Annotated in this window: 78 protein-coding genes and 2 tRNA genes (1 of these 80 only partly in view); 32 read left to right on the forward strand and 48 right to left on the reverse strand. The window is 71.9% G+C overall.

The window, feature by feature from the left end:
* Positions 1–2413: the 5' portion of a family 43 glycosylhydrolase gene (locus MHO01S_RS06135; RefSeq protein ID WP_255266068.1), read on the reverse strand. 236 nt of this gene lie to the left of the window's left edge; only the first 2413 of its 2649 coding nucleotides appear in the window; the start codon lies at positions 2411–2413; its stop codon lies beyond the left edge, outside the window.
* 422 nt (positions 2414–2835) lie between these two features.
* On the opposite strand from MHO01S_RS06135, the gene MHO01S_RS06140 reads away from it, so the two are divergent.
* Entirely contained in the window at positions 2836–4455 is a 1620-nt protein-coding gene (locus MHO01S_RS06140; RefSeq protein WP_061781998.1) for an MFS transporter, read from the forward strand.
* Between the two features lie 10 nt (positions 4456–4465).
* Complete coding sequence (locus MHO01S_RS06145; protein ID WP_060959030.1) at positions 4466–5311, forward strand: NAD-dependent epimerase/dehydratase family protein; 846 nt, start codon at positions 4466–4468, stop codon at positions 5309–5311.
* Positions 5312–5321: 10 nt separating this feature from the next.
* Here the strand turns inward: MHO01S_RS06145 and MHO01S_RS06150 are convergent, their stop codons facing one another.
* Both MHO01S_RS06150 and MHO01S_RS06155 read right to left on the reverse strand, forming a co-directional pair.
* Entirely contained in the window at positions 5322–5918 is a 597-nt protein-coding gene (locus MHO01S_RS06150; RefSeq protein ID WP_060959029.1) for a PadR family transcriptional regulator, read from the reverse strand.
* 79 nt (positions 5919–5997) lie between these two features.
* Complete coding sequence (locus MHO01S_RS06155; protein WP_061781999.1) at positions 5998–7080, reverse strand: FUSC family protein; 1083 nt, start codon at positions 7078–7080, stop codon at positions 5998–6000.
* 82 nt (positions 7081–7162) lie between these two features.
* Here MHO01S_RS06155 and MHO01S_RS06160 point away from each other — a divergent pair, with 82 nt between their 5' ends.
* The gene (locus MHO01S_RS06160; protein ID WP_060959027.1) at positions 7163–7864 is read left to right on the forward strand and encodes a GTP pyrophosphokinase; all 702 of its coding nucleotides are present in this window, start codon (positions 7163–7165) and stop codon (positions 7862–7864) included.
* A 93-nt stretch (positions 7865–7957) separates the two neighbouring features.
* Here MHO01S_RS06160 and MHO01S_RS06165 read toward each other — a convergent pair whose 3' ends face one another.
* The 3 genes from MHO01S_RS06165 to MHO01S_RS06175 are packed head-to-tail and all read right to left on the reverse strand — an operon-like array spanning position 7958 to position 11089.
* Positions 7958–8935, reverse strand: coding sequence for a Gfo/Idh/MocA family protein (locus MHO01S_RS06165; protein WP_061782000.1), 978 nt, complete (start codon positions 8933–8935; stop codon positions 7958–7960).
* 7 nt (positions 8936–8942) lie between these two features.
* Positions 8943–10109: a cystathionine gamma-synthase gene (locus tag MHO01S_RS06170; RefSeq protein WP_060959025.1), complete on the reverse strand. Its 1167-nt coding sequence runs from the start codon at positions 10107–10109 to the stop codon at positions 8943–8945.
* Positions 10106–11089 (reverse strand): PLP-dependent cysteine synthase family protein, encoded by a 984-nt coding sequence (locus tag MHO01S_RS06175; protein WP_060959024.1) that lies wholly within the window; start codon positions 11087–11089, stop codon positions 10106–10108. Before MHO01S_RS06175 ends, MHO01S_RS06170 begins: the two co-directional genes overlap by 4 nt.
* A gap of 204 nt (positions 11090–11293) precedes the next feature.
* Here MHO01S_RS06175 and MHO01S_RS06180 point away from each other — a divergent pair, with 204 nt between their 5' ends.
* Entirely contained in the window at positions 11294–12595 is a 1302-nt protein-coding gene (locus tag MHO01S_RS06180) for an O-acetylhomoserine aminocarboxypropyltransferase/cysteine synthase family protein (RefSeq protein ID WP_371836318.1), read from the forward strand.
* A gap of 80 nt (positions 12596–12675) precedes the next feature.
* The gene (locus MHO01S_RS06185; RefSeq protein ID WP_060959022.1) at positions 12676–13293 is read left to right on the forward strand and encodes a flavin reductase family protein; all 618 of its coding nucleotides are present in this window, start codon (positions 12676–12678) and stop codon (positions 13291–13293) included.
* Positions 13294–13321: 28 nt separating this feature from the next.
* Here MHO01S_RS06185 and MHO01S_RS06190 read toward each other — a convergent pair whose 3' ends face one another.
* From MHO01S_RS06190 to MHO01S_RS06215, 6 genes are all read right to left on the reverse strand, one after another.
* Positions 13322–14317: a class I mannose-6-phosphate isomerase gene (locus tag MHO01S_RS06190; RefSeq protein WP_061782001.1), complete on the reverse strand. Its 996-nt coding sequence runs from the start codon at positions 14315–14317 to the stop codon at positions 13322–13324.
* 11 nt (positions 14318–14328) lie between these two features.
* Entirely contained in the window at positions 14329–15534 is a 1206-nt protein-coding gene (locus MHO01S_RS06195; RefSeq protein WP_060959020.1) for an ADP-dependent glucokinase/phosphofructokinase, read from the reverse strand.
* 28 nt (positions 15535–15562) lie between these two features.
* Positions 15563–16429 carry a ketose-bisphosphate aldolase gene (locus MHO01S_RS06200; RefSeq protein WP_060959019.1) on the reverse strand — a complete coding sequence of 289 codons (867 nt, stop codon included), beginning with the start codon at positions 16427–16429 and terminating at the stop codon, positions 15563–15565.
* A 55-nt stretch (positions 16430–16484) separates the two neighbouring features.
* On the reverse strand, positions 16485–17324 hold the full coding sequence (locus tag MHO01S_RS06205; protein ID WP_223848829.1) for a carbohydrate ABC transporter permease: 840 nt from the start codon (positions 17322–17324) through the stop codon (positions 16485–16487).
* Positions 17325–17331: 7 nt separating this feature from the next.
* Positions 17332–18237, reverse strand: a complete 906-nt coding sequence (locus MHO01S_RS06210; protein ID WP_223848828.1) for a carbohydrate ABC transporter permease — start codon at positions 18235–18237, stop codon at positions 17332–17334.
* A 133-nt stretch (positions 18238–18370) separates the two neighbouring features.
* Positions 18371–19672: an ABC transporter substrate-binding protein gene (locus tag MHO01S_RS06215; RefSeq protein WP_060959016.1), complete on the reverse strand. Its 1302-nt coding sequence runs from the start codon at positions 19670–19672 to the stop codon at positions 18371–18373.
* Between the two features lie 179 nt (positions 19673–19851).
* Between MHO01S_RS06215 and MHO01S_RS06220 the strand changes: the two genes are divergently transcribed.
* Positions 19852–20655: a DeoR/GlpR family DNA-binding transcription regulator gene (locus MHO01S_RS06220; protein ID WP_061782002.1), complete on the forward strand. Its 804-nt coding sequence runs from the start codon at positions 19852–19854 to the stop codon at positions 20653–20655.
* 24 nt (positions 20656–20679) lie between these two features.
* Positions 20680–21042 carry a DUF7882 family protein gene (locus MHO01S_RS06225; protein WP_060959014.1) on the forward strand — a complete coding sequence of 121 codons (363 nt, stop codon included), beginning with the start codon at positions 20680–20682 and terminating at the stop codon, positions 21040–21042.
* Between the two features lie 6 nt (positions 21043–21048).
* Here the strand turns inward: MHO01S_RS06225 and MHO01S_RS06230 are convergent, their stop codons facing one another.
* The 4 genes from MHO01S_RS06230 to MHO01S_RS06245 form a co-directional block, all read right to left on the reverse strand.
* The gene (locus MHO01S_RS06230; protein ID WP_223849505.1) at positions 21049–21345 is read right to left on the reverse strand and encodes a hypothetical protein; all 297 of its coding nucleotides are present in this window, start codon (positions 21343–21345) and stop codon (positions 21049–21051) included.
* Between the two features lie 92 nt (positions 21346–21437).
* Entirely contained in the window at positions 21438–21764 is a 327-nt protein-coding gene (locus MHO01S_RS06235) for a DUF7882 family protein (RefSeq protein WP_060959013.1), read from the reverse strand.
* Positions 21765–21804: 40 nt separating this feature from the next.
* Positions 21805–22080: a hypothetical protein gene (locus tag MHO01S_RS06240; protein WP_060959012.1), complete on the reverse strand. Its 276-nt coding sequence runs from the start codon at positions 22078–22080 to the stop codon at positions 21805–21807.
* Between the two features lie 138 nt (positions 22081–22218).
* Positions 22219–23325 carry a fatty acid desaturase family protein gene (locus tag MHO01S_RS06245; RefSeq protein ID WP_060959011.1) on the reverse strand — a complete coding sequence of 369 codons (1107 nt, stop codon included), beginning with the start codon at positions 23323–23325 and terminating at the stop codon, positions 22219–22221.
* A 161-nt stretch (positions 23326–23486) separates the two neighbouring features.
* Here MHO01S_RS06245 and MHO01S_RS06250 point away from each other — a divergent pair, with 161 nt between their 5' ends.
* The 4 genes from MHO01S_RS06250 (at position 23487) to MHO01S_RS06265 (ending at position 26277) form a co-directional block, all read left to right on the forward strand.
* Entirely contained in the window at positions 23487–24404 is a 918-nt protein-coding gene (locus MHO01S_RS06250) for an ROK family protein (protein WP_061782003.1), read from the forward strand.
* A gap of 61 nt (positions 24405–24465) precedes the next feature.
* Positions 24466–25248 carry an alpha/beta fold hydrolase gene (locus MHO01S_RS06255; RefSeq protein ID WP_061782004.1) on the forward strand — a complete coding sequence of 261 codons (783 nt, stop codon included), beginning with the start codon at positions 24466–24468 and terminating at the stop codon, positions 25246–25248.
* A gap of 85 nt (positions 25249–25333) precedes the next feature.
* Positions 25334–25741 carry a DUF4383 domain-containing protein gene (locus MHO01S_RS06260; RefSeq protein ID WP_060959008.1) on the forward strand — a complete coding sequence of 136 codons (408 nt, stop codon included), beginning with the start codon at positions 25334–25336 and terminating at the stop codon, positions 25739–25741.
* On the forward strand, positions 25738–26277 hold the full coding sequence (locus MHO01S_RS06265; RefSeq protein ID WP_061782005.1) for a hypothetical protein: 540 nt from the start codon (positions 25738–25740) through the stop codon (positions 26275–26277). Before MHO01S_RS06260 ends, MHO01S_RS06265 begins: the two co-directional genes overlap by 4 nt.
* 21 nt (positions 26278–26298) lie before the next feature.
* Here the strand turns inward: MHO01S_RS06265 and MHO01S_RS06270 are convergent, their stop codons facing one another.
* Both MHO01S_RS06270 and MHO01S_RS06275 read right to left on the reverse strand, forming a co-directional pair.
* Complete coding sequence (locus tag MHO01S_RS06270; RefSeq protein ID WP_060959006.1) at positions 26299–27426, reverse strand: Gfo/Idh/MocA family protein; 1128 nt, start codon at positions 27424–27426, stop codon at positions 26299–26301.
* Complete coding sequence (locus MHO01S_RS06275; protein WP_060959005.1) at positions 27423–28247, reverse strand: sugar phosphate isomerase/epimerase family protein; 825 nt, start codon at positions 28245–28247, stop codon at positions 27423–27425. Before MHO01S_RS06275 ends, MHO01S_RS06270 begins: the two co-directional genes overlap by 4 nt.
* 135 nt (positions 28248–28382) lie before the next feature.
* Here MHO01S_RS06275 and MHO01S_RS06280 point away from each other — a divergent pair, with 135 nt between their 5' ends.
* Positions 28383–28988, forward strand: a complete 606-nt coding sequence (locus MHO01S_RS06280; protein WP_061782006.1) for a TetR/AcrR family transcriptional regulator — start codon at positions 28383–28385, stop codon at positions 28986–28988.
* 23 nt (positions 28989–29011) lie between these two features.
* On the forward strand, positions 29012–29881 hold the full coding sequence (locus tag MHO01S_RS06285) for a PhzF family phenazine biosynthesis protein (protein WP_060959003.1): 870 nt from the start codon (positions 29012–29014) through the stop codon (positions 29879–29881).
* Here the strand turns inward: MHO01S_RS06285 and MHO01S_RS06290 are convergent.
* Positions 29853–31247: a bifunctional lysylphosphatidylglycerol flippase/synthetase MprF gene (locus tag MHO01S_RS06290; protein ID WP_255266069.1), complete on the reverse strand. Its 1395-nt coding sequence runs from the start codon at positions 31245–31247 to the stop codon at positions 29853–29855. The genes MHO01S_RS06285 and MHO01S_RS06290 overlap by 29 nt on opposite strands.
* Positions 31247–31840 (reverse strand): hypothetical protein, encoded by a 594-nt coding sequence (locus MHO01S_RS16860; protein ID WP_255266070.1) that lies wholly within the window; start codon positions 31838–31840, stop codon positions 31247–31249. The genes MHO01S_RS06290 and MHO01S_RS16860 overlap by 1 nt, the downstream gene beginning before the upstream one ends.
* Positions 31841–32017: 177 nt before the next feature.
* On the opposite strand from MHO01S_RS16860, the gene MHO01S_RS06295 reads away from it, so the two are divergent.
* Complete coding sequence (locus tag MHO01S_RS06295; RefSeq protein ID WP_060959002.1) at positions 32018–32680, forward strand: response regulator; 663 nt, start codon at positions 32018–32020, stop codon at positions 32678–32680.
* Positions 32677–33792 (forward strand): sensor histidine kinase, encoded by a 1116-nt coding sequence (locus MHO01S_RS06300; protein WP_061782007.1) that lies wholly within the window; start codon positions 32677–32679, stop codon positions 33790–33792. Before MHO01S_RS06295 ends, MHO01S_RS06300 begins: the two co-directional genes overlap by 4 nt.
* 13 nt (positions 33793–33805) lie before the next feature.
* Here MHO01S_RS06300 and MHO01S_RS06305 read toward each other — a convergent pair whose 3' ends face one another.
* From MHO01S_RS06305 to MHO01S_RS06335, 7 genes are all read right to left on the reverse strand, one after another.
* Positions 33806–34408 (reverse strand): signal peptidase I, encoded by a 603-nt coding sequence (locus MHO01S_RS06305; RefSeq protein WP_061782008.1) that lies wholly within the window; start codon positions 34406–34408, stop codon positions 33806–33808.
* Positions 34405–35082 (reverse strand): hypothetical protein, encoded by a 678-nt coding sequence (locus MHO01S_RS16635; RefSeq protein ID WP_061782009.1) that lies wholly within the window; start codon positions 35080–35082, stop codon positions 34405–34407. The genes MHO01S_RS06305 and MHO01S_RS16635 overlap by 4 nt, the downstream gene beginning before the upstream one ends.
* Positions 35079–35768, reverse strand: coding sequence for a hypothetical protein (locus MHO01S_RS06315; RefSeq protein WP_157553745.1), 690 nt, complete (start codon positions 35766–35768; stop codon positions 35079–35081). The genes MHO01S_RS16635 and MHO01S_RS06315 overlap by 4 nt, the downstream gene beginning before the upstream one ends.
* 3 nt (positions 35769–35771) lie before the next feature.
* A complete protein-coding gene (locus MHO01S_RS06320) occupies positions 35772–37148 on the reverse strand; it encodes an RCC1 domain-containing protein (RefSeq protein ID WP_157553746.1) in 1377 nt (458 codons plus the stop codon).
* 2 nt (positions 37149–37150) lie between these two features.
* Positions 37151–37735, reverse strand: a complete 585-nt coding sequence (locus tag MHO01S_RS06325) for a hypothetical protein (RefSeq protein WP_060958997.1) — start codon at positions 37733–37735, stop codon at positions 37151–37153.
* A complete protein-coding gene (locus tag MHO01S_RS06330; RefSeq protein ID WP_060958996.1) occupies positions 37732–38352 on the reverse strand; it encodes a hypothetical protein in 621 nt (206 codons plus the stop codon). Before MHO01S_RS06330 ends, MHO01S_RS06325 begins: the two co-directional genes overlap by 4 nt.
* A gap of 67 nt (positions 38353–38419) precedes the next feature.
* A complete protein-coding gene (locus tag MHO01S_RS06335) occupies positions 38420–39040 on the reverse strand; it encodes a hypothetical protein (RefSeq protein ID WP_060958995.1) in 621 nt (206 codons plus the stop codon).
* Between the two features lie 227 nt (positions 39041–39267).
* Between MHO01S_RS06335 and MHO01S_RS06340 the strand changes: the two genes are divergently transcribed.
* Entirely contained in the window at positions 39268–40704 is a 1437-nt protein-coding gene (locus tag MHO01S_RS06340; RefSeq protein ID WP_060958994.1) for an RNA polymerase sigma factor, read from the forward strand.
* A gap of 117 nt (positions 40705–40821) precedes the next feature.
* Here MHO01S_RS06340 and MHO01S_RS06345 read toward each other — a convergent pair.
* The 5 genes from MHO01S_RS06345 to serS all read right to left on the reverse strand — a co-directional run bounded on the left by MHO01S_RS06345 (position 40822) and on the right by serS (position 44747).
* A tRNA-Ser gene (locus MHO01S_RS06345) sits at positions 40822–40910 on the reverse strand.
* Positions 40911–41013: 103 nt separating this feature from the next.
* On the reverse strand, positions 41014–42312 hold the full coding sequence (locus MHO01S_RS06350; RefSeq protein ID WP_060958993.1) for an LCP family protein: 1299 nt from the start codon (positions 42310–42312) through the stop codon (positions 41014–41016).
* A gap of 35 nt (positions 42313–42347) precedes the next feature.
* Positions 42348–42432, reverse strand: a tRNA-Ser gene (locus MHO01S_RS06355).
* A 114-nt stretch (positions 42433–42546) separates the two neighbouring features.
* Positions 42547–43470: an HAD family hydrolase gene (locus MHO01S_RS06360; RefSeq protein WP_060958992.1), complete on the reverse strand. Its 924-nt coding sequence runs from the start codon at positions 43468–43470 to the stop codon at positions 42547–42549.
* Complete coding sequence (serS, locus tag MHO01S_RS06365; protein ID WP_061782011.1) at positions 43467–44747, reverse strand: serine--tRNA ligase; 1281 nt, start codon at positions 44745–44747, stop codon at positions 43467–43469. The genes MHO01S_RS06360 and serS overlap by 4 nt, the downstream gene beginning before the upstream one ends.
* Before the next feature lie 153 nt (positions 44748–44900).
* Here serS and MHO01S_RS06370 point away from each other — a divergent pair, with 153 nt between their 5' ends.
* The gene (locus tag MHO01S_RS06370) at positions 44901–45923 is read left to right on the forward strand and encodes a diacylglycerol/lipid kinase family protein (protein WP_060958990.1); all 1023 of its coding nucleotides are present in this window, start codon (positions 44901–44903) and stop codon (positions 45921–45923) included.
* On the opposite strand, the gene MHO01S_RS06375 is transcribed toward MHO01S_RS06370, so the two are convergent.
* Both MHO01S_RS06375 and MHO01S_RS06380 read right to left on the reverse strand, forming a co-directional pair.
* Positions 45920–46516 carry a TetR/AcrR family transcriptional regulator gene (locus MHO01S_RS06375; protein ID WP_060958989.1) on the reverse strand — a complete coding sequence of 199 codons (597 nt, stop codon included), beginning with the start codon at positions 46514–46516 and terminating at the stop codon, positions 45920–45922. The genes MHO01S_RS06370 and MHO01S_RS06375 overlap by 4 nt on opposite strands.
* A 5-nt stretch (positions 46517–46521) precedes the next feature.
* A complete protein-coding gene (locus MHO01S_RS06380; protein ID WP_060958988.1) occupies positions 46522–47073 on the reverse strand; it encodes a hypothetical protein in 552 nt (183 codons plus the stop codon).
* Positions 47074–47196: 123 nt separating this feature from the next.
* Here MHO01S_RS06380 and MHO01S_RS06385 point away from each other — a divergent pair, with 123 nt between their 5' ends.
* On the forward strand, positions 47197–48543 hold the full coding sequence (locus tag MHO01S_RS06385; protein WP_061782012.1) for a cryptochrome/photolyase family protein: 1347 nt from the start codon (positions 47197–47199) through the stop codon (positions 48541–48543).
* Between the two features lie 11 nt (positions 48544–48554).
* Positions 48555–49634, forward strand: a complete 1080-nt coding sequence (locus MHO01S_RS06390; RefSeq protein WP_061782013.1) for an LLM class flavin-dependent oxidoreductase — start codon at positions 48555–48557, stop codon at positions 49632–49634.
* 165 nt (positions 49635–49799) lie between these two features.
* On the opposite strand, the gene pheA is transcribed toward MHO01S_RS06390, so the two are convergent.
* Positions 49800–50783: a prephenate dehydratase gene (gene pheA / locus MHO01S_RS06395; RefSeq protein WP_060958986.1), complete on the reverse strand. Its 984-nt coding sequence runs from the start codon at positions 50781–50783 to the stop codon at positions 49800–49802.
* 23 nt (positions 50784–50806) lie between these two features.
* Here pheA and MHO01S_RS06400 point away from each other — a divergent pair, with 23 nt between their 5' ends.
* Together MHO01S_RS06400 and pgm are read left to right on the forward strand one after the other, a co-directional pair.
* On the forward strand, positions 50807–51436 hold the full coding sequence (locus MHO01S_RS06400; protein ID WP_223849034.1) for a hypothetical protein: 630 nt from the start codon (positions 50807–50809) through the stop codon (positions 51434–51436).
* 32 nt (positions 51437–51468) lie between these two features.
* Complete coding sequence (gene pgm / locus MHO01S_RS06405; protein ID WP_060959078.1) at positions 51469–53112, forward strand: phosphoglucomutase (alpha-D-glucose-1,6-bisphosphate-dependent); 1644 nt, start codon at positions 51469–51471, stop codon at positions 53110–53112.
* A gap of 108 nt (positions 53113–53220) precedes the next feature.
* Here pgm and MHO01S_RS16270 read toward each other — a convergent pair whose 3' ends face one another.
* Positions 53221–57342, reverse strand: coding sequence for an RICIN domain-containing protein (locus tag MHO01S_RS16270; protein ID WP_082808042.1), 4122 nt, complete (start codon positions 57340–57342; stop codon positions 53221–53223).
* Between the two features lie 146 nt (positions 57343–57488).
* Positions 57489–58628, reverse strand: a complete 1140-nt coding sequence (locus MHO01S_RS06415; protein WP_061782014.1) for a glycerate kinase — start codon at positions 58626–58628, stop codon at positions 57489–57491.
* A gap of 68 nt (positions 58629–58696) precedes the next feature.
* Between MHO01S_RS06415 and galE the strand changes: the two genes are divergently transcribed.
* Positions 58697–59674, forward strand: a complete 978-nt coding sequence (gene galE, locus MHO01S_RS06420) for a UDP-glucose 4-epimerase GalE (protein ID WP_061782015.1) — start codon at positions 58697–58699, stop codon at positions 59672–59674.
* Between the two features lie 139 nt (positions 59675–59813).
* On the opposite strand, the gene arfA is transcribed toward galE, so the two are convergent.
* The 5 genes from arfA to MHO01S_RS06445 form a co-directional block, all read right to left on the reverse strand.
* Entirely contained in the window at positions 59814–61322 is a 1509-nt protein-coding gene (arfA, locus tag MHO01S_RS06425; RefSeq protein ID WP_060958983.1) for an arabinosylfuranosidase ArfA, read from the reverse strand.
* 45 nt (positions 61323–61367) lie between these two features.
* Positions 61368–63152: a glycoside hydrolase family 35 protein gene (locus MHO01S_RS06430; protein WP_061782016.1), complete on the reverse strand. Its 1785-nt coding sequence runs from the start codon at positions 63150–63152 to the stop codon at positions 61368–61370.
* Positions 63153–63235: 83 nt separating this feature from the next.
* On the reverse strand, positions 63236–64582 hold the full coding sequence (locus MHO01S_RS06435; RefSeq protein WP_060958981.1) for an ABC transporter substrate-binding protein: 1347 nt from the start codon (positions 64580–64582) through the stop codon (positions 63236–63238).
* A 67-nt stretch (positions 64583–64649) separates the two neighbouring features.
* Entirely contained in the window at positions 64650–65570 is a 921-nt protein-coding gene (locus tag MHO01S_RS06440) for a carbohydrate ABC transporter permease (RefSeq protein ID WP_060958980.1), read from the reverse strand.
* Positions 65570–66484 (reverse strand): carbohydrate ABC transporter permease, encoded by a 915-nt coding sequence (locus MHO01S_RS06445; RefSeq protein ID WP_060958979.1) that lies wholly within the window; start codon positions 66482–66484, stop codon positions 65570–65572. The genes MHO01S_RS06440 and MHO01S_RS06445 overlap by 1 nt, the downstream gene beginning before the upstream one ends.
* A 119-nt stretch (positions 66485–66603) precedes the next feature.
* Here MHO01S_RS06445 and MHO01S_RS06450 point away from each other — a divergent pair, with 119 nt between their 5' ends.
* Positions 66604–67656, forward strand: a complete 1053-nt coding sequence (locus MHO01S_RS06450) for a LacI family DNA-binding transcriptional regulator (protein WP_061782017.1) — start codon at positions 66604–66606, stop codon at positions 67654–67656.
* 14 nt (positions 67657–67670) lie between these two features.
* Positions 67671–69815, forward strand: a complete 2145-nt coding sequence (locus MHO01S_RS06455) for an alpha-galactosidase (protein WP_255266071.1) — start codon at positions 67671–67673, stop codon at positions 69813–69815.
* A gap of 22 nt (positions 69816–69837) precedes the next feature.
* Here MHO01S_RS06455 and MHO01S_RS06460 read toward each other — a convergent pair whose 3' ends face one another.
* A complete protein-coding gene (locus MHO01S_RS06460) occupies positions 69838–70857 on the reverse strand; it encodes a LacI family DNA-binding transcriptional regulator (protein ID WP_061782028.1) in 1020 nt (339 codons plus the stop codon).
* A gap of 55 nt (positions 70858–70912) precedes the next feature.
* On the opposite strand from MHO01S_RS06460, the gene galT reads away from it, so the two are divergent.
* From galT to MHO01S_RS06480, 4 genes are read left to right on the forward strand one after another with little or no spacing between them, the layout of a single operon-like run.
* Complete coding sequence (gene galT / locus MHO01S_RS06465; protein WP_061782018.1) at positions 70913–72088, forward strand: galactose-1-phosphate uridylyltransferase; 1176 nt, start codon at positions 70913–70915, stop codon at positions 72086–72088.
* Positions 72085–73281: a galactokinase gene (gene galK, locus MHO01S_RS06470; RefSeq protein ID WP_061782019.1), complete on the forward strand. Its 1197-nt coding sequence runs from the start codon at positions 72085–72087 to the stop codon at positions 73279–73281. The genes galT and galK overlap by 4 nt, the downstream gene beginning before the upstream one ends.
* 54 nt (positions 73282–73335) lie before the next feature.
* A complete protein-coding gene (locus MHO01S_RS06475; RefSeq protein WP_060959076.1) occupies positions 73336–74187 on the forward strand; it encodes an alpha/beta fold hydrolase in 852 nt (283 codons plus the stop codon).
* A 29-nt stretch (positions 74188–74216) separates the two neighbouring features.
* On the forward strand, positions 74217–74876 hold the full coding sequence (locus tag MHO01S_RS06480) for a YdcF family protein (protein ID WP_061782020.1): 660 nt from the start codon (positions 74217–74219) through the stop codon (positions 74874–74876).
* On the opposite strand, the gene MHO01S_RS06485 is transcribed toward MHO01S_RS06480, so the two are convergent.
* Positions 74783–77101 (reverse strand): glycoside hydrolase family 3 C-terminal domain-containing protein, encoded by a 2319-nt coding sequence (locus MHO01S_RS06485; RefSeq protein ID WP_061782021.1) that lies wholly within the window; start codon positions 77099–77101, stop codon positions 74783–74785. The genes MHO01S_RS06480 and MHO01S_RS06485 overlap by 94 nt on opposite strands.
* Before the next feature lie 65 nt (positions 77102–77166).
* Between MHO01S_RS06485 and MHO01S_RS06490 the strand changes: the two genes are divergently transcribed.
* The gene (locus MHO01S_RS06490; protein ID WP_060958975.1) at positions 77167–77835 is read left to right on the forward strand and encodes a TetR/AcrR family transcriptional regulator; all 669 of its coding nucleotides are present in this window, start codon (positions 77167–77169) and stop codon (positions 77833–77835) included.
* On the opposite strand, the gene MHO01S_RS06495 is transcribed toward MHO01S_RS06490, so the two are convergent.
* Genes MHO01S_RS06495 through MHO01S_RS06510 form a run of 4 tightly spaced genes read right to left on the reverse strand, consistent with a single transcriptional unit; the run spans position 77808 to position 82124 of the window.
* Positions 77808–79271, reverse strand: a complete 1464-nt coding sequence (locus MHO01S_RS06495; RefSeq protein ID WP_061782022.1) for a carboxylesterase/lipase family protein — start codon at positions 79269–79271, stop codon at positions 77808–77810. The two genes, MHO01S_RS06490 and MHO01S_RS06495, sit on opposite strands and share 28 nt — an antisense overlap.
* Positions 79272–79284: 13 nt before the next feature.
* The gene (locus MHO01S_RS06500; protein WP_371836319.1) at positions 79285–80178 is read right to left on the reverse strand and encodes a DNA-methyltransferase; all 894 of its coding nucleotides are present in this window, start codon (positions 80176–80178) and stop codon (positions 79285–79287) included.
* Complete coding sequence (gene lplAB / locus MHO01S_RS06505) at positions 80157–81206, reverse strand: lipoate-protein ligase LplAB (RefSeq protein WP_060958973.1); 1050 nt, start codon at positions 81204–81206, stop codon at positions 80157–80159. Before lplAB ends, MHO01S_RS06500 begins: the two co-directional genes overlap by 22 nt.
* Before the next feature lie 36 nt (positions 81207–81242).
* Positions 81243–82124, reverse strand: a complete 882-nt coding sequence (locus tag MHO01S_RS06510) for an alpha/beta hydrolase (RefSeq protein ID WP_061782023.1) — start codon at positions 82122–82124, stop codon at positions 81243–81245.
* A 53-nt stretch (positions 82125–82177) separates the two neighbouring features.
* Between MHO01S_RS06510 and MHO01S_RS06515 the strand changes: the two genes are divergently transcribed.
* From MHO01S_RS06515 to MHO01S_RS06525, 3 genes are read left to right on the forward strand one after another with little or no spacing between them, the layout of a single operon-like run.
* The gene (locus tag MHO01S_RS06515) at positions 82178–83797 is read left to right on the forward strand and encodes a DHA2 family efflux MFS transporter permease subunit (RefSeq protein ID WP_060958971.1); all 1620 of its coding nucleotides are present in this window, start codon (positions 82178–82180) and stop codon (positions 83795–83797) included.
* 30 nt (positions 83798–83827) lie between these two features.
* On the forward strand, positions 83828–84274 hold the full coding sequence (locus MHO01S_RS06520) for a MarR family winged helix-turn-helix transcriptional regulator (RefSeq protein ID WP_174524662.1): 447 nt from the start codon (positions 83828–83830) through the stop codon (positions 84272–84274).
* Positions 84275–84285: 11 nt separating this feature from the next.
* Entirely contained in the window at positions 84286–85608 is a 1323-nt protein-coding gene (locus MHO01S_RS06525) for an MFS transporter (RefSeq protein ID WP_174524665.1), read from the forward strand.
* The last annotated feature ends 42 nt before the right edge of the window (positions 85609–85650 follow it).

An 85650-nucleotide genomic window follows, 5' to 3' on the forward strand; every position in this document is an offset into this window, starting at 1 on the left:
GCACCTGGATGGTGTGGGATCCCGGCTCGAGGTCGGACGGAACGGTGACCTGTGCCGAGAAGGCGCCGTCGACGACATCCGCCTGCGCCAGCGCGCGATAGGTGCTGGCGATGCCGACCTCGACGCGGTCCACCGCGAAGTCGCTGCCGGTCACGGTGAGCGCCTCACCGGCGCGCACCTCGGTCGCGCTCAGCGCGATCGAGGGGTCCGTCTGCCCGGGCTCGTCGGACACGGGGGCGAACTCCCAGCTGTCGACCTCGAACAGGCCGTCCTCGACCTCGGCACCCTCGGGCTGCGCGAACACGAAGAACACGTCGCGCGTCCCCTCGGCACCGGTGACGGCGGCCGACACGGTCGTCCACTCGCCGGCGGTGCCCGTCACGGGGATCTCCGCGACGACCGGTCCGTCGACGTTGTCGAGACGCACCTGGATCGACGCGCCCTCCACGAGCGGCTTCACCCGCGCGGAGACCGACTTCGCACCGTCGCCGAAGGCGACCTGCGACAGCGCCGCGAAGTCACCGTCGTCGAGGCTCGACAGCGCCATGTTGCCGCTGCCGTTGTGCTCGGGGAACTCCACCGATGCCTCCGTCGTCGGCACCGTCTTCACACCGAGCTGCCACGCGAGCGTCTCGGCCTCGAACGCGCGGTACGGGTCGAAGTCCTCGATCTGCGCGACACCCTGACGCGTGCCGACGATCGGCTTGATCGTCCCGTCGGCGTTGAAGTCGAGCTTGTCGATGTGCACCGAACGGTAGCCCTGCGTCTGGCCGGGGGTGCCGAGCGCCTGCGCCCACGCCGCCCCGCGCGTCTGCGCGTGGTAGGTGAAGTAGGTCTCGCCCTTGTAGGTGAACATGTCGGAGTGGTTGTTGCCGCCGTTGCCCGCCCCGAAGAACGCGCTCTGGTTCTGGAAGGCCACGCCCGCGTACTTCGCGGACGGCAGGTCCATCGGGTCGTCGGTCATCATGTAGGCGATGCCGCCGCGCGACGGGTACTGGCCCGCAACCTCGTTGACCTGGAAGTTCGACGAGTACGAGTAGTAGTACTTGCCGTCGCGCTTGAACATCGACGAGGCCTCGAACATGCCGGGGCCGTCGATCTCGACGGGGTCGCCGTCGAGGGTGACCATGTCATCCTTCAGCTTCACGACGCGGGTCGACTTGGGGTTCTGCGGCCCCTGGACGTTGCTGCCCGATCCGATCTGCGAGTTGCCGCCGAAGTACAGGTAGGCCTGGCCGTCGTCGTCGATGAAGATCTCCGGGTCGAACAGCCACATGCCGGCGGGGAAGCCGCCGCTGTTGATGTAGTCGCGCGAGACCGTGTCGGGGATGATCTTCTTGCCGAGCGGGTCGGTCCACGGCCCGAGCGGCGAGCCGCCCACGACCACCGCGGTGCCCGTGCCGTTGTCGCAGAAGTACAGGTAGACCTTGCCGTCCTTCTCGATCGCCGCGGGCGCCCAGGAGTTGCGCGACCAGGGAGCGGCCGATCCGGCCCCGGCGATGGGAACGGCGCCGTGGTCGACCCAGTTGACCATGTCGGTCGTCGACATGACGTTCAGCGTCGTGATGGCGCCGTAGCCGTTGGACTGGGTGGGCAGACCGTTGGCGTCCTTGCTGTTCGCCTCGTACTGCTGGGTGTCATTGGTCGAGTAGATGTAGAGGCGACCGTTGTAGACGAGGTGGTGCGGGTCGGCGCCGAACTTCTGCCCGACGATCGGGTTGTGGTCGCCGACGGGCTTGGTCTGCACCTTCTCCAGCGAGGTGAACGCCGGCCCCGCGGGGGCGTCGGCCGTCTTCACCAACGACACGTCGTCGAGGAGGAAGTCCTGCAGGGCGGCAGAGCCCCAGGGCGTCTCAACGAACAGCCAGGCCATGTCGGCGTGCTTCGCCTCGGCGACGAAGTCGGCCGTGTACGTGCCCCATTCGCCCTTCGTGAAGGTCTGTCCCCGGTCGTCGCAGCCGTTGAAGTTCGACGGGCAGAACGTGAAGTTGAACCGCTGTGTGGCGGGGCCGTCGGTGTACTTGATCTTGCCCGTGAGGCGATAGGAGGCCCCCGGCTGCAGCTTTCCCGTCACGCTGGCGAAGGGACCGGACTGCGTCGCGGTGCGACCCGTGACCTTCAGCGCGTGCGCGCCGCTGGCGGCGTCGTCGCTCAGTGCGAGCGTGCCGCCCTGGACGGTGGTCCAGCCGGTGAAGCCCTCGACGAAGCGACCGTCGGGCAGGAGGTTGCCCGGCACGGCGGGACTCTCCGTGGCCGCGGCGAAGACGTTGACGGCGGGCACCGGCGTCGCCGCCGCGGCGGCGGGGGCCGCCGCGAGGGCGGAGAGCACGAGGGCTCCGATGCCGGCGAGCGCGCCGGCCCGCCGCATCATCGACCGATGCTCGGCGGCGGGCGGTTTCGTGGGTTGACTCACGTCGATGACTCCTTTGATCTGTGACTGCGGTGCGCCCATCGCAGGAGCCTGGCGTTCAGCGCGACCACGCGGTGCGAGGTGTACACTTTCGCCGTTCCGGACCGAGGCGGCATCGCCGCCCCTGCACAGTCAGGAACACTCCGACGACTCCTCGGACGGCGGGTGCACGTGAACGTGCGCGGTCGAACGTGCCGGCATGCACGATCGACCGGACCCCGTCCGGGGAGTCGTCCGGTCCGTGCGGAGACGGGTGCGCTCGGGTGAGCGACACTGCCCCCGACATCCCGTTTCAGATGGAACATTCGTGATGTTACCGCTACCACTGGCGCTCGGCAACGTTTTCGACGACCGTTTCGATGGTTATCGATAACAGACGGCGGTCGCGACTGGACGCACGCCGACCCCGGGTGCATACTTTCAGTATGACTGAAGGTGTGCGGGAACCGGCCCCCTCCCGGCGGGAATGGATGGGGCTTGCGGTGCTCGCGGCCGGCCTCGGGATGATCGTGCTCGACGGCACCATCGTCGGTGTGGCCCTGCCCGACATCATCCGGGATCTGCACCTCGACCTGACGGACGCGCAATGGGTGTCGAGCCTGTATGCCGTGCTGCTGGCCGCGCTCCTGCTGTCGACCGGCAAGCTCGCCGACCGCTTCGGGCGCAAGCTCCTGTTCCTCGTCGGCATCGTCGTCTTCGTGAGCGGCAGCGTGTGGGCGGCGGCATCCGCCACCGGGGGCGCCCTCATCGGGGCCCGAGCGGTGCAGGCCGTGGGTGCCGCGTTCATCATGCCCGCGACCCTGTCGACGGTGAACGCCGTCTTCCGCGGCCGGTACCGCGCCGCCGCCTTCGGGGTCTGGGGCGCCGTGATCTCCGGCGCCGCCGCGATCGGCCCGCTCGTCGGCGGCGCCCTCACGCAGTACGCCTCCTGGCAGTGGGTGTTCCTGGTGAACCTGCCGCTCGGGGCCCTCATCCTCGCACTCGCCGTGTGGGCGGTGCCCGAGACGCGCGGCTCCGGCTTCCGCCGCGGCGCCGACGTCGACGGGGCCCTCCTGTCGGCGATCGGTTTCGGCGCGCTCGTGTTCGCCGTGATCGAGGGACCCGACCTCGGGTGGTGGACGCCGAAAGCCGACCTCACCCTCGGCTCGTGGACCTGGCCGGCGTCCGCACCGATCTCGGTCGTGCCGATCTGCCTGGCGGTCGCGGCCGTCGCGCTGACCCTCTTCGTCTTCTGGGAGCGGCACCGCGAGCGGGTGCAGCGCGACGCCCTGCTCGATCTGCACCTGTTCTCTCTGCGCACCTTCTCCTGGGGCAACGTGACCGCGGCCATGGTCGCGGTCGGCGAGTTCGCGATCATCTTCGTGCTGCCGCTGTACCTCACGGCCGCACTCGGCCTGTCGATCATGCAGACCGGTCTCGTGCTGGCCGCCATGGCGTTCGGCGCCTTCGCCTCGGGCGCGGCGGCCCGCCACCTCGCGGCGCGCTTCGGCTCCCCCGGCACGGTGCTGATCGGCCTCGGGCTGGAGGTGGTCGGCGTCCTCGTCCTCGCCGCCCTCGCGAGCGCCACCACCCCGGGCTGGCTCATCGCCCTGCCGCTGGTCGTCTACGGCCTCGGACTCGGCCTCGCCTCGGCGCAGCTGACCGGCACCGTGCTGCGCGACGTCCCCGTGGAGATCAGCGGCCAGGGCTCGGCCACCCAGTCGACCGTACGTCAGATCGGCACGGCGCTCGGCACGGCGTTCGCCGGCGCCGCCCTGTCGATCTCGCTCGCCGTGACCCTGCCCGGCGCGCTGTCGGATGCCGGGATCACCGGCACCGCGGCCACCGAGCTCGCCGATGCGACGCGCACCTCGGCCGGCACGCTCATCTCGCAGCTGCGCGCGCAGGGCGCCTCCAGCATGCTCGGCGCGCAGACGGATGCCGCCGTGCAGGCGCTCTCGGCGGGATTCGCCGACGCGACGCGCTGGTCGCTGCTGGTGGCGTCGGCCTTCCTGCTGCTGGGCCTGGTCGGGGCCGCCCGCCTGCGCACCTTCGCCCGCCGCTAGGCTCGGGCCCATGCGTATCGCCGTGACCGGAGCATCCGGAAAGCTGGGAACCGTGGTCGTCAACGAGCTCCGGGAGGCGGGCCACGACGTCGTCGGGCTCGACGTCGTCGGCACGCGCGGCGCCGGCTTCGTGCAGGTCGACCTCACCGACTACGGCCAGACCGTCGACGCCCTCCAGGGCGTGAACGACCAGCACGACGGCCTCGACGCGGTCGTGCACCTGGCGGCGATCCCGGCGCCCGGCATCCGGTCGGACGTCGCCACGTTCCACAACAACATCGCCGTCACGTTCAACGTGCTGTGGGCGGCGATCCGCCTCGGCATCACCCGGATCGTGACGGCGTCGAGCGAGACGGTGCAGGGCCTTCCGTTCGACGTGCCGCCGCCCTACATCCCCGTCGACGAGGCCTACGCCGCCCGCCCCGAGTCGGTCTACTCGCTGGTCAAGCACCTCGAGGAGACCCTGGAGAAGGAGCTCGTGCGCTGGCACCCCGAGGTGTCGCTCACGGCGCTGCGCTTCTCGAACGTCATGGTCCCCGCCGACTACGCCGAGTTCCCGTCGTTCGACGCGGATGCCGCCCGACGCAAGTGGAACCTGTGGAGCTACATCGACGCCCGCGACGGCGCCGCCGTCATCGCGCGCGCCCTCGAGGTCGCCCCCGCCGGGTTCGACCACTTCCTCATCGCCGCCGGCGACACCGTCATGAGCCGCCCCAACGCGGAACTCGTCGCGGAGGTCTTCCCCGACGTCGAGGTGCGCGGCGAGCTCGGCGTCAACGCGTCGCTGTTCTCGACGGCGAAGGCGCAGCGCCTGCTCGGCTGGACGCCGCGCCACTCCTGGCGCGACGAGCGCTGAGGGCCGCAGATCACGAGGCGGTGACGGCGGTCTTCGCCGGCCGTCCGCGCTTGGGCCGGTCGGACGAGAGCTCCTGCGCGAGCGGCACGGAGGACGGGCCCGAGAGCCGGTCCTCGACGTGGGCGAGCCAGCGCACCTCGCTCTCGGCCGCGAAGAGCGTCGCCGACAGGGGCAACGCCGCGACCACGGATGCCGGGTCGCCGACCTCCACGGCGACATAGCGCGCCGTCAGCTCGTCGAGCCGCCCCTGCGACGCCGCGCGCTGCGCGCGCACCAGCGGGAGCACGTCGACGCCGGGCAGGGTCGCGGCCAGCGCGAGTTTCAGCGTCAGCTCGTCTCGGGCGCCCTCCACCCGCTCCACGGGGGTGTCGAACCAGTCGCGGACGGCAGCGGAACCGGCATCCGTGATGCGCCAGTAGACGTGCCCCTCGGCATCGACCTCGTCCTTGGAGACGAGTCCGTCGCGTTCGAGTCGTTCCAGCGTGTTGTAGATCTGGCCGACGTTCAGCGAGGCCGCCCCGGTGCGACGCGTGAACTCGGCGCGCAACTGGTACCCGTAGCAGGGGCCCTGATCGAGGATCGCCAACAGGCTCTGCCGTACCGACATCCGCTCCCCCGCTCCCCCGACCGCCCGATGTGCTTTCTCAGTATATGCATACGCGGAAACCACATGGCCGGCGCCGGCGTCACTCCGGCGACCGCCCCCGCACCGCGAGCGCCGCGAACGTGCCGACGGCCGCGCCGACCAGCGTGTCGACGATCCGCTCGAGAGCGAGCGGGAGCGTCTCGACCGTGCCCGTCGCCGCACCGATGAGCAGCAGCACGAGCGGGGTGATGAACACGAGCGCGAGCGCGTAGTGGCGCACCACGACCATCTCGATGGCGACCTGCAGCACGCCCAGCAGCAGGCCGAGCGCCCACACGGGCAGCGGCAGGAAGGCGAGGGCGAGGTAGAGCGCGCCGCCGACGACCGTGCCCACGGTGCGGTGGATGCCGCGCGTCGTGGCATCCCGCCGTCCCACCGGCAGTCCGACCACGGCGAGGCCGGCGCACACGATCCAGTACGAGCGCGCCGGGTCGACGACCGCGGCGGCCGCCACGCCCACGACGCCCACGACGACGGCGCGCAGCGTGAGCATGCGGGCGACGCCCGACCAGCGCGGCGGGAACAGGACGCCCAGCGGTCGCGGGCGTTCCCGTCGATAGCGCGGCAGGAGCAGCGGCGCCGCCACCACGAGGCACGCGAAGGCCCCCGATGCGGCGACGATCGCGAGGTAGGTCCACGGATCGACGACCCGCGCACCGCCGCGGACGGCGGTCACCTGGGCCGACAGCCCGAACACCAGCACGAAGAACACCGGTCCGGGAGGGCCCAGCGAGACCGCGCCCGCCAGCGCCGCGGTGACCACCGTGGTGACGAGCACTCCGCCGAGCACCGCGAGCACGCCGCCGCCGGCCGCGAGCGTGCCGGCCGCCGCGCACACCCACAGGGCGAGCGCGAGCAGCGGCGCCACCCGGGCGCGCTCCCGCGGTCGCAGCCACCCGCCGTAGATGACCGCGAACGCGCCGGTCGCCGACAGCAGGGCGAGCTCGGCGTGACCGGATGCCGCGAGCACCACGATCGGCACGGCCATCGCGAGCCCCGCCTGCACGGCCAACGGCCAGCGGCGCCCGCGCGCGGGGCCGAACGTCGCCAGGCTCCGCCCGACGTGCGCGGCCTCCGCGCGCACACGATCGCCGAAGCGGGCGGGCGGGGTGGGCGACGGCATCCCTCCATTGTCCCCCGCCGGTGCGGCCGGGTCCTCCGAAGCCCACAGCATCCGCCGAGGAGCGCTCGCTACGGTCGGAAGCATGGAAGCGAGTGCGCCGGGCCTGTCCGTGTCGACCGACGAGGGGATCGCGACGTTTTCCGCCGCGCAGCTGCGGATGATGCGGGACGAGTTCCAGCGCTTCCTGCTGGAGTACCAGTTCGGGCTCCGCGAGGTCGAGACCAAGCTCGGGATCCTCCGCGACGAGTTCCTGCTCATGCACGATTACAACCCGATCGAGCACGTCTCCAGCCGCGTCAAGAGCGCCGACAGCCTGGTCGACAAGATCACCCGCAAGGGCGTCGAGCCCAGCTTCGACGCGATCCGCGCCGCGATCACCGACATCGCCGGCATCCGGGTGACGACGAGCTTCACGAAGGACGCCTATCGCCTCTTCGACCTGCTCACCCAGCAGGACGACATCACGGTGCGCGAGGTCAAGGACTACATCGCCCAGCCCAAGACGAACGGGTACAAGAGCCTGCACGTCATCGTGGAGGTGCCGGTCTTCCTCTCGTCGGGCCGCGTCGACGTCGCCGTGGAGGTGCAGTTCCGCACGATCGCGATGGACTTCTGGGCGAGCCTGGAGCACAAGATCTACTACAAGTACGCCGGGGCGGTGCCCGACGGGCTGCTCGTGGAGCTGAAGGAGGCCGCCGAGTCGGCATCCCTCCTCGACGCCCGCATGGAACGGCTCCACGGCCAGCTGCACGGATCGCCGTCCGGGGCGATCCACGCCGTCTGAGCGCCGCATCGGATGCGGAGACGAGCAACGGATGCGGATGGCGAGCGCCCCCGCATCCGAGTCCGTTGCTGATCTCCGATTCTGCGAACGGGCTCAGTCCAGTGCGGCGCGCCAGTCCTCGAGCAGGCGCGCGGTCGTGCGGGTCTGCGACCACGGCATCTCGGGCGCCTCGGTGCGCCCCTCGCGAAGCGCCCGCACGGTCGCGTCCGCCTCGGCGGCCATCGGGCTGACGGTGGCGGTGCGGATCGGCTCGACCGTCCCGTCGGAGCGGCGCAGCACCGCCTCGGCGGTCGAGACGACGCGGCTGCCCCACACGTTCTCGATCTCCAGCTCGCCGGCGGTGCCGCGGATCACGGCCCGCCGCGGCAGGTCGGCGGTGATCGCGGTGGCGATGCGCGCCTCGAACGCGCCGAACGCGATCGTCGCGCGCGCCTGCTCGTCGACGGCGCCGACCACGCCGTCGGCCGCGACGATCACCGGTTCGGCGTCGATCCCCGCCCACGCGGCGAGGCCCACGACGAGGGATGCCGGGTAGCACCCGACATCGAGGATCGCCCCGCCCGCCGTCGCGGGATCGAACAGACGCCCGTCGTGCGCGTCGGCGGCGAAGCCGAGGGTCGAGTCCACCGAGACGAGCTCGCCCAGCGTCCCCGCGGAGACGAGCGCCCGCAGCCGCTCGGGGAACGGACCGAAGCGGTACTTGAACGCCTCCACCACCGGCAGCCCCACCCGGGCCGCGTGCGCGAGCACGGCGTCGGTCTCGGCGGCCGTCACCCCCAGGGGCTTCTCGCACAGCACCGCCTTGCCCGCGTCGAGCGCGGCGTGCGCGAGCTCGGCGTGGGTGGTGTGCACGGTGCCGATGTAGACGGCATCCACGTCGCCCCGTGCCAGCACCTCGTCGTACGTGCCCGCGACGGGCGCGCCGAACCGGTCGGCGAACTCCCGCGCCCGGATGCCGTCGCGCGCGCCGACCGCGTGGAGCACGCCGTGCTCGGCGTGCGGCAGCGCCGCCAGGAAGTCGCCCGTGATGACACCGGCGCCCAGGACCGCCCAGCGTGCTCTCTCGCTCATGCCTCCATCATGCCCGCAGGGCGCGGTCGAGGTCCTCCAGCAGGTCGGCCTCGTCCTCGATGCCCACCGACAGCCGCACGACCTCCACCGGCACCGCGGCCTCGGTGCCGCGCACCGACGCGTGCGTCATGGCGTCGGGGTAGTTCACGAGCGACTCGACGCCGCCCAGCGACTCCGCGAGCTGGAAGAGCCGCGTCGACTCCGCGAAGCGGCGCGCCGCCTCGCCCGATTCGAGGGCCACCGAGACGATGCCCCCGAAGCCGCTCATCTGCCGCGCCGCGATCGCGTGGCCGGGGTGGTCGGCCAGGCCGGGATAGTAGACGCGGGCGACCCGGTCGCTCTCGGAGAGGAACTCCGCGACCGCCGCCGCGTTGCGGCTGTGGCGCTCCATCCGCACCGCGAGCGTCTTGATGCCCCGGGTGGTGAGCCAGGCGTCGAGCGGACCGGAGACGGCCCCGACGGCGAACTGCAGGAAGCCGATCTCGGCCGCGAGGGCGTCGTCGCGGTGGGTCTCGGCGAGCACGAGCGCGCCGCCGACGACATCCGAGTGGCCGCCGAGGTACTTGGTCGTCGAGTGCACGACCACATCGGCGCCGAGCGCCAACGGCTGCTGCAGCGCGGGGGTCGCGAAGGTGTTGTCGACGACGACGAGCGCGCCCGCGTCGTGGCCGATCCGCGCGAGCGTCGCGATGTCGGTGATCCGCAGCAGCGGGTTCGACGGCGTCTCGACCCACAGCAGGCGCGGGGCCCGCTCGGCCACGGCCGCGCGGACGGCGTCCTCGTCGCTCATGTCGACCAGGCGCAGCCGCACACCCCACGGGCCCAGCACCCGCGCGAGCAGCCGGTAGGTGCCGCCGTAGACGTCGTTGCCGAGCAGCACCTCGTCGCCCGGGACCAGCACGGCCCGCAGCAGCGCATCCTCGGCGGCGAGTCCCGACGCGAACGAGAACGCGTGGGCGCCGCCCTCGATCGCGGCGAGCTGGGCCTGCAGGGCGGTACGCGTCGGGTTGCCGCTGCGCCCGTACTCGTAGCCCTGGCGGAGACCGCCGATCCCGTCCTGGGCGAACGTCGTGGAGAAGTGCACGGGCGGGATGACCGCCCCGGTGCTCTCGTCGGGGTCCTGCCCGGCGTGGACGGCGAGGCTGGCGAAACGGCGGGCGGCGTCGGTGGTCATGCGGATGCTCCTTCGGTGAGGGTGTCGAGAGGGATGCCGCGGGCCGCGAGCCACGCGTCGTCGTAGAGCTTGGTGAGGTAGCCCCGGCCGTGGTCGGGCAGCACGACCACCACGACGGCGTCGGCGGGAAGCCCCCGCGCGGTGCGCAGGGCCGCGACGACCGCCATGCCCGACGAGCCCCCGACGAGCAGGCCTTCCTCGCGGGCGAGCCGGCGGGTCATGGCGAAGCTCTCGGCATCCGAGACCCGCTCGTAGCGGTCGACGACGGACGCGTCGAAGGTGTCGGGGTAGAAGTCCTCGCCCACACCCTCGACGGCGTAGCCGTGGATCGGTCCGCCGGAGTATATCGAGCCCTCGGGGTCGGCGCCGACGACGACGATCTCGCCCGCCGTCGCCTCCTTGAGGAAGCGGCCGGTGCCGCTGATCGTGCCTCCGGTGCCGATTCCGGCGACGAGGTGGGTGACGCGCCCGTCGGTGTCGCGCCAGATCTCCGGGCCCGTCGTCTCGTAGTGGGCGCGCGGACCGTTCGGGTTGGCGAACTGGTTGGGCTTGAACGCGCCGGGGATCTCGCGGGCGAGCCGGTCGGAGACGCTGTAGTACGAGTCGGGATGCTCCGGCGGGACGTTCGTGGGCACCTCCACGACCTCCGCCCCGTAGGCCCGCAGCACCGCGGTCTTCTCCCCCGTGAACTTGTCGGGGACGACGAAGATCATCCGGTACCCGCGCTGGAGCGCGACGAGGGCGAGACCGACGCCGGTGTTGCCGCTGGTGGGCTCGACGATCGTGCCGCCGGGGCGGAGCAGCCCGTCGCGCTCGGCCGCGTCGACGATGTTGCGGGCGATGCGGTCCTTGGCGGAGCCGCCCGGGTTGAGGTACTCGACCTTCGCGAGCACCGTCGCCTGCACCTCGGCGGCGACGGCGTTCAGACGGACGAGCGGGGTGTTGCCGACGACGTCGGCGATGTGCGAGGCGAAACGCATGAGGGGTGTCCTGAGGGTGGTGCCGCGTGCGCAGAGGGCGCGAGAGGGCGGCGGGCTGTCGGGGTCGTCGAAGGGAGCGCGGAGCGCTCAGCGACAACAACGACAGGTCAGGGCCACGTCAGGATGCTAACCCACGGCGAGGGGATGCCGCGAAGTGTTACGCCCGATCCGTCACATTCGTCGCGCCCGCCCTACTCTGTGCTGGTGAGCACGCACGACGACACCGACGACTACGGCTTCGACACCCGCCAGGTGCACGCCGGCGAGGTCGACGAGCGCAACCACGGTGCGCGCATCACCCCGATCTATCTGACGGCGGCCTACCGCTTCGACTCGTTCGCGCAGGCGGAGGACCGCTTCACGGGTGCGGAGGCGGGCCAGCTGTACTCGCGCAACCTCAACCCGACCCACGAGGTCGCCGAGCGGCGCATCGCATCGCTGGAGGGCGGCACCGGGGCGATCGTGGTGGGCTCCGGTCAGGCGGCGATCACCGCGCTGCTGCTGGGGCTCGCGGGCGCCGGTGAGCGGCTGGTGTCGACCGCGAGCATCTACAGCGGCACCCGCATCCTCTTCGACCGCACCTTCGCGCGGCTGGGAGTGACGACCGACTACGTGCGCGACCCGGCCGACGAGGCCGAGTGGGAGCGTCTGATCACGCCGCAGACGAAGGCGATCTTCGTCGAGACGATCCCCAACCCGAAGAACGACCTCGTCGACGTCGCCGCCGTCGCCCGCATCGCCCGGCGCCACACGATCCCGCTCATCGTCGACAACACCGTCGCGACGCCCTACCTCATCCGCCCGCTCGAGCACGGCGCCGATGTCGTCGTGCACTCCTCGACGAAGTTCCTCACCGGGCACGGCGCCGCACTGTCGGGGGTCATCGTCGACGGCGGACGGTTCGACTGGGCGGGCTCGTCGCGCGCCTACCCGGGCCTCACCGCGCCGATCGCCCCCGGCCGCCCGTCGCTCGTCGACAGCCACGGCGAGCGCGCGCTGGAGGCGTACCTGCGCTTCGGCATCGTCAACGACCTCGGTGCGGCACTGTCGCCGGTCAACTCCTTCCTGCTGCAGCAGGGCATCGAGACGCTGTCGCTGCGGATGGCGAAGCATCTCGAGAACGCCGCGGTCGTCGCGAGCTGGCTCGACGCCCACCCCGCGGTGGAGAGCGTCGACTTCGCGGGCCTGGCGTCGAGTCCGTACCATCGCATCGCCCAGGAGCGCTTCGGTGGTCACGCCGGCTCCGTGTTCGCCTTCACGGTGCGCGGCGGGCGGCCCGCGGCCGAACGGTTCTTCGACCGCCTCCGCCTCATCAGCCGGATGACGAACATCGGCGACGTCCGCTCGATGGCGCTGCACCCGGCCACGACGACGCACGTCTCGTTCTCGCCCGAGGAGCGGGCGCGTCTGGGCATCGGCGACGGTCTCATCCGGCTCTCGATCGGCATCGAGACGGCATCCGATCTCCTCGCGGATCTCGACCGCGCGCTCTCCGCCGCCACCTGAACACCCGGCCGCGACGCGCGACATGTCGCCGTGTTGCGCGCAGCGGAGCCCACCCCCGTCGGGGCGCTTACCGTGGATGTATGACCTCGTCGCCCCCCGCACCGATCGACGCACCGTTCGCGGCTCCCGAGCCCACCGACGCCCGCGACGGCCGAGGCGCCGATCTCGCCGCCGCGGGTTTCGCCTCGTCGCTGTCGGCGGACGAGTTCAAGGCGCTCTTCCGGGGCCACCCGGGCGGAGTCGCCGTGATCACCGCCGACGCCGGTGACGGGCCGGTCGCCCTCACCGCGACCAGCGTGTCGAGCGTGAGCGCCGAGCCGCCGCTGCTGATCTTCTCGGTGTCGTCGCAGTCGTCGTCGGCGGCCGTCCTCGCCGCCGCCGAGACGGTCGTGGTCCACCTCCTCGACGCGAACGACCTCGACCTCGCGCGTCTGGGCGCGACGAGCGGCGTCGACCGCTTCGACGGCTCGCGCCCCTGGTCGCGCCTGGTCACCGGCGAGCCGGTGTACCACGACGTCCGCGCGTGGGTGCGCTGCGCCGTCATCGAGCGGATGGATGCCGGAGGCTCCACCGTCTTCGCCGCCCACGCCCTGCAGTCGCAGCTCGAGCGCGATGTCGCCGTCGGCGACCACGGCGACGCGCTGGTGTACCACAACCGCACGTGGCACCGCCTCGGCGACCACTCCCGCCTCTCCTGACGCCCGGAGGCATCGGCGGCCCCCTCGACTAGGGAGCGGGCGGCCGGGCGACGAGGATCTCGCCGCGTCCGCTCGCCGTGACGGCGCCCTCGGCCGCGGCGATCAGCCAGGTCGTGCCCGCCGGCGCCTCCTGGCCGCCGAGCCGCAGCTCTCCCGCGCTGACGACGGCGACGGCGAAGCCCGCGGCCAGCGCCCGCTCGCCGTCGAGCGCGTGGCGCTCCAGCCGGAAGAAGGGATCGGCCGCGGCGGGGAACACCGACCCGTCGGTCTCGGCGGGTGCCGGGTGGACGAGACGGGCCATCTCGGCGGAGCTGCGGGCGCGGTGGGTGACGGCGGTCAGCGCCCGGTCGAACCCGATGCCGACGTGGCCGTCGACGGCGCCGTCCAGCGCGAACCCGCGCCACTCCAGCAGGATCGACAGGTCCTCGGGCTGCTGCAGTTCGAGCAGGAGGACGCCCGCGCCGATCGCGTGCAGCTCACCGGGCGGCACCCACACCACATCGCCCGGACGCACCGCGATGCGGTGCAGCAGCCCGAGCAGCGCGTCGGTGTCCTGGCGCGCGACGAGCGCGGCCAGCCGCGCCGGCTCGACGTCTTCGCGCAGTCCCAGGTGCACGGTCCCCTCGGAGAGGATGTACCAGGCCTCGGCCTTGCCGTGGGCACGGCCCAGGTGCGCCGCGGCGAAGGCGTCGTCGGGATGGGCGTGCACGGGCAGGCGCTGGCCCGCGTCGAGGAGCTTCACGAGCAGCCGCGTGTCGCTCCCCCACCGGTGCGCGTGCGCGGCGCCCAGCCAGCGCACCGGGTCGGCCGCCACCGCATCGCGCAGCAGCACGCCGTCCGGGAGCACGGTCAGCCCCGTGCGGCTCTCGCCCGCGACGGTCGTCGTCGAGGCGATCCAGTCCTCCGGCTCGCGTTCCTCCGCCTCGCCTCCGGCCGGCCGCGGCGCCCCGCGGAAGAGCGCGATGCGTTCACCGCCGCGATAGAAGCGTGCGGCGGGACGGTTCGCGGACAGACGGATCGGCATCGCGGTCGCCCTCAGTGCGCGGTCGCGGCGTCGACGGCCGCGCGGGTCACGGACAGGAAGCCGCCGACGAAGCTGTCGCCCAGCCCGATGGTGGTGGGGGTCGGGGTGTCGGCGACGACGGCCGCCACGCCCGCGGCATCCGGGCGGTGGGCGCCGACGGCCGCGACGACGCCGACGCCGTCCGGATGCCGCGGCAGGCGCGACGTGACCTCGAGGTCGGCCGCGTCGAAGACGTCGCCGAGCCGGTACCGCGTGGCCGAGACCCGCACGGCCGCCTCGAGGGCGGCGCGATGGCGGGGCGCGTCGGGTCCGACGGCGATCGACCAGAAGCGGGTGTGGACCACGAGCGCCGGCACCGGGATGAGGCGATGCGCCTCATCGAGCGCGGCCGCCACGTCCGCCCCGTCGCGCAGGTCGACCTCGCGGCCGACGTACTCCTGCAGCTCGTCCTCGTTCATGCCGTACACGTCGATGCGCGGGAGGAGGCGGTCTCGGGCGATCGCGGCGAAGTCGCGACGGTAGAACCCGGCATCCTCGTAATAGACGAGCGCTCCCCACGGAAGCTGCCGCATCGCGGCCCAGAGGTCGTCGAGGCGCGACGCCAGGAGCGCCGCGTCCTGCATCGTGTTGAAGCCCGACACGAGGAAGGCGTCCGCGGTGCGCAGGCGATCGCCCAGCTGCGCGGAGATCGCCATCTCCCGGTTCGGACGGTCGTTGGCCACGATGACGCGGTTCGCGGAGGGCGCCACGACCTCGCCGTCGGCGAGCGCGACGGTCGCGCCCTCCGGATACTGCACGATCAGGTGCGGGTCGAGGGTGTCGGTCGTCGCCGAGCACACCCAGTCGATGATCGGCGGCATGAGACGACGCACGTTGTCGTCGATGCTCACCAGGTGCTGGGTGCTGGGGATGCCGAGGTTCGCCAGCGCGATCCCCGCCCGCACCCCCGTGCCGCCGAGCGTCACGGACGTCTCGAACCGCGCCGCGAAGCGCTCGAGGATGTCGGAGGAGGCGGCGAACCGCTCTCCCCCGACGCCGCGCTCGAAGAGGGCGAGGATCGCGACGATGAGCGCGCGCTCGTCGTCGATGGGGGCCGTGGTGGTCAGCTCGGCCCGCCGCACACCGTGCCGGTGTGCGAGGGCGCTGATGACCGCGGCATCCCACCGGATCTCGTAGTCGACGGTGCCGCCGAGGCCGAGGACGAGTCGCGCGCTCATGGTGTCGATGATCTCCCGCCGGGGGTGGTCAGTACAGATCCGCCTTGCCGGTCGCACCGAACAGGTCGATCTTCTCCGCCGCCGTCACCTTCAGCGCGGCGATCGGCTCGGGCTGGATCGCGTTCGGCTCGCGCAGACGCTCGTCGGTGCCGAGGATCTCGCGCATGCGGTTGTGGTAGCTGACCTTGATGTCGCTGGAGATGTTGATCTTGTTGATGCCCAGCGACACGGCGCGGGCGAGCTCGGCGTCGGGGTTTCCCGAGCCGCCGTGCAGCACCAGCGGGATCTTGACGGCGGCCTTGATCTGCTCGAGCAGGTCGTGGCGCAGCTCGGGCTTCTTCTCGGCGGGGTACAGGCCATGCGAGGTGCCGATCGCGATCGCGAGGCTGTCAACGCCGGTCTCCTCGACGAAGCGCACCGCGTCGTCGACGTTGGTGTAGATGATCTCGGCCGCGCCGGACTCGCCGTAGCTGTCGTTCGCCCCGATCGTGCCGAGCTCGCCCTCAACCTGGATGCCGACGGCGTGCGCGGCCTCGACGACCTTGCGGGTGAGCGCCACGTTCTCCTCGAAGGGCAGGAGCGAGGCGTCGATCATGACGGAGGTGAAGCCGGCCTGGATGGCGGTGATCATCTGCTCGTACGTCCCGCCGTGGTCCCAGTGGATCGCGACCGGCACGCTCGAGCGGTGCGCGCGCTCGCGGATCGCGACGATGAGGTCGGTCGTCACGTGGGAAACCTCGTCGGGGTGGATCGCGATGATGACGGGCGCGTTCTTCTCCTCGCTGACGTCCATGACGCCGAGGAACATCGCCCAGTCGCTGATGTTGAAGGCCGGGATGGCGAAGTTGTTCTGATTGGCGATGTCGAGGATGGACTTGCCGGTGTACAGCACCACGGTGGATTCTCCTGTCGGTGGGGGTGGTTGTGGACGCCTGTGCGGGCGGGTCCGGTCAGCTCTTGACCGAGCCGGCCGTCAGCCCGCTGATGAAGTAGCGCTGGAAGAAGAGGAAGAGGATCAGCACGGGGATCGAGCCGAGCACGCTCATCGCCATGATCTGGTTCCACTCGTACGAGTGCTGGCCCATGAGCAGCTGGATGCCGATGGGGACGGTGCGCATGTCGATCGTGCGGGTCAGCGTCAGGGCGAACAGGTACTCGTTCCACGCGATCATGAACGTGTAGATGCCGACCGAGACGATGCCGGGCACCGAGATCGGCACCAGGACGCGCCACAGCGCGGTCATCGATCCGGCCCCGTCCACGCGCACGGCTTCGTCGAGCTCGCGCGGCAGGGTGTTGAAGTACCCCGTCATCATGATGATCGCGTAGGGCAGCGTGAACACCATGTAGGTGAGGATCAGGCCCGGGTAGGTGTTGTAGAGGCCGAGGCCGACCACGAGACCGAAGTACGGGATGAGCAGCGTGATCGGCGGCACCGCCTGCACGCTCACGATGATGACGTTGAGGATGCGCTTGCCGCGGAACTCGAAGCGGCTGAACGCGTACGCGGCCTGGATCGCGACCAGCAGCGTCAGCACCGTCACCGCGCCGGCGACGACGTAGCTGTTGATGAAGAAGCGGACCGTCTCCGGATTGGTGAAGATCGCGACGTACGCGTCGAACGAGAACGTGTCGGTGATCAGCCGCGGCGGCAGCTCGAAGATCTCGGTGTTCGACTTGAACGAGTTCGACAGCATCCACAGCACGGGTCCCGCGGCGAAGACCGCACCCAGGAGCAGGCCGAGGTAGATGCCGGCGCGCGCGGTGCGCCGACGGGTCTGCACGGACATGGCCATCTCAATCCCTCGCCTTCTGATGCCGCACGTAGAACACGGCGAGGACCATCGACATGAGCAGGACGAGCACGGCGGAGGTCGCCGCGAGCGAGAAGTCGTACTTCGCGAAGGCCAGCTTGTAGGTGTAGGTGCTCAGCACCTCGGTGACGTCGATCGGGCCGCCGCCGGTGGTCATCCAGATGAGGGCGAACTGCTGGGAGGTCCAGATCAGATCGAGCAGCAGCAGGCTGATGATGATGGGGCGCAGCTGCGGGAGCGTGACGTTCCAGAAGCGCTGCACGCTGCTCGCGCCGTCGACCGTTGCGGCTTCGTAGAGGTCGCTCGGGATGCCCTGGAGCCCGGCGAGCAGGCTCACCATGAAGAACGGGTAGCCCGCCCAGATGTTGATGAAGGTCACGGTGCCGAGCGCCAGCTGCGGCGACGCGAGCCACTCGATGTTGGCGTTCAGGAGGAAGTTGACGACGCCGTTGGGCGCGAGGAGCATGCGCCAGAGCACCGCGATGACGGCGACGGTGAACAGCCACGGCAGGACGTAGAGGCCGCGGAAGATCGCACGCGGCACGCCGCCGATGAGCGGGCTGTTGAGCATGAGGGCGAAGCCGAGTCCGAGGACCAGGTGCGCGGCGACGCTCACGACCGTGAAGACGACCGTGTTCGACGTCGCCTTCCAGAAGGTGCCGTCGCCCAGGACGGTCAGGTAGTTCTCGAGGCCGACGAACTCGCCGTTCTTACTGAGGATGACGTTGCTCTGCAGCGAGTAGCCGATGACCATGACGATCGGGATGATCATGAGCACCAGCAGCAGCGCGAGGGTGGGTGCGAGGAACGCGTACGACTCGGTCGTGCGCCGCAGCTGGCGGCGGCGCCGGGAGTGCGCGACGCCGGTCACCAGGACTTCGGTGTCCATCGAGACGGGTGTTTTGAGGGTCATGAGACCGCACGGCTCCTAGTTCTGACCGGTTGAGGGGGCTGAGGCGTGGCGAGCGGTGGACGGGTGCCGCACCGCATCGGCGATGCGGCACCCGGCAGAGGGGGAAGCGCTAGAACGCCGCTTCCCAGGACGTCTGCGCGTTCTTGAGCGCATCGTCCATGGACTGCTGCCCGTCCAGCGCCGTCTGCAGCTGCTGTCCGAGCTGGCGCATGAGGTCCTCGGCCGTGGGCAGGCCCGTGAACTCGTTGGCCGGATAGCCCGCCTTGTAGATGTCGAAGGCCTGCTTGAAGATCTCGTCGCTGCCCGAGAAGTCCGGCGTGGACTGCGTGTTGCCGGGGAAGGCCTTCGCCAGGGTCGACAGCTTCGAGTTCGTGTCCTTGCTCATCAGGAACGACACGAGCTTGAAGGCGGCATCCTTGTGCGCCGAGTTCTCGGCCACGCCGATGCCCCAGGAGGCGTACGGGATGCCCCGCTCGCCGGTGTAGCCGTCGGCGGCCGGGATGGCGGAGATCGAGAACTTGAGGTCGGGGTTCGACTCGCGGATCAGGTTGATGTGCGCGAGCGAGTCGATCATCATGCCGACGCGACCGTTCGTGAACTCCTCGACCTTGTCCTGCTCCTTCATCGTGAACGAGCCGGACGCGATGACGCCGTCCTTCCAGAGGCCGTCGATGTAGTCCATCGCCGAGGTGACGTCCTTGTTCGTCAGGTCGGGCTTGCCGTCCTTCAGCATCGAGCCGCCCGACGCCCAGACCCAGGACATCACGTCGTTCTGCACGCCGTTGGGGGCTTCGAGGGAGAGCGGGAGCACCCAGCCCGAGACGTCGCCGCCGAGAGCGGTGATCTTCTTCGCGGCGTCGGCGAACTCGGTGCGCGTCGACGGGGGCGCGGTGACGCCGGCCTTGGCGAGCAGGTCGTCGTTCGTGAACATCGGGTAGACGAAGTTGACGACCGGGATCATGTAGGTGCTGCCGTCGACCTTGATCTGGCTCGCGAGCTGGCTGTCGTCGTAGCCGCTCTCCTTCATCAGGTCGGTGAGGTTCGCGATGACGCCCTTGGAGGCGAAATCGTTGACCCACGCGCCGTCGAGGCCGACGACGTCGGGCATGGTGCCCGAGGCGGCGCCGGCGAACAGCTGCTCCTTGGTCGAGGCGTACGGGCCGCTGACCAGGTTCACCTTGATGCCGGGGTTCTCGGACTCGAACTGATCCATCAGCGCGCGGAACTGCCCGTCGGGAAGCTCCGGCTCCCACCACTGGGCGAACTCGATCGTGACGTCGCCGCCGGCGTCCGAACTGCCGGACGGCGATGCGCTGCTCGAGCAGCCCGACATCGCCAACAGCGTCGTCGCCGCGGCGACCGCGCCGACGACTGTGAGGGCCCTGCTGTGACCCCGCCCCACTCTGGACATCGCTTCTCCTCTTTGAGTATGTGCGCGATCCGCACCGCTGCGGATTCATGCGTCTTTCAGCACCATTATGCCGTCTTTTGCCGCTTCGTCAAGAGCTCCTTCGCAAACAATGCTGACTTCTGCCGCCTTTTGCTGATTTGAGAGGTGAAAACGGCGTGCCCTGTGCTAGTGATGGAGACATGGACAAAGCAGCCCCCCGCGGCCGACGCCTCCCCGCCGGGCGCAAGGCCGACCTGGCGGCCTACGTCGCCGAACACGGACAGGTCACCGTCGCCGAGCTGTCGGAGCACTTCGACGTCTCGATCGACACGGTGCGCCGCGACCTGGATCAGCTGCACCGCGAGGGCGCGCTCATCCGCACCCACGGCGGCGCCGTGAGCGCCACCGACGGCGCGCTGCGCGACCGGGGGCTGGATGTGCGCCTGCGCGTACAGGTGGAGGAGAAGGAGCGCATCGCCCGACTGGCGGCGGAGATGGTCGACGACGGCGCGGTCATCATGCTCAACGCCGGCACGACGACGCTCGCGGTCGCCCGCGCCCTGCGCAGTCACCGGGATCTGACGATCGCGACCAACAACCTGCGGATCCCCGCCGAGATCGCCCCCTCCGCCTTCCGCGACCTCTACGTCTTCGGCGGCGCGGTGCGCACCATCACCCAGGCGACCACCGGGCCGGTCACGTTCACGATGGCGGCCGGAGGACGCGAGCTCGACATCCGCTGCGACCTCGCGCTGGTCGCGGTGGGCGCCGTCGACGAGTCCGGGTACTCCACGAGCAACCTGGGCGACGCCACCATGATGGCGGAGATGATCGACCGCGCCGACCGCACCGCGGTGCTGGCCGACTCCTCCAAGCTCGGGCGGCGCCTGTTCGCGCAGGTCGCGCCCCTCGACGGCGCCGACTACCTGATCACCGACGCCCCGCCCGCGCCGGCCCTCGCCGCGGCGCTGGGTCAGGCCGGTGTCAGCGTGATGACACCCTGACGCGACGCGACCTACAATCGCAGCGTGGGCACCATCTATTACGGAGGGTCGGCGACGCCGATCCACATCGAGGACCGGGTGCTGGCGCACCTCAAGGTCGTCGTCGCGACGAAACTGCGCCGCGGCGAGAGTTTCACCGTCTCCTGGCAGCACCCCGAGGGCGAGCCCGGCGGTCGCAGCACGATCTGGCTGCATCCGTCCATCGCGCTGCGCTTCGTGTTCGACGACCCCGAGCCGACCGAGCTGAACCGGGCGTGGATCGAGGAGCTGGCGCAGTCGGCCAGCTCGTCCGGCGGCATCCTCCTGACGGAGGAGCAGATCGAAGCCCCCGCCGACGAGGAGGCGCAGGACAACGCGCCGCAGACGGTCGCGGTCGCCGACGCCTGAGGGTCCTCACGTGGCCCGCACGGGCGGGAAATGCGCGATGGGGATCGGCCGACTCGCGGTCGACGACTCCTCCGCCCGCAGGAGGGCGTGGCCGCAGCTCAGGCACTCGTCCAGACGGCGATGGCGCGAGCGGCGCCGCGGACCCCGCATCCACACCGCGTCGTAGCCGTCGTCGCCTCGCTCGATGTACGCCACCACGAACTCCGCGTCGTTGGCGCCCACACGCGTGTCGCACAGTCGCCACGCATCGTCGTCGATGGGGATGAGTTCGAGGGGGCCGTCGATTCGCGCAGGATGCGTCATCACCGTCACCGCCTTCATCCCCCAGTCTGCGCGTCGCGCAGACGACGGACGAGGGGATTGACAGGCCCCTGCCGACGTGAGAGGTGCGGCGCTCAGCCGGTCATGACCTCGCCGCTGTAGGGGCCTTCGGGCTCGGGCACGATCTGGAGCCCGGCGGTGGAGTTCGCGGCGTGGGTCAGCGCCTCGAGCCACGCGCGGTTGAGCGCCGGCTGGCGGCTGCCGTGGTACGTGTACACGAGCGACGCGTGCGGGTGCAGCCAGATCGCGGTGCGCCCGTCGCCGAGGCTCGTGTCGTTGCGCCAGCTGAAGGTGAACGTCTCGCCGCGCCGCAGCTTCTGACTGATGACGACCTGCAGGTGCGCGAGCACCCGGTCGTCGAACTCCGCTTTGACACTGCCGTCGTAACTGAACCGTCCCACGGCTCTACCGTACTGCGAGCTTCCGACGCCGGCGCGCCGCTCAGGCCAGTGCCGCGGTGCGGCGGGAGATCTCCGCGCACGCGCGATCGGCCCCGACGACGTCGGACGCCAGCGAGGTGGTGGCGTCGAGCACCGCCACGGGGATGCCGCTGCCCAGCAGCATCCGGCAGACACTGAGCGATCCGTCGTCGATGCTGGGGAACTCCACGATGTCTGTCGACCCGGTCTGCACCAGCCGCTGGGCGTACGTCAGCACCGCGTCCGCGACGTCATCGGTGGTGAGGATGCGGTGACCCTCGATCAGAATGTCTTTCACGGCTCGGCCTCGCCAGGGAATCGTCAGAACAACGTCGGGTGGGAGTCCACAGTCAACCGAACCGGGCGGGCGACGACGAGGGGGTTGACAGCCTCCGGCGACCCTGTCAGGCCCCGGCGCCGGCGGCGCCCCGCGCACTCACGCGCGGCGGTAGTCCGCCACCATCGGGCAGTCGAACGGGTCGCGGGCCGCGAGGCCGACGCGGTTGAGGTAGTCGATGACGATGGCGTACGAGCGCCAGACGCTCGTCTCCGTGTACGGGATGCCGGCGCCCTTGCAGTAGTCGCGGACCACGGCACGCGCCTTCGAGAGGTGCGGTCGGGCCATGCTGGGGAAGAGGTGGTGCTCGACCTGGTGGTTCAGACCGCCGAACATCCAGGTCGCCCACCAGCCGCCCGTGATGTTGCGCGACGTGCGCACCTGCTTCGTGAAGAAGTCGAGGCGGGCGCTCGCGTCGACGATCGGCATCCCCTTGTGGTTGGGGGCGAACGAGGCGCCCATGTACACGCCGAACACCGCGAGCTGCACGCCGAGGAAGGCGAACGCCATGCCGAGGGGCAGGAGCAGGAAGACCGGGACGATGACGACGGCCAGACGCGTCGTGATCAGCGCCAACTCCAGTCCGCGCTTCTTGACCGGCTGGCGCGACAGGAGGTGGCGGATGCCGTGGGCGTGGAGGTTGAGGCCCTCGAGCGTCAGCAGCGGGAAGAAGAACCAGCCCTGGCGACGCGTGATGAACCGGCGGATGCCGCGCGCCTGCACGGCGTCCTCGACGAGGAACGAGATCGTGTCGACCTCGATGTCCGGGTCCTTGCCGACGCGGTTGGGGTTCGCGTGGTGGCGGGAGTGCTTGGAGTCCCACCACGAGTAGCTGATGCCGACGACGCCGGCGGCGAGGATGCGGGCGAGGCGATCGTTGGCCGGGCCGGAGGAGAGGATCTGGCGGTGCGCCGCCTCGTGGGCGAGGAACGCGACCTGGGTGAGCACGATGCCCAGCGCCGCCGCGATCAGCAGCTGGAACCAGCTCTGCCCCAGGAGCACGAAGCCCGCGACGCACCCGCCGAGGCACAGCGCGAGCGCCGCGCCGACGAGCGCGTAGAACACGGGCGCGCGGCGCAGCAGGCCGAGCTCCTTCACGACCTGCGACACCTGGGTGTACGACCGAGCCACCGACGGGAACGTCTCCGACGTCGCGTAGGTCTGTCGAATCGGTCCGAGAGTGGATGCGGGGGCGATGGTGGCCATGTCCGGCTCCGTTGATCGGCGGTCCATCGCACCACGCGATGCCCGTTGGGCGAAGCCAAAGGCGGATGCCGATCGCTGGTCCCGACACTACGCTTACGTCTATACGGCTCCGGGCATACTCTCCGGCCCGATCCCCTGCTCCCAGCCCTCAAGGACGCGGCATGACACTCGCACTGGCGATCGATCTCGGCGGCACGAAGATCGAAGCGGCCCTGGTCGACGACGACGGCGGGATCGTCGAGGGCTCCCGGCGACGGACGCCGACGGGGGCCGGCGCCGCCTCGGATGTCACCGTGCTCGCACGCGGCCTCGCGGAGGTGATCGACGGATGCCGCGCGCACCCGCGCTGGAGCGAGGTCGCCGCCGCGGGGATCGGCGCCGCCGGGCCGATCGATCTGGCCGCCGGCACCATCGCGCCGATCAATCTCCCCGCTGCCCACGGCTTCGGCATCGTCGAGGCGGTGCGCGCGGCGAGCGGGCTCGACGGCGTCACACTGCGCCTGGACGGCACCTGCATCGCACTCGCCGAGGCGTGGCGGGGCGCCGCCCGGGGCGTCCGCAACGCGATCGTCTTCGTCGTCTCGACCGGCGTCGGCGGCGGCATCCTGTCGGACGGACGACTCGTCGCCGGAGGGTCGGGCAACGCCGGGCACCTCGGGCAGATGCTCGTCGCCGACATCGACGGCGACCCGGCGGCATCCACCCTCGAGCAGCGCGCCTCGGGACCGCACACCGTCGCGTGGGCGCAGGAGCGGGGTTGGACGGGCTCGACCGGCGAGGAGCTCGCGTCCGCGTATCGGGACGGCGACCGCATCGCCCGGGCGGCCGTCGCCCGCTCCGCGCACGCGGTCGGGATCGGCCTGGCGAGCGCCGCGACGCTGCTCGACCTGGAGCTGGCGGTCGTCGGCGGGGGCTTCTCGTTCGTCGCCGACGACTACCCGCACCAGATCGAGGAGGTCGTGCGCGCCTCGGCGATCAACGGGTACGCCGCGCGACTGCCCGTCGTGCGCGCGGGCCTGGGCGGCGACGCCCCGCTCATCGGCGCGGCGGCGCTCGTGCACCGCGCCGACCTGCTCTGACGTCGGCGGCGCGTGGCCCGCTCGTGTTGACGATGTCGGCACCCGGTGCTTGCATCTGCTCATGCGTCACATCACATCGGCCGACGGCACCGCCATCGCCCTGCACGAGACCGGAACCGGTCCCGCCGTCGTCATCGTCAACGGCGCCCTGTCGACAGCGCGGGATGCCGCGCCCCTCGCCGAGGCGCTGGCGCGCGCCGGCTTCCGCGCGGTGACGTACGACCGCCGCGCCCGCGGCGACAGCGGCGACACCCGGCCCTCCGCCCCGCTCCGGGAGACCGAGGACCTCGCGGCGGTGGTCGCGGCCGCCGGCGGCGCGGCCGCGGTCCTCGGTCATTCGTCCGGCGCCGTGCTGGCGCTGTACACGGCCTCGCTCCCCTCGGGCGGCGGGATCCGTCGGCTGTTCCTCTCGGAGCCGCCGTTCCACTTCGGCGTCCACGAGCCGGCCGTCGACCTCGCGGACCGCATCCAGGCCCTGGTCGACGCCGGCGACGAGGAGGAGGCCGTCGTGCTGTTCCAGCGGGAGGCGGTCGGCCTGCCCGAGGCGATGATCGCGCAGTTCCGCGCGACCCCGATGTTCGCGCAGATCGTTCCGCTCGCGCAGTCCACGGTCTACGACGCCGCGCTCACCCGTGAGCTGTCGACCCCGGACGAGGGGATGCTGTCGGTCGCCGTCCCGGTCACGATCCTCTGCGGGCAGCAGACGTTCCCGATGCTGTCGGCCGCGGCGCAGCGCCTGTCCGCGGCCATGCCGGCCGCGGAGCTTCTCATCGTGCCCGAGTCGGTCGGTCACCGCCTCGACCCCGCCGCCGCGACGACGATCGTCGCCGAACGCTGGGCCTGACGGCGCACCCGGGCAATCCGTTTCCCCGCGAGCCCCGAACAACCTCCGTCACGACACCCGTCGCGACCTGAACAGGAGGTCAGTCATGAGCTCGTCACCGAACCGCCTCGTCGCCGTCGTCTTCGGCGCCGTCTACCTCGTCGTCGGAGCCCTCGGCTTCGCCGTCACCGGCGGCGTGGGGTTCCTCGCCACCGACGGCGGGCTGCTGCTCGGCATCTTCGCCGTCAACCCGCTGCACAACATCGCCCACCTTCTGATCGGTGCCGCGCTCGTGATCGCCGGCCTCAGCGGTGTGCGTGCCGCCAAGACCGTCAACGCCACGATCGGCGCGGCCTACCTGCTGCTCGGCGTGGTCGGCTTCTTCCTGGTCGGCACGTCCGCGAACATCCTGGCGCTCAACGTGCCCGACCACTTCCTGCACCTCGGCAGCGCGATCGTGCTGCTGGGCGTGGGCCTCGGCGCGGAGCGCGGCGCACGGTCGGTCACGGCATGAGCGCGCCCTCCCACGCCGCGGCCGCCCCGGGAGCCGCTCTGCGCGCCTGGATCGTCCCGCTCGCGTGGGGGGCGGGACTCATCTCGATCGGCATGGGGGCGGCGGCCGTCACCGCCGCCTCCTCGTCCGTCTGGGGTCGGGGGATCGGTATCGTCCTCGCGACCGCCGGCGCGGCCTGGCTCGCCTGGGGCGCCGCGGCGCTGGCTGCCGGACGTCTGCCGATCCCCCGAACCGCGGCGGCGTCGACGCTCGTCACTGTCATCGGCGTCGCCGCGCTCCTCGCCGCGACCGGAGGCCGCGCGAGCGTGCTGGCCGCCGCCGTCGCGATCGTGCTCCTACTTCTGGTGGCCGTCATGACCATCGCCGCCGCGCGCCGCGGCCCGTCCGCGCCCGGTGCCATCCGCACGGTGCCGCTGCTGCTCGCCGCGGCGATCGTGGCGGTGGTGACCACCCCGGCGCTGGGCGCCGTGCAGGACGCGGCGCTGCTGCGCACCGACGGCACCGTCATCGTGGTCGACCCGCACGCCGGCCACTGACGGCGGGGCGGCGCGGGACGGTCAGGAGAGCGTGCGCGCGAAGGGGTCGAATCCGTCCGGCAGCAGCGGGACGTCGGCCACGGTGCTGTCGATCGTGAGCGTCTGCCCGGTGCCGGCGGACTCCTGCGCCGAGAGCATGACGTCCAGCACGTGGTAGCCGAGCTCTCCGGTCGCGACGTGCGGACGGCCGTCCGCGATGGCGCGGGCCATGTCGAGCACGCCCAGTCCGCGGCCGACCACGGTGCCCTGCTCCTCGACCTCGATCCACTCCTGCTCGAAGCGCATGCCGTCGCGGATGACCCCGAGCGGCTTGACGTAGGCCGTCCGCCCGGTGAAAGCGTTCGGGTCGGGCAGGACGATGGTGCCCTCCGAGCCGTGGATCTCGATGACGCCGTGGCGCTCCAGCGCCGAGTCGAAGCTCAGCAGGTGGGTGCCGTGCTGGCCGCCGGCGAACGAGGTCAGCACCTGGACCGTGGAGGGCACCTCGACGGGGAAGCTCTCCCCCGCCCGCGGGCCGGTGTGGATCTGGCGCGTCGTCTGCCAGCGCGAACCGCGGGCGGTGACGCCGGCGACGGGGCCGAGCAGGCTCACGAGGGCCGAGAAGTAGTACGGGCCCATGTCCAGGAGCGGGCCGGCCCCCTGGGCGAACAGGAACGCGGGCTCGGGATGCCAGAGGTCGGGCCCCTGCGTCTGGAACGACGTCTGCACGAACAGCGGCGTGCCGATGACACCGTCGCGGATGGCGCGCTTGGCGGTCTGGAAGCCGGGCCCGAGGATCGTGTCGGGCGCCGAGCCGACGCGCACGCCGGCGGCATCCGCCTGCGCGAGCAGCTCGCGCGTGCTCTCACGGTCCAGGCCCAGCGGCTTCTCGGTCCAGACGTGCTTGCCGGCGGCGACCGCCGCCTGGGACACCGCGACGTGCACCGCCGGGATCGTGAGGTTGACCACGAGGTCGACGTCGGGATTGGCCAGCACGTCCTCGCCCGTTCCCCAGCTGGGCACGCCGTGCTCCTCGGCCTTCGCCCGGGCGCGCTCGGGCAGCAGGTCGCCCACCGCCACGACCTCGACGTCGGGGAACGAGGTCAGGTTCTCCAGGTAGGTCTGGCTGATGACTCCGGTGCCGATGACACCGACGCGCAGGGCGCTCACTTGACGTACCCCCCGTCGCGGAGGAAGGCGTAGCTGGCGGCGATGTCCTCGAACACGTCTCCCGGGGCCTTGTCGTACTCGATGACGGCGTAGCGGATCGCGGTGCCGGCGGTCAGCGCCTCCGCGAGCGGGACGTCGGCGGTGCCGGCGTGACGCTGGTCGAGGCTGTCCGAGCCGAACGAGCCGGCGCCCGGAGCCCACGGGTTGGATGCCGGGACGACACCGTCCTTGACGTGCACCGCGACGAGGCGATCGCCCAGCGCGGAGACGAGAGCCGGCACGTCCTGGCCGCCGGTCAGCGCCCAGAAGAGGTCGAGCTCGAGCTGCACGCGCTCGTCGGTCAGCGCGACGAAGCGCTCGTAGGCGGTGGCGCCGTCGAAGGAGGCGACGAACTCCTGCGCGTGGTTGTGGTAGCCGACGCTCAGGCCGAACTCGGCGGCCTTCTCGGCGGCGCGGTTGAGGCGGTCGGCGATGTCGGCGACGCCGTCGGCCGTCAGCCACCGCTCGGGGGCGACGAACGGGTCGATGACCGTGGTCATGCCGATCTCGGCGGCGGCGGCGAACACCACCTCGGGGGCGGGGGTCGGGATCTCGCCGTCCGGGGTCCAGAGCGTGTCGGACAGCAGCGGCGCGTGCCCGGTGGGCGATGCGAGGCCGCTGGCATCCAGCGCGGCGCGGATCTGCGTCGGACGGGAGACGAAGTCGAACGCCTCCACGTTGCGCAGGCCGATCGCGGCGAGCTTGTCGAGCGAGCCCCCCATGTCGGCGGTGAACTCCTTGGCCAGCGTGTAGAGCTGGACGGAAGCGACGGGCAGTGTCATGACGTGCGTCCTTCGAACCTCGTTGTCTCGTGTGTACGGCGTCGCCGGCTCGTCGTCCGTTCGGCGCTGAGGCGACGGTATCACAAAACCTCCACCTGGAGGTTTTGTTTCCCGCCATCGGCTAGGTTGGATGCCGTGAGCACGGACGACGAGGCGGTGATCGGTCGGCGCGGACTGCAGCCGAAGGGCGTCGCCCGCCGCCAGGAGATCCTCGACCGCGCGATCGAGGTCTTCCGCGAGCGCGGCGCCGACGGCACGTCGCTGCGGCGCATCGCAGAGGCGATCGGCGTCTCGCACGCCGCCCTGCTGCACTACTTCGACTCGCGCGAGCAGCTGCTCGTCGCCGTCTACGCGCACGCCGAGGCCCGCCGCAACGCGACGGCGAGCCCGTCCGGCCCGCCGGGCGTGGACACCATGATCGACGCCGCGATCGCCAACGTCGACGTGCCGGGGCTCGTCCAGCTCTACTCGACCCTGCTCGCCGCCTCGCTGGAGGCCGGCAACGACGTCGGGCGTGAGTTCTTCTCCGCACGCTTCGACCGGGTGCGCGCGGAGCTGACCGCCTCTTTCCGCACGCAGCAGGCGGCCGGCGACATCCGCGACGACGTGCCCGCCGAAGACCTCGCCGCCCTGCTGATCGCGGCATCCGACGGTCTGCAGATCCAGTGGCTGCTCGAGCCGTCCCTCGGACTCAGCGACACCCTGCGCACCTTCGCGCGCCTGCTCCAGTCGCCCCGCTGAGGCCGGCGCCCTAGCCTGGGACGATGACCGTTCCCGACGTCCTGCGCTACGCCGCCTTCACCTCCGACCCCGAGGGCGGCAACCCGGCCGGCGTGGTGCTCGACGCACGCGGGCTCGACGCGGCGACCATGCAGCGGATCGCGGCCGAGGTCGACTTCGCCGAGACCGCCTTCGTGATCGGCACCCGCGAAGACGGCGCCCGCCGCATCCGCTACTTCTCCCCCATCGCCGAGGTGCCGTTCTGCGGGCATGCGACGGTGGCCACCGCGGTCGCCGTCGCCGAACGCGGCGACCTCGCGGGAGACGCCATCGTGTTCGCCACCCCCGTGGGCGACATCCGCATCGAGCTCGAACGGGACGCCGACGGCATCCGCGCCGCGTTCACGAGCGTGCCGCCGTCGGTGCGTCCGCTGCCGATCGAGGACCGCGACGCGATCCTCGACCTGCTCGCTCTGGCGTCGTCCGACCTCGATCCGGCGCTCCCGCCGCGCCTCAGCGACGCCGGGAACCCCCACCCCGTGATCGCGCTCGCCGACCGGCGGGTCTTCGACGGCTTCCGCTTCGACCCCGATCGCGTCCGAGCGCTCCTGGACGAGCGGGGGTGGCCCGCCACGATCGCGGTCGTCCACCGCCTCGGCGACGACCGCTTCGTGGCGCGCAACCTGTTCCCCGTCGGCCGCATCACGGAGGACCCGGCCACCGGATCCGCCGCCGCGGCGGTCGGCGCGTACCTGCGGGAGCTGCATGCGGTCCGCGTGCCCGCCCGTGTCACCATCGCGCAGGGCGCCCACGTCGGTCGCCCGGGGCTGCTGACCGTCGACATCCCCGCCCACGGCGGCATCCGCGTGTCGGGCGCCGCCGTGCTCATGCCATCGCCTTCAGGGTCGCGATGACGCCGCGCAGGCGCAGGTCCGGGACGTAGGTCTTGACGAGGGCCGGAGCGATGCGGCCCAACTGCACGGTCTCGGGGAAGCACATCCACAGCGGCTCGTGGGCGGCGCCGAACTTGGACTTGAACCTCTCCAGCGACGAGAAGCCGTACGCCGGCTCGAGCGCGCGCACGACGCGGCGCGACAGACGCCCGCGCGTCGCCCCGTCGTGCGGCGCCAGCGGCGTGCCCGAGAGACTGACCGTCGGCACCCCGTCGGCCTCGGCCCGGCGGACGGTCGAGACGATCGCGAACTCCATCGCGCCCGGCATCGCATGCTCGGCGCGCCGCATCACATCGAGCGTCCATCCCACCACGACGCCGTCGCACCGACGCGGAAGCCAGCTGGTGACCGCGTGCACGCGGCCGTCCGCGGCGCGCGCGAGCATGAGACGCACGTCGCGATCGCGCAGCTCGTCGAGGCCGCCCAGCGTGAAGCCCATCTCCGGCAGCGCTCGGCCGTGGGCCCACACGGCGCAGATCTCCTCGACCTGAGCGCGGGTCGGCTCGTCGAGATCGACGTAACGGGTCCAGACCGCCTCGACCCCCTCCCGCGCCGCCCGGTTGACGGCCGTCCGCAGGTCCTGACGCCGCTTGCCCGCCACGCTGAAGCCCGCGGTGGCGAGCACGGCCTCGGTTCCTACCGGCATCCGCGACCATCCGACCGCGTCGAGGGCGCCGGCCGTCTCGTCGTGCACGCTGTAGAAGACCGGCGTCCAGCCGCGCTCCTCGCAGAACGCCGCGAAGGAGCGGACGGCGGCCGCGCGGTCGGTGCAGATCGGATCGCCCACGGTGATCGCGACCCCGTGGCGCACCCGGTAGGCGACGACCGCACCATCCGACCCGATCCAGATCGAGTTGCCGGCCCACGTCGCCATGTGCGCGAACGCGCCCGAGCCGTCGCGCACGAGCGTGTCGCGGACCGCGGAGCGCTCCTCGGCGGTCGGCACCGGGGCCGAGCGGCGGATGACGGCGCGCACCCCGAGCACGACGATCAGGGCCGCGAGGGCGGGGAAGATGCCGGCGAGCACGAGCACGATCCGCCACTCCCCCCGCGGATCGCCGAGCCCCGGCGCGAGGATCGTCCCGTCGGCGGCGAGGTCGACGATCTCCGCGAACACCGTCACGGCGACGAACAGCAGCACGCCGCCGGCCACGACGACGCCGGTCACGCGACCGATGGCGATCAGCAGCACGCTCACGACCAGGAGGGCGGCCGTCAGCGGGGCGACGGCCGGATCGACGGCCGCCCCGGTGCGCGCCAGCACCCCGCTCGCGTCGGGCGCGAGCGTCACGAGAGCACTCGCCACGACGACCACCGCGGAGGCCATCAGGCGCCGCCACGTGCTCCGCGTCGCGGCGGGCCAGGGCGCCGCGGCGTGCGCGCTCGAGGGTGACACCACGGCGCCGCCGCGAGAGCCAGCCCGAACGCGACGACGCGGGACAGGTCGGACGCGTGGCCGTTGACGAGCAGCATCGCCACCACGAACGTCGCCGCGACCCAGCGGATGCGGCGACGGGTCGCCAGACGCAGCGCGCCGGAGACGGTCACCACCAGCAGCACCGTCGTGACCGAGGGCGTCCACGCCGGATAGTGGAGGGCGTCGTCGGACAGGGATTCGCCGACGCCCGCGAGGGCCGACAGCACGCCCCACGACAGCACCACGGCGACCGCCGTGCCCACCGAGGCGGCCAGCGCGGCGCGCACGCTTCCCCCCTGCCGTTCGGCGACCGCGAGCACGGCGATCAGCGCGGCCCACGACAGCACGCGCCCGATCACATCCTCGGGGGCGAGCCCATCGGCCAGGCCGGAGCTCGCGACGCCGACGCCGAGCACACCGACCGCGACGGTCAGCGACAGCGGGTGGCGCACGGCCGCGCGGGCGGCGGCGCGGGCGAGGGAGACGGTGCGTGCAGTGGTCACACCCTCGATCCCACTGCGTACGGGGCACGGGCACATCGGCCGATCGGCGGGAGCAAACCACCCGGTCGGCGGCGAAGGATCCCGTCGTCCGGCAGCAGAATGGAGGACGTGGCGGCGGTCACGGCTGCGGCCGGGTCGCGCTCGCCTCCCGGGACGAGACGACAGGCAGGTGCAGGGATGATCCGTGTCATCATCGTCGACGACGAAGCGCTCGTGCGCAGCGGCTTCACGATGATCCTCAACGCCACCCCCGACATCCGCGTCGTGGCGAGCGCGACGGGGGTCGACGCGTGGGAGGTCATCGAGGCCGAACGCCCCGACGTCCTCCTCCTCGACATCCGGATGCCGCAGGTCGACGGGCTGACGCTGCTGAGCGCGCTGGCGGCGCTGCCCGATCGACCCGCGATCGCGATGCTCACCACGTTCGACGCGGACGAGTACGTCATGACCGCGCTGAACTCCGGCGCGTCCGGCTTCCTCCTCAAGGACACCGAGCCGGAGCAGCTCGCCCAGTACGTGCGCGCCCTCGCCGCCGGCGGCGTCGTCCTCGCGCCGCGCGCCTCGCAGCGGCTGCTTCAGGCGCACCCCGGGCTCGCGTCGAAGACGGATGCCGAAGCCGAACGCGTCTCGTCGCTGACCGAACGCGAGCAGCAGGTGCTCGCGCTCGTCGCGGAGGGACTCTCGAACGCCGAGATCGGTGCGCGCCTCTACCTGGGCGCGGGCACCGTCAAGGATCACGTCAGCGCCATCCTCGCCAAGCTCGGCGTCGCCGGCCGCGTGCAGGCCGCTCTCGCGGCTCAGCGCGCCGGTCTCCTCGACGACCGGGAGGCCTCCTCGTGAGCGCCCTGGCCGCGTGGTGGCGCCGGATCCCCCCGGTGGTCGTCGACCTGCTGACGGTCACCGTGGCCGCCGCCGACGTGTACCTGTCCGCCGACACCGAGGATCCCTTCGCCTACGTCGCCTGCGTCGTGGCCTGCGCCGCGCTCCTCATCCGGCGACGCTGGCCGCTCTGGGCGTTCGCGCTGACCGTCCCGGCCGCCCTGATCTCCAACATCCTCGCCGCGCCCGTGATCGCCCTGTTCAGCCTGTCGGTGCGCAGCCGCACGCGGTGGATCCTCGTCGCCGCGGGCGCCGTGTTCGCGGCGGCCGAGGCGATCGGCTGGCCCCTCACGGCGCGGCTGGTCGGGGATCAGAGCTGGACGGCGGTGACGTTCTTCTATCAGCTCGCCACCGCCGCCGCGCCGATCCTGCTCGGTCAGCTCGTGCAGACGGCCGCCACGCTGCGCGCGCGCATCGAGGAGATCGAGACGACGAAGCGTCACGAGCGCGAGCTCTACGCCCAGACGGTGCTCGCCCGGGAACGCAACCAGCTCGCCCGAGAGATGCACGACGTCGTCTCGCACCAGGTCAGCCTGATCGCCGTCCAAGCCTCCGCGCTGCAGATGACGACCGCCGACCCCGCGGTGCGGGAGGCGGCGGCATCCATTCGGCGCCTCAGCTCGACGACCTTGGAGGAGCTGCGGTCGATGGTGATGCTCCTGCGCGCCGCCGGCACGCGCAGCCCCGGGCTGGCCCCGCAGCCGACGCTGGCCGAGCTGCCCGGACTCATCGGGTCGAGCGGCCTGCCCATCACCGTGACCGGCGCCGCCCCGGAGGCGACCAGCGCCGCGGCCCAACGGGCCGTGTACCGCACGGTGCAGGAGGCGCTGACGAACGCCCGCAAGCACGCGCCCGGCTCGCCCATCACGGTGGCGCTCTGGCAGAACGATCAGGCGTGGGGCGTGACGGTGCGAAACGGCGCCGGGACGGCCCGCCCGCTCGAGCTGCCGGGCGGCGGCATCGGGCTGCGCGGGCTGCGCGAGCGCGCCGAGATCCTCGGCGGCACCCTCGACGCGCGGGCGGAGGCGGAGGGATTCGTCGTGGAGCTGTCGCTGCCGCGCCAGCTCAGCTGACGGCCGTGCGTCGTCAGCTCGAACCCCGGCGACGGTAGCCCGGGGCGGGCGGCGGCGCGGCATCCGCCTCCCGGCGCGTCAGCCGCGCGGGGTCGAGGATGAACAGGGCGATCAGCGCGAGCGCGATGCCCCCGGCCACGAAGAGGCCCTGGGTGCTCTGCAGCAGCAGGGTGACGTAGCCGAGCGCGACCACGTGGAACACGTAGCGTCCGGCGCTGGTCACGGTGTACGGCTGAGGGTCGTCGACGTCGTTGGCATCGCCGCGCAGCACGAACGAGAAGGTCCCGTCGCCGAGATCGGTGCTCGAGACGAGCCGGTGCGTCACGAGTCCCAGCCCTCGGGGCCGTTCGACGGTGACGATGTCGCCCGGCACGAACTCCGCGGCCGCCACCGACTGCGTGAACACGACCGCCCCGACCGGGATCTCCGGCTCCATCGAGCCGGAGATGACGACGACGGGGCGGATGCCGGTGATCAGCGCGAGCGCGAAGACCGCGATGCACACCACGCCGAGCAGCGCCGCGATCGTCAGCAGGCCGGAACGGATCGCCGCGTAGACGCGGAGCCCGGGCGACAGGCGGGGGCGGGCGTCGCCGTCTGCGGGCGCGGGTGTCACGGAGTCACCGAGGCCGCGCCGAAGCGTACGCTCAGGAGCGATCGACCACCGTTCAGCGACGCGGTCTCGGGCTCGTCGAGGTAGTGGATCTCCAGGTGCACGGCGCCGGCGCTGCCGGTCGCCCCCGCGATGTACGCGGCCCCGTCCGCCAGCGGTGCCGCGCCGCGCGGCGCCAGCACCGCGAGGGTTCCCGTCGCCTCGGCCAGAGTGGCGTCGGCGAAGATCACGGCACCGGCGGCATCCGTCGCGGTGAAGCGCAGCCACGGGGTGATGTCGGGGTCGGCCGAGCCGGACCCCTGGCTGACGACGGTGACGGCGACCTCGGCGCCGAGACGCTCGGTGTTGTTGATCACGGGGATGTCGACGCTCACCGTGCCTCCGGGCATGAGCTCATCGCCCGCGGCGACGGGCCAGCTCAGCGGCGCCGACGACGGCGCCACGTGCACGAGCCCGGTCTGGTCGACCAGGGCGACCTCGAAGGTGCCGTCGAATCCGATGCCCTCGCTCGCCTCGCCGCTCAGGTTGAGGGATGCACGGTCGGCGAGGGCCGCCGCCGACACGGAGACCGCGCCGGCCAGCAGGAGTCCTCCGGACAGCACCACCGCGACCGCGTTCCTGCGCGTCGCGCGCCGCCGGCGCCGGGTCTCGCGTGTGCGCTCACGACGGGTGCTCATCGCGTCCCTCCTTCGTTCTCGACGTTCTCTCGGTCGCGACGGCGGCGGGCGAGCAGCAGGATGCCGATCGCCAGGGCCAGCGCGGCTGCCACCAGGACGCCCGACGCCCAGACCCCACCGGTGGTCGCCAGCCGGTCGGGTTGCGCCTCCGCGGCCTGCGCGTCGAACCGGAACGTCAGCGTGCCCCCGGCGTTCTGGTACTCGTCGCCCGCCTCGATGGGCAGCGCGACGAGGCCGTCGAGCCGATAGGTCTCTCCGGCGGCGAGCGCCGGCAGCTCGACGCTGGTGCCGACGGCGTCGCCCGCCGCGGCGGCCACCACGGCGACACCCGTCGAGGTGTCCGACAGTCGCAGACGCAACGGCTCGGGGCCCGAGAACAGGCGTTCCGCCTCGCCCTCGATGCGCACGCTCAGCGAGATCTCGCCGCCCGACACGTTGCGCACGGCCATCTGCCAGCTCTGCTCCTCACCGGGAGCAGGTGCCTCGATCGTGACCGTCGCGGGCGTCGCATCGATCAGCGGCGACGACGCGGCGGCGCCCGACGCAGAGGAGCCGGCGGCGATCAGCCCGAGCAGGCCGGCGACGACGAACGCGGGGAGCGCTCGTCGACGTCGGGCCGGTGCGGCCGCGGTGTTCGTCGTTCCCACAGGGTGTCCCGTCGTCGAGGTGGAGGAGTGTGCGCGCATCGGTCAGCCTTCCGTCCGGATGCCGGGCAGAGCGAGGGGCGTGAAGGTGCGACGGTCCAGCTCGGCGCCCGGAATGGCTCCGTCGCGCCCGTCGCCCCACCCGATCAGCACCGAGTCGCTCCGCGTCGCGTAGCTGGTGTCCCGAGACCCGCCGATCCCGATCATGTCGGTGAGGGGAAGCTTGATCGGCGTGGAGGCGGCGGTCGTGCCCTGCCCCGTGGTGCCGTCCGGACGGATGTTGCCCGAGGCCGCCCAGCGGGCGTTGTCACCCCAGCCCCACACGTCGCCGTCGTCCGTCAGCACGAGGAAGTGGTAGTTGCCGGCCGAGACGCGCGCGACGGGGCCATCGACGGTGATGGGCAGCACCTGGACGGCGGTCGCCGCCGTGGCCTCCCTGCCGAGCTGGCTGTAGTTGCGCGAGCCGAAGGTGTAGACGGTCCCGTCCCGGGTGAGGAGGGCGGCGGCCTGACGCGAGGAGGTGATCGCGACGATCGAGCAGGTGTCCTCGCCGTACACGGCCACCGCGGGCCCCTCGCACGACTCCGCGATCTCCGTGAGGGCGGGCACGAGCCTGGGCGTGTGGTTGTTGGTGGTGGAGGCGGTGCCCATCCCCGACTCGCCCCCGTAGCTGCGGCCCCACCAGTACACCTCGTTGTCGCGGGTGACGACCCAGGTGAGGCGCTGCCCGACGTGCATGGAGTGCACGTTGCTCATGACGAGATACGGAGAGTTGGGACCCGCCGACGTCGTGGTGCTCCCGTTCCCGGCCTGGCCGTACTGGCCCGAGCCCCACGTGTAGACCTTGCCGGACTCGGTGAGCACCGCCATCGTCGCCCGCATCGAGCCGATGTCGATCACCTTCTCGTCATCGGGGATGGCGACCTTCTGCGGTGTGTCTCGGTAGTCGGCGTTCCCTGTCGTCGAGCCGATGCCCAGACGCCCGAGTTTGTTCGATCCCCACGTGTAGACCTCGCCGGACTCCGTGAGCGCGCCGAAGGTACCGAAGGCGTCGCTCAGGTCGGACGCGCCGACCACCTTGGTGACGTTCGGCAGACTGTACACCGGCGTCGGCGCCGAGTTCGTGTCGTTCTGGACGCCGTTGCCGCTCATCCCTCTGTTCTTGTACCCCCACACCCAGACGTATCCGTCGGACAATGCCGCCGAGGTTCCGCTGAACTGGGTCGACACGGCCATGTACACCGCGGGGCTCGTGTAGGTGTCCGCGGCCGCCTCGGCGGTGTCGGTGTAGGCCGCCAGCGTGGGCTGCGGGGCTGCGACCGTGCTCGCCGTGGCCACCGCGAGCACGGCGGCGAGCACGGTGCCGCCGATGCGGCGACGCCGCGAGGATCGGGAGGGCGTCGTCGGGGATGAAGAGTTCACGTTCACGTCGTTCCTGTCACGAGGAGTCCGAGTCGGACGTCCCTGCCGTAGTAGAAGGGGGTGCCCAGACCGGTGGGATAGGAGGATTGGATGACGACCGTCCGCGTCTGGCCGACGGACCAGTCCGGGATCGTCGCCGTCAGGGAGTCGGCGGGCACCGCATCGGCGACGAGCGCGCCGTCGACCCAGACCGAGACGATGAGGATGGTGAAGGGGTCACGCACCACGCCGTCGGCATCCGCCGGCTGCGTCGGCAGCAGGGAGCGCATGGTGAGGGTCACCTCGCCCGCGGGGACGGTGCCGTTGTTGCGGACGCGCAGCTCGATACGCTGCGGATCCTCCGCCCCGACGGGCCGGATCGGACCGAGACCGGTCGTGTCGAGCTCGTAGACCTCCGGATTGCCCTGGACGATGCTGCCGTCCGGCGCCTCGAAGGCGAGGTCGAAGTGCCCGCCCACCGGAGCGAGCTGGCCGTACGCGTCATCCGTGAACGCGGCGGCGCTCACGCCGACCAGCAGTCCCAGGGTCGTGGCTCCGGCGAGGAGGATGAGGAGGCGGTCACGGGTGCGCCGACCGGAGGGGGTCATCGGTTCTCTCCTGCGAAGTGGAAGCGGATGTCCGTCGAGGCCTGCTGCCAGCGGTCGTCGACCGTGTCGGGCAGATGGATGACGACGTCGAAGGTCTCCGACTGGCCCGACGCGATCTCTCCGGCCCAGACGGTGGAGGGCAGCTCCGGTGCCGGCACCCCGTCGAGGACGACGACCCCGTCGTGCGAGACGGTGAAGACGAGCTGATCGAAGAGTTCGACGAAGCGTCCCGTGTCGGGATCGATCTCGTTGCCGCGTGGGAAGGGATCATCGATCGCGAGGGACACGGCGCCGGTCAGACGCGGGCTCGCGTTCAGCACGGCGACGCGCAGGCTGATCGAGCCCCCGGGAGCGAGCGGATAGCCGCCGCCGTCGGGGCCGTCGAGGGCGATCTGGTAGGAGTCGGGTCTTCCCTGCGCCCAGTCGGTCGCCTCCGGCTGCCAGCCGGACAGCGCGCTGCCCGCGGTCATGAGATCGAAGCCGTTTCGGGAGGCATCCATCGTCACGACGACCTCGGCGGAGTCGCTGAGGGCTGCGGCCGTCAGGAAGCCGCTTGCCGCGAAGACCGCGCCGACGGCGAGGAGGGCCCGGACCCGGCCCGTTCTCTGTACTCTCATTGCCTCGTTCTCGTTCCTGGGACGGTGTTGCGGTCGGGGTGGCGGCCAGGCCGCCACCCCGACGGACTCACGGCTGGACGGATGCCGCGTCGAAGTGCGCCTGCACGTACGAGATCTGGCCCTGCAGCGCGTTGTTGGCGTCGTTGCTGCCCTGGTCCGGGAGGGTGATGCTCACGGTGAGGACACCGTCCTGACCGGAGGTGTAGAGCCCGAGGTCGAGGTCGGCCACGACCGCCTGGGTCGCGTCGGTCACGATCGCGACGCCGTCCACCAGCACGCTGTAGCGCAGCGCCTCGGCGATCTGCGCGTCGGAGACGTAGCCGGGGCGGTCCTGCAGCGAGAACGCGATGTCGGCGCTCAGCGCCGGGCTCTCGTTGCGGAAGGGGATGTCCACCGAGATGGTGTCGCCGGGCGTGATCAGGTCGGCGCCCGGAACGGCGATGTTGACGCCCTCGGGGGTGTTCGCCTCCTGCCACGTGCCCGGCACGGGGACGCCGGCGTCGTCGGTGCCGACGACCTGGATGTTGAAGCGGGCGTTCTCGCCGCCGATGCCGTCGTCGGTGCCGTTTCCGAGGTTGAGGTTGGCGTAGTCGGTGAACGCCGCCGCGGTGATGAGGCCGGCGACGGCGAGGAGGGAGCCACCGGCGACGACGAGTCGCTTCGTCCCACGCGAGGTCGTGTGTGCCATGAGTGTGTTTCCTTACTTTTCGATGGTGAGCTGGGGGCCGACGGGATGCGCCCGCGTCCCCACCGCAACAGCGGTCTCATTGGTAAGAGCACGACGATGGGGCTTCGTCACAGGATCATCGGTTATTTTTTGATTATCAATTATTCTTGCTAGGCGTCAAGAGGGGCCGGGTCTCCGATGACCGGGGACGGCCTCTCCCGCGACGCACACGACGAGGGGCGGACGCGGTGGACAGCGTGCGAGAGGGCACGAGCTCACGCCAACGACTGGCGGAGGAGTTCGCGGCGTCGGCGGCGGCGTTGCGCGGGTATGCGATCCGGCTGGGCTCGGATCCGGCGGGAGCCGATGACGCCGTCGCCGAGGCGTTCGCCGTGCTCCTCGCCTTCGACGAGGAGCGGCTGTCGTCCATCGCGAATCTGCGCGCCTACCTCTACACCACCACCCGCAACGTCGTGCGGCGCGCGCAGCTCACCGGCGGGCGGGTCGTCACCGTCGTCGACGAGCAGCTCGACGCCGTGGTGACCGACATCGCCGAGGAGATCGCCGCGAAGGATGCGCGCGCCCTCGCCTACCGCGCGCTCGACGCTCTCGACGGGGTGCAGCGGACCGTCGTGCTCGCGGTCATCGTCGAGGGCCGCTCGCGCGCCGAGGTGGCCGAGGCGATCGGTAAGTCCTCCTCGAACGTGTCCACCATCCTGCATCGCGCCCGGAGCACGCTCCGCTACGGGTACGCGAAGGCCTACGTCGACCTCAACCCGCCTGCGTGCGGCGTGGATCCCGCCCTGCTCGCCCGCGTCGTGACCGGCCGCGCCGCCCGCCGGGACGTCGCGGACTTCCGCCGGCACTCCTCCGCGTGCGACGTGTGCCCGTCGATGGAGCGGTCGCTGACCGAAGAGCTGGGGCGCGGCTCGCTGCTGGCGGTGATGCTGCTCGCCCTGGTGTCCGGCGCGGTGCTCGCGAGCCCCGACGCCGCGGTCGCCCTCGCCTCCGACCCGCCCCGCCGCCCTCCGCGCAAGACGATCATCGCGATGATGGCGGCATTGATCGTCGCCGCGGGAAGCCTTGCGCTGGCTCTGCTGCAGGCGTCACCGATGCCGACCGGGCCGCGCGGGCCGTCGGAGGAGTCGGAGGGGACGACGCGCGCCGGCGCGGTCGCCATCGCAGCCGACCCCGCGCAGATCACGCTGCCGATGCCGGCACCCGGCGAGAGCGTGGAGTGGTCGTCGGAGGTGACGAGCTCCTCCAGCGACGAGATCGCGCTGTACGTCGAGTTCGACACGTCGCCCGCGCACGCGGGCGAGGAGCCCACGCACCAGATCCGGCGCGACGGCGCCGCCGTCGGCGAGCCCTTCCTGTCCTCCCACGCCGAGGGGAGCCTGTCGCTCGGGCGCCTCGCGCCGGGCGGAACGGCCACCGTGAGCGGCGTCCTCACGCGGCACCCCGACGACACCGATCAGACCCTCGCCGCCACGCTGGTGGTCCGCGTCTGGGCCTCCGCCGATGTCGATGCGGCGCCGGGCGCCGGCCACTGGTCCGTCCCACCCTCGAGCGCGCTCGCCTCGACGGGCGCCACCCCGATGCCCCTCATCCCCCTCGCGTCCGCGCTGCTCGCGCTCGGCCTCGCAGCCGTCCTGCGCGCCCAGCGGCGGAAGACGCGGCTATGACCCGTCGCCCGCACCGCGTCGGCGGCGATTCCCGCGCACGACGAGGATGATGCCGGGGCGCGAACCCGCTCGTCGGTGGACGTCTCCGTGCGAGGTCGACTCTAACGTCCGTGAGAGCGGAGACGGAGGGATTTGAACCCTCGGTCCCCGTAAGGGGACTCCACCTTAGCAGGGTGGTGCACTAGGCCTGACTATGCGACGTCTCCAGGCGCTGCGCGGCCGGAGCCGCGCGAACGCACCCGGCAATCATAACCGGTCCGAGCCCTCCCGCCGAACCGGAGGCCGCGCCATCCGGCCCGTGCCCGCGCGTCAGCGCTGCGCGACCGTACAGGTGACCTGCGCCGCCGTCTGACCCGTGATGGAGCTCGGCAGCTGCACGGCCTCCTGCGTCGGCGTGGGCGCCGCCGCGGTGGCGCCGGCATCCGCTGTCGCCGTGGGCTCCGGTGTGGCCGGGTCGCTGGGCGTGGGCGTGGCCTCGCCGACGACCTCGGTTCCGTAGCCGTCGCTCGTGGAGCCCGTCAGCTGGATCGGCTGGTTGTTGGCGAGGGCATCGAAGAGCACCTTCGCCGCCGACGTCACCGGGTCGACACGCAGGCCATCGGCTGCGTAGACCGTCGGATACTGCACGAAGACGATGTCCTGGTAGGGCACGCTGCGCACGGCCATGGCGATCTGCACCATTTTCTGGGGGTTCGCGAGGCTCTTGCTCAGCACGACCTGCGGCGGGTCGGACGTCACCTGCTGCAGCGCGGTGTTGGCGAGGTTCAACAGCGTCGCGGGGTTGCCGAGCACCCCCTCCGACTGCAACTTGCGCACCAGCGAGCTGAGGAACTGCTGCTGGTTGGAGATACGCCCGAGGTCCGAACCGTCGCCGATGGCGTAGCGCGTGCGCAGGAACTGCAGCGCCTCGACGCCGGTGAGCGTGTGGTCGCCCTTCGTGAGGTTCAGCCCCGTGTGCGCATCGAAGATGTCGTCGGCGACACACACGTCGACACCGCCGATGGCGTCCGACATGTTGATCACGCCGGTCCACCGCGTCGCGGCCGCGAACTGGATGTCGATGCCGGTCAGCTTCTTGATCGTGGCAACGGTGCAGGACAGGCCACCGTACATGTACGACGAGTTGAGCATCTGACCGCTCATGGCCGAGTACTGTGTGCCGTCCTCGCCCGTGCACGACGGGATCGGGACGATCATGTCGCGGGGGAAGGAGACGACGGTCACACGCCGCGGCTCATCGGAGATGTGCACCAGCATGGTGACGTCGTTGCGTTCACCCTCGGTGTCGTGGTTCTGGCACGCGCTGGAGAGCGAGGCATTGTCGCCTTCACACGAGTCGGTGCCGACGACGAGCATGTTGACGCCGCCCTCGATCTCACCGAGCGTGGGCGGCAGCTGCTCGTCATCGCCGCCGATGGAGACACCGGCGGCCTCCACGGCGCGGGTGGCGTCCCACACGTAGAACGCCCCGACGGCCGTCGTGCTGATCACGGCGACGGCGACGACGGCGGCGAGGATCGCGAGCACCTGCGAGAGCGGGTGGGGCGACTTCAGGATGCCGTGTCGGGCGACGGGCTGCCGACGAGGGCGCTCGGGGCGTGGGCTCACGGGGGACCTTTCGACAGCGGACACGACCGCTCCTGCGGAGGGTGTGGGATTCGAACCCACGGGACATCTCTGCCCACCGGTTTTCAAGACCGGGTCCATCGGCCGCTCGGACAACCCTCCCTGACGGACGCCGCGGCATCCCCAGACAGGCGTCGAGTCTAGTCGACGGACCGTGCCCATCTTCGCGCCTGCGCCTGGGCAGCCGCTGAAAGCGCGGGTCGTGTCGTCGGCAGCTCAGAGCTGCCGCAGGACGTCCGCGACACCGCCGGCGTGGACGGATGCCGTGATCTCCCCCGCCTCGCGGCGCACCTCTTCGGGCCCCTGCCCCATCGCGATCGCGCGTCCGCCGTGTTCCAGCGCCCACCGGAACATCCCGAGGTCGTTGCGCCCGTCCCCCATGACCAGCACCCGGTCGGGCTCGACGCCCAACCAGGTGCGCACGCGCTCCAGCGCGGTCGACTTGTCGACGCCCTGCGGAGCGATGTCGAGCCAGGCCGACCAGCCCACGGCGTACGACACCTTGCTCAGGCCGATGCGGCCGACGAGCTCGAGGAAGTCCTCGTCGGTCTCGTCGGGCGAGACGACGACGACACGGCACACCGGCTGGGCGACCAGCTCGGCGAAGTCGACGCGTCGCGCGTTCGCCAGATTCCAGTCGTCGAGGCGTTCCGTGTAGAGCCGCTCGCCGTCGGCGAGCTCGACCATGTACTTCGCGTGCGGCAGGTGCGCGCGCAGCAGCCCGACCACCTCCGACGGATCGAACGTCTCGATGTGGAAGCGCTCGTACCGGCCCTCTTCGGCGAAGTCGCCGCCGACCCTCTTCATGATGACCGCCCCGTTGGAGCAGACCGCGTAATCGGGAGCGAGCTCGAGCACGTGCTGGATGCCGCGCGTGCCCTCCCAGCTGCGCCCGGTGGCGAGCATCACCTCGTGCCCGGCGCGGTGCGCGTGCGCGATCGCCTCGACGACTCCCGGGCTGAGCGTCTCGTCCTCCAGCAGCACGGTGCCGTCGACGTCGAGGGCGATGAGCAGGCGCTCGGTGACGATCGTCGGATTCTCGGTGTCGTCCGCACTGGTCTCGATGAGGTGAGCCGCGTCTTTCTGCGCGACAACCGACACCGCTCCGGTGTGCGGCAGCTCTTCTCCGGCGCTCGTCACGCGATCGGCTCCGCCACCTCGAGGCCGCCGAGGTAGGGCCGCAGCACCTCGGGGATCACGACGGAGCCGTCGGCCCGCTGATGCGTCTCGAGCAGCGCCACGATCCAGCGGGTGGTGGCGAGGGTGCCGTTGAGGGTCGCGACGGGCGCGGTCTTGCCCGCGCCGCCGCCCTCGACGGCGGGCCGGTGCCGCACGTCGAGCCGGCGCGCCTGGTAGGTCGTGCAGTTGCTCGTCGAGGTGAGCTCGCGGTACGAGCCCTGCGTGGGGACCCACGCCTCGACGTCGTACTTGCGGGCCGCGCTGGAGCCGAGGTCGCCCGCGGCGACGTCGATCACGCGGTAGCTCAGGCCGAGGTCCTGCAGCATCTGCTCCTGCAGCGCGACGAGCCGCAGGTGCTCCGCCTCGGCGTCCTCGGGCGTCGTGTAGACGAACATCTCGAGCTTGTTGAACTGGTGCACGCGGATGATGCCCCGGGTGTCCTTGCCGTACGAGCCCGCTTCGCGGCGGTAGCAGGTCGACCAGCCGGCGTAGCGCTTGGGGCCCGCCGTCAGGTCGAGGATCTCCCCCATGTGGTAGCCGGCGAGCGGGACCTCGCTCGTGCCGACGAGGTAGAGATCGTCGGCCTCCAGCTTGTAGACCTCGTCGGCGTGCTGCCCCAGGAATCCGGTGCCGCGCATGACCTCGGGACGCACGAGCGTCGGCGGGATCATGGGGATGAACCCGGCATCCACGGCGCGCTGGAGCGCGAGGGACATGAGCGCGTATTCGAGGCGCGCTCCGATGCCGGTCAGGAAGTAGAAGCGACTGCCCGACACCTTGGTGCCGCGCTCCATGTCGATGGCGCCGAGCTTCTCGCCGAGGGCGAGGTGGTCCAGCGGCTCGAAGTCGAAGGATGCCGGCTCGCCGTGCGTCCGCACCGTGACGAAGTTCTCTTCGCCCCCGGCCGGAACGCCGTCGATGACGATGTTCTCGATGCGCGCGAGGGCCGCATCCGCCGCCTCCTCGGCGACCGTGACGGCCTGCTGTGCGGCCTTGACGCGGTCGCTGAGCTCCTTCGCCTGGGCGACGAGCGCGGGCTTGTCCTCCTTGGGCGCGGCGGCGACGGTCTTGCCGTGGGCGTTCTGCGCGGCGCGCAGCTCCTCGAAGGCGGTGATCGCGGCGCGTCGGGCACGGTCGGCCTCGATCGCATCGTCGACCGTGTCGGGCGACTCGCCGCGGGCCTGCTGCGAGCGCTTGACGAGGTCCGGGTTGTCACGGAGGAGAGCGAGATCGATCACCCGACAAGTCTAGTTCGCGGGGTCGCGCGCGCTCGGCGTGGCGGGTCGTCCAGCGTCCGGGCGGAGTCCTCGAGTGGACGAGCCCGACGGGCCTGGTCTCCCCGGACGTGCCCGCCCCGCCGCTCATGTTCACCGCCGGGTATGTTTAGCCACATGGCACCTGCTGACGTCACTGCGCCCTCCGGTGACGAGGTGTCGCGCCGTCGCGCGGCGCTCGTCTACAACCCCATCAAGGTGGATGCCGACGCTCTGCGCGCCGCCGTCACGAGCCACTCCTCGGACGCCGGCTGGGGCGAGCCCCTCTTCTTCGAGACGACCGTCGACGAGCTCGGCGACGGGCTGGCCCGCGAAGCGATCGACGCCGGAGCCGCCGCCGTCCTCGTGGCGGGGGGCGACGGCACGGTCCGCGCCGTCAGCGAGGCGATGGCCGGGTCCGAGGTGCCCCTCACGATCGTGCCGAGCGGCACCGGCAACCTGCTCGCCCGGAACCTCCAGCTGCCGCTCACCGATCCCGACGCGATGATCGCGGCGACGTTCGAGGGCGACGTGCAGGCGATCGACGTCGGGTTCGCGGAACTCGTCCGCCCCGACGGCGAGCGCGAAGAGCGTGCGTTCGTCGTGATGGGCGGAATGGGCCTGGATGCCGCGATGATCGCCAACACCAGCGGCGACCTGAAGAAGAAGGTCGGCTGGGTCGCGTACGTCGACGGTGCCGCACGCTCGCTCGTGAAGGCGAAGCCGTTCTCGATCATGTACCAGGTCGCCGGTCACCGGATGCATCGCGCCCAGGTGCAGAGCGTACTGTTCGCGAACTGCGGGTCACTGCCGGCCGGGCTCGAGCTCATCCCCGAGGCGTCGGTGGCCGACGGCCAGCTCGACATCGCGATCTTCCAGCCCAAGACCGCCTTCGGCTGGCTCGCGGTCTGGCGCCGCGTCGCGTGGGACAACAGCGTGCTGCGACGCTTCCGCACGGGTCGCCGGATCCTGCGACTGCGGACCAAGGACAACTCGATCCGGTACGCGCGGGGCACCGGCATCCAGATCGCGGCCGGCGCCGCCACGCCCGTGCAGCTCGACGGCGACGAGTTCGGCGAGGCGACCGCGGTGGACGTCCGCATACACGCCGCCTCGCTCCGGCTCGCCGTGCCCTCCGGGCACACCTCCCCCGCGCTCTAGCGCGGGTGCCGGGCGATGTCGTCGAGATGCGCGACGACCAGGCGGCGCGCCGCCTCCGCGTCATCGTCCCCGCCCCACACCGCGTGCAGGGCGGCGCCGTCCAGCAGGGCGTGCAGCCGCTCGGCCTCCAGGCCCAGGTCACGCCCGGCGCCGAGGTCGCCGGCCTCCCGCAGAAGCTCGATGCACGCGCGGCACGCCGCGGCGACCCCGCGGTTGAGGCGCCGGACCGAGTCGTGCAGCCGCGCATCGGTGAGAGCGAGCACCCCGAGCTGGATCTGGGCGAGCAGTTCCACCCTCCGGTCGTGATCGAGGGGCAGCAGCTGCTCCAGGATCTCTTCGGCGAGCCGCCGTCCTGAGAAGTGCCCGCCGAGCCCGGCGATACGCGCGGACACCCGCTGATCGATGAGCAGCAGACAGTGCTCGCGCAGCGCGTGCTGCGTGGGAAAGGTGCGCCGCAGCGACGCGACCGCGATGCCCGCCTCGTCGGCCACGCCACGCACCGACAGTCCCGCGAGGCCGTCGCGCTCGAGCACGCGCAGCGAGGCCGCGGCGATCTCTCGCGTGCGGGCGTCGTGGTCGATGAGCCGGGGCACGAGAGCTAGTGTGCCCCGACGGGCGGCGACGAGGGGGCGCGCCGCGGCCAGATCGTGTAGCTCACGGCCCAGATCACGTCGGCGGCGAGGATGATCCCGAGGATCCGGACGTTGATCAGCAGCTCGTCCGTCCCGTTGCCGTCGCGGGCGAGCGCGATCAGCCCCCACGTGACACCGCCCGCGATCACGACCATGACGATGGTGCGCAGCACGTCCTTCCAGCACGCGATCGTGTACGCGGTACCCGAGAGTTTGACGGGCGGGGGCCCGGAGGCGAAGCGGTGCGCGAAGCGCACGTCGGCCCACGCGATGACCTGATGGCCGAAGGCGACCGAGAAGCCGATGTAGATCGCGGCCAGCCCGTGCTGCCACGAGGCGGTCCCGCCGCGGAGCAGGTCGACGGCCACGAGGGTCAACAGCACCACGTCGATCGCCGGAGCCGCGATCAGCAGCGCCGCCCCCAGCCGCGGCCGCCGCAGCGGGTAGCGCGCGAGGAGGCCGGCGAGCACGGCCACCCAGAACCCGACCTCGCACGCCACGATCAGCGTCACGATCATGCGACCCACCTCTCCCTCTTTGTGAGTACAACTGTACTCACAAAGATTCCCGCCGCGTACCGCCATCCCCACCGCGCACGCAAGGGCTCGCCGCGGCCCGACGCACCCGGCACCATGGAGAGCATGTCGGCATCCCCGAGTCTCGTCTGGTTCCGCGACGACCTCCGCCTCGCGGACAACCCCGCGCTGCGGGCGGCGGTGGACCGCGGCGGACCGGTGGTGGCCGTCTTCGTGCTCGACGAGGAGTCCCCCGGCTTCCGTCCCCTCGGCGGCGCCGCCCGCTGGTGGCTGCACCACTCGCTCGCCGCCCTGGCCGACGGGCTCCGCGAGAAGGGGACCGCGCTCGTCCTGCGCCGCGGCGCCGCCGCCGAGGTCATCCCCCGCCTCGCCGCGGAGGTCGGCGCCGGCGCCGTCTTCTGGAACCGGCGCTACAGCGCGCCGGAGCGCGCGGTCGACGCGGGCCTCAAGGAGTCGCTGCGCGCCGACGGCCACGAGGTGAGCTCGTTCGCGGCATCCCTGCTGTTCGAGCCGTGGACCGTCCGCACCGGCGCCGGCACGCCCTACGGCGTCTTCACGCCGTTCTGGCGGGCCTGCCAGCAGCTGCCCGCGCCGCGCGAGCCGCTGCCCGAGCCCCGCGAGATCGCAGGGCCGCCGGCGCCGCCGGCATCCGACGACCTCGACGACTGGGGACTGCTGCCGACGGCGCCCGACTGGGCGGGCGGCCTCCGCGAGCGCTGGACGCCCGGCGAGCCGGCGGCGCGGCGGCGCCTGCACGCGTTCCTCGCCGAGGACGTCGCCGACTACGACCGGGCCCGCGACGAGCCCGCGGGCGGGGCGACCTCGATGCTGTCGCCCCGGCTGCGGTGGGGCGAGCTGAGCCCCCACCAGGTCTGGCACGCGGCGGTGTCGTCGGGTGCGCGCGTCGGCGGGTTCCTCTCCGAGGTGGGCTGGCGGGAGTTCGCGTGGCACACCCTCTTCCATGCCCCCGACCTGGCGACGAAGAACCTCAAGCCCGCCTACGACGCGTTCCCCTGGCCGCGGCTGAAGCCCTCGATGCTGCGGGCGTGGCAACGGGGCGAGACGGGCGTGCCCCTCGTGGATGCCGGGATGCGGGAGCTCTGGGTCTCGGGCTTCATGCACAACCGGGTGCGGATGGTGACGGCATCCTTCCTCATCAAGAACCTGCTGATCGACTGGCGCCGCGGCGAGGAGTGGTTCTGGGACACGCTCGTGGACGCGGATGCCGCCAGCAACCCGTTCAACTGGCAGTGGGTGGCCGGGTCGGGCGCCGACGCCGCCCCCTACTTCCGCATCTTCAATCCCGAGCTGCAGGCGAAGAAGTTCGACGCCGACGGGCGGTACGTCCGCGAATGGGCGCCGGATGCCGCGGAGCGCGAGCCGATCGTCGATCTCAAGGAGACCCGCGACGCCGCGCTGGCGGCGTACGAGGAGGTCAAGCGCGCCGGCTGAGCGCTCGCGGAATGCGAGGACCGCCCGCCGGGTTGTCTCCGACGATGTCTCCTGCGCTCTCCGTCCTCGATCTCGTCCCCGTCCGCACCGATCAGACCAGCACCCAGGCGGTCGCCTCCTCCCTCGCCCTGGCCCAGCGGGCCGACGAGCTCGGCTACCGCCGCTACTGGTTCGCCGAGCACCACAACATGCCCGCGGTGGCCTCGACGACGCCGCCGGTGCTCATCGCCGCGGCCGCGGCCCGCACGTCGCGCATCCGGGTCGGCTCCGGCGGAGTGATGCTGCCCAACCACGCCCCGCTCGTGGTGGCGGAGCAGTTCGCCGCGCTGGAGGCGATCGCGCCGGGACGGATCGACCTCGGGCTCGGACGCGCGCCCGGAAGCGATCCGGTCATCACCCAGCTGCTGCGGATGAGCGGCACGTCCAGCGACGTCGACCGCTTCCCCGAGCACGTGCGCGACATCTCGGCGCTGATGTCGCCCGACGGCGCCACGGTGCGCCTGACCGGTCGCGGCGACGGGGACGATCGATACGGCATCCACGCGACCCCCGCCGCCACGGGCGCTCCGGAGGTCTGGCTGCTCGGCTCGAGCGACTACTCCGCCCAGCTCGCCGCGGCCTTCGGGCTGCCGTACGTGTTCGCGAACCACTTCTCGGGCGAGGGCTTGGAGCGCGCGCTGGATCTCTACCGCGCGCAGTTCCAGCCGTCGGCCCATCTCGACGCCCCGCGCACCTTCCTCACCGCCAACGCCGTCGTCGCGCCCACGGCGGCGGAGGCCGAGGAGCGGATGCTGCCGCAGGCGCGCATGATGGCGCGGCTGCGCGGCGGCCGCCCGCTGACGGCGCTCGAGACCGTCGAGCAGGCCGCCGCGGCGGAAGCGGAGGACCGCCTCGCGGCCCCGCTCATCGATGCTCTGCGCCGCCGCTGGTTCGTCGGCACGGGCGAAGAGTCCCGCGCGGCCCTGGCCGCGTTCGCCGAGCGCCATGGCGTCGACGAGGTCATGATCTCCCCCGTCTCGGGAGCCTACGACGGTGAGGCGATGGACAGCGCGACCGGCCGCATCCAGACTCTCGAGCTGCTCGCGGCCTGACTCCGCAGACGCGTCGCGCAGTGCGTTTCGACTCGCTGCGCTCGCTCAACGACCGGTAACAGGCGCACCCCCGGTCGCTGCGCTCGCTCAACGACCGGTAACAGGCGCATCCCCGGTCGTTGAGCGAGGAGCGCAGCGACGAGTCGAAACGCCCCGCCGCAGGCGTCAGGCCTCGGGGGCTCCGGAGATGAGGCCGCGCAGCCAGTCGCGGGCCTCGACGAACACCTCGTCGGAGTAGCGGTCGGGGTAGTGCACGATGGCGCGGTCCGCGCGCGGGTACGACCCCAGGTAGATGACCTTCGGGCTGAAGCGGCGCAGGCCCAGGAGGGCGTCGGCCATGCGCTCGTCCTGGATGTGGCCGTCGGCGTCGATGACGAAGCGGTAGCGGCCGAGAGCGTCGCCGATGGGCCGCGACGCGAGCAGCGAGAGGTTGATGCCGCGCGTCGCGAACTGCTCCAGCAGTTCGAGCAGCGCTCCCGGATACTCCTCGGGCAGCTCGACGATCAGCGAGGTCTTGTCCGCGCCGGTGGGCGGCGGCGCCGACACCGTGCGGCTCACGAGCACGAAACGCGTCACGGCGTTGGCGTTGTCGCCGATCTCCTCGGCCAGCAACTCGAGGTCGTGGTGTTCGAGGATGCCGGGAGGTGCGATGGCCGCATCCGCGTCGCTCACGCCCTCGATCATGTCGACCGCCGAGGCCACATTGCTCGACGCGGGCAGGTGGGCGTGGTCGGGCAGCGTCGCCGACAACCACCGCAGGCACTGGCCGTAGGCGACCGGGTGCGCGGCCACGAGTCGCACGTCCTCGAGGCGCATGCCGGGGCGGCCGACGAGCACGAAGTTGACTCGCACGAGATACTCACCGACGATTCTCAGCCCGGGCATCGTCGCCAACGCGTCCTGCGCCGTGGAGACCCCGCCGTCGACCGAGTTCTCGATCGCGATCATCGCGGCATCCGAGCGGCCGTCGACGACATCGGCGAGCGCTTCCGCGACGTTGCGCACCGGACGCCAGATCTGATCGCGCGCCTCGGGCACCTGCGCGAGGGCCGCCTCCGTGAAGGTTCCGGCCGGACCGAGATAGCTGTAGGTGCGGCGCGAGGGCAGCGGTGCCGCGGGTGCCGCGGTCGACGAAGGCGCGGAAGTCACGGGTGACAGCCTACGCTGAAGGGGTGATCCGCCGATTCTCCTCTCTCGCCGTCGTCACCGCAGCAGCCCTCGCCCTGAGCCTGAGCGCCTGCGCACCGGTCGACGACAAGCCGGCGACCGAGCCCAGCCCCAGCGGCTCCGCGAGCACCACGCCCACACCCACACCGACGCCGACGCCCTCCCCGTCTCCGACCGCGGATCTCGCCTGTCTCGTCGGCGAGTGGCACATGGGCCAGGATCAGGTGACGGCGTTCTACAACGACGTGAACTCGCTGATGGCGAGCTCGGGTGCCACCTTCACGGCGACCGGCACCGCGGATCTCGAGCTGCGCAAGGACGGGTCGTACACGTGGACCCCCGCGGAGCGGGTCGCGGTCGACATCTCCGGGACGGTCACCCTCATCCAGTTCAAGGGCTCCATCACCGGCACCTACACCGTGACCGGCAACGGCATCGGCAGCCAGACGCAGGACACCTCGGGCATGGAGATCGTCGCGACGATCGACGGCAAGGGCACGGATGCCGGTGCCATCAGCCAGCAGATCTCGAACGCCCCGATCACCGACGCGAAGTACGGCTGCAAGCCCGACACGCTGACGCTGATCAACAAGCTGTCCGACAGCACGGCAGCCTCGGTCCTGCATCGGAAGTGACCGCCGGCCCGCCGCAGTGACAGACTGTGGACATGAGCCGCGCAGGACAGCCAGCCGAAGCCTCCGACCTCATCGACATCGATGAGCTCATCGCCGCCTATTACGACCGCAGACCCGATCCGTCCGTTCCCGAACAGCGCGTCGCGTTCGGCACGAGCGGCCACCGCGGGTCGTCGCTGAGCACCAGCTTCAACGAGGACCACATCCTCGCGACCACCCAGGCGATCGTCGACTACCGGGCGGCCCAGGGCATCACCGGCCCCCTGTTCCTCGGTCGCGACACCCACGGGCTGTCGCTGCCGGCCGAGCGCACCGCGGTGGAGGTGCTCGTCGCGAACGGCGTCGACGTGCGCATCGACTCCCGCGACGCGTGGGTGCCGACGCCGGCCCTCAGCCACGCCATCCTCACCTACAACCGCGGCCGCGCCCTGGACGACCCGGGCCGCGCCGACGGCATCGTCGTCACCCCGTCGCACAATCCGCCGCGCGACGGCGGCTTCAAGTACAACCCGCCGCACGGCGGGCCGGCCGACACGGATGCCACCGGGTGGATCGCCGACCGGGCCAACGCCCTGATCGCCGCGGGCCTGGACGGGGTCGCGCGCACCCCGTTCAAGGACATCGATGCGGACACGCTCGGAAGCTACGACTTCCGCGAGGGCTACGTCGCCGACCTCGCGAACATCATCGACGTGGAGGCCATCCGCCGCGCCGGCGTCCGCATCGGCGCCGACCCGCTCGGCGGCGCGTCCGTCGAGTACTGGGCGCTGATCGGCGAGCGCTACGGCCTCGACCTCACGGTCGTCAACCCCGAGGTCGACCCGACGTGGCGCTTCATGACGCTCGACTGGGACGAGAAGATCCGCATGGATCCGTCGTCGCCCTCGGCGATGGCCGCGCTCGTCGCCCGCCGCGACGAGTACGACGTGCTCACCGGCAACGACGCGGATGCCGACAGGCACGGCATCGTGACACCCGACGCCGGCCTGATGAACCCGAACCACTACCTCGCCGTCGCGATCGACTATCTGTACGCGCACCGCCCGCAGTGGCCGGCCGACGCCGCCGTCGGCAAGACGCTCGTGTCGTCGATGATCATCGACCGGGTCGCCGCGTCGCTCGGTCGGCGCCTGCTCGAGGTGCCCGTGGGCTTCAAGTGGTTCGTTCCGGGCCTGCTGGACGGCTCGGTGGCGTTCGGCGGCGAGGAGTCGGCGGGGGCGTCCTTCCTCCGTGTCGACGGCACCGTCTGGACGACCGACAAGGACGGCATCCTGCTGTGCCTGCTCGCCGCCGAGATCATCGCGGTCACCGGCAAGAGCCCGTCGCAGCGCTACGCGGAGCTGGAGGCCGAGTTCGGCGCGTCCGCCTACCAGCGCGTGGACGCCCCGGCATCCCCCGCACAGAAGGCGGCGCTGTCCAAGCTCGCTCCGGAGGCCGTCACCGCGACGGAGCTCGCCGGCGAGCCGATCACCGCGAAGCTGTCCCACGCGCCGGGCAACGGCGCCGCGATCGGCGGCCTGAAGGTGCAGACCGAGCACGCCTGGTTCGCCGCGCGCCCGTCCGGCACCGAGGACGTCTACAAGCTCTACGCCGAGTCGTTGCGCGGTGAGGAGCATCTGCGCGAGGTGCAGGCCGAGGCCCGCGCCGTCGTCTCCGCGGCCCTGGCCGACTCGTGACGTCGCGCGACGCCTGACGTCGCGTCACACACGGCAGCGGCCCCGTCCCTCCTCTCGGAAGGGCGGGGCCGCTGTCGTGACGCCGCTCAGGCGGTCGTCGCGGCGTTCTCAGCCGCGCGCCGGGCGCCGACGCCGCACGAGGGCGGCTCCCGCGATCAGCAGCAGCACCGCGACGGTGAGCGCCAGGGCGAAGGGCGCCGTCGCACCGGTGGTGGCCAGCGTGGTCGGCGGCGCCGTGACCGTGACGGCGTACCAGCCGATCACGGTGCCCGCGGCATCCGTCACGGCGAGGCGGTGCGCACCGGCGACCGCGTCCAGCGGAACGGTCACGGGGATCGTCCCTGCGGCCGAGACCGTCGCGGCCCCGAGGGCCCGCGGGGTCGAGAACAGCCACGCGGCGACCTGCTGGCCCGCCCGATCGGCGCCGACCTGCACCGAGACGGTGCTGCCGGCGGCGATGGATGCCGGGCCCGAGATGCGCCCCTCGAGCGCGGCCGTGAGGTCGGCCTCGGTCGGCGTGGACGTGCCGGGTGCGCTCGTCGCGGTCGCCGACGGCGACGGGCTCGCGGTGGGCGATCCCGTCGGCTCGGGCGTCGCGGTCGGCGTCGGCGTCGGCGTCGGCGTCGCGGTCGGCGTCGGGGTCGGCGTCGGGGTCGGCGTGGCGGTGCCCGGCTGACCGGTGACCGCGTCCGAGGTCGCCGTACCCGCCGTGAAGCCGGGCGCGGTGGCCGTCGCCACGACGGTCAGCTCGTGTCCGACGTCGTCGGTCGTCACGGTGTACTGCGCGCCGTCCGCGCCATCGATCGCGACGCCGTCGCGCTTCCAGACGTAGGCGAGGTCGGCGGTGGCGGGGTCGACGGTGCCGGGCACGGCGCTGAGGGCGGCGCCGACCGTCGGCGTGCCGCCGATCGTCACGCCCGAGAGCACGGCCGCACGCGCGACGGTCACGGTGTACGACTTCTGCGCACCGGAGGGCGCGGTCACCGTCACGGTGGCCGTCCCCTGCCCGTCGCCGGGCTGGACGACGCGGACGCTCGCGTCCTGGTCGACCGCGGTCGCGGCGACCACCGGCCAGGCCGAGCCCGCGACGGCGACCTCGTACGCGGTCGTGTCGGCGGAGAAGTCCTTCACCGACGCCGAACCGACGGTCAGTCGCGCGAGGTCGGCGACCTCCGACGGCGAGGCGGCCGGGGCGTAGATCTCCACCTCCGAGACGATGAGGTGCGTGTTCGGATACGCGTTCATCACCACGCGCACCTGGTCGGCCGAGGCCGCATCGACGGGGACGTCGACCTGCGGATCGCCGGTCGCCGGAGTGCCGACCGTGATCGTGTCGCCGATCACCCATTCCCCGGTGCCGAGGCGGTGGTCGATGTGCATCGTCTGAGCCCACGACGTGCCGCCGTCGCGCTTGAAGTAGACCTTCACGTGGGTGACGGGCGTCGGAGCGGACAGGGCGTAGGTGAGGGTGTCGGACGCGTTGAGCGTGCCGCCGCGCCAGTTCGACCAGCCCTTGTCGGTCGTCACGCCGTTGATCGTGCGCGTGGCCGGGTAGCCGCTCTCCGTGTAGGTGGCGGTGGGCGTGCTCGTCGGGGCGACGTTCTTCTCGGTGGGCGTCGTCACGATGACCGTCAGCACGGCGTCGAGCGTGCCGCCTCCGGGCACGGCCGCGGTTCCCGGCACGCGCACGGTACCCGGCGCGGCCAGCTCGGCATCCGTCACGGCATCCCACGACCACGTGACCGGTGCGGCCACCGTCGCGCCGCCCGTACGCACCTCCAGGGGCACGGTCGGCGGCGCCGCCGCCGACACGGCGTCGAGCGTGGTTCCCGCGTAGGTGGTGAGCGAGACCGGCACGGCCGCGGTGAAGGCGCCGACGTCGACGAGCGCGCGGGCGGTGAACGGTGCGCCGAACAGGTCGGTGCCGCTGCCGGCGACCTCGGTCGTCCCGGCGGACCAGTCGTGTCCGGAGAGGTCCCAGGTCACCGCGGCGGTGCGCGTGAGGCCGCCGAGGTAGCGGACCTGCACCGTGCCCGGGAGGGTGGGAGCCACGCCCGCCTCCGTCGTGACCGTCACGTCCGCGACGGTGTCGATCGCGGTCGGCGCGAGGGTCCACGACTGGTTGGCGCCGTTGTTGGAGGTCCAGAGCCCCACGCTCGTGCCGTCGGAGGTGCCCCCGCCGTTGACGTCGAGCACCCGGGTGCTCGCGACGTTCAGGAAGGAGTAGCTCCGACCGTCGAGGGTGTTCGGCACCCACTGCGCGGCCGGATCGGCCGCCGCTTGCTCGGCGCTCTCGGTCGCGAGGGTCAGGGAGGTGCCCGACGAGGCGAGATAGCGCCCGTCGCCCGAGCGCAGCAGCACCCGCTGGCGATCGGTGCCGGCACCGCTGAGGGAGACCGCCGTCCAGGTCTGCGCCGTCGCGGCATCCGCCGTGGTCGCGGAGCTGCGGATCGTCAGCGCGGCGTTCTGCACCGTGAGCGCCTTGCCGCTCTGGGTCCCCAGCAGCTGGTAGGTCGCGCCGTCCTTCACGGCCGGCGCGGCCGCCGCGACGCCGGAGACGCCCGACACCACGAACGTGGTGACCGACTTGGCCGGCACCGTCAGCGTGGCCGTGCGGGTGAGGGGGTCGATCGCGACGTCGCTTCCGCGCACGAGCGCGTTCTGCTCGACCGCATCCGCCGGCGACTGCGTCGTGACGATCGGGGTGACCTTGGCACCGGGAGCGATCTGGCCGAAGTTCGACAGGTCCAGGCGCACCGTGCGGGCGGATGCCTCGGTGTTCACGTGCACGAGGTTCACACCGTCGCCCGCCGCCGTCACGGCCGCCGTGGTCTGGGTGTCGTTGGTCGGGACGATGTGATCGCCGGGTCGGATGTAGTGCGTGAAGTTGCGGATCGTGTTGTACTTCGCGTTCGTCAGCACCTTGCAGGACGCGTCGGCGTCACCGTCGGCGAGGCGTCGGGCGGACTGGTTCTGCGCGTTGCAGTCGAAGTCGATGAAGACGCTGCCCCAGTTGGTCTTCTCGACCTTCTGCATGTTGTACAGGTCCTCGACGGGCTGCCAGAACACCCAGGCGCGCGGCTCGAGCTCGCGCAGGTCGTCGATCATGTGACCGGCCATGCCCAGGCCGTTGTCGATGTTGGTCTGGTTGAAGCCGGCGTTCGAGCTGTCCCAGTTGCCCTCGACCTCGCTCATCCACAGCGGCTTGTCGGAGGTCTTGGCGATGTCGCGCACCATCGTGCGGTTGGACGTGCCGTAGGTGTGGACGTTGAGCTGGGAGACCTCGTCGCGAGAGGTCTGCGACCAGCCGTTCCAGTTCGTCACGAACGTCGAGGGGTTGGTCTCGTCCATGGCCGAGATCGGGACGTCGGTCGTGGTGCCGGGGGCGGCGAGGCGCGCGGCGAGCGCCTGGATCATCTGGTCCTGTCGCTGCGGACCGATGTGGGCGCCCTCCTGGCGGCTCGCGGAGCTCGGCCACGTCGCACCCTGCGGGATCGTGGTGCCCCAGTAGTTCGTGTTCGGCTCGTTGAAGGGGTCGAGCGAGTCGAACTGGATGCCGTAGGTCTCCTCGAGGTGCTCGACGACCTTGACGAGGTAGCCCGCGAACTTGTCCATGTCGGCGGGGGCGAGCTGCTCGGAGGTGGCGTTGTTGATGCCGCCGGAGACGTAGCCGCTCTGCGTGAGGAAGTACGGCGGCGAGTTGCTGAAGGCCTCCCACTTCGTGATCTTGTCCTTCAGCGCCTCGATCCACCAGCGTTGGGTCGCGTCGGCGTTCCAGTCGAAGGCGTCGGGGTCGTCGGGGTTCCAGGCCGCGGCGTAGCGGGCGCGGTCGGCGTAGGTGGAGGTGATGGGCCCGGACGCGTCGCTGGCGTTCAGGTCGGGGTTCCACCATCCGTCGACGGCCCCGCCCGGCCGCAGGTACGACGGCACGTCGGTGGCGTTGCCGCCGCCGATGTTGTAGCGGGCGATGTTGAGGTTGAGGCCGTCTTCGCCGAAGACCTTCTCGAGCAGGTCCTGGCGCACCTGCTCGGGATAGCCGCCGGTCGCGTTGGCGAACCAGACGAGGCTCGTGCCCCACCCTTCGAAGGCCTCGGACGCGTAGGCGGGGTTCGGGGTGATGGTGACGGCGGATGCCGCGACGGCCGGTTCCGGCGCCGCGAGCGGCGCGATGAGACCGGTGACGCCGAGGGCGGTCACGGCGGCGAGGGCGATCAGGCCGGGGGACTTCATCGTGGGGGATTCCTCTCTGTATCGCGTCGTCGCGACCGGGGAGCCAATGCATGTTGACGTTAACATGGCTGGGACAAGCCTAGAGGATCGCCGATGTTGACGTCAACATCGATGACGTCCGTGCGTCGTGCCGGCGTCGCGCCGGGTCAGGAGAGGGCGCGGGCGAGCTCCGCGCCCGCCGCGCGCAGCCACAGGACGGGATCGGCCAGGGCGGCCCCGGCCGGGTCGGGGGCTCCGGCGCGGCGCGCGAGCTCGGTGAGCGAGACGGATGCCGCGAAGGCCGTCGTGTCCGCGTCGGGGTCGATGCGCCCGGCGACGAGCGCCGCCGGCACGCCGAGCGCGGCGGCCACGGCCGACACGTGCGCGGGAGCCTTGCCGGCGGCCGACTGGCCGTCGAAGGACCCCTCGCCCGTGACGACGACGTCGGCATTCGCGGCGGCGTCCTCGAGCCCGATGAGGCGGGCGACCTCGAGCGCACCCGGCTCCAGGGAGGCGCCCCAGACGAGCAGGGCGAACCCCGTTCCGCCCGCCGCGCCGGCACCGGGCGTCGCGGGATCGACGTCGAACAGCGTGGCGTAGCGGGCGAGGATGGCGTCGAGCTCGGCGAGCCGGTCGGCGGCGACGCCCTTCTGCGGACCGAACACGCGCGCCGCCCCCGTCGGTCCGCACAGGGGCGCCGACACGTCGGTGAGCACCAGGGCGCCGCCGGGCGGGAGGGCACGGAGCCCCGAGAGCTCGACACCCCGCAGCAGCGGCAGGTGCCCGGCGCCGAGCCGGGGGGCCTCGACCACGGACGCGTCCGCGCGGAACCGCGCGCCGAGCGCCCGCAGCAGCCCGGCACCGCCGTCCGTCGACGCGCTGGAGCCGATCGCGAGCACGAGGCGCGAGACCCCGGCATCCAGTGCGGCCGCGATCGCGTCGCCGAAGCCGGCCGTCGAGGCCCGCCACGGATCGCGGCGGTCGCCGAAGAGTTCGATCCCCGCCGTCGAGGCCAGCTCGACCACGCCGATGCCGGACGGCGCGTCCGGCGTCGCCGGAAGCCGCAGCCAGCTCGCCGCGACCGGTCCGCCCTCCCACGGCGCCGTGACGTCGACCGGCATCCGCCGCGACCCGGGCACCGCGGCGGCGAACGCGTCCAGCGTGCCCTCTCCCCCGTCGGCCATCGGCCGCAGCACGACCTCGTCGGCCGGCCGCACCGACAGCCATCCGTCGCGGATCGCGGCCGCCGCCCGCGCCGCGGTGATGGTGCCCTTGAAGCTGTCGGGGGCGACGACGAGGCGGGTCATGGGCCGATGCTACGCGGCGGCCGCCCCGGCGGTCATCGGCCGCCTCCGGCATCGGGCAGGATGGAGCCATGACGTGGCTTGTGACCGGCGGAGCGGGATACATCGGTGCGCACGTGGTGCGCGCGCTGCAGGCGGCGGGCATCGCCCCGATCGTCGTGGACGACCTCTCGAGCGGCCACGCGTCGTTCGTGCCGGAGGGCGTGCCGTTCATCGAGGGCACGATCCTGCACCGCGACCTGCTGGTCGACACCATGCGCCAGCACGGCGTCACCGGCGTCATCCACGTCGCCGGGTTCAAGTACGCGGGTGTCTCGGTGCAGCGCCCCCTGCACACCTACGAGCAGAACGTCGAGGGCACGCGGGTGGTCCTGGCGGCCATGGCGGATGCCGGTGTCCACAACATCGTCTTCTCGTCGTCGGCCGCGGTGTACGGCACCCCCGACGTGCCGCTCGTGACCGAGGATCTGCCCAAGCGTCCGGCGTCGCCGTACGGCGAGTCGAAGCTGATCGGCGAGTGGCTGCTGCGCGACCAGGGCGTCGCGACGGCCTCCGACGCGCACCCGCTGCGGCACACCTCGCTGCGCTACTTCAACGTCGTCGGCTCGGCCGACCCGTCGGTGTACGACACGAGCCCGCACAACCTCTTCCCGATCGTGTTCGAGAAGCTGATCGCGGGCGAGACGCCGCAGATCAACGGCGACGACTACGACACCCCCGACGGGACGAACGTGCGCGACTACGTGCACGTCGGCGACATCGCCGCGGCCCACGTCGTGGCGGCGCAGCGCCTCGAGGCGGGCGAACCCATCGAGGCCGCGTACAACCTCGGCTCCCAGAACGGCCTGAGCGTACGCGAGATCATGGATGCCGTGGCACGGGTGACCGGCATCGACTTCACGCCGCGGATCGGCCCGCGCCGCCCCGGCGACCCCGACCGCATCGTCGCCACGGGCGAGCTGGCCGCGCGCGACCTCGACTGGGCGAACCGCTACACCGTCGACGAGATGGTGCGCACCGGCTGGGAAGCCCGCCGCGCCGCGCGCTGACAGCGCGTTTCGACTCTGCGTTTCGACTCTGCGTTTCGACTCGCTGCGCTCGCTCAACGACCGGCGCTCGCTCAACGACCGGGAGTACGGATCTCCCGGTCGTTGAGCGCAGCGCGCAGCGCGGAGTCGAAACGCGGTGTCAGGCCCCGAGGCGGACGACCGCCCACGCCACGGGCGGCAGCGACACGCGCAGCACGTCGCCCTCGCGGGTGACCTCCAGCGGCCGCGGGGTCACCCGGTCCGGGTCGGCGAGGGTGTTCGAGGCGCGGTAGTCGGGGTCGGTGATCATCCACGACTCGACGAGCGACAGGGATGCCGCGTCCAGCTCCCCCAGGTCGATCTCGATGTCCGCCGCCTCCGCCACCGACCGGTTCACGAGGAACACGCTCGTGCCCTCGGCATCCGTGGTCGCGACGGCGTTCACCGCGGAGACGTCGCCGAAGCGGGTGCTCTGCACGCGCGGCGCCCCCTCGAGCTCGAGCCGGCGCGCCGTGCCGCGACCGAGCCGCGACGTGAGCGAGAACGGGTAGAACGTGGTCTGCCGCCAGGCGGGGCCGCCGGGCTCGGTCATGATCGGCGCGATGACGTTCACGAGCTGGGCGAGCGATGCGGAGCGCACGCGGTCGGCGTGCTGCAGCAGCGTGATGAGCAGGTCGCCCACGACGACGGAATCCATCACGTTGTACTCGTCCTCCAGCAGGCGCGGCGCGACCGGCCAGCCGTCGGGCACGAGGTCGCCCGCCTTGGTGCCGTCGTCGGCGAACTGGTACCAGACGTTCCACTCGTCGAACGAGAGCATGATCCGCTTGTCCGAGCCGCGTTCCGCGGCGACCTCGTCGGCCGCGGCGACGACCTCGCGCACGAACAGGTCGGTGTCCACGGCCGACACCAGGAACTCCTGCGCCTGGCCGTTGCGCTCCTGGTAGTAGGCATGGCACGAGATGAAGTCGACGTCGTCGAACGTGTGGCGCAGCACCTCGCGCTCCCACTGCCCGAACGTCGGCATGTCGCGCGCCGACGAGCCGCACGCGACGAGCTCGATCGTCGGATCGAGCATCCGCATCGCCTTCGCCGCGCGCGCGGCGAGCTTGCCGTAGTCCTCGGCGTCACGGTGGCCCAGCTGCCAGGGGCCGTCCATCTCGTTGCCCAGGCACCACATGCGCACGTCGAAGGGCGTGTCCCGCCCGTTCGCGGCGCGCTGGCGGGTCCACGCGGTGTCGGCGGCCACGTTGGCGTACTCGAGCAGGTCGAGCGCCTCCGCGACGTCGCGGGTGCCGAGGTTGACCGCCAGCATCAGCTCGCTGCCGACCTTCTCGAGCCACGACGAGAACTCGTGCAGCCCCACCTGGTTCGTCTCGGTCGAGCGCCAGGCCAGGTCCAGCCGTCGGGGCCGATCCGCGCGGGGACCGATGCCGTCCTCCCACCGATAGCCGGAGACGAAGTTGCCGCCGGGATAGCGGATCGTCGTGACGCCGAGCTCCTGCACGAGCGCGATCACGTCGGTGCGGAACCCCTCCTCGTCGGCGGCGGGGTGGCCCGGCTCGTGGATGCCGTCGTAGATGTGCCGGCCGAGGTGCTCGACGAAGCCGCCGTACACCCGCGGGTCGATCTCGCCGACGGGTCCGGACGCGATCACACGTGCGGTCATGGTTTCTCTCCTCACCACTCGACAGGCCTCACCACTCGACAGGCCTCACCACTCGACAGGCCCGAGCAGCAGCCGGTCGCTGAACGCCAGGACGTCGGCCCCGGTCGGCTCCAGATCGAGCACGGTGATCAGGTTACGGCCCGCCCGGGTCAGCGGCGCCGGCACGAACAGCGAGTGCTGCGGCCCGGTCTGCCAGAACCGTCCCAGGCAGACGTCGTCGATCCAGACGAGGCCCGTGCCGAGCGCGCGCAGATCGAGCACGAGATCGCGGGCGGCGTCCAGCTCGACGACCGCGCGGAACACCGCGGCTCCGGCGACCGGTGCGCCGTCCGCGCCGGCCGCGTCGCCGGCGCGCGCCGGCAGCTGTTCCCACGGCACCACGACCACGTCCCACGCGGCGGGCGCGGCGCCGCCGACGGTGACGGGTCCGATCAGTCCCTTGTGCTCGCCGATGCGGGGACCGTAGTTCACGCGCCCCTGGTCTTCGACGAGGATGCCGAGCACGCCCGTGCCGCGCGGGAGCACGAGGGTGCGCTCGCGGCGGTCGCGCGAGAGGGTCCCGACCGGGACGCCGTCCAGGCTCACCCACGCGCGGTCGCGCACCTCGCCGATCGCGAGGACGACGGGCGCGTCGCCGTGGGCGAGGCGCGTCTCGTAGCGCAGGAACCCGCGCGCGATCCCCAGCTCGTCCATCGTGGGGGCGTGGCCCCGTCGCTGCACCACGACATCGGCCAAGACGTCGTCCAGCGCGCAGACCGGCTCCAGCGGCACCGGCGCGGGCGCCGCGGCGAGGGGCGCCGGCAGGTCGCCGTCGGCGACGTCGGGCACGGGCGCGTACCGCGCGATCACCTCGCGGAAGGCCCAGAACTTCTCGGTGGGCCGGCCCGCCTCGTCCAGCGGGGCGTCGTAGTCGTAGCTCGTGACGGTCGGCTCGAACACGCCCTTGTCGTTGGCGCCGTTGGTCAGACCGAAGTTGGTGCCGCCGTGGAACATGTAGATGTTCACCGAGGCGCCCGCCGCCAGCAGCGCCTCCAGCGAGGCGACGGATGCCGCCGTGGAGGAGGTCCGGTGGAACGATCCCCAGTAGTCGAACCAGCCGCACCAGAACTCGGAGCACATCAGGGGCCCCGTCGGCTGGTGGGTGCGCAGGACCGCGAGGCGTTCGGCGACGTTGCCGCCGAACGATCCCGTGCGGTGCAGCTCGGGCAGGCTCCCGCGGGAGAGCATCTCGTCGGTGGGCTGGTCGACGCTGGTCAGCGGCACGCTCACGCCGGCGGCGAGGTAGACGTCGCGCAGGGCCCGCAGGTACTCCTCGCGCTCACCCGCCGTGAACTCGCCGTACGCGCCGTACTCGTTCTCGACCTGCAGGAGGATCACCGGGCCGCCGCGGTCGATCTGGCGGGGCACGACGATCTCGAGCACGCGGTCGAGGAAGCGGGTGACCGGCGCCAAGAATCGCGGGTCGGCAGAGCGCACCCCGATGTCGCCGTCGCGGAAGAGCCACGCGGGAAGTCCCCCGCCGTCCCATTCGGCGCAGATGTAGGGGCCGGGACGCACGATGGCGCGCAGCCCTTCGGCCGCGACGAGGTCGAGGAAGCGCGCGAGGTCGAGCGCGCCGTCGCTGAGGAACACCCCGGGCTCGGGCTCGTGCTCGTTCCACGGCACGTAGGTCTCGATCGTGTTCAGACCCATCAGGCGCGCGGCCCGGATGCGGTCGGCCCACTGATCGGGGTGGACGCGGAAGTAGTGGAGGGCGCCGCTGAGCACCCGGAACGGCTCGTCGTCGAGCAGGAAGTCGTTCTCACCGATGCGGAAGGAGCCGGTAGCCATGCGGGCCTCTCAGTCACTGTCGTTCACAGCCGCGGCGGTGGGGTGATCGGGACCACCCCACCGCCGCGGGTCGTGCGATGGGCTTACTTGTTGACGCTGAAGCCCTGGTCGGTGCCGTACGACACGTTCTTGTCCTGCCAGGCCGTCAGACCGTCCGCGATGGACGTCTTGTTCAGGTAGGCCTTGCCGACGGTGTCGGCGTAGATGCTGTTCGCGTACGACTGCCACGGCAGGTACTGCCAGCCGGTGCCGACCGACTTGGCCGCATCCACGAGCACCTCGTTGATCTTCTGACCGCCGAAGTAGTCGGAGGTCGTGTTGAGGAACGCGCTCGACTCGAGGTCGGCCGTCGTGGCGGGGAAGCCGCCCGACTGGAGGAAGACGTCGATCGAGTCCTGCGAGTTGTTGAGCCACTTGAGGAAGCCGGCGGCCAGCGCCTGGTTCTTCGAGCCCTTCATGACGACCTCGGACGAGCCGCCGTTCTCGGCGGTCACCGGGGTGCCGTCGTAGGTCGGCATGGGCGCGACGGCCCACTTGCCCTTGCCACCGGGGACGTTGGCCTCGAGCACACCCGGCATCCAGGCGCCGATCGGCAGCGACGCGATCGTGCCGTCACCGAGAGCCTGGAACCACTCGTCGCTCCAGCCGGGGATGTTGCCGAGCGAGCCGTTCTGCAGCAGCTTGTCCCAGACGGCGGTCCACTTCTTGGCTCCGGCGTCGCCGAGGTCGATCGTGACGTTCTCGCCGTCGGTCTTGAACGGACGCCCGCCCGCCTGCCAGATCATCGAGGTGCCGAAGCCGGCGTCGGTGCCCTGGTCGTTGGTGATGTACTTCGTCGGGTCGGCCGCGTGCAGCTTCTCACCGGCGGCGACGAACTCGTCCCACGTCTTGGGCACGGAGATGCCGAACTGGTCGAACACCTCCTTGTTGTAGAACAGGGCCATGGGGCCCGAGTCCTGCGGCAGGCCCCAGATGCCGCCGTTCTGCGAGACAGCGCCCCACGTCGAGGCGGTGTAGTCCTTCTCCAGGTCGCCGAAGCCGTAGGCCGTGAGGTCCAGCAGCGAACCGGAGAGCTGGAACTGCGGAAGCGACTGGTACTCGATCTGCACGACGTCGGGGATGCCCGAGCCGGCGGAGATCGCGTTCTGCAGCTTCGTGTTGTTGTCGTTGGCGCCGCCCGTGTTGACGAGGTTCACCTTGACGTTCGGGTACGCCTTCTCGAACGCGGCGACCTGGTCCTTGGCGGAGGGGGTCCACGTCCAGTAGGTGAGCTCGCCGCCGGCCTTGAGGGCCTCGTCGATCGACGAGGCGCTGCCGGCGTCGGTGCTGCTCGAGCTGTTGCCGCCGGCGCAGGCCGCGAGGCCGCTGCCGATCAGGAGCGCGGTGGCTCCGATCGCGACCACGCGCGCGATCTTCTTGGTGCTTGTCATGCTGTGTCCTTCCGCTTCTTCGTCGGATATGGGGTGGGGTGGTGTTCGTCTTGCAGCGACACCCCTGTCACTGCTTGACGCTTCCTGCGCTCAGCCCGGACTGCCAGTAGCGCTGGAGCAGGAGGAAGGCGATGACGATCGGGATGATCGTGAGGAGGGACCCGGTGATGACCAGGTTGAAGATCGGCTGCGAGCTGACCCCGACCGCCTGGAGGTTCCACTGCTGCAGACCGATCGTCAGCGGGAACAGGTTGGGGTCGTTGAGCATGATCAACGGGAGGAAGTAGTTGTTCCAGGTCGCGACGATCGCGAACAGCGCGACCGTGACGACGCCCGGTGCGAGCAGCCGCAGCGAGATCGTGAAGAACGTGCGGAACTCGCCCGAGCCGTCCACGCGCGCCGCCTCGAGCAGCTCGGTCGGGACGGAGTCGACCGCGTAGACCCAGATGAGGTACAGGCCGAAGGGCGAGATCAGCGAGGGGATGATGATCGCCCACATGGTGTTCGTCAGGCCCAGCTGGCTGAACATGAGGAACGTCGGCACCGCGAGCGCGGTCCCCGGCACGGCGATGGCGCCGAGGATGACGGCGAACACGGCGCGCTTGCCGGGGAAGTTGTACTTCGCGAGGCCGTAGCCGGCGAGGGTCGCCAGCAGCGTCGCGCCGCCGGCGCCGATCACGACGTAGATCAGGGTGTTGAGGAACCACCGCAGGAAGATGCCGTCGTTGTAGGTGAGCACCTGGCCGATGTTGTCGAACAGGGCGAACGGTCCCGAGAACCAGAGGCCGAACGAGCCGATCAGCGACTGCTGCGTCTTGGTCGAGCTGATCACGAGCCACAGCAGCGGCAGGAAGGAGTAGACCAGGAACAGCGACATGATGATGGTCAGCAGCGGCGACTTGCGCGGGCCGCGCTCACCGACGTCGGAGCGGCGTCGACGGGGCCGACCGGTCAGCGTGCCGGTGTGATCGAGGGGCAGGCCGGCCATCAGCGGTTCTCCTTACGCGTGCCACGCAGCTGGACGACGTAGGCGATGACGGCGGTGATGACACCCATGATGATCGCGATCGTGGCGGCGTAGTTGACCTGCTGGCCGATGAAGCTCAGGTTGTAGGCGTACATGTTCGGGGTGAAGTACGTCGTGAGCAGGTTCGGGACCAGCGTCTTGAGGATGTTGGGCTCGTTGAACAGCTGGAAGCTGCCGATGATCGAGAAGATCGTCGCGATGACGAGCGCACCGCGCAGCGCGGGGAGCTTGATGGCCCGGATGATGCGGAACTGGCCGGCGCCGTCGAGCGCCGCCGCCTCGTAGAGGTCTTCGGGGATCGTCCGCAGCGCGGAGTAGAAGATCAGCATGTTGTAGCCGATGAACTCCCACGTGATGATGTTGCCGATCGCCAGGAGGATCCACTGCTGGGTGAACGGCGTGACCAGTTCGAAGCCGACGAGCTGGTTGATGTTGCCGGCCAGGCCCAGGCGGTCCGAGTACATGAATCCCCACATGAGCACCGCGACGACGCCGGGCACGGCGTAGGGGAGGAAGATCCCGATGCGGAACAGGGAGCTGCCGGCGAGGCGGCGCGAATCCAGGGCGAGCGCCGCGACGAGAGCGAGCAGGAGCATGACCGGCACCTGGATGATCAGCACCAGGAACACGTTGCCGAAGCCCGACCAGAACTGCGGGTCGCTGAAGGCCTGCACGTAGTTGTCCACACCGACGAACGACGTGCCGCCGATCAGCTTGGTGCGGAACACGCTGAGGTAGATCGAGTAGGCGAGCGGCGCGAGGAACGTCACGGCGAACACGATGAGGAACGGCAGGACGAACCAGAATCCCGCCCATTGGCGGTCGGTCCTGCGCGCCCGGCGTCGAGCCGGGGCGGGAGCGGTGAGTACGGACATCTTCGTCTTGCCTTCTGTCGGACGGTGCCATGTTTACGTCAACATGGCGAGGTCGAGAGTAGCATGTTGACGTCAACATGTGTCAAGACTTCCCGGTCGACGCGCGAGGAGGGACGCCGATGAACAGGTCAGCAGACGGCAGCCGCAGCGTCTCCCTGCACGACGTCGCGAGGCATGCGGGCGTCTCCGGGCAGACCGTCTCGCGGGTCGCCAACAACTCCGAGCGGGTGGCCGAGCCGACGCGCCACCGCGTGCTCGCGGCCATGAGCGAACTGGGCTATCGCCCCAACGTCGCGGCCCGGGCGTTGCGCCGCGGGGCCTTCGGGTCGATCGGCGTCGTGGTCTTCAGCCTCGACTCCCTCGGCAACATCGGCACGATCGGCGGCATCCTCTCGGCGGCGGCGGCGCGCGGGTACGCGATCGAGCTCATCCAGGCGCAGCCGGCACTGACGGCCGGCGACGCCGTGGCCTCGGCCGTCTCCCGCCTCGACCAGGACGCCGTCGACGGCATCATCGTCGTCATCGAGTCGCACCTCATGTCGTCGGCGTCGGTCGGCTTCCCGCCGGGGATGCCGAGTGTGCTCATCCAGTCCGGGGCCGCCGACGAGCGCCCCTCGGTCACCGCCGACCAGGTGCACGGCAGCCGCCAGGCGGTCGCCCATCTGCTGGAGCTCGGGCACGAGACGGTGTGGCACATCGCGGGCCCGCCCGAGTCGAAGGCCGCCGAGCAGCGGCGGCTCGCCTGGCAGGAGACCCTGACGGCGGCCGGACGCCCCGTGCCCGAGGTGCACGTCGGGGATTGGACCGCCGAGTCGGGCTATCGGATCGGCCGCCTGCTGGCCGCGGTGCCCGAGCTGACCGCCCTGTTCGCCGCGAACGATCAGATGGCCCTCGGCGCGATGCGCGCCTTCCACGAGCGGGGCCGGCCCGTGCCGGCCGAGATCAGCGTCGTGGGCTTCGACGACATGGCCGAGGCGGCGTACTTCTGGCCGCCGCTGACGACCGTCCATCAAGACTTCGGCACCGCCGGCTCGCTGGCCGTGTCGCTCGTGATCGACCAGATCGAGGGACGCGAGGTGTCTGGCGGCGTCCACCACGTGTCGACCTCCCTCGTCGTCCGCGGCTCCACCGGCCCGCGCGCCGGGCGCCGTCCCGCCACCGACCTGCGATGAAGGAACCGACCCCCGTGACCTCCCTGCCCGCGGCGCTGCCCGCCCACGTCCACCTGCGCGCCGGGGGCACCAGCGTCGTCGTCGACGTGCGCTGCGCCGACCAGCCGACCATCGTGCACTGGGGGCGCGACCTGGGCACCCTCACCGACATCGAGCTCGAGGGCATCGCACGGGCGGCGCGACCGCAGCGCGTGTCGGGCGGGCTGGACGCCACCGGTCGCCTCACGGTGCTGCCGCAGGCCTCCGGCGGGTGGCTGACCACCCCGGGGCTCACGGGCGATCGCTGCGGCACTGACTTCTCGACCCGGCTGGTGACGACCGCCGCGCACGTCACCCCGACGACGGCGACGTTCGTGCTGCGCGACGCGGCGGCCGGCCTGAGGGTCGAGGTGGAACTGTCCCTCGGCGTCAGCGGTCTGCTCCACCAGCGCCTGCGCCTGATCAACGACGGCGACGCCCCGTACCGCGTCGACGGGCTGAGCGCGGGATTCCCCCTGCCGCCCACGGCGACCGAGCTGCTCACCACGACGGGCCACCACCTGCGCGAGCGCGCGCCCGAACGGCACGCCTTCACGGTCGGCGGCCACCTCCGCGAGAGCCGGCGGGGGCGCCCCGGCGCCGACGCCACGCTGGTCGTGATCGCCGGGACGCCGGGCTTCGGATTCGAGCGCGGGCTGGTGCACGGCGTACACCTGGCCTGGTCGGGCGATCACCGCCTGCTCGCCGAGCGCACCCCCACCGGCGACGCCGTCCTGCGCGCCGGTGAGCTGCTGGAGCCGGGCGAGGTGCTGCTGGCGCCGGGCGAGAGCTACGAGACCCCCGACGCGGTCGGCTCGTGGGGCGAGGGGCTCGACGACTTCGCGGCGCGCTTCCACGACGAGCTGCGGGCACGCCCGATGCACCCGACGCGGCCGCGCCCGGTGACCGTGAACACCTGGGAGGCCGTCTACTTCCGTCACGACCTGGACACCCTCCGCGCTCTCGCCGACCGGGCCGCGCGGATCGGCGCCGAGCGGTTCGTGCTCGACGACGGCTGGTTCCACGGCCGCCGCGACGATACCGCGGGACTCGGCGACTGGTGGGTGGATGCCGAGGTCTGGCCCGACGGCCTCGCGCCGCTGATCGACCACGTGCGCGAGCGCGGGATGGAGTTCGGGCTCTGGGTCGAGCCGGAGATGGTGAACCCCGACAGCGACCTGGCGCGGCGGCATCCGGACTGGCTGCTGCGCGCCCGCGACGAGCTGCCGCCGTCGGGACGGCAGCAGCAGGTGCTCGACCTCGCCCACCCCGAGGCGTACGCCTACATCGCCGAGCGCCTGCACGCGCTGCTCGACGAGTACCCGATCGCCTACCTCAAGTGGGATCACAACCGCGACCTCGCCGAGCCGGGATCGGGACCCCACGGGCGGCCGCGCGTGCGGGCGAACGTCCTGGCCCTCTACCGCCTGCTCGACGAGCTGCGCGAGCGTCATCCCGGCCTGGAGATCGAGTCCTGCGCCTCCGGGGGCGCCCGCGTCGACCTCGGCATCCTCCAGCGCACGCACCGGATCTGGACGAGCGACTGCCTCGACCCGATCGAACGGCTCGACATCCAGCGCTACACCGGACTGGTCGTCCCGCCCGAGCTCATGGGGGCGCACCTGACGAGCCCGATCGTGCATTCGACGGGGCGCACGGTGTCCCTCTCCCTCAGCGCGCTCACCGCTCTCCTCGGCCACTTCGGCGTCGAGTGGGATCTGACGGCGGAGGACGACGCGACGCTGGAGCGGATCGCCGGCTGGGTCGCCCTCTACCGCGAGCACCGCGCGCTCATCGCCACGGGGCGGAGGGTCCACGCCGATCTCGCCGACCCGGCGCTGGACCTGCGCGGCGTCGTGGCGCGCGACGGCGGCGCCGCCCTCTACGTGCACACGCAGGTGCGCACGAGCAGCGCGCACCCGCCCGCCCCCGTCACGCTGCCGGGCCTCGACCCCGACCGGCGCTACCGCATCGCGGTCATGGTCCCGGAAGGCTCGACCGGCTACCTCGGCCAGTCGCCTCTGGCCTGGGAGGAGGAGGCGGTCGTGCTGAGCGGGCGCGCCGCGGCATCCGTGGGGCTTCGCCCGCCCGTGCTGCTGCCGCAGGCGGCCGCGCTGATCACCGCCTCCGCGATCGACTGACCGGGCGCGCGCCGCCGACCGGTCAGGCCGGGGCGGGCCCCGTGCTGCCGCGCACGATGAGCGAAGCGGGCATGACGGTGCGCTCCGAGACCGTCGGTGCGTCCGTGCCGACCTCGAGACCCTCCTCCACCTCGTCGAGCAGGGCGACGACGGCCTGCGTCCCCAGCCGATCGAAGTGCTGGCGCACGGTCGTCAGCGGAGGACGGTAGTTCGCCGCGTCGTCGACGTCGTCGAAGCCGACGACGCTCACGTCCTCGGGCACACGCGCACCGTGCTCGGCGAGCGCCCGCAGCGCGCCGAGCGCCATCTGGTCGTTGGCGACGAACAGCGCGGTGCCGAGCGTCCCGGCATCCAGAAGGGTCATGGCCGCGTCGTAGCCGGAGGCCGAGGTCCACGACCCCCGCACGAGGGCGCCGACGGGGCATCCGGCCCGCTCGAGGGTCTCGCGCCAGCCGCGCTCGCGCTCGGCGGCGGCGTACGACGACTCGGGGCCGGCGATGTGGGCGACCGTGCGGTGGCCGTGCGCCAGGAGGTGCGCGGTCGCGGCGGCCGCGCCGCCCGCATGGTCGGTCTCGACGCCGGCGAAGCGGTCGTCGGGCGGGGAGTCGACGACGACGAGGCGGAGGGCGGTGGGCAGGTCGGCGGACCGCACGAGCGCGGACGCCTCGTTGATGACGACGACGCCGTCGACGCCCTGCTCGTTGAGACGCTCCAGCGCCTCGGCGGCGTCGCCCGCGCCGAGCGTCACGACGGCGACGTCGTGGTCGCGTGCGGCGGCGGCGTCGGTGACGGCTTCGAGCATGAGCGAGTTGCCGACGGTGGAGAGCGTCGAGACGACGACGCCGATGGTGCCGGAGCGGCCGGTGCGCAGGGCGCGGGCGGCGCGGTGGATGCGGTAGCCGCTGCGGGCCATCGCCTCCTCGACGCGGGCGCGCGTGGCCGGATCGACGCGGGGGCTCGCATTGACCACCCGCGACACCGTCTGCGCGGACACCCCTGCGATGCGTGCGACATCCGCCATCGATGCGCGCTTGTGTGCCATCCCGACCTCCGTGTTGACGATAGCACGCACCTACCCCTATCGTGTTATCGTGAACATGCCGGAGCTGCCATCCATCACCCCCGAGGGGACCCTCCTCGGCGCGGGTGTCGTGAAGCGACCGACCCGTCTCGCCGACGGGCGCGACCTCATCTACTTCGACGATCCCGGCACCACGCTGGGGCCCGAGCGGGCCGCCGACACGCGCGCTCTCGACCCCCGACCGGCGACGGCGACCATGCGCCAGGACGTGCTGACCGGGGACTGGGTGTCGGTCGCCGCCGCCCGACAGAACCGTGCCTTCCTGCCTCCCGCCGAGCTCGACCCGCTCGCGCCGCAGACCGCGACCAACCCGTCGGAGATCCCCTCCGTCTATGACGTCGCGGTCTTCGAGAACCGCTCGCCGTCCTTCGGGCCGGCCCTCGCCGAGGCGTTCGGCGACGCGCCCGCCGCCGCCGATCCGCCCCGCGGGCTCGACGACCTCGAGCACCTCGGCCTCGGCCGTACGCGCACGAGCGTCGGCCGCTGCGAGGTCGTGTGCTTCTCCCCCGAGCGCACCGGCTCGTTCGGCACGCAGAGCCCGACCCGGGCGCGCACCGTGATCGAGGCGTGGGCCGATCGCACGGCCGCGCTGTCGGCGCTGCCCGGAGTGCAGCAGGTGTTCCCGTTCGAGAACCGCGGCGAGGCCATCGGGGTCACGCTGCAGCACCCGCACGGACAGATCTACTCGTACCCGTACATCACACCGCGCACCAGCCGGCTGCTCGACGCGATCGACCGCACGGCACCCGACCTGTTCGCGCGCATCCTCGCCTTCGAGCAGGCGGGTCCGCGCGTCCTGCTGCGCGGCGAGCACTGGACGGCGTTCGTGCCCTTCGCCGCACGCTGGCCGCTCGAGATCCACCTGCTGCCGCACCGTCACGTCCCCGACTTCGCGGCGCTCAGCGACGACGAGCGCGATGAGCTCGCGCCCGTCTATCTGCGGCTGCTGCGCGGCGTCGACGCCCTCTACGGCGACCCGACGCCCTACATCGCCGCCTGGCACCAGGCGCCGGTGCACGTCGGTCGCGACACCGTGCGTCTGAACCTGCAGATCACCAGCCCGCGCCGTGCCGCCGACAAGCTCAAGTTCCTCGCCGGATCGGAGGCCGCCATGGGCGCCTGGATCGGCGACGTCCCGCCCGAGACCGCAGCCGACCGGCTGCGCTCCGCCATCGAAGGAGTCCAGCTGTGACCGCCACGGCATCCCCCCAGACCGACGCGCGCGATCTGTTCACCGAGCTGACCGGGTCGGCGCCCGCGGGCTTCTGGTCGGCACCGGGGCGGGTGAACCTCATCGGCGAGCACACCGACTACAACGACGGCTTCGTCTTCCCGTTCGCCATCGACGGACGCACCGTCGCCGCGGTCGGCGTCCGCGACGACGCCCGCATCCGCGTCGTGTCGACCTTCGACCCCGTGCCCGTCGAGGTCCCCGTCGCCGACCTCGACGCGCTCTTCCCCGACCGCCGCGACGAGATCGTGGAATGGGCGCGCTACCCACTCGGCGTCGCCTGGGCGCTGCAGGATGCCGCGCGCGCTGCGGGCCGCGCCGACGCGCTGCCGGGCGTGGACATCGCGCTCGCCTCGGACGTGCCCGTCGGCGCCGGCCTGTCGTCGTCCGCCGCGATCGAGGGGGCGACGGCGACTGCGCTGAACGAGATCTGGGGCCTGGGGCTGTCGCCCGTCGCGCTCGCGCAGGCCGGCCGGCGCGCCGAGAACGACGCCGTCGGCGCACCGACGGGGATCATGGACCAGATGGCCTCGATGCTCGGGCGCGCCGACGCCGGCATCTTCCTCGACTGCCGGTCGCTGGATGCCGCGGTCGTCGCTCTCGGCTTCGCCGACGCGGGCCTCGAGGTTCTCGTCGTCGACACCCGCGTGAGCCACGCCCACTCGACGGGCGGCTACGGCGAGCGCCGCGCGGCGTGCGAGCGGGGCGCGCGGATCATGGGCGTCCCGGCCCTTCGCGATCTCACCCCCGCCGACCTCGACCGCGCCCGGGAGCTGATGGACGACGTCACGTTCCGCCGCGTGCGCCACGTGGTCACGGAGGACCAGCGCGTGCTCGACGCCGTCCGACTGCTGCGCGCCGAGGGCCCGCGCTCGATCGGCGGCCTGCTCGACGCGTCGCACGCCTCGATGCGCGACGACTTCGAGATCTCCACCCCCGAGCTCGACCTGGCCGTCGACACGGCGCGCGCGGCCGGCGCCGTCGGCGCCCGCATGACCGGCGGCGGCTTCGGCGGCTCGGCGATCGCGCTCGTCGACCACGCCCGCGTGGCGGAGGTCGCCGCCGCGGTCGAGGCGGCCTTCGCCGCGGCCGGCTTCGGCGCACCGCACGTGTTCACCGTGCACCCGTCGGACGGCGCCCACCGCGACCGGTGAACGGCTAGCGTCGTGAGCGGGGTGCCGACCGGCGGCGTCCCGGAAGGAGCGACCGTGGCCTACATCACCGTCGGGACCGAGAACTCGGCCGACATCGAGATCTTCTACACCGACCAGGGACCCTCCGACGCCCAGCCGGTCGTGCTGATCCACGGCTTCCCGCTGAACGGCGAGTCGTGGGACCTGCAGCAGCGGGCGCTCCTCGGGGCCGGCTACCGCGTGGTCGCCTACGACCGCCGCGGCTTCGGGGCCTCGACCAAGACCGCGTCGGGCTCCGACTACGACACGTTCGCCGCCGACCTGCACGCCCTCATCGAAGACCTCGAGCTCGACGACGCGATCCTGGTGGGCTTCTCGATGGGCACCGGCGAGATCGCCCGCTACCTCTCCCGCTACGGCGCGGGGCGCATCGCGAAGGCCGCCTTCCTCGGCTCCCTCGAGCCGTTCCTGCTCATCACCGACGACAACCCCGACGGCGCGGGCGACCAGGCGTTCTTCGACGGCACCGCTGCCGCCGTCGCCGAGGACCGGCACGCGTTCCTGACGGGGTTCTTCCGCGACTTCTACAACCTCGACGACCTCCTGGGCACGCGCATCTCGCCGGAGGCCGTCGCCGCCTCGGTGCAGGTCGCCACCCAGGCCGGCAACGCGGCCCTCGCCGCCGCGCCGCTGACCTGGCCCACGGACTTCCGCGGCGACCTGCCCGCCCTCACGGTGCCGACCCTGATCCTCCACGGCACGGCCGACAACATCCTCCCGATCGACAAGACGGCCCGCCGGTTCCGGGACCTCGTCCCGGAGGGCACGCCCCTCACCTACGTCGAGATCGAGGGCGCCCCGCACGGCCTGCTGCGCACGCACGGCGCCGAGGTGAACGCGGCGCTGCTCGACTTCCTGGCGGAGTGAGACCGACCACGGTGAGACGGATCGGGCGGATGCCGCGACGCGCGCTGGTCGCGGCATCCGCCGTCGCCGCCGCGGGCGCCGGCCTGCTCGCGTTCGGGGAGGTCCAGGCGTGGCGCACGTCGCGGGCCGACTATCCCGCCCGCCCGGCGACGGGCCCCGCGGGCGGGCGCGACGTCGTGCTCGTGCTCGGGTTCCGCTCCCGCGCGGACGGCGCGCTCAACGCGCTCCAGGCGTGGCGCACCCGCATCGCGGTGCGGTCGGCCCCGCCCGGCGCCCTCTTCGTGTTCTCCGGAGGCGCGGTGCGCGGGGTCGAGCCCGAGGCGGTCATGATGGCGCGCTACGCGACCGCGCGCCTCGGCGTCGACCCGGATGCCGTGGCCATCGAGCCGGCGGCCGAGAGCACGCGCGAGAACCTCTCGCGGAGCCTGCCGTGGCTGCGGGACGCGCGCAGCATCCGCATCGCGTCGAACACGGCGCACGCCCGCCGTGCCCGCGGCTACCTGCGCGAGCTCGATCCCGGACTGTGGGAGCGGCTCCGTCCGACGCGCGACTTCCGCGTCCTCGAGCTCGGGGTGCTCCGGCTCGCCCTCACGTTCTACGACGCCGTCGCGGGACGCGCGGCGAACAGCTCCGGATCGGGCGCGCCGCCGGCGTTGGCCGTCCGGATGAGCTCCTCGATCTGGTCGTAGCCGAGCGGCATCCCCGGGAACCCCGCGAGGCGCCCGATCGGGAACGACGCCATCATCTTCTGCAGCGCGTCGTCGTCGGGCAGCATCGACGCCGCCGAGCTGTCGGCACCGCCCAGCCCGGCGAGCGCGCCGGCCATGAGCTGCTGCACGACCGGCCCCGTGACGGGATGGGCGAACACGTCGGCGACCGACGAGTTCATCGTGAGCGGGAGCACGAGCTCGTCGCCGGCGATCTCCACGACGGTCTCGGCGCGCACGTCGCGGCTCGACGCGGCGACCTCGACGCGGTAGGCGCCGCCCTCGACGACGAAGCGGTCGACGCGCACGTCCCAGTAGGCCAGGTCGTCGCGGCGCACCGTGACCACGGCATCCCGCGTCTGCCCGGGGGCGACCTCGACGGCCGCGAAGCCGCGCAGCTCGCGCGGCGCGCGCTGCACGACGGACCGGAGCGGACCGGCGTACACCTGCACGACCTCGCGGCCGGCGACCGTTCCGGTGTTGGTGACGGGCACCCTCACCTCGACGTCGCCCGCGTCCGTGACGGCGGCCACTGCGTCGCCGTAGGCGAAGGTCGTGTAGGACAGGCCGTGCCCGAACGGATAGGCGACCTCGAGCGCCCGCGCGTCGTACCAGCGGTAGCCGACGAGGATCCCCTCGCCGTAGCGGACGTGGCCGAACTCGCCGGGGAAGTTGCCGAAGGCGGGGGTGTCCTCGATGCGCAGCGGGATGGTCTCGGTGAGCTTGGCCGACGGGTTCACGACGCCGAACAGGACGTCGGCGGTGCCGCCGCCGCCCGCCTGGCCGAGCAGCCAGGCCTCGACGATCGCGGGCACCTCGTCGCGGAAGGGGAGCGCGACCACGCCGCCGTTGGAGAGGACGACGACCACGTTCGGGTTCGCCTCCCGCACGGCGGCCAGCAGCGCGAGCTGCGCCTCCGGCAGGTCGAGGCTCTCGCGGTCGAAGCCCTCCGACTCCTGGGCCGCCGGAAGCCCCAGGAACACCACGGCGACCTCGGCCGCCGCGGCGGCGGCCACGGCCTCGGCGCGCAGCGCCTCGCCGTCCCCCGTGCCGTCCAGGGTGAAGCCGGGGGCGAAGGCGACGTCGCCGTCGGCGAGCAGCCGCATCTCCTCGAGCGCCGTGTCCAGGCGGGTGGGGTTGATCAGCGACGACCCGGCGCCCTGATAGCGCGGCGTGCGCGCGAACTCGCCGATGACCGCGATCGCGGCGCCGCGGTCGAGGGGCAGGAGCGCGCCCGCCCCGCCGCGATCGTCGTTGCGCAGCAGCACGATGGAGCGGGCGGCGGCCTCGCGGGCCAGCGCGTGGTGCGCGTCGACGTCGAGCGGTCCCGCCGCGGCCGGACGCCGCCGGGCCCGCCGGACGAGCTCGAGCACGCGATCGGCGGCGAGGTCGAGCTTCTCCTCGGGGAGCGTGCCACCGCGCACCGCCGCGACGAGCTGGGCGTCGGTGCGGCCGCCGCTGGAGGGCATCTCCAGGTCGAGGCCCGCGGGAAGGCCGACGACGCGGTCGTTCACGGCGCCCCAGTCGCTGACGACCAGGCCCGCGAAGCCCCACTCGTCGCGGAGCACCTGCGTGAGCAGCCACGGGTCCTCCGAGGCGTACACGCCGTTGATGCGGTTGTAGGAGCACATCACGGTCCACGGCTGCTCGTCGGTGACGATCCGCTGGAACGCGCGCAGGTAGATCTCGCGCAGCGGCCGCGGGTCGATGTCGGAGCTCGCGCGCATGCGGTCGAACTCCTGGTTGTTGGCGGCGAAGTGCTTGAGCGACGAGCCGACGCCCTGCGACTGGATGCCGCGCACCAGCGCCGCACCGATCACACCGGACACCAGCGGGTCTTCCGAGACGTACTCGAAGTTGCGCCCGCACAGCGGCGAGCGCTTGATGTTGACTCCCGGTCCGAGGATGACCGCGACGTCCTCGATCGCGGACTCCACGCCGAGGGCGACGCCGATGCGCTCGGCGAGCGCGGCATCCCACGACGACCCGAGGCCCACGGCCGGCGGGAAGCACGTCGCCGGCACGCTCTGCGCCAGACCCAGGTGGTCGGTCGCCCCCTGCTGCTTGCGCAGTCCGTGCGGCCCGTCGGTCATCATGACCGACGGCAGTCCGACGCGGTCGATCGCTCTCGTGGTCCAGAAGTCGGCTCCGCTGGTCAGCGACGCCTTCTCCTCGAGCGTGAGGTCGGATGCGGTGATGTCGGTCATGGGGGCCTCCACGAAAACCATATGTCACTCGGTTTTGGCGGTCAAGGTGGTGTTTACTGGACGCCATGTCGCCGCAGCGCCCCGAACGACGGGGCTCCTACGCCAAGGGCCTCGCCAAGCGCGAGGAGATCCTCAGCAGTGCCCTGGAGGTCATCGCGCGGGAGGGCTACGGTGGCGCGTCGGTGAAGGCGATCGCCGACGCCGTGGGACTGAGCCAGGCGGGGCTGCTGCACTACTTCGACTCGAAGGAGGAGCTCTTCACCGAGATCCTCCGCAAGCGCGACGAGGCCGACGCCCTCTCCTGGCGCCCCGCGTCCGGTCCCGCCCCGCTGGACGAGATGCGCGACGAGTTCCTCGCGCTCGTGCGCCACAACAGGGACGTGCCGGGTCTCGTGCAGCTGTTCTCGCGCCTCGCCGTCGACGCCACCGACGCCGGGCATCCCGCCCACGGGTTCTTCCTCCAGCGCAGCGCCGCGCTGCGCGAGGTCCTCGGCGACGCCGTGCGGGCCGGTCAGGCCGACGGCCGCGTCAGCGACCGCGTCGACGCCGAGACGCTGGCCCGCATGGTGCAGGCGCTGGCCGACGGCATGCAGCTGCAGTGGCTCGTCGATCGGGACGTCGACATGAGCGTTCCCATCGAGGCCCTGTTCACGCTGCTGTCACCGCCGGACGGCATCGACGGCGACATCGACGACGGCGGGCGCGGTCAGCGCAGCGGCGCGAGCGACGCGTAGGCGCCGGCGCGGTCGGCGACCGGCACGTCGTACACGCGGGCGGTGCCGTCGCTCCCCCAGCGCGCCCACGCCGGCTCGCCGCCCGCCACGAACCCCACGGCATCGGCGTGCACGGCATCCGCGAGCCCCTGCGGCGGGTGGGGGCCGGCCAGGGGCTCGACCTGCTCGGCGTCGAGGCAGTCGAAGAAGAACGGCACGTCGAGGCAGTGCTCGGCGAAGCCGAAGGCGCCCGAGGGCCACGAGAACCGGTACATCCACGTCGGCGCCGCGCCCCGCCGGTCGGCGAGCTCGACGTTGCGCAGCCGGAACATCCGGTCGGTCACGTAGCGGCCCGCGATCCGCGCAGTGCCGCGGGCGGCCACGTCGGCGTTGGCCGCCAGGTACGCGCGCCGCCGCTCACGACCGAGGCCCAGCCGGCCGAGCACGATGGCCCGCGGCACCCAGCGGAGCGTGCGCGCGGCACCCGCCAGCGCCATCGTGAACTCGTCGTCGGTCGTGCCGAGCACGAGCGGCTTGTCGGCGCCGACCCCCGCGGCCAGCGCCTCGCCGGTGGGCCGGGCCAGCAGGTCGCCGTCGATCTCGGGACCGAGCGAGAGCCCCTCGCTCAGCAGCGCACCGACGGCCCGGGGATCGATCGCCGTCGCCTGCTTCTGCAGGGCCAGGAGGCGCTCCTCGTCGATCGACGCGAGACCGTCGCGATCGGCCGTCACGCCCGCCGCGCGCGCGATCCCGGCGGTCAACGCCCGCGCACGCTCCGGGGCGACGTCGCCGAGCGCCGCCGACATCGACCACGCCCGATGGAACAGGTGCTGCGCCGCCGGCATCCCGAGAAGGGTCAGCACCGCACCGCCGCCGGCCGACTGCCCCGCGATCGTGACCCGCGCGGGATCTCCCCCGAACGCGGCGACGTTCTCCTGGACCCACTCCAGAGCGGCCAGCCAGTCGCGCACGCCGCGGTTGGAGGGGGCACCCGCGATCGCACCGAAGCCGTCGACCCCGAGGCGGTACGAGATCGTGACCGTGACGACGCCGTCGCGCGTGAAGCGGCGTCCGTCGTACCAGGGGCTGGCCGGCGATCCGGAGAAGAACCCGCCGCCGTGGATCCACACCAGCACGGGGAGCCCGGCCGCGCCGGGATCGGGGGTGAAGACGTTGACGTTCAGCGTCGACGATCCGGGGATGCTCGGCTCGGGGATCAGCGTGATGCCCGGGTCGCCGCGCTGCGCGGTCGCGCCGAAGACGCCCGCGTCGCGCACCCCGTCCCACGCCGTGGCGCGCACCGGCGCCGCGAAGCGCAGGTCGCCGACGGGCGGCTCGGCGAAGGGGATGCCGAGGAAGGCGGCCGAGCGCGTCCCGTCGGCGTCGACCCGCCAGCGTCCGCGAACGCGTCCGGCGGACAGGGTGGTCTCGGGATCGTCGTGCACGCCACCGATCATGGCACGCCCGCCCTCAGTCGTCGCCGATCACGGACGCCCCGGGGATGCGGCGGCGCATGACGGCGATCGCCTCCGGATTGTCGTCGACGAGCACGGCGTGGCGTCCGAGCGCGGCGCACACCGCGCCGGTCGTGCCGCTGCCGGCGAACAGGTCGAGGACGCGGTCGCCGGGACGGCTGGACGCCTGCACGATGCGCCGCAGGATGCCCTCCGGCTTCTGCGTCGGGTAGCCGGTCTTCTCGCGCCCGCTCGTCGGGACGATCGTGTGCCACCAGACGTCGGTCGGCAGCTTGCCGCGCGCGGCCTTCTCGGGGGTGACCAGTCCGGGGGCCATGTAGGGCTCGCGGTCGACCGCCTCCGCGTCGAAGACGTAGGACTTCGGGTCCTTGACGTAGACGAGGATCGTATCGTGCTTCGTCGGCCAGCGCCGCCGGCTCTTGGCCCCGTAGTCGTACGCCCAGATCAGCTCGTTGAGGAAGCACTCCCGCCCGAAGAGGGCGTCCAGCAGCACCTTCGCGTAGTGGGCCTCGCGGTAGTCGAGGTGCAGGTACAGGGTGCCGTCGTCGGCCAGCAGCCGCCAGGCTTCCCGCAGGCGCGGCTCGAGGAAGTCCCAGTAGTCGTCGAAGCGGTCGTCGTAGCGGCGCAGGTCGCCGCGCAGGCGCGCGTAGCTGGTGCCCCGGAAGCCCGCCTTGACCTCCCCGCGCACGCCGTCGCGGTCGGCGGACTCGATGGCCTTGCCCTGGCGCCGCCCGGTGTTGAACGGCGGATCGAGGTAGATCAGGGTGAAGGCGGCATCCGGCAGCGCCCGCGCGAGCGCCAGGTTGTCGCCCTGATGGATCTCGACCGTGCCCGGCTGGATCTCGACCGTGCCCGGCTCGGCGGCCGTCACGGCACCCGCTGCAGCCACGCGTCGGTCGAGAACTTCTCGGCGACCAGCGCCTCCGCCTCGGCGTATTCCTCTTCGGTGATACGTCCGGGCTCGGCTCCGTAGAGCGTGGAGAAGGTCTGCACGAACCGTTCGATGATCGCCTCACGCGGAAGCCCGGTCTGGCTGCGGAGCGGATCGACGCGCTTCGCCGCCGACACCGTGCCCTTGTCGCTCAGCTTCTCGCGGCCGATGCGCAGCACGTCGGTCATGACCTGACCGTCCATGTCGTACGACAGCGTCGCATGGTGCAGCACGCCGCCGTTGGCGAGCCGCTTCTGCGCGGCGCCGCCGATCTTGCCCGAGGGCGAGGCGATGTCGTTGAGCGGCTGGTAGGTCGCGTCGATGCCGAGCGAGCGCAGCGCCTGCAGCACCCAGTCGTCGAGGAAGGCGTACGAGTCGGCGAAAGTCAGACCCGCGACCAGGGATGCCGGGACGTAGAGCGAGTAGGTCACGATCGAGCCCGCCGCCATGAGCATCGCGCCGCCGCCCGAGATGCGCCGGACGACGTCGAAGCCGTGGCGGGCGGCGCCCTCCGGGTCGACCTCGTTGCGGTACGACTGGAACGACCCGATGACGACCGCGGACTGGTCCCACTCCCAGATGCGCAGCGTCGGGGTGCGGCGGCCGTCGCCGACCCGGGTGGTGAGCACCTCGTCGAGGGCGAGGTTCATCGCCGGCGAGACGGCCTTCTCGTGCACGACCTCCCACCGGAAGTCGCGCCAGCCGGGCGCCGTCACGAGCGCGCGCCGCACGGCGGTGCCGACCGCCTCCGGGGTGAACCCCAGCAGCTGCGCCCCCTCGGGCAGGGCCCCGCGGACGGCGGCGGCGATGCCCGCGGCATCCGTCTCGACGGGAAGACCCGTGACGGCCGCATCGATGTCGGCGAGGGCGTCGTCGGGCTCGAGGAAGAAGTCTCCGGCGAGATGGAAGTCGGCGATGCGCCCGTTGTCGACCTCGAGATCGACGACGACGAGCTTGCCGCCCGGAACCTTGTATTCCCCGTGCATGTCTCCAGCGTACGAGGTCCGCGGTCGACGGTGTCCTCAGCCGCGCGCGGGGAAGCGCCGGTCGAGCCAGGCCCGCAGATCGGCGATGACGTCCTCACGGGTGACGTCGTTGAAGATCTCGTGCCGCACATCGGGGTAGATCAACGTCGTGACGTCGGTGAGCCCCGAGCGGGTGCGGTAGGCGTCGGCGAGGCGGTGGATGCTGCGGGGTCCGCCGACGGTGTCGTCGCGGCCGACCATGAGCAGCACGGGGACGTCGCGCGGGAGGTTCTTCGCCGGCTTGCCGATGAGCCGCAGGGTGTCGATCGGGCCGAAGAGCCTGGCCAGCGGCTCCGACGTGGTCAGCGGGTCGTCCAGGAAGGCACGGCCGACGGCCAGGTCGGAGGACAGCCACTCGGAGCCCAGGGCATCCGGAGCCTTCCACGGCGCGTTGAGGTCACCCGAGTTGAGCGATCCCGGCCAGCGCAGCGCCGAACCGGTGAGCACGACGGCGTCGTAGGCCTCGGGGTGGTGGTTCAGCAGCATCTGGGCGAGGAAGGAGCCCCAGGAATGGCCGATCAGGATGAGCGGCAGGTCGGGGTTCTCGTCGCGGATGATGCCGGTGAGCTGAGCGCACGCGGCCTCCGCGGCGCGCAGGCCGCCGGGTCCGAGCCGGCCGAGCCGGCGGGCGTCGCCGTCGTGCTGCGCCATGCCGGTGCGGCCGTGTCCGCGGTGGTCGTCGGCGTAGACGATGTAGCCCGCCGCGGTCAGGGCCGCCGCGACGTGCGCGTAGCGTCCGGCGTGCTCCCCGACGCCGTGCAGCAGTTGCACCACGCCGCGGGCGACAGGATCGTCGGGCCCCGGCACGTAGACATCGAAGACGATGCGGATGCCGTGGGAATCGGTGAACGAGCGTTCTTCGCGCCGCGCCGCTGCCATGGTGCGAGTCTAGGGGTTGGGATTCGCCAGATAGCTAGATAAGCTAGCCATTCATGAAGGACGTCACGTCTCGTCGGTGGTTCGGTCTGGTCTTCATCAGCCTCGCCGTCGCGCTCATCATCGTGGATTCGACGATCGTCAACGTCGCGATCCCCGCCATCGTCACCGATCTGGACATCTCGTCGACACAGGTGCAGTGGGTGCAGGAGGCCTACACCCTCGTCTTCGCCTCACTGCTGCTGCTGTTCGGGTCGCTGGCCGACCGCATCGGCCGGCGCCGGCTGCTGCTGATCGGCGTCGTGCTGTTCGCGGGCTCGTCGGTCGCGGCGGCGCTCGCCCCGACGGGCGACCTGCTCATCCTCTCCCGGCTCGTGCAGGGCGTGGGCGGGGCGATGATGCTGCCGAGCACCCTGTCGCTGCTGAACGCGACCTTCCACGGCCGCGAGCGCGGCATCGCGTTCGCGGTGTGGGGGTCGACGATCGGCGGGATGGCGGCGGTGGGCCCGCTGCTCGGCGGCTGGCTCACCACCTCGTTCTCGTGGCGATGGGCCTTCGGCATCAACATCCCGCTCGGGATCGTCATCGCGATCGGCGTCCTGTGGGCGGTCGCGGAGTCGCGCGCCGCGAACGCGCCGTCCCTCGACGCCGTCGGCGCCGTGCTGTCCGTCGTCCTGTTCGGCGCCCTGGTCTTCGGGCTCATCGAGGGGCGCACCCTCGGCTGGTGGGAGGTGAACGACGCCTTCACGGTCGGCGGCTGGAGCTGGCCCCTCCCCCTGTCCCCCGTGCCCCTCGCCTTCCTCCTGGCCGCGCTCGCCGCCGTCGCGTTCGTGACGTGGTCGCGACGTCAGGCGCGACGCGGCCGGCCGACGCTGCTCGATCCGCGCCTGTTCTCGATCGCGACGTTCCGCAGCGGCAACATCGCGGCGCTGGTCGTCGCCCTCGGCGAGTTCGGCATCATCCTGTCGCTGCCGCTCTGGCTGCAGTTCGTCCTGGGCTTCGACGCCCTCCAGACCGGACTGATCCTCATCGCCCTGGCGGCCGGCTCGTTCGTCGCGAGCGGGTTCGCCGGGGCGTCCAGCGGCCGCATCAGCCCGGTGCTGATCGTGCGTGCGGGCCTCGTCGCCGAGATCGTGGGCGTCGCCGCGGCCGGGCTCGTCGTGGGCTGGGATGCCGGGACGCAGGCGGCGTGGCTCTGGCTGCTGCCGGCCCTGTTCGTCTACGGCTTCGGCGTCGGCCTGGCGACCGCGCAGCTCACGGGCGTCATCCTCCAGGACGTGCCCGTGGAGCTGTCGGGCCAGGGATCGGGCACGCAGTCCACGGCCCGGCAGGTCGGGTCGGCGCTCGGTATCGCGATCCTGGGCACCGTGCTGTTCTCCGGCACCGCCGGCATCCTCTCCTCCGCGCTCGACGCGCGCGGGCTGCCCGCGCAGGAGCGGGATCAGATCGTGTCGGCCGTCGTCGACAGCTCCGGCGGGGCGATCGCGGGCCTCGCCGCGAACCCCGAGACGGCTCCGATCGCGCAGGACGCGAAGGCGGCGTTCTCCGATGCCACGCGCTTGTCGGCCTTCACCGCCGCCGGCTTCCTCGTGATCGGGCTGCTCGCGACGATCCCCCTCGGACGCGAGGGGCGGCGGGACGAGGAGATGGAGGAGATGGAGGATGCGGATATTTAGCATGACTAATGAGCTATGCTAAATATCGGAATGAGCACCGACACCACCCCCGCCGCACCCGAACTGTCCACCGCCGCCTCCGATCTGCGGATGGCGACCTTCCGCCTCGCGCGACGTCTGCGCTCGCAGCGCGCGGTCGACACGATGAGCGACGGCCAGTTCGCCGTGCTCGCGGCCCTGTCGGTGCACGGCCAGCACACCCTCGGCGAGCTCGCCGACCGTGAACGGGTCTCGGCGCCGTCGATGAACCGCACCGTGAACGGGCTGGAGGAGTCGGGCTACCTCACCCGCACCGCCGACGCGGACGATCGCCGCAAGGTGAACATCGCGCTCACCGACGCCGGCCGCGCGGTCGTGGACGAGACGGTGCGCCGCCGCGACTCGTGGCTCGAGCAGGCCCTGTCCGAGCTCACCGACGAGCAGCGCGACCTCCTGAGCGCCGCGGCCGAGCTGATGCGCGAGGTGGCCGCGCGATGAGCTCCTCCGCGATGTTCCGCTCCTTCTCCGTCTTCAACTACCGCGTCTGGTTCATCGGCGCCCTCGTCTCCAACATCGGCGCATGGATGCAGGCCACGGCGCTCAGCTGGGTCGTTCTCACCCAGCTGACGCACAACGACGCGGGCGCCATGGGCGTCACGATGGCGTTGCAGTTCGCCCCGCCGCTGCTGCTCGTGAGCATCACCGGCTGGGTCGCGGACCGCTTCGAGCGGCGCCGCCTGCTGATGGTGACGCAGGGATCGCTCCTGGTGCTGGGCGCGACCATCGGCATCCTGATCCTCAGCGGCGTCATGACGCTCCCGCTCATGTACGTGTTCGCCTTCGCGCTCGGACTGGTCGCCGCGTTCGACAACCCGGCGCGGCAGGCGTTCGTCTCCGATCTGGTCGACCGCGAGAACGCCTCGAACGCGGTCGCGCTGAATGCGGCATCCTTCAACGGCGCCCGCATGATCGGGCCGGCCGTCGCCGGCATCGTGATCGTCGCGGTCGGCACCGGCTGGGTGTTCCTCGTGAACGCCGTCACCTTCCTCGCGATGATCGTGGCCCTGCGCCTCATCCGCTCCGAGGAGCTGGTGCCGCGGATCACGGCGCCCGGGGCGTCGCGCCTGGCCGACGGGTTCCGCTACGTGGGCGGGCGCCCCGACCTGGTCGTCACGTTCATCATGGTGTTCCTGCTCGGCGCCTTCGGCATGAACTTCCCGATCTTCGCCTCGACGATGGCGCTCGAGTTCGGTCGTGACGCCGACGGCTACGGCCTGCTCAGCTCGATCCTCGCCATCGGCTCGCTCGCGGGGGCCCTGCTGGCCGCGCGCCGCGATCGCGCGCGCATGCGCCTCGTGATCGTCGGCACGGGGATGTTCGCGGTCGCGGGCACCGTGTCGGCGTTCATGCCCGACTACTGGCTGTACGCCCTCACGCTGATGTTCACCGGGTTCGCCGTCGTCACGACGCTCACCACCGCCAACGGCTACGTCCAGACGACGACCGATCCGGCCCTGCGCGGCCGCGTGCTGGCGCTCTACATGGCGATCCTCATGGGCGGGACGCCCATCGGGGCCCCGATCGTCGGCTGGGTCGCCGCGGAGTACGGCGCCCGCGCCGCCATCCTCCTCGGCGCCGCGGCGGCGCTGGTCGCCTTCGCGATCGGGTTCGGCTGGCTCCTGTGGTCGGGCCGGCTGCACCGCCACGAGTCGCGCCGTTTCGCCCTCTCCCTCGACGAGACGCGACCGCTGACCGTCGTGGCGCCCGAGGAGTTCAGCGACGAGGTCGCCGGGACGACGCCGATCTCGCTGCCCGACCCGACGCGGCGGTAAGCGGCGGATGCCGCGAGCCCACGGGGTCCGGCATCGATGTCG

Origin of the sequence: Microbacterium hominis NBRC 15708, assembly GCF_001592125.1 — a bacterium.
GTDB classification, from domain to species: Bacteria; Actinomycetota; Actinomycetes; order Actinomycetales; family Microbacteriaceae; genus Microbacterium; species Microbacterium hominis.

What these genes read in the sequence shown, in the direction of transcription:
- MHO01S_RS06140 (WP_061781998.1), top strand. Translation starts at nt 2,836, where the DNA reads ATGACTGAAGGTGTGCGGGAACCGGCCCCCTCCCGGCGGGAATGGATG.
- MHO01S_RS06145 (WP_060959030.1), top strand. Translation starts at nt 4,466, where the DNA reads ATGCGTATCGCCGTGACCGGAGCATCCGGAAAGCTGGGAACCGTGGTC.
- MHO01S_RS06150 (WP_060959029.1), bottom strand. Translation starts at nt 5,918, where the DNA reads ATGTCGGTACGGCAGAGCCTGTTGGCGATCCTCGATCAGGGCCCCTGC.
- MHO01S_RS06155 (WP_061781999.1), bottom strand. Translation starts at nt 7,080, where the DNA reads ATGCCGTCGCCCACCCCGCCCGCCCGCTTCGGCGATCGTGTGCGCGCG.
- MHO01S_RS06160 (WP_060959027.1), top strand. Translation starts at nt 7,163, where the DNA reads ATGGAAGCGAGTGCGCCGGGCCTGTCCGTGTCGACCGACGAGGGGATC.
- MHO01S_RS06165 (WP_061782000.1), bottom strand. Translation starts at nt 8,935, where the DNA reads ATGAGCGAGAGAGCACGCTGGGCGGTCCTGGGCGCCGGTGTCATCACG.
- MHO01S_RS06170 (WP_060959025.1), bottom strand. Translation starts at nt 10,109, where the DNA reads ATGACCACCGACGCCGCCCGCCGTTTCGCCAGCCTCGCCGTCCACGCC.
- MHO01S_RS06175 (WP_060959024.1), bottom strand. Translation starts at nt 11,089, where the DNA reads ATGCGTTTCGCCTCGCACATCGCCGACGTCGTCGGCAACACCCCGCTC.
- MHO01S_RS06185 (WP_060959022.1), top strand. Translation starts at nt 12,676, where the DNA reads ATGACCTCGTCGCCCCCCGCACCGATCGACGCACCGTTCGCGGCTCCC.
- MHO01S_RS06190 (WP_061782001.1), bottom strand. Translation starts at nt 14,317, where the DNA reads ATGCCGATCCGTCTGTCCGCGAACCGTCCCGCCGCACGCTTCTATCGC.
- MHO01S_RS06195 (WP_060959020.1), bottom strand. Translation starts at nt 15,534, where the DNA reads ATGAGCGCGCGACTCGTCCTCGGCCTCGGCGGCACCGTCGACTACGAG.
- MHO01S_RS06205 (WP_223848829.1), bottom strand. Translation starts at nt 17,324, where the DNA reads ATGTCCGTGCAGACCCGTCGGCGCACCGCGCGCGCCGGCATCTACCTC.
- MHO01S_RS06210 (WP_223848828.1), bottom strand. Translation starts at nt 18,237, where the DNA reads ATGGACACCGAAGTCCTGGTGACCGGCGTCGCGCACTCCCGGCGCCGC.
- MHO01S_RS06215 (WP_060959016.1), bottom strand. Translation starts at nt 19,672, where the DNA reads ATGTCCAGAGTGGGGCGGGGTCACAGCAGGGCCCTCACAGTCGTCGGC.
- MHO01S_RS06220 (WP_061782002.1), top strand. Translation starts at nt 19,852, where the DNA reads ATGGACAAAGCAGCCCCCCGCGGCCGACGCCTCCCCGCCGGGCGCAAG.
- MHO01S_RS06230 (WP_223849505.1), bottom strand. Translation starts at nt 21,345, where the DNA reads ATGACGCATCCTGCGCGAATCGACGGCCCCCTCGAACTCATCCCCATC.
- MHO01S_RS06245 (WP_060959011.1), bottom strand. Translation starts at nt 23,325, where the DNA reads ATGGCCACCATCGCCCCCGCATCCACTCTCGGACCGATTCGACAGACC.
- MHO01S_RS06250 (WP_061782003.1), top strand. Translation starts at nt 23,487, where the DNA reads ATGACACTCGCACTGGCGATCGATCTCGGCGGCACGAAGATCGAAGCG.
- MHO01S_RS06255 (WP_061782004.1), top strand. Translation starts at nt 24,466, where the DNA reads ATGCGTCACATCACATCGGCCGACGGCACCGCCATCGCCCTGCACGAG.
- MHO01S_RS06260 (WP_060959008.1), top strand. Translation starts at nt 25,334, where the DNA reads ATGAGCTCGTCACCGAACCGCCTCGTCGCCGTCGTCTTCGGCGCCGTC.
- MHO01S_RS06265 (WP_061782005.1), top strand. Translation starts at nt 25,738, where the DNA reads ATGAGCGCGCCCTCCCACGCCGCGGCCGCCCCGGGAGCCGCTCTGCGC.
- MHO01S_RS06275 (WP_060959005.1), bottom strand. Translation starts at nt 28,247, where the DNA reads ATGACACTGCCCGTCGCTTCCGTCCAGCTCTACACGCTGGCCAAGGAG.
- MHO01S_RS06285 (WP_060959003.1), top strand. Translation starts at nt 29,012, where the DNA reads ATGACCGTTCCCGACGTCCTGCGCTACGCCGCCTTCACCTCCGACCCC.
- MHO01S_RS06290 (WP_255266069.1), bottom strand. Translation starts at nt 31,247, where the DNA reads ATGGCCTCCGCGGTGGTCGTCGTGGCGAGTGCTCTCGTGACGCTCGCG.
- MHO01S_RS06295 (WP_060959002.1), top strand. Translation starts at nt 32,018, where the DNA reads ATGATCCGTGTCATCATCGTCGACGACGAAGCGCTCGTGCGCAGCGGC.
- MHO01S_RS16635 (WP_061782009.1), bottom strand. Translation starts at nt 35,082, where the DNA reads ATGAGCACCCGTCGTGAGCGCACACGCGAGACCCGGCGCCGGCGGCGC.
- MHO01S_RS06315 (WP_157553745.1), bottom strand. Translation starts at nt 35,768, where the DNA reads ATGCGCGCACACTCCTCCACCTCGACGACGGGACACCCTGTGGGAACG.
- MHO01S_RS06325 (WP_060958997.1), bottom strand. Translation starts at nt 37,735, where the DNA reads ATGACCCCCTCCGGTCGGCGCACCCGTGACCGCCTCCTCATCCTCCTC.
- MHO01S_RS06330 (WP_060958996.1), bottom strand. Translation starts at nt 38,352, where the DNA reads ATGAGAGTACAGAGAACGGGCCGGGTCCGGGCCCTCCTCGCCGTCGGC.
- MHO01S_RS06335 (WP_060958995.1), bottom strand. Translation starts at nt 39,040, where the DNA reads ATGGCACACACGACCTCGCGTGGGACGAAGCGACTCGTCGTCGCCGGT.
- MHO01S_RS06370 (WP_060958990.1), top strand. Translation starts at nt 44,901, where the DNA reads ATGGCACCTGCTGACGTCACTGCGCCCTCCGGTGACGAGGTGTCGCGC.
- MHO01S_RS06380 (WP_060958988.1), bottom strand. Translation starts at nt 47,073, where the DNA reads ATGATCGTGACGCTGATCGTGGCGTGCGAGGTCGGGTTCTGGGTGGCC.
- MHO01S_RS06385 (WP_061782012.1), top strand. Translation starts at nt 47,197, where the DNA reads ATGTCGGCATCCCCGAGTCTCGTCTGGTTCCGCGACGACCTCCGCCTC.
- MHO01S_RS06390 (WP_061782013.1), top strand. Translation starts at nt 48,555, where the DNA reads ATGCGAGGACCGCCCGCCGGGTTGTCTCCGACGATGTCTCCTGCGCTC.
- pgm (WP_060959078.1), top strand. Translation starts at nt 51,469, where the DNA reads ATGAGCCGCGCAGGACAGCCAGCCGAAGCCTCCGACCTCATCGACATC.
- MHO01S_RS16270 (WP_082808042.1), bottom strand. Translation starts at nt 57,342, where the DNA reads ATGAAGTCCCCCGGCCTGATCGCCCTCGCCGCCGTGACCGCCCTCGGC.
- MHO01S_RS06415 (WP_061782014.1), bottom strand. Translation starts at nt 58,628, where the DNA reads ATGACCCGCCTCGTCGTCGCCCCCGACAGCTTCAAGGGCACCATCACC.
- galE (WP_061782015.1), top strand. Translation starts at nt 58,697, where the DNA reads ATGACGTGGCTTGTGACCGGCGGAGCGGGATACATCGGTGCGCACGTG.
- arfA (WP_060958983.1), bottom strand. Translation starts at nt 61,322, where the DNA reads ATGACCGCACGTGTGATCGCGTCCGGACCCGTCGGCGAGATCGACCCG.
- MHO01S_RS06430 (WP_061782016.1), bottom strand. Translation starts at nt 63,152, where the DNA reads ATGGCTACCGGCTCCTTCCGCATCGGTGAGAACGACTTCCTGCTCGAC.
- MHO01S_RS06435 (WP_060958981.1), bottom strand. Translation starts at nt 64,582, where the DNA reads ATGACAAGCACCAAGAAGATCGCGCGCGTGGTCGCGATCGGAGCCACC.
- MHO01S_RS06440 (WP_060958980.1), bottom strand. Translation starts at nt 65,570, where the DNA reads ATGGCCGGCCTGCCCCTCGATCACACCGGCACGCTGACCGGTCGGCCC.
- MHO01S_RS06445 (WP_060958979.1), bottom strand. Translation starts at nt 66,484, where the DNA reads ATGTCCGTACTCACCGCTCCCGCCCCGGCTCGACGCCGGGCGCGCAGG.
- MHO01S_RS06450 (WP_061782017.1), top strand. Translation starts at nt 66,604, where the DNA reads ATGAACAGGTCAGCAGACGGCAGCCGCAGCGTCTCCCTGCACGACGTC.
- MHO01S_RS06460 (WP_061782028.1), bottom strand. Translation starts at nt 70,857, where the DNA reads ATGGCACACAAGCGCGCATCGATGGCGGATGTCGCACGCATCGCAGGG.
- galT (WP_061782018.1), top strand. Translation starts at nt 70,913, where the DNA reads ATGCCGGAGCTGCCATCCATCACCCCCGAGGGGACCCTCCTCGGCGCG.
- MHO01S_RS06480 (WP_061782020.1), top strand. Translation starts at nt 74,217, where the DNA reads ATGCCGCGACGCGCGCTGGTCGCGGCATCCGCCGTCGCCGCCGCGGGC.
- MHO01S_RS06485 (WP_061782021.1), bottom strand. Translation starts at nt 77,101, where the DNA reads ATGACCGACATCACCGCATCCGACCTCACGCTCGAGGAGAAGGCGTCG.
- MHO01S_RS06490 (WP_060958975.1), top strand. Translation starts at nt 77,167, where the DNA reads ATGTCGCCGCAGCGCCCCGAACGACGGGGCTCCTACGCCAAGGGCCTC.
- MHO01S_RS06495 (WP_061782022.1), bottom strand. Translation starts at nt 79,271, where the DNA reads ATGATCGGTGGCGTGCACGACGATCCCGAGACCACCCTGTCCGCCGGA.
- lplAB (WP_060958973.1), bottom strand. Translation starts at nt 81,206, where the DNA reads ATGCACGGGGAATACAAGGTTCCGGGCGGCAAGCTCGTCGTCGTCGAT.
- MHO01S_RS06510 (WP_061782023.1), bottom strand. Translation starts at nt 82,124, where the DNA reads ATGGCAGCGGCGCGGCGCGAAGAACGCTCGTTCACCGATTCCCACGGC.
- MHO01S_RS06515 (WP_060958971.1), top strand. Translation starts at nt 82,178, where the DNA reads ATGAAGGACGTCACGTCTCGTCGGTGGTTCGGTCTGGTCTTCATCAGC.
- MHO01S_RS06520 (WP_174524662.1), top strand. Translation starts at nt 83,828, where the DNA reads ATGAGCACCGACACCACCCCCGCCGCACCCGAACTGTCCACCGCCGCC.
- MHO01S_RS06525 (WP_174524665.1), top strand. Translation starts at nt 84,286, where the DNA reads ATGTTCCGCTCCTTCTCCGTCTTCAACTACCGCGTCTGGTTCATCGGC.